The organism is Nonomuraea angiospora (assembly GCF_014873145.1).
In the GTDB taxonomy this organism is placed as follows: Bacteria; Actinomycetota; Actinomycetes; order Streptosporangiales; family Streptosporangiaceae; genus Nonomuraea; species Nonomuraea angiospora.
Map to the genome: position 1 here is coordinate 6,084,822 of NZ_JADBEK010000001.1, position 112,348 is coordinate 6,197,169.

The window sequence follows — 112,348 nt, forward strand, 5'->3', positions numbered from 1 at the left end:
CCGCTACCTGGCGTTCAGGTACGGCATCCCGCTCGACCGCGCCCACATCCTGGGCCACGACAACGTCCCCGGCACGCTGCCCACGACCGTGAAGCAGATGCACGAGGACCCGGGCCCGTTCTGGGACTGGGCACACTACTTCCAGCTGATGGGCGCCCCGCTGCACCGGTTCGGCGGGCCCGGCTCCGGCTCGGTCATGATCAAGCCTGACTTCGCGACGAACAAGCCGTACTTCTACGGGTGCGACCGCAAGAACCCGGAGAACGCCTGCCCGCCGCTCCCCGCGAGCACGGTCTGGCTGCGCACCGAGCCGAGGGCCGACGCGCCGCTGGTCAAGGACATCGGCAAGCACCCCACGGGCGGGTCCCTCTACAGCGTGTACGACCACAGCGCCCGCGCCACCACCGGCCAGCGCTTCGCCGTGGCCGAGCGCCAGGGCGACTGGACGGCCATCTGGTACCTGGGTCAGAAGGCGTGGTTCTTCAACCCGGCGAGCGCGCCGACCGCCGTCCCGTCGGCCGGCCTCGTGGTCACGCCGAAGCCGGGCAAGGCCACCGTCCCGGTGTACGGCCGGGCCTACCCGGAGCAGGAGGCGTACCCGGCGGACATCCCGTACCAGGCGGTGACCCCGCTGCAGTACACGTTCTCGGCAGGCGAGAAGTACACCCTGGCCGGGACGGCGCCCGCGGAGTACTACCGGGCGGTCACCTTCACCATGGACCAGGACCACAAGGTGGTCCGGGGCAAGACGAAGTACCTGCAGATCCAGTTCGGCCACCGCGTCATGTTCGTCAAGGCTGACGACGTGCAGGTGACGTTCTCCGGGTGAACTCCTTGACGGCGCGCCTGGTGCTCGCGAGCGCCTCCTGAGAGGAGTCGTACGTGCGCTGGGCGACGCCGACGAACACGCAGTCGACGACGAGGAGCTGGCTGATCCGGCTGGCCAGGGCGCCGGGACGGAACTCCGTCTCGCGCCCGGCGGAGATCAGCACGTGTTCGGCCAGCTCCGCGATGGACGAGCGCGGGTTGTTCGTGATCGCGACCGTGGTGGCCCCGGCCTCCTTGGCCCGGGTCAGCGGCTCGATCACGTCGGGCGTCTCCCCCGACGTGCTGATGCCGATCGCGACGTCGCCCTCCCTGAGCAGCACCGCGCTGGTCAGCGCCAGGTGCGCGTCCTGGAAGGCGTGGCTGGACAGCCCGATGCGCAGCAGCTTCTGCGCGACGTCCTCGGCCACCAGCCCGGAGGCGCCCACGCCGTACGCGTCGATCCGCCGGGCCCCCACGATGGCGTCCACGACCAGGCCCAGCCGCTCGGAGGTCAGCTGGGCCACGGTGTCGTTGATCGCCTCGGACTCGGCCCGCGCGACCTTATGGATGACCTCCGACAACGGGTCGTCGGGCGCCAGGTCGCCGGGCACGAGCCGGTCGGGCTGCGCGGCGGCGGCGGCTAAGGCCAGCCGGAGCTGCGGGTATCCCGCGAACCCGAGCAGCCTCGCGGTGCGCACGATCGTGGCCTCGCTGGTGCCCGAGGCGGCGGAGAGCTCCGTGATGGTGCTCCTGGCCACCGTCGCGGGGTCCTCCAGGATGAGCCGGGCGACGGTCTGCGCGGCCGGCGTCAGGGACGGCAGCACACCGCGGACCGTGGCCACCAGAGTGTCGGCCCGCAAGCCGTTGCCGCTGTCGTCCACCCCCTGATTATGCCGTCCGTTTAACGCGATATGCCGTTCGCGGGTGCCCCGGATTAACGCAATGTGCCATTTGTCATGCCCACGGGTTCCTCCGGCACGGCGATCAGGCCGAGCTCGGCGGGGGTGGCCACGAGCGGGTGGTACGGCACGACGCGCACGGTGTATCCGAACGCGCCCGTACGGTCGAGCGGCACCGTGCCCGTGTAGTGGGCCCGCCCGTCGTCGCCCGCCGAGGCGACGGTGAGCTTCGCGTACGTCGGGCGCATCAGCTCGTCGTGCGGCCCGACCTTGCCGTAGGCGGCCTCGACCAGCACGTCGTCGGGCTCCAGGTCGCCGAGCGCGATCGTGGCGTGCAGCTCGATGGAGGCGCCCACCTCCGGCGTGTCCCCCACGCCGGTGGCCTCGACGTGCTCGACGCGCACCCCGGGCCAGGCCCTGGTGACCCGGACCCGCCAGGCCGCGAACGCCTTCGCGGGCGCGTACGAGTCGGCCGACAGCGCGTTGGCCGCGGCGGCGGCCGGGTTGTACAGGTCGACCACGTAGTCCCGCAGCATGCGCCCGGCCAGCACCTTGGGGCCCAGCGAGGTGAGCGTGTGCTTGACCATCTCCATCCAGCGCCGCGGCAGCCCGTCCACGGGACGGTCGTAGAACCGGTCGGCCACCTCGTGCTCGATCAGGTCGTAGAGGGCGGCGGCCTCCAGCTCGTCGCGCCGGTCGGCGTCCGTCACGCCGTCGGCGGTCGGGATCGCCCAGCCGTTGGTGCCGTCGTACCACTCGTCCCACCAGCCGTCGCGGATCGACAGGTTGAGCCCGCCGTTCAGCGCGGACTTCATCCCCGAGGTGCCGGACGCCTCCAGCGGGCGCAGCGGGTTGTTCAGCCAGACGTCGCAGCCCTGGACCATGAGCTGGCCCAGCGCCATGTCGTAGTCGGGCAGGAAGACGATGCGGTGGCGCACGTTGGCCTGGTCGGCGAACTTGACGATCTGCTGGATCAGCTTCTTCCCGCCCTCGTCGGCGGGGTGCGCCTTGCCGGCGATCACGATCTGGACCGGCTTGTCCGGGTCGAGCAGCAGCTCGGTGAGCCGCCGGGGATCGCGCAGCATCAGCGTGAGCCGCTTGTACGACGGCACCCGCCGGGCGAAGCCGATGGTCAGCACCTCGGGGTCGAGCGCGTCGTCGATCCATCCGAGCTCGGCGTCCGAGGCGCCGCGCTCGCGCCACGACCTGCGCAGGCGCACCCGGGCGCCCTCGACGAGCCGCTGCCGCAGCGTGCCCCTGATCTGCCAGAGGTCGGCGTCGGAGATCTTCTGGATGCCCTCCCAGCCGCGGGCCCGCTCCAGCAGCGAGGGCAGCTCGCGCTCGGCCAGCTCCATGAGCTCCCTGCCGACCCAGGTGGGCGCGTGCACGCCGTTGGTGATCGACCCGATCGGCACCTCGGCCACGTCAAATCCGGGCCAGAGATCCTTGAACATCTCCCGGCTGACCTTGCCGTGCAGCACGGAGACGCCGTTGACCCGCTGGGCCAGCCGCATGCCCATGACGGCCATGTTGAACCGGGTGGGATCGGCCTCGGCGCCCAGCGCCAGGATCCGCTCGACGGGCACGGTCGGCCAGGCGTTCGCGCCGCCGAAGTGGCGCTCGATCATGTCCACCGGGAACCTGTCGATGCCCGCGGGGACGGGCGTGTGCGTGGTGAACACCGTGCCCGCCCGCACCGCCTCCAGCGCCTCGTCGAACGACAGCCGCGCCTCGGTGAGCTCGCGGATGCGCTCCAGGCCGAGGAAGCCGGCGTGCCCCTCGTTCGTGTGGAACACCTCGGGATCGGCGTGCCCGGTGATCTTGCAGTACGCCCTGATGGCGCGGACGCCGCCCACGCCCAGCAGCAGCTCCTGCATGAGCCGGTGGTCGGTGCCCCCGCCGTAGAGGCGGTCGGTGATGTCGCGGGCGGCCGTGTCGTTCTCGGCCACGTCGGAGTCGAGCAGCAGCAGCGGCACCCGCCCGACCTGCGCCACCCACACCTGCGCGTGCAGCTCGCGCTCGCCCGGCAGGGCGAGGCGGATCTTGACGGTCTCGCCGCCGGCGTCCTTCAGCAGGCTCAGCGGCAGGCCGCCCGCGTCGAGCGACGGATAGTGCTCCAGCTGCCAGCCCTCCGGCGACAGGGACTGCGTGAAGTAGCCGTGGCGATAGAGCAGGCCGACCGCGAGGATGGGCACACCCAGGTCGCTGGCGGCTTTGAGGTGGTCTCCGGCCAGGATGCCGAGACCACCCGAATACTGAGGGAGGGCGGCGGCGATGCCGTATTCCGGGGAGAAGTACGCGATGGCCCGCGCCCCGTCGGGGAGCGTCTGGTACCAGCGCGGGGAGGTCATGTATTCGCGCAGGTCGTCGGCCGCGTCGGCGAGGCGACGCAGGAAGCGGCGATCTGCGGCCAGCTCGCGGAGCCGGGCGGGGGTCACGGCGCCGAGCAGGGCCACGGGGTCGTGACCGACCTGCTCCCAGAGGGCGGCATCGACCTCCGCGAAGAGGTCCAGCGTCTCCGGGTGCCAGGACCAGCGGAGATTGTGGACGAGCTCGCCGAGGGCGGCCAGCTCCGCGGGCAGGACGGTGCGGACGGTAAACCGGCGGATTGCTCTCACGTTTCTGCACCCTACGGGCTAGGAGGGACCTCTCAGTCCTTCACCCCCATGAAGGCCGTTCAAACCCCTTCCGGGAACAAGCATGAAGACGGGCGATTGGGGCAACTTTCCTGAATGTTGGCACTCCCGCGGACACTCTCGGGAGGTCTATCCGCTGCTGTCCACTATTTACATGCAAGGATCGTTCCTACCACGGTGGTCCGCGTCCAGCGGCTCACCACCGGGACGCGGAGTCTGCACCCACGCCAAGCCTCCGGCGGCACCGAGCGCGCCGTCGCCAACCCTTGAATGCGATGATCGGACGAATTCCCATCACGGACATCTCCCCCGTCGTCGACTGCGGGCAGTGGCCCGCCAAGGCGGTCGCCGGCGAGACCTTCGAGGTCTCGGCGACCGTGTTCAGAGAGGGCCACGATGCCGTGGCCGCGGGCGTGGTGCTCACCTCGCCCGATGGGCAGCGTGCCCGCCTTAAACGGATGCGCGAGCTCGCCCCGGGCACCGACCGCTGGGCCGTGGAGGTCTCCCTTCCCGCCGAGGGTGACTGGCTGTTCCGGGTGGAGGCGTGGAGCGACCCGATCAGCACCTGGCTGCACGACGCCGAGATCAAGATCCCCCGCGGCATGGACGTCGATCTGATGTGCGAGGAGGGCGCCCGGCTGTTCGAGCGGGCGGCGAAGGCCGTGCGCACGGCCGACTGCCCCAACGGCAAGCCCAAGAACGGCTCCAACGGCGGTTCCAACGGCGGCTCGAACGGCGGCTCCAAGGGCAACGGCAACGGCGACAGCGCCTGCGGGCACCGCGCCGCCCTGCTGTCGGTCTCCGCCACATTGCGCGACGAGGAGCTGGACCCCAGGGCCCGGCTGTCGATCGCGCAACTGCCGGAGACGGCCGCGCTGCTGGAGTCGCACCCGTTCCGGGAGCTGGTGACCAGGTCCAAGTCGCACAAGATCAGGGTGGACCGGCGCCGGGCGCTGTACGGCTCCTGGTACGAGTTCTTCCCCAGGTCCGAAGGCGCGGTCGTCAACGAGCACGGCATCTCCAAGTCCGGAAATTTCCAGACTGCTGCCAAGCGCCTCCCCGCCATCGCCAAGATGGGCTTCGACGTCGTCTACCTGCCGCCGATCCACCCCATCGGCACGACGTTCCGCAAGGGCCGCAACAACACGCTCAGCCCCGAGCCCGACGAGCCCGGCTCCCCGTGGGCCATCGGCTCGGAGGACGGCGGCCACGACGCCATCCATCCCGACCTGGGCACGTTCGAGGACTTCGACGTGTTCGTCGGCCGCGCCAAAGAGCTGGGCATGGAGATCGCGCTCGACTTCGCGCTCCAGTGCTCGCCCGACCACCCGTGGGTGAAGGAGCACCCCGAGTGGTTCACGATCAGGGCCGACGGCTCCATCGCCTACGCCGAGAACCCGCCGAAGAAGTACCAGGACATCTACCCGATCAACTTCGACAAGGATCCCGAGGGCATCTACGCCGAGGTCAAGCGGGTGCTGATGCGCTGGATGGCGCACGGCGTGCGGATCTTCCGGGTGGACAACCCGCACACGAAGCCGGTCGGGTTCTGGGAGCGGCTGCTGGCCGACGTGCACACCACCGACCCCGACGTGATCTTCCTGTCGGAGGCGTTCACCAGGCCCCCGATGCTGCGCATGCTGGGCAAGGTCGGCTTCCACCAGTCCTACACGTACTTCACCTGGCGCACCACCAAGCCCGAGGTGGAGTCGTACCTCATGGAGCTCTCCCACGAGACTTCCGCCTACGTGCGCCCCAACCTCTTCGTGAACACGCCGGACATCCTGCACGAATACCTGCAGCACGGCGGCATCCCCGCCTTCAAGATCAGGGCTGTGCTGGCCGCGCTCGGCTCGCCAAGTTGGGGGGTTTACTCCGGATATGAGCTTATAGAGAATATTCCGGTACGCCCCGGCAGCGAAGAATACCTAGATAGCGAGAAATATCAGTACAAACCTCGCGATTGGGTTACCGCCGAACGTGAGGGGTGGAGCCTGGCGCCCTTCATCACCCACCTGAATTTGTTCCGAAGAGCGCATCCCGCACTGCAGGAATTGCGTAATCTACGGTTCCACAGGGTCGACCAGCCGGACATCGTCTGCTTCTCGAAGCGGCTTCCCGGCGCCTATGATCCGGCCACGCGTAGGCACGGTCCGGGCGACGTGGTGCTGGCGGTCGTCAACCTGGATCCGCACCATACCCACGAGGCGACCGTAGACCTTGACCTTCCTGCCATCGGACTCGACTGGAACGCCGAGTTCGTCGTGGACGACGAACTCTCGGGTGAGTCGTACCGCTGGCGGCAGAGCAACTACGTACGCCTCGATCCCCACATCCAGCCTGCCCATATTCTCACCGTACGAGCCGCGCCACGGTAAGAACTGAATTCAGCGGGGAGTCTTCAACGTGTGTGAAAGCGCCTCCGTCATGAGCCGCTCCCGGAGTGGCTCATGAGCTCAACCACACCCATTCCCAACACCTTTGACGAAGAAAAGCCGCGCGATCCGTACTGGTACAAACGCGCGGTTTTCTACGAGGTCCTGATCCGGGGTTTCGCCGACTCCAACGGCGACGGCACCGGCGACATCAGGGGCCTCATCGACAAGCTCGACTACCTCCAGTGGCTCGGGGTCGACTGCCTCTGGCTGCTGCCGCTCTTCGAGTCGCCACTGCGCGACGGCGGTTACGACATCGCGGACTTCATGAAGATCCTGCCCGAGTTCGGGGACCTGGGAGACTTCGTGAAGCTCGTGGACGAGGCGCACAAGCGCGGCATGCGCGTCATCGCCGACCTCGTCATGAACCACACCAGCGACGCCCACCCGTGGTTCCAGGCCTCGCGCCACGACCCCGAGGGGCCGTTCGGCGACTTCTACGTGTGGTCCGACACCGATGAGAAGTACCAGGACGCCCGGATCATCTTCATCGACACCGAGACGTCCAACTGGACCTACGACCCGGTGCGCGGCCAGTACTACTGGCACCGCTTCTTCCACCATCAGCCGGATCTCAACTACGAGAACCCGGACGTGCAGGAGGCCATGCTGGAGGTCCTGCGCTTCTGGCTGGACCTGGGCATCGACGGGTTCCGGCTGGACGCGGTGCCGTACCTCTTCGAGGAGGAGAGCACCAACTGCGAGAACCTGCCGAGGACCCACGAGTACCTCAAGCGGATCAGGGCCGAGATCGACCGGCTCTACCCCGACCGGGTGCTGCTCGCCGAGGCCAACCAGTGGCCGTCGGACGTGGTGGAGTACTTCGGCGACCCGGTGGGCGGCGGGGACGAGTGCCACATGGCCTTCCACTTCCCGCTGATGCCGCGCATCTTCATGGCCGTACGCCGGGAGTCCCGCTATCCCATCTCCGAGATCCTGGCGCAGACGCCGAAAATTCCGGAGCACTGCCAGTGGGGCATCTTCCTCCGTAACCACGACGAGCTGACGCTCGAGATGGTCACGGACGAGGAGCGCGACTACATGTACGCCGAATATGCCAAGGACCCCCGCATGCGCGCGAACGTCGGCATCCGCCGCCGCCTGGCGCCCCTGCTGGAGAACGACCGCAACCAGATCGAGCTGTTCACCGCGCTGCTCCTGTCGCTGCCCGGCTCCCCCGTGCTCTACTACGGCGACGAGATCGGCATGGGCGACAACATCTGGCTCGGCGACCGCGACGGCGTGCGCACGCCCATGCAGTGGGACCCCGACCGCAACGCCGGCTTCTCCGACTGCGACCCCGGCCGGCTCTACCTGCCGGTCATCATGGACCCGATCTACGGCTACCAGGGCCTCAACGTCGAGGCCCAGCAGCGCAACGCCGGCTCGCTGCTGCACTGGACCAAGCGCATGATCGAGATCCGCAAGCGGCACCCGGTGTTCGGGCTGGGCGGTTACGCGGAGCTCAACTCCTCCAACCCCAGCGTGCTCGCGTTCGTCAGGGAGCTGGGCGACGACCGGATGCTCTGCGTGAACAACCTGTCACGCTTCCCCCAGCCGGTCGAGCTGGACCTGCGGAGATTCGTCGGCGTCTCCCCCGTGGAGACGATGGGCGGGGTCCCATTCCCGGCAATTGGCGAACTTCCGTATCTTTTGACGCTTCCTGGGCATGGGTTCTACTGGTTCACACTCCCGCCGGCCATCATCCAGGAGGAGTAGGACGTGCTGAGCGAGCCCCTTGCCGCATGGATCGGTCGTCAGCGTTGGTTCGGCGGCAAGGGGCGGGTGATCGACGAGCTGTCGATCGAATCGGACGTCGAACTGACGTCCGGGCTCAGACATCTGATCGTCGCCGTGTGGCAGGAGGGCTCGCGCGACCGCTACCAGCTCCTGCTCGGCGAGCGGACGGAGCTCCCCGACCGCCTGGCGCACGCCCTCATCGGCACCATCGGCGACACCTACCTCTACGACGCCGTACACGACTCCGAGCGCATGAGCTGGCTCCTCGAAGGCATGGCCCACGACGTGAACGGCAACGGCCTGCGCCTGCGGCACGTGCCGGACGCCGCCATCGACACCTCCCAGCGCAGCCTGGTGCTGGGGGCCGAGCAGTCCAACACCTCGCTCGTGTACGGGGACGCGTACATCTGCAAGCTCTTCCGCCGCCTCATCCCCGGGGTCAACCCCGAGCTGGAGATCGTCACGGCGCTGGCGGCCAGGGGCGCGCCGCACGTCGCGCAGCCGTACGGGTGGATCGAGACCGACCTCGACGGCACCGACACCACGCTCGGCTTCATGCAGGAATTCCTGTCCAACGCCAACGACGGCTGGGACCTCGCCCTCACCAGCGTCCGCGACCTGTACGCGTCGCTGCCCGAGCTGCCGGCGGCCGAGGCGGGCGGCGACTTCGCGGCCGAGTCGCTGCGGCTCGGCAGCGCCACCGCGCGGGTTCACCACGAGCTGGCCGCGGCCTTCCCCACGGACGTCATCGAGTCGCACGAGGTCAAGCGCATGGCCGAGGCGTTCCGGCGGAAACTGGGCCGGGCCGCCGCTGAGGTGCCCGAGCTGCGCCGGCACGTGACCGCCATCGAGGACGCCTACCACCAGGTGGAGCTGCTCACCCACGAGGTGCCCGTGCAGCGGGTTCACGGCGACTACCACCTGGGCCAGGTCATGCGCACGCCCACGGACTGGGTGGTGCTGGACTTCGAGGGCGAGCCCGGGCAGCCGCTGGCCGAGCGCAGGGCGCTGTACTCGCCGCTGCGGGACGTGGCGGGGATGCTGCGCTCGTTCGACTACGCGGCCAGGCACCTGCTGGCCGGCCACTCCCAGGCCGAGCGGCTGGAGCCGCGGGCCCAGGAGTGGGCGGACCGCAACCGGGCGGCGTTCCTGGAGGGGTACGCCGAGGGCGGCGGCGTGATCTCGCGGGGCGACGCGGCGCTGCTGCGGGCGTTCGAGCTGTCCAAGGCGGTGTACGAGGTCGTCTACGAGGCCCGTAACCGCCCGTCGTGGATCTCGATCCCCCTGGCCGCCTTCCGCCCCCGCTAGAGCTCTTCGATCAGCCCCGAAAGCCCCTCGTGGGCGAGTCCCCTGGCAACGCGCCGGTCGATGACGGTCTTCATGGGCAGCAAGAGATCCGGCTTGACGCCCTGCTCCTCGAAGGCGCGGACGAGGTTCTCCATGCCCGACCGGTTGATCTCCAGGTTGGACACCTCGGTCCGGTAGTCGCCCGCCTCGATGTCCGCCACCCAGCGGGGCAGCTGCGCGGACATGGCGTTGATCCACGGAATCAGCAGTTCGGTGGTGAACTCCATCAACGGATACTTGGCCGACCTCACCAGCGCGAGGGCTTCCAGGGCGCCGGCCATCTGGCCGTACATGCCGGTCAGCATGGCCAGGTCGAGAAGGGAGGCCATGCCGGTGTCCTCGCCGGTGTAGCGGGCCGCGGCCATGGCCCCGAACGCCTGCTCGTAGCGCTCGAACGCCGGCCGGGAGCCGCTGTAGAGGATGAGCGCGCCCGGCTGGGCGATCATCTGGGGCACGGCCATGATGCCCCCGTCCAGGTAGTCGCCGCCGCGCTCGCCCACCCAGGCCGCCATCTCCGGGGCCTCGGCGGGGCGGCCGGTGGTGAGGTTGGCGACGACCCGGCCCGCCAGCGGGGCGTCCTGGAGCACCTCGAGGACGGAGGGGTAGTCGAGCAGGCAGACGATCACCAGCGAGCTCGCATCGACGGCCTGCGCCGGGGTGGCCGCGAGGGTCGCGCCCCTGGCGACGAGGGGGTCGGCCTTGGCCGGTGTACGGTTCCACACCGTGACGTGGTGGCCCGCCTCGATGAGGCTCGCCGCGAGCGCGGTGCCCATGAGGCCGAGGCCGAGCACGGAGATATTTTCCGACATTTCGGTGTTCCTTCTGAATAGGTGTGATGCGTTCACCCTGCAGGTGGGCGGTTATGGTCTGGTTCGGGGTCGGTTACGGGGGTGGGGATGCGGTTCGGGGTGCTGGGCCCGCTCGCGGTGTGGACCGCGGACGGGGAGCCGGTCAAGGTGCCGGAGGTCAAGGTCCGGGCGCTCCTCGCCGACCTGCTGATCCACGCCGGCCGCCCCGTCTCCGCGGACCGGCTGATCGAGGACCTCTGGGGCGAGCGTCCCCCGGCGAACGCGTCCGGCGCCCTCCGGGTGAAGGTGTCGCAGCTGCGCCGGGCGGTCGGCGGGCTGGTCGCGTACCGGGCGCCCGGGTACGTGCTGCAGGTGGAGCCGTCCTCCGTGGACGCGGGGCTGTTCGAGACGCTGATCGGGCGCGCGCAGCGGGCCTCAGGGCCGCAGGAGCGGGCCGCGCTGCTGCGCGAGGCGCTCGGGCTGTGGCGCGGGGACGCCTACGCCGAGTTCGCCGGCGAGCCGTTCGCCCTGGCGGCGGTGGCGCGGCTGGGCGAGCAGCGGCTGGCGGCCCTGGAGGAGCTGGCCGAGGCGCGGCTCGGGCTCGGCGAGCACGTCCTGCTGGCGGCCGAGCTGGCCTCCCTGGTGGCCGAGCATCCGCTGCGCGAACGGCTGCGCGCCGCGCACGTACGGGCCCTCTACCTGGCCGGACGGCAGAGCGAGGCGCTGAGCGGCTACGAGGAGCTGCGGCGGCACCTGTCGGAGGAGCTGGGCCTGGACCCCGGGCCGGAGCTGGCGGCCCTGCACCAGGCGATCCTGCGGCAGGACCCGTCCCTGGGCCCGGTCGCGCGCCCGCGCGGCAACCTCCCCGCGCCCTTGACGAGCCTGGTGGGCCGGGACGAGGCGGTGGCCGAGGTCCGCTCGCTGCTGCGGGCCGGCCGCCTGGTGACGCTCACCGGCCCCGGCGGCGTCGGCAAGACCCGGCTGGCCCTGGCCGCGGCCTCGGGCACGGGCGGTGACGGGTGGCTGGTCGAGCTGGCCGCGCTGCTGCCGGGGGCGGCGGAGGTCGAGGTGGCCGAGGCGGTCGCGGCCGTGCTCGGCCTGCGCGACGACACGGCCGGGCCGGGCGCTCCGTACGAGGGCGCGGTCGAGCGGATCGCGGGCGCGCTCGCGGGCAGGGAGCCGCTGCTCGTACTGGACAACTGCGAGCACGTCGTCGAGCAGGTCGCCGCGCTGGCCGGGCGGTTGCTCCAGGCCGCGCCGGGGTTGCGGATCCTGGCCACCAGCCAGGAATCGCTGCGGATCGAGGGCGAGGCCCTGTGGAGCGTGCCGCCGCTGACGCGGGAGGCGGCGGTGGAGCTGTTCGCGGCGCGGGCCGGGGTGGAGCCCGACGAGGACGTGGCGGAGATCTGCGCCCGCCTGGACGGCCTGCCGCTGGCGCTGGAGCTGGCCGCGTCCCGGATGCGGGCGCTGACCCCGCGCCAGCTCGCCGACCGGCTGGACGACCGGTTCAGGCTGCTCGCGTCGGGGCTGCGCGGCGCTCCGGCCAGGCAGCGGACGCTGCGGGCGATGATCGACTGGAGCTGGGAGCTGCTGACCGGCCCCGAGCGCGTCGTGCTCCGGCGGCTGGCCGTGCACGCCGACGGCGGCACGCTGGAGGCCGCCGAGGAGGTGTCCGCCGACCCCGGCGTGGACGTCCTCGACGTGCTGGCCAGGCTGGTGGACCGCTCGCTGGTCGTCCGGGTGCGGGCGCCCGGCGCCGAGCCGCGGTACCGGCTGCTGGAGTCGGTCGCGGCCTACTGCCTGGAGCGGCTGGCGGAGGCCGGTGAGCTGGACGAGGTGCGGCTCAGGCATGCCGCGTACTACACGGCGCTCGCCGAGCGGGCGGAGCCGTACCTGCGGGGGCACGGGCAGCGGGACGCGCTCGCGCTGCTCGACGCCGAGAGCGCCAACCTGCGGGCGGCGCTGGAGACGGCGGTGCGGCTGGCCCGGCCCGGCGAGGCGGTGCGGCTGGTGAACGCCATGGCCTGGTACTGGGTGCTGCGCGGCAGGCTCGGCGAGGGCCAGCGGGCGCTGGAGGCCGCGCTGTCCGTCCCGGGCGCGGCGGGGCCCGCCGCCGCGCAGGCCAGGGTGTGGCTGGCCGGGCTCCGGATGCTGGCGGGGTGGTTGGAGCCGCCTGACCACGCGGTGTTCGAGGCCATCGAAGGGCGGTCGGAGCGGGCCAGGGCGCGGTGGTTCATCGGGTACGCGATGTTCGGCTACGACGACCTGTCGGCCAGCCGGGCCCTGATCGAGCAGGCGCTGGAGACGTTCCAGGAGCTGGGCGACAAGTGGGGCACGGGCGCGGCGCTGAACGTGCTGGCCCGCTACGCCGCCACCCGCGGCGACCTGGCGGCGCTGCGGCGCGACGGCGAGCGGGGGCTGGCGCTGTTCAGGGAGCTCGGCGACCGGTGGGGCGAGCTGCGGGCCGCCGAGAACCTCGGCACGCTTGCCGAGATCACCGGCGACTATGAGCGGGCCACCGAGCTGCGCGCGGACGGCCTGCGGATGGCGGAGGAGCTCGGGCTGTGGAGCTCGGTGTCCGACGCGCTGTCCCGGTTGGGGAGGATCGCCCTGCTGACGGGCGACCACGCGCGGGCCGACGACTATCACGAGCGGGCCAGGCGGCTGGCCGTGGAGCAGTCGAACCGCCCGGCCGAGGAGTTCGCGGAGCTGGGCCTGGCGCTCGCGGCGCGGCGGCAGGGCCGCCTCGACGAGGCCGAGCGGCGGCTGCGGGCCTGGCTGGGCTGGGTCAGGGACGTGGCCGGCGAGCCGGGGGCGGCGCTGATCCTGGCCGAGCTGGGGTTCGCGGCCGAGCAGCGGGGCGACGCGGCCGCCGCCCTGGAGCTGCAGCTGGAGGGGCTCAGAGCGGCCCGCAGGGTCGGCGACCCGAGGGCCACCGCGCTCGCGCTGGAAGGGCTGGCGGGCGCGCGTGCCCTGGGCGGACGCCACGAGGAGGCGGCGCTGCTGCTGGGCCGGGCGGCGGCGCTGCGGGCGGCCGCGGGCGCGCCGCTCCCCGCCGGGGAACGGGGCGACGTCGACCGGATCACCGCCGCGGTCCGGGCGGCTCTCGGGCAGGAGGCGCTCGACGCGGCTCTGGCGCGCGGCGCGGTGACGGAGCCGGAGAGGTTGGATCCAAGCCTGGTATAAGGCAGGTTAAACCCAGGATTTCGCACTTTCGGTGATTGTCCCGGTGAAAGCGGGCAGTGCCTGGGATGGACGGTCATCATAGGGCAAGGTTGGGAGCATGCCGATGAGGACAGAGCTCGACCGCCTCGCGGGTGGGGCACACCACGATCCGCACTCCGTGCTGGGAGCGCATCCCGTGTCCGGCGGGGTGGTCTTCCGCGCGCTGCGCCCGCTGGCCGAGCGGGTGCGGGTGGTGCTGGAGGACGGCACGGCCCACGACATGAAACACCAGGCCCACGGGGTGTTCGAGGTCACCGTCCCCGGCCTGGACAAGGTCCCCGGCTACACGCTGAGCGTCAAGTACGCCGACCACGACCCGTACGAGGTCCGCGACCCCTACCGGCACTGGCCCACGCTCGGCGAAGTGGACCTGCACCTCATCGGCGAGGGGCGGCACGAGCGGCTGTGGGAGGCGCTCGGCGCCCGCGTGATGGAGCACGAGGACGTCGAGGGCACGGCGTTCGCCGTCTGGGCGCCCAACGCGCGTGGCATCCGGGTCGTCGGCGACTTCAACCACTGGGACGGCACCGCCTACCCGATGCGGTCGCTGGGCCGCTCAGGGGTGTGGGAGCTGTTCGTCCCGGACGTCGGCGCGGGCGAGCGGTACAAGTTCCAGATCCTGGGCGCCGACGGCGTGTGGCGTGACAAGGCCGACCCGATGGCCAGGCGCACCGAGGTGCCGCCGATGACCGCCTCCGTGGTCGACAGGTCAACCTTCGCCTGGGCGGACGACCAGTGGGTGGCGGACCGGGCCGAGAGCCATCCGCAGGCCGGGCCGATGAGCATCTACGAGGTGCACCTGGGGTCCTGGCGGCCGGGCCTGTCGTACGTGGAGCTGGCCGAGCAGCTGTCCGCGTACGTGGTCGACATGGGGTTCACCCACGTGGAGCTGCTGCCGGTGGCCGAGCACCCGTTCGGCGGGTCGTGGGGCTACCAGGTGACGTCCTACTACGCGCCGACGGCCAGGTTCGGCACGCCCGACGAGTTCCGCCACTTCGTGGACGTGATGCACCGGCGCGGCGTCGGCGTGCTGCTGGACTGGGTGCCCGCGCACTTCCCGATGGACGACTGGGCGCTGGCGCGCTTCGACGGCACCCCCCTCTACGAGCATGCCGACCCGGCCAGGGGCGAGCACCCCGACTGGGGCACGTACGTGTTCGACTTCGGCCGCAGGGAGGTGCGCAACTTCCTGGTGGCCAACGCGCTCTACTGGCTCAAGGAGTTCCACATCGACGGGCTGCGGGTGGACGCGGTGGCGTCGATGCTCTACCTCGACTACTCGCGGCGCGAGGGCGAGTGGACGCCCAACGTCTACGGCGGCAGGGAGAACCTCGACGCGGTCGAGTTCCTCAAGGAGATGAACGCCGTCGCCTACCGGGAGACGCCCGGCATCTCGACCGTCGCCGAGGAGTCGACGGCCTGGCCGGGGGTCTCGCGCCCGGTGCACCTGGGCGGGCTCGGGTTCGGCTTCAAGTGGAACATGGGGTGGATGCACGACACGCTCGAATACCTGCGCCACGAGCCGATCTTCCGCCAGTACCACCACCATCAGATGACGTTCTCGCTGCTGTACGCCTACTCCGAGAACTACGTGCTGCCGCTGTCCCACGACGAGGTCGTGCACGGCAAGGGGTCGCTGCTCGGCAAGATGCCCGGGGACGAGTGGCAGCGGTTCGCGCAGCTGCGGGCGCTGCTGGCGTTCATGTGGGCGCATCCGGGCAAGCAGCTGCTGTTCATGGGCGGCGAGTTCGGCCAGGGCTCGGAGTGGTCGGAGGAGCGCGGGCTCGACTGGTGGGTGCTGGAGTTCGACGGGCACCAGGGCGTGCAGCGGCTGGTCCGCGACCTGAACCGGATCTACAAGGAGACCCCGGCGCTGTGGCAGCAGGACGCCAAGCCCGAGGGGTTCCGGTGGATCGACGCCGACGACGCCTCCGGTAACACGTTCTCGTTCGTCCGCTACGCCGACGACGGGTCCGCGCTGGCGTGCGTGGTCAACTTCAGCGGCGCGCCGCACGAGAGCTACCGGCTCGGCCTCCCCTACTCCGGCCAGTGGACGGAGATCGTCAACACCGACGCCTACGACTACTGGGGCAGCGGCGTGGGCAACATGGGCGTGGTCGAGGCCGACGACGAGCCGTGGCACGGGCTGCCGCACTCGACCACGCTGAGGGTGCCGCCGCTGGGCGCGGTGTGGCTCACGCACGAGGGGGAAACGCTGAACGTTTGAGGTGCGCCCGCTGAAAGTTCGGTGAGAAACCGGGCCTGAGACCTGTCTCTGTCCGAAAAATCACCCTAAACTCCGAGATCATCCCCCTCTCGGAGGACGCGTGCGACTTCGCCCCCTGATCGTGAGCTCGATCGCGCTGGCCCTGCTGCCGTTGTCGGCGCCGGCCTACGCGGAGGACCCCACTCTCAGCCCGAGCCCCAGCCCGAGTGTCGTGGAAGAGACGACCTCCACCCCCAGCGAGCCCCCCGCCAAGGTGGAGGAGGGGTTAGGCGTCGACGGTGGCTCCGTGCGGGCCATCGTCGAGCTCGCCGACCCGGCGCAGAACGCGCCCGTCGCGAGCCAGGCCGCCGCCGAGAGCGTGGACGTGGTGATGCAGCCGCAGAGCCAGTCGTTCATGGTCGTGGAGGGGACCGCGGAGGAGCTGGCCAAGCTGGCCGAGGACCCGCGGGTCGCGTCCATCCACCGGGACAGGACGTACGCGCCGGTGGACGTGAGCCCCAACCTCAAGCTGATCGGGGCCGACCAGGCGCACGCCAAGAACTACACCGGGACCGGGCAGGCGGTGGCCGTGCTGGACACCGGCATCGACCGCGACCACCCGTGGTTCGGGAACAGGGTCGTGGCCGAGGCCTGCTTCTCCGCCGTCGAGGACGGCGTCGAGTCGCTCTGCCCGAACGGGCAGACCTCGCAGACCGGGACGGGCGCGGCGGACGCCACGACGGCCAAGTGCCTGGCCGACGGCGCGAACCTGTGCGAGCACGGCAGCCACGTCGCGGGCATCGCGGCCGGCACCGGCGGCGTCGCGCCGGGCGCGAACATCGTGGCGGTGCAGGTGTTCAGCCGGGTCAACGACGAGGACATCTGCGGCGAGCCCTCGTGCCTGCTGGCGTTCGAGTCGTCGCTGCGGCAGGCCATGGACTACGTGACCGGCCTCAACCAGCCGATCGCCGCCGTGAACCTCAGCCTCGGCGGCGAGCTGTCCGAGACCGACTGCGACTCCAGCGAGGAGGGAACGATCTTCAAGCCGAAGATCGACGCCCTGCTGGAGAAGGGCATCGCGACCGTGGTGGCCGCAGGCAACGAGGCGTTCGAGGGGGCGTCCTACCCGGCCTGCATCTCCTCGGCGGTGGCCGTCGGAGCGAACGACAACAACGACGTCATCGCGGCCTTCTCCAACCGCGGGGCCATCGTGGACCTGTTCGCGCCGGGCGTGGGCATCGAGTCGTCCGTGCCCGACAACCGGACGACCGTCTTCAGCGGCACCTCGATGGCGACCCCGCACGTGGCCGGCGCGCTGGCGCTGATGAAGCAGGCCTCGCCACAGACGCCGATGGCCGACCTGATCAACACGCTGAAGACGACCGGCAGGCCGTACTCGTACGAGGCCAACGGCCAGCAGGTCGTCACGCCGCGCCTGGACCTGGCGGCGGCCCTGGGCGGCGCCTCGCCGCAGCCGACCGTCACGCAGACCCCGGGCGTGCCGACCGAGGACCCCGCCCCCGAGCCCGACCCGTCGGACAGCAGCGGCCCCAGCCCCGAGCCCGACGACCCGGCGAACCCCGCGCCCGAGCCCTCGGCCTCCACCTCGCCGGTCCCGCTGCCCACGGTCACGGTCACGGTGACGATCACGCCGACCCCGAAGACCACCGCGCAGGTCTGCACGCGGGGCACGAACGCCACCAAGCTGTCGGCCAAGCAGTGGGCCGTGGAGATCCACCGCAGCAGCGGCACGATCCCGGACGCCACGCTCACCTGCTACCTCAAGCTGATCGGCAAGTCGAGCAAGGTGTTCCCCGAGGTCACGAAGGCGTCCTCGCTCGGCAAGGCGTACCGGGTGCTGAAGAACACCAAGGCCAGCAAGGCCAAGCTGGACAGCGCGCTGCTCACCTCCTGGCTGAACTGGGCGCACGGCACGAACGGCACCAAGAAGCTGACCACCGCCGAGAAGGTCCGGCTGAACGGCAAGACCACCGCGGCGGCACTGCGGAAGGCGGCGAAAACCGTCAAATAGCCAGCGGTAGGCGGCTAGGGCCGCAGGAAGGCAAAAAAGCCTCCAACGTTTCTCTGGGCTACATAGACCACCGACATCACAGTTGTCGCAGGTGGGGATGTATGCGGCTGTAAGCGAGCCAGGAGCTCTCGGAGGAACAAGTGAGGCTACGAACTCTGTTGGCCGGCGCCGCGGCGCTGGCCGCAACAGTCGCCGGGCTCTGTACGGGCCCGGCGCTCCACGCCGACTCGGGCGATCCGATCATCAGCCCGTCGCTGACGGCGGAGGTCGAGGCGAAGTCCAGGGTGCGCTCCATCATCCAGCTCAAGCCCGGGCAGAGCGTCGAGGCCGTCGCGCGCGACATCGAGAAGGCGTCCGAGGGCAGCCGGGTCCTGGAGTCCGCGCAGTCACCGCACTTCTTCGTGGCCGAGGTGGACGGCCCCACGCTGGCCAAGCTCAAGAAGGACAACCGCGTCCAGTCCGTCTACAAGGACGAGCTGCGCATGTCCACCCTTGACGTCAGCACCGCCGTCATCCACTCGAACCGTGCTAACCAGGCCGGCTGGACCGGCCGGGGCACCACCGTCGCCGTCCTGGACACGGGGATCGACCGGGACCACCCGTTCTTCACCGGCCGGATCGTGGACGAGGCGTGCTTCTCCTCCTCCGACGCCAGCGACGGGTCCGTCTCGCTCTGCCCGAACAACCAGCCCAGCCAGACCGGTCCCGGCGCGGCGGACGCCGAGACCGCCCAGTGCGTCATCAAGGGTGCGAACGCCTGCTCCCACGGCACGCACGTGGCCGGCATCGCGGCCGGCCGGCTGGCCACGGGGGCGCCCTCCAACGGCGTCGCCCCCGAGGCCGGCATCCTGCCGATCCAGGTCTTCAGCCGCGTGGACAACCCGATGACCTGCCTGATCGGCGGCGTCTCCGCCCCGTGCTTCCTCAGCTACACCTCCGACCAGAAGCTGGCGCTCGAATACGTCGCGCGGGTGGCCAAGACCCACAACATCGCCTCGGTGAACATGAGCCTCGGCGGGGGCGGCCCGTACGCGCAGGCCTGTGACACCGAGGCGTCGGCCGCCGCGGTCAAGCCGGAGTTCGACACGCTGGTGGGCCTGGGCGTGGCCCCCGTGGTGGCGGCGGGCAACAACGGCTTCCAGAACGGCGTCGCCACCCCCGCGTGCATCTCCACCGCCGTCGCGGTGGGCGCCACCGACGACTCCGACGCCCTGGCCGCCTTCACCAACCGGGGGCCGCTGCTCGACCTGTTCGCGCCCGGTGTGAACATCAGGTCCTCCGTGCCGAACAACACGTACGCGGAGAAGAGCGGGACCTCGATGTCCGCGCCGCACGTGGCGGGGATGTTCGCGCTGATGAAGCAGGCGTACCCGGCCTTCACGGTCGCGCAGAGCCTGCAGCGGCTGCAGGATACGGGCACGCCCATCCGCTACAACGCGGCGGGCACCTCAGTGACCACCACGCGGATCGACGCCGAGCGCGCCACCGCGGGCGCCCGCGCCTGATTCGGCGCGGGGAAGGCCGGACGGCGGGGTCCGGCTGCGAGGGCCGGACGGCGGGGGCCGGCCACAAGGGCCGGATCGGCGGGATCCGGCCCTTTTCACTGCAACGGGTAGATGGGCCTGCGCTCCCCCACCCGTTGCCCATCTGGGTGGCCAGCCTGCTGGACCCCGCCCCGAGCACAAAGGTCTTCGCGGGGAGGCGCTTCGCGCTCGGGGGCTCAGGCGCTTCTTATTCAGGCGCCTGACGGCGCAAACCCCCGCGCCTTCGGCGCCATCGCCCACCCGTGACCCGGTTACCGGTCTGGCCTGCTGGAGCCCACCCCAAAACCCCCGCTCGCTCCGCTCGCCAAACGCCCCCACCCGTTGACCGGCGAGGCGGTGGGCCGACTGATGCCCACCCCGGATCGGGATGCCTTTCGGGCCATCCATTGGCCGCGAGGCGTAATCACTGGCGAGGCTTTGATCAAGCGACCCGTACCGAGTGAGGCCCAACGCTAATCGTCACGTCGACGTGACCGCCAAGGGCAGCTGCGTAGGCACGGATGGTCTCGAGTCCCGTCGAGTCCAGATCGCCGTTCCCGTTTTAAGAGACCCGTGCCTGAGAGATCCCGAGGGCGGCCGCGACCTCGGATTGCGTCTTGCCTACGGACTTGCGCAGTTCTTTCAGGTGGTGGCCTGCGACGTACGCGTCCAACTGCGCATCGGCGGCGGCCTGACGCTGTGGATCGGCCAACTCTGGGTACAACCGGTGCGCTTCCGCCTTGACCTCACGCCAATTGCGTCCAGGACTCATCGCTTGCCCTCCCTCTTCGTCTCAGCCACCTTCGCTGCGAGATGGCGGGTGTCACCGAGGTTGACGACCGTGCGGTAGTGGAAGAGGTCGTCTTCGCGCAGCGTGGTGATGCTGCCGGATGGCACCCGGAAACTGGCGTATCCGACCGCCTTGATCGGCATCATGATCCAGGACGCCACGACGAATGTCAGGGAGCCACCGTGCGTCACGATGATCTGGTGTTCGCAGGGACGCTGCAAGATCTCGTCCATGGCCGCGTAGATGCGCTGCGCCAACACCGCCCTGGTCTCGGCACCCTCCAGGCCCTCATCGTGGTCCAACCGCTCCCCGACAGCCGGCGGCGGGATGAATCGCTGGTCCAGCCATTCCTGTGGCCTTCCCCCCGCCTCTCCGTAGGATTTCTCCCGCAGTCTGCGGTCCAGGATCGGTTTCACGCCGAACAGCCCGGCAACCTTCTCGGCCGTTTGCCGGGTGCGCTGCAGATCCGATGAGAACAGCTCCACATCGGCGCCGTCCGGGATCTGGGCCCGCAGCGCCTGGGCAATGGAGGCTGCCGCGCTGAGGCCCGCTGGCGTCAGCTGCGAATCATGCCAGCCGCCGACGACCCTCTCGACGTGGTGCGTCGCCTCCGGATGGGTGACGGCGTAAATAGTGCGCATGGGTGAGCTCTTCCTGTAGGAGCTGCTCTTGAGCGATCTTAAGAGCAGCTCACGAGTCACCGGGGCTTGAGTGCCGCGGCCTCGTCGAGCGCCGCACAAACCGCGGCGACGACCGCAGTAAGCGCATCTATGCGACGCCGGCCGGCACCGAGTTGATCCTGAATCGCCCGGAGAAAGGCGATCGATCTCTCACTCTTCCTCAGCTTCGTCCCAGAATGGGGCCACGAGCGCACCCTCGCGACGCGCCACAACCTCCCCATCCCGAACGCTCAACAACTCTGGCTCATCGTCCTCGTACCAGCGCTGATAACCGAAAAAGGACTCGTTCTTGTGGAGCCGGGCGGCCAACCAGCTCATCAGCTCGGCCACCTCGGCATGCCCGTCGGGGTGGATCTCCCAGCGGCAGGTCAGCGCCCAGCGTTCGTCGCCGTGGTCATCCGCGCGCACCAGGGCCGAGCCGCCGGCGCCCGGAATCTTCGAGGCCGCGTACGGCGAGCCGTCGCTCCACGCCGGTTGCGGAAACTCCTTGATCACCCAGTCGCCGTTCTCGTCCCGCACCGGCTCTTGCTCGTCGTCCAGCAGATCGAGAACCTCGTTGACGATGATCGTCTTCTCGGCGATGTGCTCGGGCCGCGAGCCGAGGCCCACGTGCCAGCGCAATTCGGCGAGCTCGGTCTCGGACAAGTCGCCCCGCAGGTCCATCGCCAGCATGAGTTCGTGAATGTCAGCCACGGCAGCACCGTAGCGACACGGGCCGACACAGCCTTCCACCGTGCCGTTGGGATCGAGCCCGAAAGAAAGGAGTGGGCGTTCCGGAAACCGGCCTGGAACCATGAGAGCCATGAGACGAGTCGTGATCCTGGGGCGTGGCGGTTCGGGAAAATCGACGCTCGCCGCCCGTCTGACCAGGATCACCGGACTCCCCATCATCGAGCTGGACAAGCACTTCTGGCAGCCAGGTCTTGAAGCGACGCCTCCCGATCAGTGGGCCGCCGTCCAAGGTGAGCTCGTCCGGGCCGAGGCTTGGATCATGGACGGCGACCTCGGTCCCTACGACGTCCTGGACGTACGGCTCCGAGCCGCGGACACCGTCATCCTGCTGGACTTCTCGTTCTGGCGCTGCGCCTGGCGAGCGATCCGGCGCTCCCGGGAACGCGCCGACTTCTGGTTGTGGGTGTGGGCCTGGCGATGCCGGAGCCGACCGCTTCTGCTCTCGGCGATCTCGACTCACGCCGGTGATGCGGAGCTGCACGTGATCCGGAATCCGCATGCGCTGAGACGCTTCGTGGCCCAGGTCACGACCGGCCAAGCCTCAGGCCAACCGTAACCAACCCGTATGGCTGCCGGTCGGGGCGTCATTCCTGGTCCCAGGGAGGTGCGGCCCCGAGCGGATGACGCCCCGCCCAGGTCACCAGGCCTTGCCGGCCTGCTCCCGGGTCGCGCGGTTGATCCGGTTGAAGAAGTTCGTCAGCGCGATGTTCATGATGATCGACGACAGCTGTTTCTCGTCGAAGTGGGCGGCGGCGGCGTCCCAGATCTCGTCGGTCACGCCCGGCGCGCCGTCCTGGATCCGGGTGGCGGCCTCGGTCAGCGCGAGCGCTGCCCGCTCCGGCTCGGTGAAGAAGGGCGTCTCGCGCCAGGTGACCACGTTGTGCAACCGCTCGTCGGTCTCTCCCTGCCTCTTGGCCGACGCGACCCCGGCGAAGACGCACGGGCTGCAGCCGTTGATCTGGCTGGCGCGCAGGTGGACGAGCTCCAGCACGAGTGGGTCGACGCCACCGGTGTGGATAACCTTGTAGAGATGCTGGATTGCGGTGATCACTTCGGGGTTCGACTGGCTCTTCATGCGTGCTTCCATCGGTCTCGCTCCTTCATCGGTTACCTGAGCCCGTCCGGGCCCGTCATCCCCATGACGGAGCGGATCCGAGGAAGGTAACAACATGTCCGAGACCAGCCCGAGGGACCCGGTGGCCGAGGCGTTCGAGGCCGAACGCGACCGGCTGCGCGCGGTCGCCTACCGCATGCTCGGATCGCATGCCGATGCCGAGGACGCCGTTCAGGAGGCCTGGCTACGGCTCTCCCGCCAGGACACGGCGACCATCCACAACCTCGCCGGCTGGCTGACCACCGTGGTCGGCCGGATCAGCCTCGACGTCCTGCGGTCCCGCCAGACCCGCCCCGAGGCGTCCTACGACGACCGGCTGCCGGCACTCGTCGTGACGGCCGACGACGGTCCTGCGCCGGAGGACGACGTGGCGCTCGCCGACTCGGTAGGGCTCGCGCTTCTCGTCGTCCTCGATTCGCTCGGGCCGAGCGAACGGCTGGCGTTCGTGCTGCACGACCTGTTCGGGGTGCCGTTCGAGGAGATCGGCCGGATCCTCGGCAGGTCCGCCGACGCCACCAAGATGCTCGCCAGCCGCGCCCGCAGGAAGATGCGCGGGACCGACCGGCCGGCGGTCGTCGGGCGGGAGCAGCGAGAGGTGGTCCGGGCTTTCCTGACGGCGGCCCGCAACGGCGACTTCGAGGGGCTGCTGCGCGTGCTCGACCCCGAGGTGAGGCTGACCGTCGACACGCCCCATGGCGAGATCGTCGTCCTCGGCGCCACCAAGGTCGCCGCGGGCGCGCGGTGGTCCTCGGGCGCGGTCTCGCGGGGGCAGGCGGTGCTGCTCAACGGCCTTCCGGGGCTCGTGTCCTGGCGCGAGGACGGCACCCCGTTCTCGGCCATCGCGTTCACGGTCGTCGAGGGCCGGATCGCCGGGATCGTGGTCGTGACCGATCCTGCCAGGCTCGCGTCGATGGACCTGCCGGATCCGGAGTAGTGAGTCACCACCGGGCCTCCCCGGCGACCGCGCGAGCGGAGCCAGGGCCGCGACCCGATCGCGTGATCGTCGCCCCGATGCCTTCCATCTCGTCCGCAAGACGATCCAAGTCAGTCGCAGGACGCCCCACGTGAGTATGGTGGGTCGCGGTCGAACACGTGAGCGATAACCAAGCTCGCGAGGGGGACCGGGCAGGGATCTGCTCACCGCCGGGAGGGCGGAGCACGCACAACTCAGACCGGGTGCGCGTGTTGGGGCGTGGAAACCCACGAAAGCGGGGCCGGAAGGTGAATCGCCAAGCAACAGCATCGCGACCATGCGCGTAGCCGCACGGTTGGGACGGCTGGAATCCCCCGGATTCATCCGTGGGGAGCGCTTCAACGTCTGGGAGCACTGCTTCAGCTGGGACGGCGGGTTCTACGGGAGGTGCGGCCACGGCCTGTGAGCCGTCCGGCCCGCGCCGCCGGGTAGGGCGAGCTCCGGCAGAAAGTCCGGACCAGCTGCCGGGGACGAGCGTGCCATCGAGGCCGGGCGATCACGCTGACGGCCGGCGTGATCGCCCGGCTACCGGCCGCCCGGCCGATAGAGTTCCATACGTGCGTTGATCTCCAGGCGGCGGACGCGTACCGCCGAAGACGAAGGCGGTGCGGGCGGCCCCTTCCCGCAGGCATTCCCTCGTCACAACCCCCCACGGAGATCACCATGTCCGCTCAGCGGCCTCTGACCTACCGCGCGTTCGTCGAGCTCGCCACCGCCGACCCCGCCGTCGTCGGGCTCGTCCTCAAGGGCTCCCACGCCCACGACGGCATGGTCACCGAGCATTCCGACCACGACCTGTACGTCATCCTCGCCGACGGCGCGGCAACGGACCTCACCCGGTTCGCCGGTCACCGCACCCCCGAACTCGACCTCGCCATCATCACCCTGGCCGAGTTCCGTACGGCTGGAATGCCCGGCTTCGAGCGATACGCGCTCGCCCGCGCCAGGATCGTGCTCGACCGGCTCGACGGGGGCATCGCCCGGATCCTGGCCGCCAAGGCGCGGCTCGACGCCGACGAGGCGTTCCGGGACTGCGGTGAATGGCTCGACGCCTACGTCAACTCCCTCTACCGCTCCGTCAAGAACGACCGTGACGGGCATGCGCTCGCGGCCCGCCTCGACGCCGCCGACAGCATCCGGTTCCTGCTGGAGCTGCTGTTCGCTCTCGACCGTCGCCCCCGCCCGTACAACAAGTACCTGGAATGGGAGCTCGCCCGGCACCCGCTGCCGGGCTGGGACACCGGCATGCTGCTGGACGCCGCGCGCCGCATCTCGGGAACGGGCGACGTACCCCTGCAACGGCGCCTCTTCGCCCAGGTCGAGGCGGCGGCCCGGCGCGCCGGGCACGGCGCGGTGCTGGACGCGTGGGGCGAGGACCTCGACCTGATGCGACCGCAGGAGGACAGGTCCTAGCCCACCGACTTGACCTCCGGGTAGCGCGACGCCGGGTCGTTCAGGAGGGGCTGCGGCTTCCCTCGCAGGTGGAGGTCGTAGAAGGCCGCGACGATCCCGCGCGTGATCTGCAGGGACCGTGTGGCGGGCAGGTCGGCACCGTCGTCGATGCCGAGCTGCTCGGAGAGCACGGAGATGTCGGTGAAGGAGGCGTGCTCGGTGCCCGTCACCACGAACCAGCGCTTCCAGCCGGTGAGGTTCGGCCAGGACTGGTCCCAGGTGGGGTCCTTGCCGGGGCTGTGCTTGGCCTCGGAGCCGAGGAACAGGTACGGCTTGGCCAGCCCGCCGCTGGGGACCTGGACGACGGCGGTGCCGTCGATGTTCATCCCGGCGCGCAGCCGGGAGTCCTTCAGCAGGGCGGCCACGGAGCTCGCGCCGCCCACGGAGTGGCCGCCCATGGCGATCCTGGATCGGTCGATCAGCTTGGGATATTTGGCCGGCACCGAGTCCAGGACGAAGGAGACATCGGCCGCCCTGATCTGCCCGACCTTGGCCCAGAACGCCGGATTCTTCGGTTCGACCTCGCACGCGACGCACTCGGCGACCCTGCCGTCGGGGAAGCTCGTGGCGACGTTCTCGTACGTGTGCCCGATGACGGCCACCGCATAGCCCCGGCTGGCCAGGTCCTCGGCCAGGCCGGTGAGCGAGTAGCGGGGCTTGGTGAAGCCCGGGGAGAGGACCACGAGGGGTAGCCGTCCCTTGGCCGGTCTGGCGTCCTTGACGGCGTCGATCCGCGTCTTGCTGAGCAGATCGCCCGGTACGCCGGAAGCGCCCGCCTCCTTCAACGTGAGCTCGGACTCCTTGACCGTCATGTACGGCGCCCGCGCCCCGCCGGCCTTCGCCGCCGGATACCAGAGCGAGACCATGAGCTCCCTCGCCTTCGCACGGGGCACCCAGGGATCGGGGCGGGAGGTGTCCTTGAGGTGGAGGGAGGTCAGGCCGACCGGCAGCTTGCCCGTCGGCTTGGGGATGCGCAGAGCGGAGGCGGGCGCGCGGTCTCTGACCGAGGCCGCCGAGGGGGACGCCAAGGAGGCGGCGGCCGGCAGGGCGAGGAGTACGGCGAGGGCAAGCCGCCCGATTCGGTGACTCATGGGCCTCGACGCTAGGGCCGGGCGACCTCCGCCCGCGTCGGCCGTGACGACGACATCGGCGGCGGGGTCGTCCTCGAGATGTACTCCGCTCCGCCGATGCCCCCGTACGCCACGAACAGGACAATGTGCGAGTGTCACTGATCAGAAGGCGATGGCGGGACCTGCTCCGCGCGGAGCACAGGCCCTCGCGTCGCGCGCTCGTGTTCGACATCCTCCTCGCGGTCGCCTTGACCGTGCTGGCGGTGGTCGCGGCGGCACCCGCCGTGGACGTCGTCCACAGCGTCGACCCCCTGCGGCTGCCTCCCCCGCCCCGGCCCGTCCTGCCCACCCAGACTGACGCGGTCGATCCCGGCCTGCTCTTCGCGGTGGCGCTGACGGCGTTGCCGCTGGCCGTACGGCGGCTGTACCCGTTGACCGCCTTCTGGATCGTGCTGCTGGCCGCCCTGGCCACCGATGACGAGGCGACCTGGGTCACCGTGGCGACCTGCGCCATCGCCGCCTACGGAGCAGTCGCCTACAGCCGCAACCGGCTGGTGGCGCTGGGTGGCCTGGTGCTGGCCACCGTGCTGGCGGGCATGGCCTTCAGTGATGCCGTGGCGGGGTTGCCGAGCTGGCTCGGGCCGTTCGTGGTGCTGCTCAGCGCGGGGGTCATGGCGAGCTTCGTCCGGTTGTGGCGGCAGCAGCTCGCCGAGCGGGACGAGAAGCTCCGCCGGGCCGTACAGGTGGAGCGCTCGCGCATCGCCGGCGAGCTGCACGACGTCGTCACCCACAATGTGAACGTGATGGTGATCCAGGCGGGGGCGGCGCGCAAGGTGATGGACACGGCGCCGGAGCGGGCCAGGGAGGCCATGCTCGCGGTGGAGACCAGTGGCAGGGCCGCCATGGCCGAGCTCCGCCATGTCATGGGCCTGCTGGCCGCCTCCGGCAGCGGATCCGACCTTCTCGAACCGCAGCCGGGGCTCGACCAGCTCGGCTCGCTCATCGAGCGCGTGCGCGCGGCCGGGGTCCCGGTCAGCGCCGAGATCGGCACGCCGGAGGGTCCGGTGCCGCCCGGGGTGGGCCTGGCCGTCTACCGCGTCGTCCAGGAGGCTCTCACCAACACGATCAAGCACGCGGGCGGCGCGGCCGTGTCGGTGGCGATCAGTCACACCGGCGACTGGCTGGACATCGAGGTCGCCGACCGCGGCGCCGCTCCCGCGGCGCGTGCGGGGGACGGTCAGGGCCGGGGGCTGATCGGGCTGCGCGAGCGGCTGGCGCTCTACGACGGGACCCTCGAGGCGGGGCCGCGGAGCGGCGGAGGCTTCGTGACCAGGGCGCGCCTGCGGTGGTCGGCGTGAACGAGGCGCCGCGCGTGGTCATCGCCGACGACCAGGCGCTCGTACGCGGCGGGTTCGGGATGATCCTGGCCGCCGACGGGATCGAGGTGGTCGCCGAGGCCGCCGACGGTGCCGAGGCGGTCGCCGCCGTCCGGCGTACCCGGCCCGATCTCGTGCTCATGGACGTACGGATGCCGCGCATGGACGGCATCGAGGCCACCCGGCGGATCCTGTCCGGCGGCGCGGACGGGACCCGCGTCCTCATCCTGACCACGTACGACCTCGACCACTATGTCTACGCGGCACTCACCGCCGGGGCCAGCGGCTTCCTGCTCAAGGACGTCTCCCCCGAGCACCTGGTGGCCGCGGTGCGCCTGGTGCGCACGGGCGACGCGCTGCTCGCGCCCGCGATCACCCGCCGCCTGATCGAGCGCTTCGCCCGCCACGACGAGCCCGCTCACCGCGCCGTCCACGGCGACCTGTCCCAGCTGACCCCGCGCGAGCTGGAGGTCCTGCGCCTGCTCGCGACCGGCATGAGCAACGCCGAGATCGCCGACCGCCTGGTGCTGAGCCCGACGACGGTCAAGACGCACGTCGCGCGCATCCTGTCGAAACTGGAGCTCCGGGACCGCGTCCAGGCCGTCGTCCTCGCCTACGAGACCGGCCTGGTCACGCGTAAAGCTCCGTGAGACCGACCCGGCGCGCGTCAGGGCCGGGTGACCGAACTCATAGGAGAACTATGCGGCAAAGGGGTGGACACCTTGGCTCTAGATCCCTAAACCCATTTCGTATTGGGTCGCTTAGGGTGGCTTCATGGAGGCAGGAAAGGCGATCTTCGAAACCGTCGACAAGCTTCGTCAGCGGCGCACGGCCCCGCTGGTGCTGGAGCTCGATCTCACAGAGGGCCTCACCGAGGGCCCGCCGGCGGACCCGCTCGCCGCGGTGCTGTCCATGCGCAAGACGCGCCTGTCCGACGTCCTGTCCGGGCTGAAGCGCGCCAGGCAGGACTCCAGGGTCAAGGCGCTGGTGGTGAAGATCGGGGGTAACCCGCTGGGCCTGGCCATGGTGCAGGAGCTGCGCCAGGCGGTGATCCGGTTCAGGGCGTCGGGCAAGCTGACCGTCGCGTTCTCGGAGACGTTCGGGGAGTTCGGCGGCGGCACGGTGCCCTACTACCTGGCCACCGCGTTCGAGCGCGTCTACCTGCAGCCGAGTGGCGACGTCGGGCTGACCGGGGTGGCGCTGGAGCAGCGCTTCCTGAAGGGGGCGCTGACGAAGCTGGGTGTCGGGTACGAGGCCGGGCAGCGGCACGAGTACAAGACCGCCGTCAACACCTTCACCCAGGACCACATGACCGAGCCGCACCGCGAGTCCATGGGCCGCATCGTCGAGTCGGTCACCGAGAGCCTCAGCGCGGGCATCGCCGACGGGCGCCGGCTCGATCCGGGCAAGGTGCGGGAGCTGATCGACCGCGGCCCGTTCACCGCCTCCGAGGCGCTGGAGGCCGGGCTGGTCGACGGGCTGGCGTACCGGGACGAGGTCTACGAGCAGGTCAAGCAGGCGGCAGGCGACGACTCGCACCTGCTGTACGTGTCCAGGTACGCCAGGGGCGCGGCCGTGCGGAAGCTGCCGCACCCGACGGCCGACGGGATCGCGCTCATCCACGGCACCGGCATGATCAGGACCGGTCGCAGCGGACGCAGCCCGCTCGGCGGGGGCGGGGCGATGGGCTCCGACACGATCAGCGCCGCCTTCCGGGCGGCCCGGCGCGACGAGCACGTCAAGGCGGTCGTGTTCCGGGTGGACAGCCCCGGCGGCTCGTACGTGGCCTCCGACACGGTGTGGCGCGAGGTGACCCTCACGCGCAAGGTCAAGCCGGTGATCGTCTCGATGGGCGACCTGGCCGCGTCCGGCGGCTATTTCGTGGCGATGGCAGCCGACGTGATCGTGGCCCAGCCCGGCACGCTGACGGGCTCGATCGGCGTGTACGGCGGCAAGCCCGTCGTCGCGGAAATGCTCGAAAAAATCGGCATAAATTCGGAAATGGTGGCGTCCGGGACTAACGCCGGAATGTTCTCCACCTCCCGCGGCTTCTCCCCCGAACAATGGGACCGCGTGAACGCCTGGCTTGACCGCATTTACGATGACTTCGTGGGCAAGGTCGCCGCGAGCCGCGACCTGACCCGGGAGCGCGCGCACGAGCTGGCCCGCGGCCGCGTCTGGACCGGCGCCGACGCGCACGCCGGCGGGCTCGTGGACGAGCTGGGCGGCCTGGAGGACGCGCTGGCCCTGGCCAGGAAGCGGGCCGGCCTCCCCGACGACGCCCCCGTACGCGCCTACCCCCGGCTCAACCCGCTGGAGCGGCTGCGCGGGCCGGACTCGAGCGAGGACAGGTCCGCCGCCCTGGCCCGCCTGCGCCTGGACGCGTGGGGCCCCCTCGCCCGCCTGTCCGCCGAGCTCGGCCTCCCCGCCGCGGGCCCGCTGCTCCTCCCCGAGTGGTACGTGATCCGCTGAGCGCTCACGTACCGATCGGGCGGTAGCGGGAGCGCAGCCGTACGAGCGGCTGGAGAGCGGCCTCGACGTAGGGGACCGCGAGGACGGTGGCGATGAAGAGGGTGTGATCCCCGGCCGGGACCACGTTGGTGGTCTCGGCCTCCAGGGCGGCCACCCCGCCCTCCACCACCAGCGCGCCGGAGTGTGTTCCCCGGTGATGCGGCGTGCCCGCCAGCAGCAGCCGGGCGCTGGGGCGGCCGGCGGTGGCGAAGCGGCTGGCGATGGCCGCCTGGCCGGACGACAGGAGTGAGGCCGCCCACCGGTCCTGCCGGAGCAGGACCTCGTTGAGGTAGCCGCCGCTCGCCAGGCTCACCAGGAGGAGCGGGGGCTCCAGCGAGACGGACATCAGCGCCGAGACCGTGACGCCCAGGTCGTCGCGCCCATCGCGTACGGTCACCACGGCCACCCCGGCCGCGAGCTGCGCCATCGCCTCCGTGAACTCGCTCACGGCACGAACCTAGCGGTGCGGGCCCCCGGACGGCGGGGACCCGCACCGGAAGGCGGCGTCAGCCGAGGCCGTTGGAGGTCAGCCATTCCTTGGCCACGGTGCCGGGCTCGTCCTTGTTGACGGAGATCTTCTGCATCATGTCCAGGAGGGACTGCGTGGTGAGCTTCGCCGAGACGGCGTTCAGCGTGGTCTTGATCGTGTCGGTCGCGGCCGCCTTGTTGAGGAGCGGCGTCACGTTCTGGGCGGGGAAGATGTTCTTGGGGTCCTGCAGCGGCACCAGGTTGTTGGCCGTCATCTTGGGGTCGGTGGTGAACACGTTGCCGACCTGGATCGTGCCGTCCTTGATCGCGTCAGCGGTGGTCGGGCCCGTCGGCTTCCACTGCTTGAACTCGATCCCGTAGACCTCCTTGAACCGCGCCTCCCACCGCTTCTTGAACTCGGGCGGGCCGCCGACGACGAAGGTCTTGGAGACCTTGGCCAGGTCCTCCATGGTGTTCAGCGACTGCTTGGTCTGGGTGTCCTTGGTGATGGACAGGCTGTCCTTGTCCTCGGCCGGGGAGGAGTCGAGCACCTCGAGCTCGGCGGGGAGCTTCTCCTTCAGCGCGGCGTTGACCTCGTCGGTGGTCGCGGCCGTGTTCTTGAGGTCGACGAAGGCCAGCAGGTTGCCGTTGTACTCGGGCACGATGGTCAGGCCACCGCTCTTGACCTGGTCGATCACGACCTCGCGGCTGCCGATGCGCGGCTTCTCCTCCACCTGCACGCCCTTGGCCTCCAGCGCCTGGGCGTAGATCGACCCGAGCAGCACGCTCTCGTCGAAGTCGAAGGATCCGATGACGGCCTTGCCCCCGCCCCCGCTCGAAGCCGAACCGCTGGGGGCCGCGCTCGAGGTGTCGAGCGGGTTGCCACCAGTGTTGCCACCGCCGCCACCGCCACAGGCGGCCAGCGCGAGCATCGCCGAAACGAACACCCCGGCGATGCCGTACTTGCGTCCCATCTTGCTTTTCCCTTCTAAGCGGGAGGTAATACAGGAGACTATCGGACCTTAAGTCGCCGGCTCACCCCCGGGGAGACCGTCACTCTCTGGGCGAGCGTGAACAATATCTGCACCACCAGCGCAAACAACACAACCAGTACTGAACCACCGACGACGCTCGCGTAATCCTTCGTCGCGAAACCGTCGATCACGAACCGCCCCAGACCGCCCAGCCCGGTGTACGAAGCGACGGTGGTGGTGGCCACGACCTGGATCGCCGACAGCCGGCACCCCAGCAGGATCAGCGGCAGCGCGACCGGCACGAGCACCTGCCCGAGCACCTGCCCGCCGCGCAGCCCCATCCCGTACGCGGCGTCGCGCAACTCGGGGTCGACCCCCTTGATGCCCTCGAACGTGTTCACCAGGATCGGCGGCACCGACAGCAGCACCAGCGGGATGATCACCGGCCAGCTCGAGGCCGTGCCCAGCAGCAGCACGAACATCACCAGCAGGCCCAGCGTGGGCAGCGCCCTGGCCAGGTTCGCGGTGACGGCGACCAGCACCTCGCCCCGGCCCGTGTGGCCGATCAGCAGCCCCAGCGGCACCGCGATCACGACGGCCAGGGCCAGCGCCAGGGCCGAGAACTCCAGGTGTTCCAGCAGGCGCATGGGGATGCCGTCGGGGCCGGACCAGTTGGCGCCGTTGCCGAAGAACTCGGTCAGCCAGCCGAAGAACGCGGTGAGCCAGCTCACGATCCCTGCCCCCTTCGGGCCCGTACCCATGGAGTGAGCAGCCGCTGGGCCAGCACCAGCAGCCCGTCGGCGACCAGCGCCAGCGCCACGACCAGCACGATCCCGACGATCACCGGCGGCATGAACGGGTTCTGGTAGGCCCGCGTGAACAGCCCGCCGAGCCCGCCCTGCCCGATCAGCGCGCCCACGCTGACCAGGCTGATGCTGGAGACCGCGACCACCCGCAGCCCCGCCAGCACCACGGGGACGGCGATCGGCAGCTCGACCGCGAGCAGCCTGCGCAGCGGCGTGAACCCCATCGCGACCGCCGACTGCCGCACGTGGTCGGGCACCGAGCCGAGCCCGTCCACGACGGCCGGGATCAGCACGGCCATGCCGTAGAAGGTCAGCGGGATGATCACCGTGGCCTGCGACAGCCCGGTCACCGAGATCAGCAGCATGAAGACCGGCAGCGAGGGGAGCGCGTAGACGACGTTCATGAAGCCCGAGGTCGGCTGGTAGAGCCAGCGCCAGCGCACGCAGGCCAGCCCCAGCGGCAGCGCGACGACCAGCGCGAACAGGATCGGCACGAGGGACATGGTCAGGTGGTCGATGAGCAGGTTCTTGATGCTGTCGACCCGGCCGGTGTCCCAGTTACGCCCGATCCATTCCCATATGGAAGGAGGGCCGTCAGCCATCTGCCGCCTCCGCGAGCGCCTGGTCGAGGGTCTCCCTGGTGGCCACGCCGACGACCTTGCCCTGCTCGTCCACGGCCACCGCGCAGCCGGACGGCGACAGCAGCGCCGCGTCGAGGGCCGTGCGCATGGAGTCGCGCCCGTACACGAACGTCCCGTACGGCTCCAGCTCGTCGGGCCGCTCCCGGGAGACCCACCCGGCCGGCCTGCCGTCCTCCACGACCAGCCGCCACGGCTCGTCCGCGGCGCCGGTCAGGTCGGCCAGGTCGGTACGCAGCCGCAGCCCGTCCGTCGGGATGAACTGCAGCCGCCGGATCCCGCGGTCGTGCCCCAGGAACTCCCTCACGAAGTCGTCGGCCGGCTCGGACAGCAGCGTCTTGGGAGCCGCGATCTGCGCCAGCTTGCCGCCCACCCGCAGCACCGCCACGCGGTCACCCAGCTTGATGGCCTCGTCGATGTCGTGCGTGACGAACACGATGGTCTTGTTCAGCTCGGACTGGAGCCTGAGCAGCTCGTCCTGCAGGCTCGTGCGCACGATGGGGTCGACCGCGCTGAACGGCTCGTCCATGAGCAGCACGGGCGGGTCGGCGGCCAGCGCCCTGGCCACGCCCACGCGCTGCTGCTGCCCGCCCGAGAGCTGGAAGGGGTAGCGACCGGCCAGCGCCGGGTCGAGGCCGACCCGTTCGAGCAGCTCCATGGCCCTGGCGCGGGCCTTCTTCTTGTCCCAGCCGAGCAGGTACGGGACGGTGGCGATGTTGTCCACGATCTTGCGGTGCGGGAACAGGCCGGCCTGCTGGATGACGTACCCGATGCCGCGCCGCAGCGTCGGCGGGTCGATGCCCTGCACCGGCGTGCCGTCGAGGAGGATCCGGCCCTCGGAGGCGTCGATCATCCGGTTGATCATCCGCAGGGACGTGGTTTTACCGCAGCCCGAGGGGCCGACGAGCACGGTGATCTCTCCCGTGGGCGCCTCGAGGTCGAGACGGTCCACGGCGACCGTTCCGTCTGGGTAGCGTTTGGTGACAGCGTCGAATGTGATCACGCGCGAACTCTCGCTTCAGGCTTCTGTGGCAGGGGTCGCAGCCCCCGTGCCACGACCGCCGCATGATCTATCGCAGCACAGACTACGCAGATCCGGAGCACGGTGTCGTCCCGGGATCCAGCTGAAACGCTTCAGTTGAGCTGGATATTTACCCCAAATCTGGAAGTGATAGTGCGCCGGACCGTGGTGTGTTGGCATGATTACCTCCACAAAGTTCTGACCTATACCTCCACAAAGTTCTGACGAGTACCCCCGTACGAAACTCACGAACTCCAGCCCGCACCCCTCACCCTCAGCGTCCGCTCACAGCAAGAGGATCCGGCCCCGTGTCTCAGCCGCTCACCGATCAGCGCCGACGCGCCGAGTTGATCGCAGAGCTCTACGACCGCCATGCCGCTGGGCTGTTCGCCTACTGCGCTGACCAGCTCGGCGACCTCGGCTCCGCGTCCGACGTACTGGTGACCTTGTTCTCCAGCGTCGCCGGCGTTCCCTCTGCCGCCGAGGCGCCTCGTGCCGCTCTCTACGCGTTCGCCCGCCGCGAGATCCACCGGCGGGACATCGTCTTCGCGCCCCCCTCCATCGATCCCCTGATCGACCCCGCCTCCGCCCTCGTCGAGCGCACCTTCCGCGAGCTGCGACCCCACCAGCGCGAAGTGCTGGTGCTGTGCGCGGTCTGCGGGATGAGCAAGGCGGAGCTGGCGTGGGTACTCGACGTCGCCCCGGACACCGCCGAGGAACTGGCGGTCGGAGCGGCCCACCACTTCCGGCACGCCCTGGTGACGGCACTGTCCTCCACGGGGGTCCGCGTGCCCAAGCCGGTGGCGGACGTGTACGGCGCGCTGGGCGTGGCCCCGCTCGCCGACATCATCGGCCGCCTCCCCTGGGCGCAGCCGCCCGGAGCCCTCCGCATCCACTTCGCGGGCTCCCGTTCCGCCAGCCCCGCCCCGCTCTTCGTCAAGCCCCGCTGGCCCAGCCCGCCGATGTGGCCCCAGCCCCTGGCGGACGCGGACCCGGCGACCAGCACGGTCATCTTCCCGGCCGAGCTGCTGACGCCGCCGTCGCCGTCGCGCGAGCCCGAGCACTCCGCCACCACGGCCCCGATGCCCGCGCTCAACAACTCCCCGGAGTCGGCGCCACGCCGCAGGGAAGTCCCTACCTCGCACGTTCCCTTCGGAGAAGCCTCCGCCCGCTCCCCCCTCAGGGACCCGTTGGCCTCCGCCCAGCGTCTGCACGATCCGCTGGGACCCACCCCGTCTCTCAGAGATCCTCTGGCGGCGGTGGACGGCGCACGGCCCGAACAGCCCGGCACACCACAGACAGCTCCACCCTTCGCAGGGAGGACCCCAGTGCCGCCTTACATCCATCCGTTCTTCCAGGACCCGCCCGACGAGCCTTTCGGCGGTCCGGAACCCTTCGCGACCGGCGACGTGATCTTACCCAGGGACACCGCGGAGCCCTTCGCGACCGGCGACGTGATCCTGCCCAGAGATGTTCCGAAGCCGTTCTCGTACGACGACGACGGCGACATCCTGGCCCCCAGGGACCCGCACCCCGACGTGCTGGTGCACAAGGGCCCCGCCCGGCCGCTCCAGGAACCGCCGCGGACGAGCGAACCGGCCCGCGACGCGGCGCCCCTCTTCCGTCCCCGCCCCAAGTCCTCCAGGCGCACCAAGGCCGCCAAGCCCTCCGAGCCGGCCAGGCGCACCCCCAAGCCGGCCGAGCCCGCGAGGCCCGCCGAACCGGTCTACCGCCTGCCCCTGTACGACAAGGCGCCCCCGAAGCCCCCCACCCTGCCCAGGCCCTCCTCCTCGTCGAGCAGGAAAACCCAGGCTCCACCCGACGAGGAACCCCAAGGGACCTTCGCCTCGCTCGCCCCGGAGCCCTCTCTCCTGGCCCCCCGCCCGGTCCGCCCCCGTCCGGTGCCCAAGAAGCGCCCGGCGTACACGGCCCGGCCCGAGAAGATCCGCCGCCGCAAGGACCGGCACTTCGACTGGGCCTGGGAGGTCGTCGGGTTCCTGGTCTGCGTGGCGATCGCCATGATCGTCTTCTTCTCGATGCCCGCGTTCCTCCACCCGTGACCCGCACGCCCGGCGACGGCCGGGCGGGTCGCGGCGAGCGGAGTTCTCCTCAGCTCGCCGCCTGCTTCACGAGCGCGCTGATCCTCTCCTCGCTCTCGGCGGTCAGCTCCGTCAGGGCGAAGGCGGTCGGCCACATGGTGCCGTCGTCGAGGTTCGCCGGGTCGTTGAAGCCGAGGGTCGAGTACCTCGTCTTGAACTTCTGCGAGGGCTGGAAGAAGCAGACGATCTTGCCGTCCTTGGCGTAGGCGGGCTGCCCGTACCAGAGCTTCGCCGTCAGGGACGGGGCGCTGGCCTTGACGATTGCGTGGATGCGCTCGGCGATGACCCGGTCCTCATCCACCATCTCGGCGATCTTCTCGAGCACGTCCCGCTCCGCGTCGGCGGCCTTCGCGGCCGCGCCCCGGCGCGCGGCCTTCTTCAGCTCCTGGGCGTGCTCCTTCATCGCGGCTCGCTCGTCATCGGTGAACCCGTCGAACTTGCCGCCGGCCGCGGTGGTCTTCTTCGTTTCGCTCATGGTGAGAATCTCCTTGTCCGTGAATCGTCCGTCTTACGAGGTTTCGGCCCCGGGCGGCGGATCAGTGTATGCCGCCCGGAGACCGGCATGCCCTAGCCCCAGGCGCCGGCGATCTGCCGGGTGGTGGCGTTGAGCCGGTTGAACAGGTTGGTGACTCCGATCATCAGGACGATCGCGGCCAGCTGCTTCTCGTCGAAGTAGGTGGCGGCGGTGTCCCAGACCTCGTCGTTGACGGCGTCGGCGCGGTCGGCCAGCCGGGTGGCGGCCTCGGCGAGCGCGAGCGCCGCCCGCTCCTCGTCGGTGAAGTACGGGGTCTCCCGCCAGGCGGCGACCGTGGCCAGCTTCTCCTCGCTCACCCCGGCCTTGCGGGAGGTCTTGACGCCGCCGTCCACGCAGGCGCTGCAGCCGTTGATCTGGCTGACCCGCAGGTGCACCAGCTCCAGCGTCTGCCCCTCGACCCCGCCGGAGTGCACGGCCTTGAAGATCTCCTGGATGGGCTGCATCGCGCCGGACAGGATGACGGCGGGGTTCTGCATACGGGGCTGCATCGGGTTTCTCCTCTTTCAGGTCTGCGCCCCGTTCCCTCGGGGGCGTGGCTCCATGACAGCCTGTGGAGGGCTACCATGACGACGTTGATGGGACACCCTGGGACAGTTGAGACGCCTCTGACCAGCAACGACCGTCTTCACGAAGTTTCATCGGGTGTGGGACAGAAAGCAGGGAAACGGTGGCTGTGCACCAGAAGGCAGCGAAGGCCGCCGACCCGAAGGACGAGCTGGCCGCCCGCCTGCGCCTGCTCCAGGAGGTGTCGGAGCGCGGCGTGCGGGCCCTGGCCCGGGACGCCGGCCTCAGCTCGTCGTCGCTGTCGCGTTACCTCAGCGGCCAGACGCTGCCGCCCTGGCCCGCCGTGGTCGCGCTGTGCCGCCTCCTCAAGCGTGACCCCCGCCCGCTGCGCCCCCTCTGGGAGCGGGCCTCCAACCCCCTGCCGGCGCCCCCGAAGACCAGCCGCCAGGTCCAGCCCCCGTCGCCACCCGCCGGAGCTCCGCGCCCGCCCCGCAACGACCTGCCGCGTGACGTGCCCGACTTCACCGGACGCGAAGCCCAGCTCGCCGCCGTGCTCGCCGGCGTCGAAAGCAGCCGGGTGGTCGCCATCGACGGCATGGCGGGCGTCGGCAAGACCTGCCTGGCGGTCCACGCGGCCCACCGGCTGGGCGCCGACTACCCCGACGCCCAGCTCTACCTGGACCTGCACGGGTTCACCGCCGGGCGGGAGCCGCTCGGTCCCGACCCCGCGCTGCGGGCCCTGCTCGCCGCCCTCGACGTCCCCTCGGAGAAGATCCCGCAGGAGGGCGGCATCGAGCCGCTGGCCGCCTGCTGGCGCTCCGAGCTCGCCCACCGGCGGGCCGTCGTGGTCCTCGACAACGTCGCCGACGCCGACCAGGTCCGCCCGCTGCTGCCCGGCGCCGGCCCCTCCGTGGCCCTGATCACCAGCCGTAACCGGCTGCTGGGCCTGGACGAGGTGCCCCCGGTGTCGCTGGAGGTGCTGACCCCGCAGGAGAGCGCCGAGCTGCTGGCCCGCGCCAGCGGCGACCCGGGCGGGCCCGACAGCCGGCTGGCCCGCGACCCGGAGTCCGCCGCCGAGGTGGTGCGGCTGTGCGGCCAGCTGCCGCTGGCCCTGCGGCTGGCCGCGGCCCGGCTGCGGCACCGGCCGGGCTGGACCGTGGGCATCCTCGTCGAGCGGATGGCGGAGGGGGCCACCGAGTTCGACACGGCGTTCGCCATGTCCGTACGGCAACTGGACCGGACGCAGCGCCGCTTCTTCCGGCTGCTGGGCCTGATGCCCGGCTCCACCTTCGACGAGTACGTGGCGGCGGCGCTGGCGGACATACCGCTGCGCAGCGCCCGGGCGATGCTGGAGGACCTGCTCGACGCGCACCTGGTCCAGCAGCCGGCGGCCGGCCGCTACCGCCTGCACGACCTGGTACGCCAGCACGCGCGCCGGGCCGCCGCCGAGCAGGACTCACCGGCGGAGCTCGACCAGGCGCTGCGCCGGGTGCTCGACTACTACGTCCACGCGGCGGCCGCCGGCGACGCCGCCATGTCGTACCTGACCCCGGACCGGACGGTCTCCGCGGGCCCGCCTCCCCCTGAGCTGCCGCGGTTCGCTGGCAAGCACGCCGCCCTCTACTGGTTCGCCACCGAGTACACCAACCTGATGGCCGTCTTCGAGGCGGCCGTCGCGGCCGGGGCCGACGTGCACGTGTGCGAACTGCCGCGCTTCATGCGGGCGTTCTTCGCGCGGCGCTGCGGCACGACGCACCTCAACGTCCTGTTCGAGCGGTCGCTGGTCGCCGCGCAGCGCCTCGGCGATCCCGTGCAGCTCGCCGATGCGCACAGCGACCTGGGCTTCGCCCGGTACAACGCGGGCCGGATGGCGGAGGCGGAGGCCGCGTACGAGGCGGCGGCGCCGCTGGTGTCCCAGACCGGGGACACCAGGTCGGAGGCCGAGCTGACCATGCGCCGCGGCTACCTGAGGTGGGACGAGGGCTACGTCGAGGAGCCACTCGACCTCTTCCGGCTGGCGGGCAAGCTGTACGCGGACGCCGGCTGCCCGACGGGCGCGGTCCATGCGACCGCGTACGAGGCCTGGGCGATGCTGCAGCTGGGACACCGCGAGGAGGCCGCGCGGCTGGCCCGCGCGGCGCTGGACACGCCGCACACCGACCCCGCGTGGCCGCCCACGCTGACGGCCAGGATCACCCTCGGCGTGGCCATCGCCCCCGAGGCGCCCGGAGAGGCGCTGGAGCACCTGGAGCAGGCGCTGACGCTGGCCCGCGAGGACGGCCACAAGCACAACGAGGCGTGGTGCCTCAACTGCATGGGCGTCGCGCTGCGGCAGATGGGCCGGTACGAGGAGGCGCTGGCGAGCCACCGGCAGGCGTTCGCGCTGCTGGAGGAGCTGTTCGAGGAGCACTGGAAGATCCATTTCCTCAACGGCTACGCCGAGACCTGCCGCCTGGCGGGCCTGCCCGAGGAGGCCCTGCGCCTGCACCGGGAGGCCCTGGAGCTGGCCCCGAAACTGGGCTACCGGTACGCGGAGGCACTGGCCCACGAGGGGATCGCCGCGGTCCTCGACGAGAGCGACCCGCCCACGGCCGCCGAACACCGCGCGGCCGGCCAGGCCATCCTCCAGGAGCTCAAACCGGGGACCTGACGCGACCGGCCGACGGATATCGCCACGCGGATTCGGTCCTGTAAAAAATCTTTGCGCAGAATGAGCAGAACCCTGGACTCGCCGTTCGGGGGCAGGCGAAAATCCGATCGTCAACCGAAGATCGTGGAAACGCCGGGCAGCTCTTGTCCCGCGCGTAACCCCTGCTCAACACGGGCGAGGACGTATGCGGGTAGTGCGTGGGCTGCTTACGGCGGCGCTGATCTTAACGAGCTCCCCGGCGGTCGCCGCCCGGGCCGACGAGGCGCCGGAGCCGCCGAAGGCCGTCCAGGAGCCGCCGAAGGCCGAGGAGTCCGCGGTCGCGGCCGCTCGCAGCGCCGGCCGGCCGGTGGAGATCGAATCGATGCGTACGGAGACCCGCCAGGTCTTCGCCAAACCGGACGGCACGCTCTCGATGGAGATGAACGTCCGCCCGGTGCGCGTCCGGCAGGCGGGCGGCTGGGTCCCCGTCGACACCACGCTCCGCCTCAACCCCGACGGCTCGGTCAGCCCGGCCGCGACGGCGATCGGGCTGAGGTTCTCCGGCGGCGGCGACGCCCCGCTGGCCAAGCTGTCGCGCGGCGCCAAGTCCCTGGAGCTGGGCTGGCAGGGCACGCTGCCCAAGCCCACGCTGAACGGCGACACCGCCACCTACGCCGAGGTCATGCCAGGCGTGGACCTCCAGGTCACCGCGGACGTGGACGGCTTCTCCCACATCCTGGTGGTCAAGTCCCGGGCCGCCGCGCAGAGCATGACGGAGCTGACGTTCCCGCTGTCGGCCTCCGGCCTGTCGGTCGAGTCGGACCAGGCGGGCAACATCGAGGCCGTCGACAAGAACGAGGGCACGATCTTCACCGCGCCCACCCCGAAGATGTGGGACTCCAAGGGCATCACGAGCCCGCAGGCGCTCAAGGAGGGCCGCTCCCCGGAGGCGCGCGAGGCGACGATGGGCGTGGAGCTGGCGGGCAGGCAACTGCGGCTCAAGCCCGACAGAAAGATGATGACGGACCCGAAGACCAAGTTCCCCGTCTATCTCGACCCGTACTTCTCGGCCGCCCGCAACGCCTGGACGGCGGTCTGGAGCAACTGGCCCAACTCCAACTACCTCAACTCCAGCGACGTCGCCCGGGTCGGCCACGTCGAGTCGCAGAAGAACCGCTCGTTCTTCCAGATGAACACCGGCTCGACCATCCACGGCAAGCAGATCATCAAGGCGACGCTGCGCACGTACGAGACGTGGTCGTACTCCTGCAGCGCCCGCAAGGTCGAAGCCTGGGCCACCAACACCATCAGCAAGGCCACGACCTGGAACAAGCAGCCGTCGTGGGTCAAGCTGCTGTCCACGGTGAACGTGGCCAAGGGCTGGGGCTCGTCCTGCCTGCCCGGCGGCGTCGAGTTCGACGTCACCCCGCAGGTCGTGGACGCCGCCGCCAAGAAGTGGCCCAACGTCACGATCGGCCTGCGGGCCACCAGCGAGACCGACGTGTACGCCTGGAAGAAGTTCAAGAACAACCCGAGCCTGGTCATCGAGTACAACTCGATCCCGTCCGACCCGGTGGCCGCCGACGCCTGGTCGGACCCGGGCGGCCCCTGCGTCTCCGGTGACGAGCGGCCGGTCATCAGCACGGCCACCCCCAAGCTGTGGGCCAAGCTCAAGGACACCGACAACTCGGTCAAGGGCCGCTTCGAGTGGTACAACGCCGCCGGCACGAAGACCGGCGAGTACGTCACCGCGACCGGTTCGTCCGGCTCCGCCTACTACGCGACGATCCCGGTCAGCCTGTACGCGGACGGCGCGCTGATCCGCTGGCGGGTCCGGGCCGAGGACGGCAAGGCCAACAGCGCCTGGAGCCCCTGGTGCGAGGCCACCGTGGACGCCACCGCCCCCGGCAGGGAGCCGGTCGTGACCTCGCCCGAGTACGCCGAGGAGGGCTGGAACGACGGCGTCGGCCTGGCCGGCACCTTCAAGTTCGACCCCAACGGCGTCACCGACGTGGCCGCGTACGTCTACGGCCTGGACACCACGCCCAAGTCCGAGGTCGCGCCCGCCGCGGACGGCACGGCCACGATCGCGCTCACCCCGCGCCACGACGGCCCCAACGTCCTGTCGGTACGCAGCAAGGACCGCGCGGGCCAGCTCGGCCCGATCCGCACCTACGTCTTCAACGTCAACTCGGGCCGCGCGCCCAGCGGCCACTGGGCCATGAACGAGGGCCAGGGCGGCGTCACCGCCGACGCCGCCGGCGCGCACCCCGCCACCCTGTACGGGACGTCGTGGACCACCGGCAGGACCGGCGCGGGGCTGAAGCTGGCCAACGCCTACGCCCAGACCTCCGGCCCCGTCACGGACACCAGCCGAAACTTCACCGTCACGGCCTGGGCCCGCCTGACCGGCAACGCGGCCACCGCCACGGTCGTCACCCAGGAAGGCTCCAGGACCGGCGGCTTCACACTCCAGTACTCCAAGTCCGACGACCGCTGGGCCCTGCTCCGCCCGGGCTCCGACGCCGACGGCGCCGCGACGGTCAAGGCCCTGTCGGCCGCCGCTCCCAGGCTGAACGAGTGGACCCACCTGGCCGGCGTCTACGACTCCGCCGCGGGCCAGATCTCCCTCTACGTCAACGGCAAGCTCGAATCCACGGTCGCCGCCACCTCACCGTGGAACGCGGCCGGACCCCTCACCATCGGCCGCGGCAAGGTCAACGGCGCGGCGGCGGACCACTGGGCGGGCGACCTCGACGAGGTCCGCGTCTACGGCCGCGCCATGTTCGCCGACGAGCTCGCCGACCTGGTCAACAGCGCTGCCACGCTGGTCGGCCACTGGAAGCTGGATGAGGAGTCCGGCCTGACGGCCGCCGACTCGTCGGGCAGGGGGACGCCCGCGACCCTGTCCGGCGGGGCCTCGTGGACGGCCGGCTGGCTGGACGGCGCTCTCGCGCTCGACGGCGTCAACGGCTACGCCCAGGCCGGCGGGCCCGCGGTCAACACCAGGACGGGGTTCACCGTGGCCGCCTGGACACAGCTCGACTACCTGCCCACCCGCGACACCGCCGCCGTGGCCCAGCCCGGCAGCCGGGCCGCCGGCTTCCAGCTCGGCTTCGACAAGGAGCAGGGCCGCTGGACCCTGGGCATGGCCGCCGCCGACAGCGACACCGCCGCACTCGCCCGCACCCGCTCCGACGCCATCCCGACCCCGCTGGAGTGGGCGCACGTGGCCGGCGTGTACGACCCGCTCGCCGGGGAGCTGCGCATCTACGTCAACGGCCAGCTGCAGTCCGCGACCGTCACCGACCACGTCAGCGCATGGAACGCCACCGGCCCGCTCCAGCTCGGACGGACCAAGGCGGCGGGCGCCTTCACCGGCTACTGGCCGGGGATCGTGGACGACGTCCGCACGTACGACGGCGTGCTGAGCGCCGAGCAGATCGCTCAGCTGGCCGCCCAGTAGGTCCCGCCCAACACCGCCGGCCGCCCCGAGCAGGGCGGCCGGCGGTCCTCAGCCGCCCAGGGCGAGTCGGCAGCCGGCGCGGCCACGGCCGCGCCAGGTCCAAGAGCCTGCTGACAAAGGATTTGGTCGCTGAGGCCGGGACAGGGATGCCCTGGTCGGGCCCCATCTTCGAGCGATACGCCCGGCGGCGGGCAAGATACGCGCGTACCCCGCAAAATCGGTTGCGCAGGTCGTCATGATGGTGACATGACGTGGACAGCACCCGACGTAGAGCGGGGATCTCGGACGGACATGGCCTGTGGCGAACGCGAGATGCTGGATGACTGGTTGAAGCTCCGCCGGGTGTTCCTGCTGCGCAAATGCGCCGGCCTCACCTCCGAGCAACTGAAGACCGCCTCCGTGGAGCCGTCCAACCTGACGCTGCTCGGCCTCCTGCGACACATGACGGAAGTCGAGCGCTGGTGGTTCCGGGAGAAGTTCCTGCACGAAAACTTGCCTGAGCTGCACATCACGGAGGAGTACGAAGACGGCGACTTCGACCTGGTGGCCGACGCCGACGCCGAGGCGGACTACGCCGCCTTCCTCGCGGAGACGGCTGCCTGCGACGCCGCGGTTGCGGACATCGACCTCGATGAGCTGGCCGACGACCCCCGGGCGCCGACCGGCAAGGTCAGCCTCCGCTGGATCTACATCCACCTCCTGGAGGAGTACGCGCAGCACACCGGGCACGCCGACCTGATTCGGGAGCGCATCGATGGGACCACGGGAGCGTAGCGGCTCTCCCGGCATCACCCGTATCCAGTGCCGCAGCATCCAACGTTTGCCCCATGGCCCAGGCGTCGGCCCCACTGCTTGGATCATGCTTCTCCCGATATGAGCTGCTCAGCACGATCCTGGGATCTCAGGAGCTTTCCACGAAGCGCGCGCCCGGCCCGGGCGTGCGGCAGACGGCTTCCGGGGCGAGGTGGCTGTGCCCCGCAGCGCACTCGAGGACGACCTTGACCGGCTCGTCGCAGGAGCTCGCATCGTCGACGGGCCGGTGCCGGACGATGACCGACGGGCCCTGCGGGTCGGCGAGGTACGTGTCGCCCCATTCCAGGAGCGCCACGAGCGTGGGCCGCAACGCCCGGCCCTGCTCGGTGAGCTCGTAGGCGAAGCGCTGCCGATCCCCAGGCTCCTGATAGGGCACGCGGCGCATCACTCCCGCGGTCACCAAGGTCTCGAGCCGAGTCGCCAGGAGATTCCTGGCGATCCCGAGGCGGGAGTGGAACTCTCCGAACCGGCGCGCGCCGTCCAGCGCTTCACGAACGATCAGCAGCGACCAGCGCTCCCCCACCACCGAGAGGGCGCGCGCCACCGAGCAGTTCACTGGGTCGATTCGCCGCGTCTCCATGGGACGAGTGTACCCACCTGGGTTTACAAGCTGCACTTAGCCCTCCTAGACTCCGGCCTGAGTTGAAGAACTAAACTCATGAAGGAGATCGACCATGCCCATGCTCGACGTGTACATTCCCGACGGCGCGCTCCAGCCGGACGCCGAGGCGGCCCTGCTGAACCGCATCACCGAGATCCTCGTCCGCAACGAGGGATTCGACCCCGCCGACCCGGTGAGCCGTTCCGTCTCCTGGCTCTGGCTGCACCGACCGGCCGGCATCTACGTCGGCGGAGAACCCGCGGACGCACCTCGCTACAAGGTCGTCCCGTCCGTCCCCGAGGGCCAGCTCGACGAGCAGAAGCGTGCGAGCGTCATCGCCGAGGTCACCGAGGCAATCCTCGACGCGGAGAACGGCGCCTGGCCGCGTGACGCCAGCCGGATCTGGGTGTTCCCCACCGAGATCCCCGAGGGTCACTGGGGCGGCTGGGGCCAGATCAGGCCGCTCGCAACGATCCTCGCCCGACTCACCGGTGACGACACCAAGCGGGCCCGTACGCTCGCGCGTGAGCGGATCGCTGCCACCCGAGCCGAACACGCCCGCCTGCCCTGATGAGCGGCGAACGAAGTGGGGATCGATGCGGCCGGTGACACAGTCGTTAGGCTCAGCCCGATTCAGGCGACGTTGGCCTTGGCCACGACCTCGCGGAGGCGTTCGTCGGTGGCGTGCTGGTTCCGCCAGATGATGTAACGGCGGATCATGCTGCCCTGCTCTTTGTGGGTGGCGCGGTCGGTGCCGTCCAGGGTGAAGTAGCGCAGGGCGGTGAACTGGCAGTTGTCGAGCACGAACGCGATGCGGATCTCGGGCGCGTAGAGACCGCGCAGATAGCGGCAGAATTCTAGGAACCTGGTCCGGTGCTTCCTCGGCTTGATGTGGCCGTAGAGCTTGTCTTTGCCCAGGTCGTAGGCGGCGAACAGGTGTCTGACCCCGTGCGGGCGGGTGTAGGTCGCCCGTCGGCGGGGCCTCGGTTCCCGGCCGGGCTCCTCGTGCCGCCCACCGCGCTCGGCCCACTGCCGCCCAGGGCGGGACTGGAGGTTAGGCGGGCCGAACTCGTCCAGGCAGAAGACGACTTCAGGCTCACCCTCCTCTGGCATGACCTCGCCGTCGGCGATCGCGTAGAGGTGCTCGACGCGGGCCTTCTTCGTGGCGTAGTCCCGGTCGCGGGACGTCTTCCAGGTCTTTATGCGCTGAAACGACACGCCACCTGGGCCCGCCACCAGGTCACCACCGACCCGGTGCCTCTGCGGACAATCCGCAGCAGGCGCCGGCCCCCGTCGTCATCGATCTCGCGGACGCGTACCCGTTCTGCCGCCCGGACAGCCTGGCGACACCGCGCCGCACGGACCAGCATCCGAACGGCGCGTCACGTCACTACGGGGCAAAGGTTCTCTGATGCGGCACTAGCTCCTGGCACCTCACCCGACGTACCCACTGATCAGCTGAGCGGTGGTTAGCCGTAGCTCCAGCGCTCCTGGTTACCGAGTTGCGTAGACAACACCTCAGCTATCAGGAGCCAGCTCCTGTCCGCAGGCGTATCGCTCGAAGTGCGGCTCGACCCGGACCCAGCCATGGCCTCGCTCTTGCGGGTGTCCTTGTGTCGCAACCGCGAGAGCTCGTGTTCTTACGACGCGGGATTGACGGATACCCATACCGCAACTAGCTTGGTTGCAGTATCCGCAGTACGGCGGACGTTGACCGAAGGGTGAGAGCGGTGAGCCTCAGCAGCAGGAGCGCTGTCGCGATTCATGCGCTCACGATGCTGGGTCGCTGGGATCGCTCGCTGACCTCGGCCGAGATCGCCGACAGCCTGGCGAGCAATCCAGTGCTCGTGCGACGCATCCTCGGCAGCCTGCGGGATGCGGGTCTGGTGTGGTCGACGGAAGGTCGCGGGGGCGGATGGTCGCTCGCTCGTCCCGCTCGCGAGATCACGCTCTACGACGCACATGTCGCCGTGGAGGCAGGGCCGATCCTGTCGCGGCACACCCATCCACCCAGCGAGGCGTGCGAGGTCGGCCGCCACATGCAGACCCTCCTTGAGACGGAGTTCCGGGAGGCCGAACAGGCCATGCAGGAGCGACTGGGCCAGACGACCATCGCCCACCTGGTCCATCAGGTGCTGACCAAAGAGCGCAAACCGGCGACACGACAGCAGTAGCCCCGGACAACGGCGGAGAGGACGTCTCCGCCGTTTCTCTTAACCTTAACTGTAACCAACCTGGTGGCAGTCATGGCCACGCGGAGGGACGCTGGATGACAACCACATCGAGCAGAACAGGACGAACCGGTTCTGCGCCGGCACTGCTGGCTGTGTTGACGCCGGCGATGCTCGCCACGGTCATCGCCAGTGACATGGTCAATCTGATGCTCCCGTCGATCGGTGAGGAGTTCGGGGCTTCAGAGGCCGAGCTCGCCTGGGTTGTCACCGGCTTCCTGCTGATGTTCTCGGTCGGCATCCCGTTCTACGGCCGCATCTCCGACCAGGTCAGTCTCCGACGCCTGTTCTGCTTCGCATTGGTGACTTACGCCGCGGGGAGCCTGATCTCCGCGCTTGCGCCGGGGCTCCTGGTGCTCGTGCTCGGCCGGATCGTGATGGGGGTGGGCGCGGCCGGGTTGCCCGTGCTGTCGATCATCGCCGTCACCAGGCTGATGCCCAAGGACAAGCGAGGGATGGGGATCGGCGTCGTGTCCGCGGCCACAGGGATCGGCACCGCCGCGGGACCGGCCCTCGGTGGTGGGATCGGCCAGTTCCTCGGCTGGCCCGCACTGTTCTGGATGATGCTCGTGGTCGCGCTGGCGCTGGTTCCCGCGGCGTGGCGCGTGCTACCAGGCGAGCGCCCGGCCGGCGCGGGCCGCTTCGATCTTCCGGGTGGCATCCTGCTCGGGCTCGGCGCCGGGCTGATCTTGTTCGGGATCACCCAGGCACAGGTCGCCGGTGTCGCGGCCCCGTCGTCCTGGGTCAGCCTCGTGGTGGCCGTGGTGGCGTTCGTGCTGTTCGGGTGGCGTACGGTCCGCCTCCCGGATCCGTTCGTCCCGCCCGCACTGTTCGCCGGCCCGATCTACCGGGCCGCGGTCGTCGTCGCGTTCCTGGCCATGGTCGTCAATCTGGGTGGCATGGTGTTCGTTCCGCTGCTCGTGGTGGACGTCAACGGTCTCGAGCCGGGGGCGGGCGCCCTGGTGATGGTCCCGGCCGGAGTCGCGGTCGCCGTCCTCTCGCCGTTGATCGGTCGCCTCGCCGACCGCATCGCCACCCGGCGGCTCGTGCTGGCGGGGCTGGTGGCCGTGGGGCTGTTCTCCCTGTTCCTCTCTACCTTCGCGGGAGGCAGTTCGGTGATCCCCGCAGGGCTCGGGATCCTCGGGCTCAGTGTCGGCTTCTTCTTCGTGTTGACCCCGATCATCAGCGCGGCCGCGAGTGCGCTTCCGCCCGACCAGGCCGGCGTCGGGCTCGGAATCCTGCAAGGAGCCCAGTTCCTCGGCGCCGGCACCGGCCCCGCCCTCCTCGGCGTGCTGGTGAGCGCGCGGCAGCAAACCGGTGCTGACGCCTTCAACCCCCTCCATACCGGGCAAGACGGTGCTGCCTATTCCGATGTCTTTCTGGCCATGGCCGTGATCGTCGCCCTCGCAGTGATTGCCGCGTCCAGGATGCGTCCGGCAGCCACCTCGTCCCACCCCGATTCCCGGTCAGTTCGAGGAGGATCGCGTTGAGAACGATCGACGTGTCAGGAGGCGCCTCAGGTATCGGGGAGGGCCCTGACCATCCGGGCGCGAGCCGCACCACCTCCACGGCCCGCGCCCCCCTTCTTCCGCCTCCTCTTCCTGGAGGTTCCCTAAGGGGCTGCCAAGCGGCGGCGCGGCGTCATCTCGTCCAGCACCCGGGGTTCCACGAGACGCTCTTGTTGCCGGAATACGTCGCCTGGGTGGTGTCGGCGACCTGAATGGTGCCGTCAGGGTACTTGTAGATCAGCTTGACCTGGTACGTCTGCACGATCTCGGAGATCAGCGCCGAACGGTTCGGGCCGGCGGGCATCCAGTACGGGCAGAGGGACTTCAGGCTCCGGGGATACCACTCCCCATGGGACTGCTCAATGACGTGATCCCTCGCGGTGGAGTTGTACTCGCCGCCCAGTCCGTTCGCCCACGGGTTGAACGCCACGCCGCTGCTGGGATAGCTGCACACCTGATAGTTCCCCTTGTCGAAGTCGGGGCTCTCCCTACCGGCGGCCACCCCCCAGGTCTCCGTATTGGAGCAGGATTCGTAATAGCGCGTGGAGCCGGTGGGCGTCACCTCCACCGTGATCGACGGCTCGTCGGCCCTGGCAGCGGTGGGCGTACAGACCAACGCCGCGGTCATCGCCGCTGCCGCGGCGCCCACACCGGCGCGCGCCGCCGGATTGTGGCGGAAACTGAAGGCCATCTGATCGTCCTTTCCTTTGAGTGTCATCGCGGTGTGTCCGGTCCGATGAAGGACCAGTACTGAGACCGGCTCCCGTGGAAGCGTTGTTCTCAGTGCCTGCGCGACAGTAAGGAATCGGACTTGGACGTCACTTGGCCCCAACTTGGCGCTGTTACGCCTCCGTTCAGTCGTCGCCATCGCGACGCCGACCGCGCCGCCGGTTGCGACGGAGGGGTGGGTGGACGGCCTTGCCGATGACGTCACGTGCCTCCCATTCCAGGCCGCCGGGTAGTTCCCACCCCCGCCGGTAGGCGACCAGCCGCAGCGCCGTGCCCACGACGACCCCCACGGACGTGCCCACCACTGTAGGCGCGCCCAGCGCCGAGCAGATCACTTGCAAAGCCGCAACCAGGGCTGCGACCGACGCGTATAGGCCGTTGCCCCCGAACACGGCCGGAACGCGCTGCACCAGCAGGTCGCGCGTGGCACCGCCGCCGACTGCGGTGGTGGTGCCGAGCAGGATCGCCGGGAGCCATCCGAGCCCGACGGCCAGCGTTCGCTGTGCCCCCGCGACGGCCCACACGCACAGCGCGATCGCGTCCAGCACGTAGAAGAGCCGGTTCCAATCCCGCTCGGTGAACTTCAGCAAGAACGCCACCCCGGCCCCGGCCAGCGCGATCGGGATGTAGAGGGGATTGGTCAGGGCGAGCGGCGGCCCGTGTTGCAGCAGCACGTCGCGGATCAGTCCGCCGCCCAGGCCGGACACCACCCCGATCACGACGTACCCGAACAGGTCCAGTTCCCGGCGGCGTGCCACCGAGCCGCCGAGCAGGCCGTTGATGAACACCCCGACCAGATCCAGCACCGTCGTGATTGTCTCGACGCGCATAAGCAGGAGCCTAGGGACGCCTGCGAAGAACCGAGGCTGGGCCGCTTGCAGGCTGACCGAACATTTGCGTCTTTTTGGACTGATCGGGCTGTATATGCGGAAATCATCCGCTGTGGGTAGGTGCGAGGGGAGCGGCCGATGTCCATCGCCACGGTGCTGGCCGGGCTTGACACCATCAGGTCCGACCTAGAGGTGTTCTACCGTGACCTGCACGCCCACCCCGAGCTCGGACACCAGGAGAAACGCACCTCGACCCGGGTGGCTGAGCGGCTGCGGGCGTGCGGCTATGACGTGTACGACCAGATCGGCGGCACCGGCGTGGTGGGAGTGCTGGCCAACGGCGACGGGCCGGGTGTGTTGTTCCGCGCCGACATGGACGCCCTGCCGATCAAGGAGCAGACCGGCCTGCCGTACGCGAGCACGGCCACCGACAGCGACGGCCATTCGATCATGCATGCCTGCGGGCATGACACCCACGTCACCGCCCTGCTGGGCGCGGCCAGGCTGATGGCGCGGACCAAGGACGCTTGGAAGGGCACGCACATCGCGCTGTTCCAGCCCGCGGAAGAGCCCGGGGACGGCGCCCGCAGCATGATCGCCGACGGGCTTACTGACCGGATCCCGAAACCTGACGTATGCCTGGCCCAGCACGTGCTGCCCTATCCGGCCGGCCAGGTGCTCACCCGGCCGGGGCCAGCGCTGTCGGCCGCTGACAACTACCGCATCACCGTGTACGGCCGCTCGGCCCACGGCTCCTCTCCCGACCGGGGCATAGACCCGGTGGTGATGGCCTCGATGCTCGTGGTCCGCCTGCAGACGGTCGTCTCCCGCGAGGTCAGCCCGCTCGCCCCGGTCGTGCTGACGGTGGGCAGCATCCACTCCGGCGCCAACCCCAACAACATCCCGGAGACGGCAGAGATCCAGCTGAACGTGCGCACCTACCAGGAGGAGGTGCGGCAGCGCGTCAAGGACAGCATCGCACGCATCGCCCACGCGGAATGCGCCGCCTCAGGTGCTCCCAAGCCACCCGATATCGACCATTTCGGCGCCTTTCCACCCACGATCAATGACGAGGACACCACCCGGCGGGTCGCAACGTCCTTCTCCGCCTTCTTCGGCGAACGGGCGAGGGAACTCGATCTCCAGACGGCCAGCGAGGACTTCAGTGAGATACCAAAGGCGTTCGGCGTGCCGTTCACCTACTGGGGCTTCGGCGGCATAGACCCCGACCGGTACGCGAAGGCGGCCGAGAAGGGCACGATCGCCACCGACATCCCGACCAACCACAACGCCACCTTCGCCCCAGTCATCCAGCCCACCCTGGACACCGGCGTGCAAGCGGCCGTGGTCTCGGCGCTGGCCCACCTGGGGGACGGCGCTGAAGGACCTGCAGCCTGATTCAGCACTCCAGCGAATCACTGCAGCACTAGATGAGTAGGTCCTAAGTCGGGTTAGTGGTCGTAGGCGATCAGTGATCGGGTGATGGGCTGGCCGGTGTGGCGGTTGTGCCAGATGGCGGCGGTCAGGGCCAGGATGCGCTGGACGATGCGGGCACCGACGCCGGTGATCGTCCGGCCTCCGTGCAGTTCCAGGTCGAGCCGGCCTTTGAGGGTGTCGTTGACGGACTCAATCAGCTGGCGGATCGGTTTGAGCAGGCCATCCGAGCGCTTCGAACTTGATCGGGGTTTGAGGTCTCGCCGGGCTCAAGAGGCTTGAGAGGCTTGAGAGGCTTGAGAGGGCTCGTGCCTCGGTGATCCTTCTTGTGGTCGAGGCAAGAAGATCACATAGAGAAGCCACGAGCATGGTCAACGATACGACGCTGCTGCTCGGCCTGGACGGGGCGGCCGTCACGAAGGTCGTCGCCGCAGGTGAGGAATCGCAGGAGGGGTCGGTGGCGCACCTGGCCACCACGGATGAGCGGGCCAGATGCTGCCCGCAGGGCGAGGTTGCCGCGGCCGGATGAAGGAATGGGTGACCACCCGGCCGCGGGACCTGCCGGTCGGCGGGCTGCGGTGTGCGTTGCGTTGGGGTAAGTGTCGCTGGTGCTGTGATCAGCGTCCCGTCCGCGGCAGACGTTCACCGAGCAGGTGCAGCAGATTCCTGCGCGCCATCTCGAACGCCCGGGGCGGACATCGGGATCTCACTCACCCGTCGGCGGAATATTCCCCCAGTATTCGTGAAACGCGCTGATACGCTCACCCGTCACCCCGAGGATGATCGTTTCCCAATTCAGATAGCCGGCCGTGGAGGGCGAGGCGCCACGGGAGTCGTACTCGTACAGGACTCGGTGGCCCATGGTCGTCACGGTTCTTCGCCGGCCGTGAACACGATTGCCGTTGTCCCCGTGGAACCGCGCCCATGCTTCGACAGCGCGCCGCCCGGCCTCGCCCTCGTGGCGCCCTCGCCATTCGCCTTCTGGGAACCAGAAGGAAAAGCGGGGCGTCAACATGGCCAGGAACGGGTCCCATTCCCCAGTGCGCCAGCCGTGGTCGAAGCGGTCCATCGCCCGATCGGCCACGCGCCGTACGCCATCGGCGCCCTGCGGGGAGACGCCCGCCGAAGCGCGTGCCGGAGTGGCCAGTACGGCTGCGCCCGCGAGTGCGCCGACGGCGGCCCCGAACAGGGCCCGTCGAGTCGCGGCCTCACGGCTCTGCGCGGAAGGGCCATTGGTCATCCACATGTGCTGTCTGTCGATCATGAAATGGGATTAGAACAGAGGCAACCGAAAGATGCTGTAAATGCGCTGCCAGCCGAGGTTCGCCGCGTGCCCGAGAAGATGGTCGCGCTGCAGAACCAGGTGGCCGGACGTCCTAGACGAGTAAGTCCTAAGTCGGGTCAGTGGTCGTAGGCGATCAGGGATCGGGTGATGGGCTGGCCGGTGGCTCGGTTGTGCCAGATGGCGGCGGTCAGGGCCAGGATGCGCTGGGCGATGCGGGCGCCGACCCCGGTGACGGTGCGTCCGCCGTGCAGTTCCAGGTCGAGCTGGCCCTTGAGCGTGTCGTTGACGGACTCAATCAGCTGGCGGATCGGCTTGAGCAGCTCTTCGCCGGGGCGAGGGGTGCGGTTGCGGTAGGACGGGCGCAGCAGCCGCACGCCGCGCTCGGTCAGGAAGGTGTCCAGTTCGGCGGAGATGTAGCCCTTGTCAGCGACGATGAGCAGGCCGGGCCGGTCGGCGAGCAGGTGCGGGTCGTGCTCGCAGATGGCCATCAACACCTGGCGTTCGTCGATGTTGGGGGTGGCCAGGGCCCAGGTGATGGGTAGTCCGGCGGGGGTGCAGATCAGGTGCAGGCGCAGGCCCCAGAAGTAGCGGGAGTGGGAGCGGCAGTAGCCGTAGCCGGCCCAGCCGGCCAGGTCCGAGCGTTGGGTGGTGGGGCGGGAGCGGCCGCACTCGATCGGGGTGGAGTCGGCCACCCAGACTGGATCGCTCCACAGGTCGGTGTCGGATGCCAGCACTCGGATAGCCCGTTTGAGCAGCGGCAGGGCCTTGTGCAGGCGTTTGTTGTAGCCGGACTGGCCGGGCAGGTAGGGGAAGGCGCCGGGCAGGTGCTTGGGGACGTAGCGCAGCCAGCGCGCCTCGGAGTGGATGCCGAGCAGGACCTGGGCGACGGCCAGGGTGAGCAGTTCGGCGTCGGTCAGCTGCGGCTTGCGTCCCAGTCGTGGCTGATGTCCGAGCCAGTCGTCGATGCTGACGTACAGTGCGGTGAGAAGGGTGTTGAGGTCTGTTGTCACAAACCGATCGTCAACACCCTTCGCTATGTACGCACTCCGTACCGCAGCTACTTAGGACTTACTCGTCTAGGGAATCTGCGGCGGCTGACGCTGCGATTATGCCAAGCCACCAGTGCCGTCATCGGTGACGGCGGGCGAACGGTGATCCAGTCGGCGCGAGATCACGGGGTGTCCTGGCCGATCGTATCCGCCGCGTTCACCGCGCACGCCCGCCGGGTGCTGCCCGCCCAGCCGAAGTCGGTCACCGTGCCGGGCATTGACGAGGTCCGCCGGGGCCGTGCTCGCTGAGTGCTGGAGGAGCCGCCGCCTCACCGTGCAGATCCGGGGCGGCGCGGACGCAAGGGCAACCGCGAGTGGGAACTGCGCAACCGGCTGACCCGCTCCGCGGCCCGGGACGCACGGCTCCCAGCTGGATCCGATGGTCCATGACCTGCAAGCCCTGCCCATGCAGCTGGGCCAGCCGATCCTGGCCGCCTGGAAGGCCAAGGAAGATCTGCTGGACCTGCTCGCCCTGGGCCGCACCCACCCCGACCGCGCAGTCACCGCCGACCGGCTGTTTCGCTTCTACGACCGCTGCGCCACCTCCGGCCTGCCCGAACTCGAACGCCTGGCCACCACGATCGACACCTGGTGGCCGGAAATCCTCGTCTTCATTCGGGCCGGCATCACCAACACCGGCTCCGAAAGGCACCAACCGCGTCATCAAGACCACCGCCCGCGACGCCTATGGCTTCCGCAACCCCGAAAACCAGCGTCTACGCATCCGCTGTGCTACCACCCGACGCGGACGCGGACACCTCAACCCCGCCTAAATTCGAAGAGCCGCCATCCGGCGATGCCGTTCATGCCGTGGATGTAGGCCTCCCCCAGCTGGCCTCCGTGGGGGTTCACGGGCAGACGGCCGTCCAGTTCGATCGGGCCATGGGCGGGCGGGGCTGTCTCGTCTCGAATTTCGAAGTGGGGGTTCCAGGATCGGGAAGGTGATGGCCACGCGAGTGTTCGTGACCAGTGAGACCAGAGGAATTGGGCGGCGGCTGGCGCCGTCATGGTGATGCTACGAAAGAAACAAGATAATTTATCCCAGATCGTCGAATTCGCCCGCCACAATGGCATGACGGAACGCCGCAAACTCACTACGAGTGAAGTACAGCTTGGGACCATCCGGGTTCTTGGAGTCGCGTATCGCAACCAAGGGTCCGAGGCCAGCCTTATGCTCGGCACCAAACGCCTGATATTCGACCCCATCGCGGCATGCCGCCAATAGCGCTACTTCGACGCAATTTCCGCCAGTCCCATTGGAGAAGCTTGACTTACGCCACGCCACACGGTCCTGCTGCGTCGGATCGTCATCTTTTCCGTGGTTCACTACGTCCCTCCTACTACCTGCTCGATCAAGCGCCGAGTCTGATCGGGGCCGATTGCTCGTGCGCGAAGGTGATCAAATAGACGATTTGCGTACTCTCGGTGAAGCCTTCTGTCGTCAGACTGTCCTCCTATCTGACGTGCAATGGAGTGTGCTCACCGGCCGTCTGGTGTTGCCCACAAACGGCCTGTCAAACGGTAACCCGACATTCCACTCACATGGCTGGGGGCAAAATTACAGTAGCGATCTTGACTGTCTACGGGCCTCGGAAAATACCACCTCAACCGCCTTGAGCAAATTGACAGGTTCCGTCCGGACTGCACTGCAAGGGGAGCGATGGGTCTTCACTTGGGGGCCGGGTCGTGATCGGGGGGTGGACGCGCTTGACGAGTAAACGCCCGAACGAGTGTGGGAGGTTGCGCGATGAACGATCAGGCCTTGGCGAAGATAATCCTTCCGGGCATGGCGCGTTCGGTGTCGCTGGCTCGTCGCTGAGTCGTGGACGCCCTGACGACGGCGGGACATCAAGATATGGATGGCGCCCAGCTCGTCACGAGCGAGTTGGTGGGAAACGCCATCCTGCACACCGGCTCCGGACGATCGGGTGGCCTGGTTACGGTGACCATCTACGAGGTCTCTGATGATCTGGCCAGGATCGAGGTGATTGACGAGGGAGCGTCAACCGTCCCGAGGCCGCGAGAGTCCGCCGAGGGCGACTGCTGCGGGCGGGGGCTGTGGCTGGTCCAGCAGACGTCGATCCGATGGGGGACGCGGCCCGTGCCTATGCGGTGGAACCTGGTGTGGGCCGAGGTGCTCACCTTGAGAGCCGACCATCCATCAGACGTTCCGAGCGGCAACAACGCCAAGAACCTGAGCAGCAGTGTTGAAGCCAACCACCTCACTCTGGCTGGCGATCCCGAAGCAGGCATCAAGCCGCGATGAATCTCCCTGATTTCCATGGCCCTCACGTCTCACCCAGGTCCGACGCAGAATCTGTCGATTGGCGTAAGCCGGTCCGGCGCTTCGCCCGGGTGCGGGTGCAACGGCACACATGTGAGTGTGCGCCATGCGTCTACGAGTTCTGCGCCGCTGGGGGACTCGCGTGGGTGCGGAAGACAAGCAGGCTCGGGTCCGGCCTCCGCGTTCTTGAAAGCCACCCGGATCTGATCCCAAAGGCCGAAGAACTGTGGGAAAAGATCATAAATGGCCAGGCGGAATGAGTGGCCGGACGTGCCGGTTCGGGCGGGGTCAGCCGGACCATCGCTTCGCCGGTCAACGGGTGGGGGTGCATGGCGAGCGGAGCGAGCGGGGGTTTTGGGGTGGGCTCCAGCAGGCCAGACCGGTAACCAGGCAGCGGGTGGGCGATGGCGCCGAAGGCGCGGGGGTTGCGCCGCCAGGCGCCTCAATAAGAAGCGCCTGAGCCCCGAGCGCGAAGCGCTCCCAGCGAAGACCTTTGTGCTCGGGGCGGGGTCCAGCAGGCTGACCACCCAGTAGGGCAACGGGTGGGTGGCGCAGGCCCACCTACGCGTCGGAGGAGAGGATCAGGCCGCTGGTGGGGACGCCGGTGCCGGCGGTTACCAGGACGTTTCGGACGGCTGGGAGTTGGTTGGCGGCTGTGCCTCGGATCTGGCGGACAGCCTCCGCGATGCCGTTCATGCCGTGGATGTAGGCCTCCCCCAACTGGCCTCCGTGGGGGTTCACGGGCAGGCGGCCGTCCAGCTCGATCGTGCCGTCCCGGAGGAAGTCCGGGGCCTCGCCGCGGGCGCAGAAGCCGAGCTCCTCCAGTTGGGCCAGGACGAACGGGGTGAAGTGGTCGTACAGGATTGCGGTCTGGATGTCTTTTGGCGATAAACCGGACATGTCCCAGAGCTGGCGGGCTACCACGGCGATCTCGGGGAGGCCGGTCATGTCGTCGCGGTAGTAGCTGGTCATCATCAGCTGGCCCGAACCCGCGCCCTGGGCGGCGGCGGTGATCAGGGCGGGTGATCTGCGGAGGTCGCGGGCGCGTTCGGCCGAGGTGACCACCAGGGCCACGCCGCCGTCGCTCTCCTGGCAGCAGTCGAGCAGGTGCAGCGGCTCGACGATCCATCTGGACGCCTGGTGCTCCTCCAGCGTGATGGGACGCCGGTAGAACCAGGCGGCGGGGTTGGTGGCGGCGTGGCGGCGCATGGCCACCGCCACGCGGCCGAAGTCCTCCGAGGTCGCCCCGTACGTGTGCATGTACCGGCGGGCGAACATCGCCACCCACGCCGCCGGCGTCATCAGCCCGTACGGCACGTGCCAGCTCATCTCCAGCCCCTGGGAGGTGGGCTCGCCGGTCAGGCGGCTGTTCGGCTGGCCGAAGCGGCGGCCCGAGCGCTCGTTGAAGGCGCGGTAGCAGACGACCGTCCGCGCCATCCCCGTGGCCACGGCCATGGCCGCGTGCGCCACGGTCCCGCAGGCCGCGCCGCCGCCGTACTCGACCCGCGAGAAGAACGTCAGGTCCCCGATCCCGGCCTCCCTGGCGACGGCGATCTCCTGGTTGGAGTCCTGGGTGTAGGTCACCATGCCGTCCACGTCGCCGGGTGAGAGCCCGGCGTCGTCCAGCGCCGCCAGCACGGCCTCCGCGGCCAGCCGCAGCTCCGAACGCCCCGACTTCTTGCTGAACTCGGTGGCGCCGATGCCCGCGACGGCAGTACGCCCGCTCAACACGGCTTCCCCTCCTCGGCCAGGGCGAGGGTGACGGTGCCGGTGGCGTGGTCGCCCAGGCTCACCTTGCCGCGTACCTCGACCGTGAACCGGCCCTCCTCGCGCGACACGACCGTCCCGTTGAAGCACAGCCGGTCCCCCGCGTACGCCGGGACGCCCAGCTTGACGGCCACGCGCTCGATGACGGCCTCGGGCCCGGCCCAGTCGGTCACGTACCGCTCGACCAGGCCCATGGTGGTCAGGATGTTGAGGAAGATGTCCTTCGACCCCTGGGCGCGGGCCTTGTCGACGTCGTGGTGCACCGGCGTGAAGTCCATGGTGGCCAGCGCCGTGGAGACGACGAAGGTGGGGGTGAGGTCGATGGCCAGCTCCGGCAGCGCGGACCCGATCTCGGCGCCCATCACGCCTCCTCCTTCGAAGGCGCCCACATCGGCAGGACGAGCTGGTCGTCCATCGGCCGGTACGTCACGCGCAACGGCATGCCGACGGCCACCTCCTCGATCGGGCAGTCCACGACGTTGCCGACGATCCGTACCCCCTCGGGCAGCTCCACCACGCCGACCACGAACGGGGTCTCCCGGCCCGGCACCGGCGGGTGGTGGTGCACGACGAAGCTGTAGAGGGTTCCGAGGCCGCTCGCGACCAGGTGGGAGCTGTTGGCCGAGCGGCATTGCGGGCACAGGGGGCCGGGCGGGTGGCGGTGGTGGCCGCAGTCGGCGCAGGTCTGGATGCGCAGCTCCCCTTGCCGTACGCCTTCCCAGAAGAACGCGGTGTCCTGGTTGATCGCCGGTTGGAGCGGGTACGCCGGCCGGTCGGCGGCGGCGGGGGCCGCCTTGGTACGTGGGCGAAATTTCAGGACCCGGAAGAGCATGTCGGCGACCGGCTCGTCGTCCTCGCCGTACCAGGTGACCTTCCAGGTGGCGAAGAAGCCAACCCCCAGCGCCGTCCGCTTGGGCCCGGCCAGGTCCGCGAACCGGGTGGCCGGGGTGAGCCGCTCGCCGACCCGCGCGTACCGGTGGTAGGTCTGCTCGCAGTTCGTGGCCACCACGCCCGTGTAGCCGCTCGCGTCGAGCGCGGCGATCATGTCGTCCACCGGCGAACGGTCCTTCGCCGACCGGCGCACCCCCGGCATCGTCCACACCTGGGCCATCGCGGGTGGGGCGACCCCTTTCTCCAGGTACGCCGGGTTCTCGTCGCCCATGGCGTCCAGCCAGTGCCGGATCATGGGGGCGTTCACCGGGTCCTGCGCCGGGGTCCCGCGCACCTCGCCCAGCGCCGCCTGCTTGCCCGCGAGCTCGTGCAGCTCCTCGTCACTCAAGGGAGGAGCCTTCGGGGGAGGGATCATCGCGGCGGCCTCGGCAGGTTCAGGCCGAGCATGGCGATCAGCTCGCGCTGCACCTCGTTCACCCCGCCGCCGAACGTCAGCACCACCGCCCCCTTCACCCCGTGATCGGTACGTTCGAGCAGCTCGGCCGTCTCCCGATCCGACGGGTCCCCGTACCTGGCCAGGATGTCGCCGACGATCCTGCCGACCTCCTGCATGCGCTCGGAGCCGTAGATCTTGGTGGCCGACGCGTCGGGGGCGCCGAGCCAGCCGAGGTCCATGTTCGCGGCGACCTGCCAGTTGAGGAGCTCGTTGGTGCGGAAGAAGCCCCACACCCTGGCCAGCGCCCGCCGTACGTCCGGATTGTCGGCCACCCCGGTGCGGCGGGCCCAGGCGAGGAAGCGGTCGTAGGTCTGGCCGAGGTTACCGGCCGGGCCGAGGGTGACGCGTTCGTGGTTGAGCTGGTTGACGATCAGGTCCCAGCCGCGGTCCACCTCGCCGACCACCATGTCCACGGGCACGCGTACGTCGCTGTAGTAGGTCGCGTTCGTGTGGTGGCGACCGTCCATGGTGACGATCGGCGTCCACGAGAAGCCGGGGTCGTCCGTGGAGGCGATCATCATGGTGATGCCCTTGTGCTTCTTGGCCTCGGGGTTCGTGCGGGCGGCCAGCCAGATGTACTGGGCGTAGTGCGCGCCGCTGGTGAACACCTTCTGGCCGTTGACCACGTAGTGGTCGCCGTCGAGCACGGCCGTGGTGCGCAGGGAGGCCAGGTCGGTGCCGGCCTCCGGCTCGCTGTAGCCGATGGCGAAGTGGCACTCGCCGGCGAGGATGCGGGGCAGGAAGAGGTCCTTCTGCTCCTGGGTGCCGTACTGCATGAGCGTGGGCCCCACGGTCTGCACCGTGATGATCGGGTACGGGACGCCCGCCCGGGCTATCTCGTTGGCGAAGATCTGCTGCTCCAGGGGGCCGTAGCCGCCTCCCCCGTACTCCTTGGGCCAGCCGAGGCCGAGCTTGCCGTCGCGGCCGAGACGGCGGCAGTGCTCCATGTAGGCCCCGCCGAACGGATCTTCGGCGATCTTCCTGCGGTCCTCGTCGGTCAGGCAGCCCTGGAAGTACTCGCGCAGCTCGTCGCGCAGGGCGCGCTGGGCTGGGGTCAGGTCGATCAGCATCAGAGGAGCGCTCCGATCAGGTCGAGCTGGGCGTCGGCGCCGCCGAGCAGGTGGGACAGGTGCTTGGCCTGCGCGAAATAGCGGTGCAGCGGGTACGTGACGTCCAGCCCAAGGCCGCCGTGCAGGTGCTGGCAGGTGTAGAGCGCCTTCCACGCCTCGCTGACGTGGTACGCGGCCAGCGCCAGGTCCTCGTCGGCCGGCAGGTCCTCGGCCAGGCGCCAGACCGCCGACCACATGGCCACGTCCAGGGCCCGGGCGGCGATGTAGACGTCCGCGATCTGCATGGTCACGGCCTGGAACTCGGCCAGCGGCCGGCCGAACTGCTTCCTCGTCCTGATGTACTCGGTGGTCAGCTCCAGCGCGCCCGCCAGCACGCCGCTCGCCTGGGCCGCCACGGCCGCCATGAACAGCCGCCGGGCCCCGGTGACCGCGTCGGCCCCCGCGACCCGCTCGGCCGGGGTTGCGTCGAGCACGAGCGTGGCGGCGGGCTCGCCGGTGGAGGTGTACTCGGGGGTCGTGGCCGGCGACTCCACCAGGAACAGGCCCTCGTCGGCGGTGACGAGCACCGCGTCGCCGGGGTGCGGCACCGACACCTTGCGCCCGGTCAGCGTCCAGCCGCCGTCCACGGCCCGGGCGGCCGTCGAGGGCGGGTCGGCCAGCGCCCTGCCGGGCTCGCGGAGCGCGAGGGTCAGCCCGCCCTCGCGCCGTTGCTGGTCAAGGGTGCCATAGCGGGCCAGCGTCAGCGTGCTCACCAGCGCGGGCAGCGCGGGCACCGGCGCCGCCCGCGCCCCCACCTCCCGCAGCACCACGGCCATCTCCACCGGCCCGAGCCCGGCTCCCCCGGCCTCCTCCGGCACGCACACGCTCATGAGCCCGGCCTGCCGCAGCCGCTCCTCGTCCCCTTCCCTGGCCAGCACCTCGGCCGCCAGCTTCCGCAGGTCCTGCTGGGTTTCGTCCAGGTTGAAGTCCATTCACGTCTCCAAGAGGTGTTGCCTGCCGTGCCGTACGAACTCCTCCTCGATCCCCTTGACGTCCGAGTCGGTCAGGGGCCGGAGCCCGGAGCCCGACCGCACCCAGACGGGGTCGGTGGTGCGCCAGCCCTCGCGGGCGAGGACCCGCTTGATGACCTTGTGGGAGGGCGTCTGGGGCAAGTGATCAGAAAGGCGGATATATCGGGGTAAGGACTTGGTGCCCAGATCGCGGCGAGTCGCCAGGAACGCCGTGAACGCCTCCGGTTCGAAGCCACCCTCCAGCACCAGCGCCGCCATGACCTGGTCGCCCGCCGCCGCGTCGGGCACCGGGTAGACGGCCGCCTCGACCACCCCCGCGAACTCCCTCAGCGCCGCCTCGATGGGCGCGACCGCCAGGTTCTCGCCGTCCACGCGCAGGCGTTCGGTGCCGCGCCCCGCGAAGAACACGTAGCCGTCGCCGTCCGCGTACGCCAGGTCGCCCGACCAGAACGCGCCGTCCCTGATCCGCTCGGCGTCCGCCTCGGGGTCGTTGTAATAGCCGTCGAACAGCCCCAGCCCGCGCACGTTGACCAGCTCGCCGACGGCCTCGTCCGGGTTGAGCAGGCGGCCGTCCTCGACGCGGCCCGGCGGGCAGGGACGGCCGGTGAACGGATCGAGGATCCGGACGCCCTCGGGCAGCCGCCCCAGGCATCCCGGTGGCCCGGACGGGTCGGGGGTGAGCGAGATGGCCGTCTCCGTGGAGCCGAAGGCGTCGATCACCCGGCACCCGAACCGCTCCCCGAACCTCCGCGTCGCCACCGCGCTGCCCTCGTTCCCGAACGCGATCCTGAGCGGGTTGTCGGCGTCGTCGGGGCGCTCCGGGGTGGCCAGGACGTAGGAGAGCGCTTTGCCCACGTAGTGCAGGTACGTGCAGCCGTACCGTCTGATGTCGGGCAGCAGCCCCGACGCCGAGAACCGCCGCCGCAGCGCCAGCGCCGCCCCCGACACCACGGCCGGGGCGTAGGCGGCCATCAGCGCGCCGGAGTGGAACAGCGGCATCGAGCAGTACACGACGTCGGACGGGGTGAGCAGCGCCGCCAGGCTCAACCCGGGGACGGCCATCTTGCGCTGCGTGATCCGCACGGCGCGCGGGCGGCCGGAGGTGCCCGAGGTGAAGATCAGCATCACGAGGTCCTCGGGCGCGGGATCCTCTCCGGACACGGCGTCCGTGGGAGACGACGAGGCGTCCGGCAGGGGCAGCGCCTCCACCCCCAGCGCCTCGGACAGCGGCCCGGCCAGCCCCGCGTACGGGGCGTCCGCGAGCAGCAGGTCCACGTCCGTGGCGCGGGCGTCGCGGATCAGCTCGTCGACCGACCGCGTGGGGTTCAGCGCGACGACCACGTGGCCGGACAGCGCCGCCCCGCCCACGAGGAACACCAGCCCTGGAACGTTCTCGCTGAGCACCCCCACGTGCAACCCCGCGCCGCGCCCGGACAGCCAGGCCCCGGCGGCGCGGCAGGCCGCCACGTGCTCGCGCCACGACCACGTCGTGTCCTCGAACATCAGCCCAGGTCGATCGTCGTCGGCCCGTGCGCGCAGCAGGGCCGCCAGCGTGTTCGCCGCCATCCGGAGCCTCCACCAAGCGCTCGGTCAGCCGAATCGCAAACTAGAACAGATTCTAATATCTGTCCAGTGCCCACCTATCCTGATAAGTCGCGACATACGGCTGTAACGCCACAGACATGGGGCTATAAGGCTTCTTTGTGACCCGCGAGTAACAAGCCGTGTCGCCGAGAAATCAGATAACGTGTTCTTATGCGTACCACGCACGACGCGCCCTCCAGTGACACCGAGGGGACCATGGAGAGCCACCCCACGCCGGGCACGCACAGCGTCCGTACGCGTAGCCAGCACCAACGCCGCAAGCGCATCGTCCAGGCCGCCGCCGCGCTGGCCTCGCGCGGCGGCGTCGAAGCCATGCAGATGCGCACGGTGGCCGAGCGCGCGGGCGTGGCGCTTGGCACGCTCTATCGCTACTTCCCGTCCAAGATGGACCTGGTGGTGGCGGTGGTGGGCGAGGAGATCGACCTCCTCGAGAGCAGCATCGAGCGGCGCCCGCCAGGGGCCACCACCCCGTCGAGCCGCGCGGTGGACGTGCTCATGCGGGCGACCCGCGGGCTGATGCGCGAGCCGGAGCTGGCCGACGCGCTCATCCGATCGCTGATCATGGCTGAGGTGCAGACGCCGTTCGGGGAGCGCATCACGGGGCTGCTGCTGCGGGTCTCGGCCGACGGCCTGAGCCTCGAGGACGCCACCGAGGAGCAGGCCGACCTCGCGGGGTCGCTGGCCAGCGTGTGGGTGCAGGAGCTCCTCGAGATGCTCCGCGGCCGCCGCACCTATGATCAGATCCAGCGTCGTATCGAAACCTCCGCCGACAGGCTTCTCGCCGATATATAACCCCATATTTTACGGCGGAGCACGGGCAGGCCACCCGCCGCACTTCGGCTGGCGGAGCGGCGAGCCTGGGGCGGAGAGCGGCAGCTTGCGTGACCAGCGGAGCCCCGTGCGAGCGCGACCATGAGCACGGCCCTCCAGGAAACGCCCGCTGACCCTTCAGTGGCGCGCCGCCGTTACGGCGCGCACAGTGGGCCGCCTAAGTGCTGCCCGGTGGGCCGATCACCTCCTGCGTCCCGGTGGCCCGATCACCTCATGCGTTCCGGTGGGCCGGTCACCCCATGTGGAACGTGCGCCGATACGCGTGCGGCGAGACCCCCACCGCCGCCTGCAGGTGCTGCCTGAACGAGGTCGCCGTCCCGAAGCCGGCGCGCTCCGCGATGCGGTCCACCGGCAGGTCGGTGCTCTCCAGCAGTTGCCTGGCCAGCGCGATCCGCTGCTGCGTCAGCCACTGCCCGGGGCTCAGCCCCACCTCCTGCCGGAAATGCCGGGTGAACGTGCGCCTGCTCATCCCCGCGTGCTCGGCCAGGTCGTCCAGCCGGAGCGGCGCGCCCAGCCGTTCCATGGCCCAGGCCCGGGTGGGGGCGGTGCCGACGCTGGACGGCTCGGGCACCGGGTGCTCGACGTACTGCGCCTGGCCGCCGTCCCGCCACGGCGGCACCACGCACGCCCTGGCCACCTGGTTGGCGACCCGGCTGCCGTGGTCGCGGCGGACGAGGTGGAGGCAGAGGTCCACCCCGGCCGCGGCGCCGGCCGAGGTGAGCACGTCGCCGTCGTCCACGAACAGCACGTCCGCGTCCACCCGCACCTTCGGGAACAAGGTGGCGAACCGCTCGGCGTGCCGCCAGTGCGTGGTCGCCGGACGGCCGTCGAGCAGCCCGGCCGCCGCCAGCACGTACGTGCCGATGCAGATGGAGACGATCCGGGTGCCGGGGCGGATCCGGGCCAGCGCCGCCGCCAGCCCGGCGGGCAGCGAGTCCGGGCCCGTGAGCCCGTCGTACCACTCCGCGGCCGGCACCACCACCGTGTCGGCGCCGGCCAGCACGCTCGCGTCGTGCCCGACGGCGATGGAGTAGTCGGCGGCCGTGGCGACGGGGCGGCCGTCGACCGTGCAGGTGACCACGTCGTAGAGCGGCTCGCCGCCGGGCCCCCGCGCGACGAGGAAGATCCTGGACGGCACGCTCAGCTCGAACGGGATGACCCCGTCGGCGGCGAGGACGGCGACGCGATGCATGGCCCGATTTTTACACATCATGACCTTTGGGCCACTCGCGGGTCTGACCCCGGAACCAGCAGGCTGGGTCTCATGAAGATGAAAGCGATCAGCCAGGACGTCCTGGGCGGCCCTGAGGTGCTGAAGACGGTTGAGGTCGAGCGGCCCGTTCCCGGCCCGACCGAGGTGCTGGTGCGGGTGGAGGCGGCCGGCCTGAACCCGACCGACTGGAAGACCCGCGCGGGCGGCGGTTTCCTGCGCGACGAGCTGCCGTTCGTGCTCGGTTACGACGTCTCGGGCGTGGTCGAGGACTCCGGCGTCGGGCAGGCGCTCTACAAGCCGGGCGACGAGGTGTTCGGCATGCTCAAGTACCCGGACGGGCACGGCGCCTTCGCCGAGTACGTCACCGCGCCGTCCCGCCACTTCGTGCGCAAGCCCGCCGCCGTCGACCACGTCCAGGCGGCCGGGATCCCGCTCGCGGGGCTGACCGCGTACCAGGCGCTCGTGGACGTCGCCGGGCTGAAGGGCGGCCAGCGCGTGCTGATTCACGCCGCCGCGGGCGGCGTGGGGCACCTGGCGGTGCAGATCGCCAAGGCGCGCGGCGCGTACGTGATCGGGACGGCCAGCGCGGCCAAGCACGAGTTCCTGCGCGGTCTGGGCGCCGACGAGCTGGTCGACTACCGGAACGAGGACTTCGCCGAGGTCGTCCGGGACGTGGACGTGGTGCTCGAGACCATCGGCGGCGACTACGGGTTGCGCTCGCTGCGCACCCTGCGCAAGGGCGGCACGATCGTGTCGCTGGTGCTCAGCGATCTCAGCCCGGAGCTGCACCGGCGGGCCGCCGAGCTGGGCATCCGCTCGGAGGGCATGCTGGTGGAGCCCGACCATGCCGCGATGCGCGCGCTCGCTGCCCTGGTCGAGGCGGGGAGGCTGCGCGTGGAGATCGCCGCCGCCCTGCCGCTGGCGGAGGCCGCCAAGGCGCACGAGCTCGGCGAGACGAATCGGGTGACCGGCAAGATCGTCCTCACCGTCCCCCACTGATTCATGGTCATTTCTTTGGCTCCGTAAAAGGTTCGTCTTAATCGCCGCCAGAACTCGCCGAAATGTCAGTGGCAACGTCTATACAGGGGGTATGACCGACAAGCCGACGAACGAGGAGTTCCTCCAACAGGCTGACCCGATGCGGCGCGAGCTGCTGGCGCACTGCTACCGGATGATGGGCTCGGTGCACGACGCCGAGGACCTCGTCCAGGAGACGTATCTGCGCGCGTGGCGGGCCTATGAGGGCTTCGAGGGGCGCTCCTCGTTGCGCACGTGGCTCTATCGCATCGCCACCAGCGCCTGCCTGACCGCGCTCGACAGCCGGAGCAGGCGGCCGCTGCCCACCGGTCTCGGCGCCCCCAGCACCGAGCCGACCGCTCCCCTGGTGTCGGACCACGAGGTGCCGTGGCTGGAGCCCGTGCCCGACGCCCTGATGGGCGTCGGCGGCGACGACCCCGCCACGATCGTGGCCGGCCGCGAGAGCATCAGGCTCGCCCTGATCGCCGCGCTCCAGCACCTGCCGCCGCGGCAGCGGGCGGTGCTGGTGCTGCGTGACGTGCTCAAGTGGAAGGCCGCCGAGGTGGCCGAGGCGCTGGAGACGTCCACCGCGGCCGTCAACAGCATCCTCCAGCGGGCCCGCGCCCAGCTCAACGAGGTGCAGCCGAGCCTCGACGACCCGGTCGAGCCGCTGTCGGCCGAGCAGCGGGCCCAGCTCGACCGCTATGTCGCGGCGTTCGAGAACTACGACGTCGACAGCCTGGTCCACCTGTTCACCAAGGACGCGGTCTGGGAGATGCCGCCGTTCGTCGGCTGGTACCAGGGGCCCGAGGCGATCGTGGAGCTCACCAGGACGCAGTGCCCGGCCGAGCGCCCCGGCGACCTCAAGCTGGTCCCGATCGCCGCCAACGGGCAGCCGGCGTTCGCGGTGTACTACCGCGAGAACGGCGTCTACGGGCAGTTCGCGATCATGGTGGTGACGTTCGCCGGGGAGCAGGTCAAGCACGTCGGCATGTTCTTCGAGGAGAGCCTGTTCGAGACGTTCGGGCTGCCGTCGACGCTGGAGGGTTCCACGACAAAGTAGAACGCGTTACAGTCTCGCCAGAGCATCATTCTGGAGGCGACTGTGGGCACACCTGTGATCGTCGAGGCCGTACGCACCCCCATCGGCAAGCGCGCCGGCTGGCTGGCCGGGCACAAACCGCAACAGGTTCTGGCCACCGCGCTGAACGGCCTCGTCGATCGGTCGGGGCTCGATCCGGCGGTCGTCGAGCAGGTGTTCGCCGGATGCGTGACGCAGGCGGGCGAGCAGGGCGGCCACGTCGGGCGCTACTCGTGGCTCTACGCCGGGCTGCCGTACCAGGCCGGGGTGACGACGGTGGACGCGCAGTGCGGGTCGTCGCAGCAGGCGGTGCACCTCGCGGCGGCGATGGTGCGCGCGGGCGTGATCGAGGCCGGTGTCGGGTGCGGCGTCGAGGTGATGAGCCGGGCGCCCCTCGGCAGCAACGTGCGGCCCGCCACGGCCAAGCCGGACGACTGGAGCATCGACCTGCCCGACCAGTTCACCGCGGCCGAGCGGATCGCGCGGCGGCGCGGGCTGACGCGGGAGCGGCTCGACTGGCTCGGGGCGCGCTCCCAGCGGCTGGCGGCCAAGGCGTGGGCCGACGGGCGGTTCGAGCGCGAGATCGTGCCCGTCGGGGACGTACGCAGGGACCAGGGCTTACGCGAGACCACGGTCGAGACCCTGGCCAACCTCAAGCCCGTCGCCGAGGGCGCCCTCCACACCGCGGGCACCTCGTCGCAGATCTCCGACGGCGCCGCGGCGGTGCTGGTGATGAGCGAGGAGGCGGCCGCCCGGCACGGGCTGCGGCCCAGGGCGCGGATCCTGGCGCAGGCGCTCGTCGGCGCGGAGCCGTACTATCACCTGGACGGGCCCGTGGAGGCGACGGCCAAGGTGCTGGCGGCGGCCGGGATGACGATCGGCGACATCGACAGGTTCGAGGTGAATGAGGCGTTCGCATCGGTGGTGCTGTCGTGGGCGGGCGTGCACGAGCCCGACTTCGACCGCGTCAACGTCAACGGCGGCGCGATCGCGCTCGGTCACCCGGTCGGCGCCACGGGCGCGCGGCTGATCACCACGGCGCTGCACGAGCTGGAGCGGTCGGACTCGGCGACCGCGCTGGTCACGATGTGCGCCGGCGGGGCGCTGGCCACGGCCACCATTCTTGAGCGGGCCGGCTGAGGGCGTGGCCGGCCGGTGACAGTCATTACCCGATCGGGGGGCGCATGAAGAGCAGACGCAGGCCGTACGCGGAGCAGCGGCCGCAGGATCTCGGCGGCGGGGTGTGGAGCGTGCCGGTGCCCATCCCGGGCAATCCGCTCGGCTACACGCTCGTCTACGCCCTCGAGTCCCCCAAGGGGCCGGTGCTGGTCGACGCCGGGTGGAACCATCCGGACGCCTGGGACGCGCTCAGCGGCGGCCTCGCCACGCTCGGCATCGACGTGAGCACGGTGAGCGGGGTGGTCGTCACCCATTTCCATCCCGACCACGCCGGGCTCGCGGGCCAGGTCAAGGACGTGTCCGGCGCGTGGATCGCGATGCACGAGGCCGACGCGGCGCTGGTCAGGCTCATGCACGACTACGCGGCCGAGGAGCACGAGAGCTTCCAGTCCGACATGCTCAGGCGGGCCGGGGCCGATCCGGGCGAGGCGCGGCAGGCGGTGAGCCGCCCGACCCCGCCGGCGCTGCCCGACCGCCGGTTACGGGACGGGGACCTGGTGGACCTGCCCGGCCGCAAACTCCGGGCCGTCCACACGCCCGGCCACACCCCGGGGCACATCTGCCTGCATCTGGAGGACGCCGACCGGCTGTTCACCGGTGACCACGTCCTCCCCGACATCACCCCCCACGTCGGGATTTATCCGTATGACCGGGACGATGTCGATCCCTTGGGTGACTTCCTGGACTCCTTGGACCGCGTCGCCGAGCTGGGACCCCTGGACGCGTTGCCCGCACACGAATGGATATTTCCTGATGTGGCCGCGCGAGCCGCCCAGATCCGCCACCATCACGATGAGAAGCTCGTACGGCTGCGCGCCCTCCTGGCCCAGCGGCCGCAACCGCTGACCATCTGGGAGGTCGCCGCGATGATGACATGGAACAGGCCCTGGGACGACCTGTCCCCGATGCTGAAAGGCATGGCGGCCGGGGAGGCCGCGGCGCACCTGCGCACCCTGGAGGCCAGGGGCGAAGTTCGCCGGGTCCCCGGTGTCGATCTGGTCCGCTTCCAGGCTCTAGACTCCTAGACATCCGATGTCTAGGGAGAGAAGCGTGGCGGTCACCGACGCGGCCATCGACAAGATCAAACAGATGATCCTCTCGGGCGAGCTGGCCCCGGGCGACCGGCTGCCCAAGGAGGCCGACCTCGCCGAGCGGCTCGGCCTGTCACGCAACTCGTTGCGCGAGGCCGTGCGGGCCCTGTCCCTGATCAACGTGCTCGACGTACGTCAGGGCGACGGCACGTACGTGACCAGCCTGGAGCCGCGGCTGCTGCTGGACACCATGTCGTTCGTGCTCGACCTGCACCGCGACGACACGGTGATCCAGTTCTTCGAGGTCAGGCGCATCCTGGAGCCGGCCGCGACGGCGATGGCGACGGAGCTGATGACCGACGCCGACGTCGAGGAACTGCGCGTGATCCTGGAGTCCCTGCCCGCGGAGCCGACGGTCGAGGAGCTGGTGGCCAACGACCTCCAGTTCCACCAGCGGATCGCCCGGGGTTCCGGCAACAGCGTGCTCTGCTCGTTCATCGAGAGCCTGTCAGGTCCGACCACTCGGGCCAGGATCTGGCGCGGGCTCACCCAGGAGGGGGCGATGGACAAGACGCGGGAGCAGCACACCGCGATCTACGAGGCCATCGCCGCCCGCCAGGCCGACGTGGCCCGGTCCTGGGCGACCGTGCACGTGGCGGGCGTGGAGTCGTGGCTGCGCAAGGCGCTCGATCTCGACTGACCCCGTCACCAGGGGTTGGTACCGCCCTGCTCGCTGAGGAAGACGCCGGTCGGGACCTCGGGCAGGGTGGCCTGGCGGGCCACGTGCTCGCCGCCCTCGTCGGCGGTCAGCGTCCCGATGAAGCCGTTGAGGTCGGTGGCGCAGAAACCGGGCGCGGCCGCGTAGACCTTGATCGGCGTGTCGCGCAGCTCCTCGGCGTAGATCAGGGTGACGGCGTTCAGCGCGGCCTTGGAGGAGTTGTAGCCGAGCAGGGTCGCGTACTCGCGCCACTCGGACTCCCGGTCGGCCAGGAACGCGAACGTGCCCAGGCCGCTGGAGACGTTCACCACGCGGCCGGCCTGCGACTTGCGCAGGAGCGGGAGCATGGCGTTGGTCACGGCGACCACGCCGATCACGTTCGTCTCGTAGACCTCGCGCAGGTCCTCGACCGGGAGCCGGCTCGGCGTGCGCTCCTGGTCGCGGCTGATCGCGGCGTTGTTGATCAGCAGGTCCAGGTGGCCGAACTCGCGCTCGACGTGAGCGGCGGCCGCCTCCACGGTGTCCAGGTCGGTGACGTCCAGGCGTACGAACCGGGCGTCGAGCCCCTCCCCCGCCAGCTCTTCGGCGGCCTTCTTGCCGCGCTCGGGGTCGCGGGCACCAACAAGGACGACATATCCGGACTTGGCCAGTACGCGGGCGGTGGCGTACCCGATGCCCTTGTTGGCACCGGTGATGAGTGCGATGTTCATGCCGTCAAGGCTGGGCGGGGCCGCGTGCGAGCGGGAGAGACCCGCTGAGCCCCGGACCGGCAGTCCCTGGTTACGGCCGCGCGGACCAGGCATCCTGAGATCATGGACCGGATCGACAGGGCCGGCCTGGCGGGCTTCCTGCGCAGCCGCCGCGAACTGGTGCGGCCGTCCGACGTGGGCCTGGAGGGCGGCAAGCGCCGCCGCACGCCCGGGCTGCGGCGCGAGGAGGTCGCCCGGCTGGCCGGCATGTCCGTCGACTACTACGCCCGCCTGGAACAGGCCCGCGGACCGCGGCCGTCGCGGCAGATGCTCGGCGCGATCGCCAGGGCGCTGCGGCTGACGGACGACGAGCGCGCCCACCTCTACTACCTGACCGGCGAGCCGCCTGGACCGCCTCCCGGCCCGGCACAGGACGTCAGGCCCGGCGTCCTGCACCTGCTCGACCGGCTGGACGACACCCCGGCGCTCGTGTCGGACGCCAAGTACGACGTGCTGGCCTGGAACCCCCTCGCTGCCGCGCTCCTCACGGACTTCTCCGTGCTGCCGCCCGGCGAACGCAACCTCATCTGGCGCTACTTCACCGACCCCCGGGCCCGGGAGCGCCACGACCCCGACGGCGCGTGGCGCTTCGCCAGGGAGTCGGTGGCCGACCTGCGCGCCGCCGCCGCCCGCTACCCGGACGACCCCGGCATCCGCCGGCTCATCGAGCGCCTGCTGGCCGGCAGCGCCGAGTTCGCGGAGCTGTGGGCCGGGCACGACGTCACCGTCCGCAGGTCCGCGCGCAAGCGGATCAACCATCCGGCGGTGGGGTGGCTGGAACTCGACTGCGAGACACTGCACGTGCCCGAGGGCGACCAGTGGATCGTGCTCTACACCGCGGCGCCGGGATCGCCGTCGTACGAGGCGCTGCGCCTCCTCAAGGTCATCGGCACGCAGAACCTTGGTGCGGGCGGGTAGTAGCGCTGTCGTGGCCGACAAACTGGAGCGATACCGGAGCAAACGCGACGCCAGCCGCACCCCCGAACCCGTCCCCCCATCGCCGCCCTCCACCGGGGACGGCAACGCGTTCGTCATCCAGGAGCACCACGCCCGCTCCCTCCACTGGGACCTGCGGCTGGAGCGCGACGGCGTCCTCGTGTCCTGGGCCGTCCCCAAGGGCCTGCCCGCCGACCCCGACACCAACCACCTGGCCGTGCACACCGAGGACCACCCGATGGAGTACCTCACGTTCCACGGCGAGATCCCCAAGGGCGAGTACGGCGGCGGCACGATGACCGTCTGGGACACCGGCACGTACGAGACGGAGAAATGGTCGGATCGCGAGGTCAAGTTCGTCCTGCACGGAGGGCGGGCCTCGGGGCGGTTCGTCCTGTTCCGGACCCGAGGCCAGAACTGGATGATCCACCGCATGGACGCCCGGGCCCGCGACCCGTTCCCGCCGCCCGAACCCATGCTCCCGACCGAACGCGCCAAGCCCCCTAAGGACGTCTCGGCCTACGCCTTCGAGTTCGCGTGGGGCGGCCGCCGCCTGCTCGTCCCCATCGAGGGCGGGCGCACGACGGCCGCGCGCGAGCACCCGTGGTTGCGGGGGCTCGCGGAGTCGTTCGGCAGCCGCACGGCGATGCTGGACGGTGAGGTGGCCACGCTCGGCGGCGCCGAGATCCTGGTCTTCTACGACCTGCTGTACGACGACGGCCGCTCCCTGGTCGACGAGCCGTACACGGAGCGGCGGGCGGCGCTGGACGCGCTGGAACTGGCGGGAGCGCACTGGCAGACCGCTCCGTCGTGGCCGGGCGAGGCGGGCCCGGTCCGCCAGGCCGCCCGCGAGCAGGGCCTGCCCGGGATCGTGGCCAAACGCCTCGACTCGGCGTACGAGCCAGGGCCCTCGAAGTCCTGGCTGTACATCCCCACCTGAGCCCCGCCATCACTCCTTGGGCAGCAACCCCTCCGAGATCAGCTCGTCCCACACCGCCTCCGGGACCGGACGGGACAGCAGGGCGGCGTTCGCGGTGATCTCCTCGGGCGAGCGGGCGCCCAGGACGACCGAGGCGACGGCCGGGTGGCGGAGGGGGAAGGCCATGGCCGCCTGGGGCAGCGTGGCGCCGTGGCGCTCGCAGATCTCCGCGATCCTCGTCGCCCTCTCCACCACCGACGCCGGGGCGGGCTGGTAGTCGTACGTGCCGGTCGGCCTCGGGGTGGCCAGGATGCCGCTGTTGAAGACGCCCGCCGCCAGCACCCTGACCCCGCGACGCGCGCACTCCTCCAGGAGCGGCAGGCCCGACTGGTCGAGCAGGGTGTAGCGGCCCGCGAGCATCACGACGTCGATGGAGGTCTCCTGGACGAAGCGCAGCGGCGCCTGCCACTGGTTCATCCCGACGCCGATGGCCTTCACCACGCCCCGCGCGCGCAGCTCGGCCAGCGCCGGGTACGCCTCCGCCAGCGCCTGGTCCAGGTGGTCGTCCGGGTCGTGGATGAGCGCGATGTCGACGGCCGGCAGCCCCAGCCGTTCCAGGGACTCCTCCAGGGATCTGCGTACGCCGTCGCCGGAGAAGTCCCACACCCGCCGGAGGTCGGCGGACACGTCGAAGCCCTGCTCGTCGCGGCCGTCCGACGACGAGGCGGGCACCAGCAGGCGGCCGACCTTGGTGGACAGGACGTAACCCGAGCGGTCCTTGAGCGCGGCGCCGAGGCGGCGCTCCGACAGGCCGAGCCCGTAGTGGGGCGCGGTGTCGAACAGGCGCACCCCGGCGTCCCAGGCCGCGTCGACCGTGGCCCGCGCCTGCTCCTCCGACACCCCTTGGTACAGGTTGCCGATCGGCGCCCCGCCGAAGCCGTGCCGCGACACCTCGACGCCGCCGCCATCACGCCCGACCCATGCCCCACCGCCGTCGGGTGCGGCCGGAGGTTCGTCGATGCCGTTCAATCCTGTGCCTTTCCGCCCGCGATCCGGCTGATCATCAACGCGATGAGGATGATCCCGCCATAGATCACCGGCTGCCAGAAGCCGGAGACGCCGATGAGCGTCAAGATGTTCTGCACCAGGCCGATCACCAGCACGCCGGTGAGCGCGCCCAGGATCGTGCCCTTGCCGCCGTCCATGCTCACGCCGCCGATGACCGCCGCCGCGAACACCATGAAGATCCACCCGACGCCCTGGTTGTTGCCGATCGCCCCGAGGCGGCCGGTCTCCAGGATCCCGGCGAGCGCCGCGAGCGTCCCGCCCAGGATGAACACCCCGTACAGCACCCGATCCACCCGGATGCCGGCGGCGCGGGCGGCGTCGGTGTTGCCGCCGATCGCGTAGAGCGCGCGGCCGAGCCGCAGGTAGCCCAGGCCGAAGATGCCCGCCGCGAACAGCGCCCCGGCGATCCAGATGGCCGCCGGCAGGCCGAGCCATATGGCGCTGCCCAGGTAGAGGATCGAGCCGGGGAGCTCGAACAGCGTCTTGCCCTCGGTCGGCCCCTGCAGCAGGCCGTGCACGATGATCAGCATGGCCAGCGTCACGATGAACGCCGACAGCTGGAACCTGATGATCAGGAAACCGTTGAACGCCCCGATGGCCGCGCCGATCAGCAGGGCCAGCGGGATCACCAGCGCGCCCGGGAGCCCGAGGCCGAACCCGCCCGCGGCCGCCGGGATCACCAGCATCACCGCGATGGCCGGCGCGGTGCCGACCGTCGACTCCAGCGACAGGTCGAACTTGCCGGCGATGAGGATCATCGCCTCGGCCAGCACGACGAGCGAGATCGCCGCCTGCTGCTGGAGTACGTTCGTGAGGTTGCCCGCGGTCAGGAAGGTCGGGTCGAGGAACGCGCCCACGACCAGCAGGATCACGATCACCGGCACCAGCGTCAGGTCACGGAACCTGGCCAGGCGCACCCGTGGGACCGGCGCAGTCAAAGTGGTCAATCTTCTATGCCCTCCATCACGGCCACGAGTTCGTGGTCCGTCCAGCCGCGCGGCACGTTCTTGACGACCCTGCCGTGGAACATCACCAGCACCCTGTCGCAGATCCGCAGGTCGTCGAGCTCGTCGGAGACCACCACGGCCCCCGCGCCCCGCCCGACCGCGTCCTCGACCGCGCCGAGCAACGCCTGCTTGGCCTTGACGTCGACACCGGCCGTCGGGTTGATCACGACCAGCACCGTCGGGTCGTCCACGAGGGCCCGCGCGAACACGACCTTCTGCGCGTTCCCCCCGGACAGGTCACCGACCGGCTGGTCAGGGCCTTCCGTCTTGATGTCGAGGTTCTTGATCATCTCGTTGGCCTTTGCCCGTCGGCGGACCGGCGACACGATCCCGTACCGGCCCAGCTTGCGGGCGATCGGGAACGTGGCGTTCTCCCCCACCGAGAGCAGCGGGACGAAGCCCTCGTGGTGGCGGTCCTCCGGCACGAACCCGAGGCCCGCCTCCATGGCGGCGGGCACGTCACCCGGTCTGACCCGGGTGCCGTTGACGGTGACCGTGCCGGAGTCGGCTCTGCGGAGCCCGACGAGGGTCTCGGCGAGGCCGACCTTGCCGCTGCTCGCGGAGCCGGCCAGGCCGACGACCTCGCCCGATTTAACGGAAATATCGATATCTGCGTAGCGGCCGCCGAGCGAGAGGCCCTCGCCCGACAGCACGACCCGGTCGCCGGGCGTGCGGGATCGGGACTCGTACGCCGTCGTGGCCTCCCCCGTCATCGCGGCGACCAGCTCGTCGTGCGGAAGGTCGGCGACCGGCCTGGTCACGATGTGCCGCGCGTCGCGGAAGACCGTGACGCTCTGGCAGATCTCGTAGACCTCGTCGAGGTGGTGGGAGATGTACATCATCGTGACGCCCTGCTCGCGCAGCGAGCGCATGCGCGCGAACAGCCGCTCGATGGCCGGGCCGTCGAGCCGGGCGGTCGGCTCGTCGAGGATGATGAACCTCGTCCCGAACGACAGCGCCCGGGCGATCTCGACGAGCTGGCGCTGCTCGACGCTCAGGTCGCCGGCCAGCGCCTGCGCGTCGACGTCCACCTCGTACGTGTCCAGCAGCTCGCGCGCCCTGGCCCGCAGCGCGCGCCAGTGGATCCTGGCGCCTCTGGCCGACTGGCGGTTGAGGAAGAGGTTCTCGGCGACCGTCAGCGCGGGGATGATCGTGGACTTCTGATAGACGCAGGCGACGCGCTGCCGCCAGGCGTCGCGGTCGGCGAGGGCGGGCGCCGCCTCTCCCGAGAACAGCACCTCGCCCTCGTCGGCCGGCTGGAGCCCGGTGAGGATCGACACGAGGGTGGACTTCCCCGCGCCGTTCCTGCCGACGAGAGCGTGGGTCTCACCCTCGGCGATCGCGATCCCCGCGCCGTTCAGCGCGACGGTGGGGCCGAAGCGCTTGACGACGTTTCGGGCTTCAACGTGATTTTTCATCACTTGATCTGATTACCCCAAAGGCTCTTGTCGTCCACGTTGTCCTTTGTCACGAGCGGCGCGGGGAGCTGGTCCTCCATGCCGTTCGGGAGCTGGATGATGGTGCTGTCGTGGTCGGTCGGGCCCGGCTTGAACGTCTGGCCCTCCAGCGCGGCCTTGGCGTAGAAGACCGCGTACTTGGCGTACAGGTCCGCCGGCTGCGACACCGTGGCGTCGATGTCGCCCTTGCGGATCGCCTCGAGCTCCTCCGGGATGCCGTCGTTCGACACCACGAAGACGTGCTTGGGGTCGCCCGGCGGGACGAGGAGGCTCTTCTGCTTCAGCACCTGCAGCGTCGGCGCCAGGTGCACGCCGCCGGCGTGCAGGTAGATGCCCTTGATGTCAGGGTGCTGCTCCAGCCGGGTCTGAAGCATGGACGCGGCCTTGGTGCCCTCCCACTCCGTGGGCTCGCTGAACACGGTGATGCCGGGGAACTTGGACTTCATGCACTCCAGGAACGCCTCCGACCTGTCACGGCCGTTGATGGAGCTGAGCGCGCCCTGGAGCTGCACGACCTTGCCCTTGCCCCCCAGCTTCTCCCCGAGGAACTCGCAGGCCTTGGTCCCGTACGCGCGGTTGTCGGCGCGTACGACCATGTAGACCTTGCCCTTGTCCGGACGGGTGTCGACGGTCACGACGGGGATCTTCTTGTTCTCCAGCTGCTGCAGCGTGTTGGCGATGGCACCGGTGTCCTGCGGGGCCATGATGATCGCCTTGGCCCCCTGACCCACCAGCGCCTGCACGTTGTTGACCAGCTTGGAGACGTCGTTCTGCGAGTTGGTGGGTGGCATGAGGTCCACCTTGTACTCGCCGGCCATCTGCGGGACGTACTTGATGTAGGAGTTCCAGAAGTTGGAGTCGGCCCGCGGGTGGTCGATGCCGACCTTCCCGCCGCCGCCCCCTCCTCCGGTTGTTGCCGTGCCCGAGCCACACGCGGTGACGACCGCCAAGAGGGCCGCCGCCGCGACCGCCGATCCGAACTTCATGGGGGGTACCTTCCTTAGTTGGACGCCCTCAGCCGGAGCCCTTGCATGCCGCCGTCGACCGCCAGCGCGGTCCCGGTGGTGGCGCCGGCGTCAGGACTGGCGAGATAGGCGATCGCCGCGGCGACCTCCTCCGCCCTGACCAGGCGGCCCATCGGCTGCCTGGCGTTCAGTGCGGCCCGCTCCCCCTCTGGGTCGTCGGCCTGGTCGAGCAGCCTCGCGACCCACGGGGTGTCCGCGGTGCCGGGGTTGACGCAGTTGACGCGAATGCCCTCGCGGACATGGTCCGCGGCCATCGCGAGGGTCAGCGAGAGCACCGCGCCCTTGGTCGCGCTGTAGAGCGCGCGCTGGGGCAGGCCCGCGGTGGCCGCGATCGAGCACGTGTTGACGATCGAGGCGTGCTCTGACTGCCTGAGGTACGGCAGCGCCGCCCGCGCGACCCGGACCATGCCGAGCACGTTGACGTCGAACACCCGCTGCCACTCGCTGTCCGGGTTGTCCTCGATGGTGCCCAGAGCTCCGATGCCCGCGTTGTTGACGAGCACGTCGATGCCGCCCAGCCGCTCGGCGGCCTCCGCCACCGCCGCGCGTACCTGCGCGTCGTCCGTGACATCGACCTTGACCCCGATGAACGGCTCGCCGGGCGGGTTGATGTCGAGGCAGGCGACCTTCATGCCGCGCTCGGCGAGCAGGGTGGCCGCGGCCAGCCCGATGCCGGAACCACCGCCGGTCACGATCGCTTTCAGGCTCACGCGTCCCTCCATACTTCGCCGCCGGGGAATGTGTGGGCGGCTATCGACACCGCGTGCATCTCCGCGCTGAAGCCGGGCGCGGACGGTGCGGCGTAACGACCGTTGCGGATGACCACGGGGTCCACGAAGTGCTCGTGAAGGTGGTCGACGTACTCGATCACGCGGTTGTCCATGGACCCGGTGATCGCGACGTAGTCGAACATCGACAGGTGCTGCACCAGCTCGCACAGCCCGACGCCACCCGCGTGGGGACACACCGGCACGCCGAACTTGGCCGCGAGCAGCAGGATCGCCAGGTTCTCGTTGACGCCGCCGACCCTGGCCGAGTCGATCTGCAGGTAGGAGATGGCGTTGGCCTGCAGGAGCTGCTTGAACATGATGCGGTTCTGGACGTGCTCGCCGGTGGCCACGGGGATGGGGTCGATGCCCCTGGCGATGGCGGCGTGGCCGAGCACGTCGTCGGGGCTGGTCGGCTCCTCGACCCAGTGGGGGTGGAACTCGCCCAGCGCGTTGATCCACTCGATGCCTGACCCGACGTCCCAGCGCTGGTTGGCGTCGATGGCGATCGGGAAGTCGGGGCCGCAGACCTCGCGGGCGACCCTGAACCTGCGCCGGTCGTCCTCGAGGTCGGCGCCGACCTTGAGCTTGATCTGCTTGAAGCCCTGCTCCAGGGCCTCCTTGCAGAGCCTGCGCAGCTTGTCGTCGTCGTACCCGAGCCATCCGGGGGAGGTGGTGTAGGCGGGGTAGCCGACCTCGATGAGCCGGCCGATCCGCTCCTCCTTGCCCGCCTCCTGGCTCTTCAGGATCTGCAGGGCCTCCTGCGGCGTCAGCGCGTCGCTCAGATAGCGGAAGTCGATGAGGCCGACGATCTCCTCGGGGGACATCTCGGACAGCAGCCGCCACAGCGGCTTGCCCGCCCGCTTGGCCTTGAGGTCCCACAGGGCGTTGACCACGGCGGAGATCGCCATGTGCATGACGCCCTTCTCCGGCCCCAGCCAGCGCAGCTGCGAGTCGTTGACCATGTCCTTGTAGAGCGCGCCGAGGTCCTCGACGTCCTTGCCGATCACGTACGGCTCGAGCGCGCTGATGGCCGTGGTCTGGATGTCGTTGCCACGCCCGATCGTGAAGGCGAACCCGTGCCCCTCGAACCCGTCATCGGTGGTGAGCACGACATAGGCCGCGGAGTAGTCGGGATCCGGATTCATCGCATCTGAGCCGTCGAGCTCGCGCGAGGTCGGGAACCGCACGTCGTGCGTCTCCATCCCGACGATCCGGTACGCGCCAGGAGTCGTCATGCCTGCCCCACCGTCTGGCGCTGCCGCCCGAGCCCTTCGATCTCCAGCTCCATCACGTCACCCTCACGCAGGTACGGCTGCCCCGGCATGCCCATCGCCACGCCGGCCGGCGTACCCGTATTGATCACGTCACCCGGCTCCAGGACCATGAACTGGCTCAGGTAGCGCACGATCTCGGCCACATCGAAGATCATGTTCTTGGTGTCGCCGTCCTGGCGCAGCTCACCGTTCACCCAGAGGCGCAGCGGCAGGCTCTGCGGGTCGCCCACCTCGTCCGCCGTCACCAGCCACGGGCCGAGCGGATTGAACGTCTCGCACGACTTGCCCTTGTCCCACTGCCCACCGCGTTCGAGCTGGAACTCGCGTTCGGAGACGTCGTTGGAGATCGCGTACCCGGCGATCACGCCGAGCGCCTCCTCCCGGCTGCCCAGGTAACGGGCCTCCCGACCGATCACGATGGCCAGCTCCACCTCCCAGTCGGTCTTCACGCTGCCCCTGGGCACGAGCACCTCGTCGTACGGGCCGACCACGGTGTTCGCGGCCTTCATGAACACGACCGGCTCGGCCGGCACGTCCTGCCCGGACTCGGCGGCGTGGTCGCTGTAGTTCAGGCCGATGCAAACGATCTTCCCTGGACGAGCGATCGGAGCGCCGATCCGCAACCCTTCGGCATCGACGACGGGCAGGGCACCACGCTCGAGCGCGTCCCGGACGCGCGCCACTCCCCCGGAAGCGAGGAAAGCCCCGTCAATCTCGGGCTCTCCGATGTCGCGCAGGTCACCGGCGTCATCCATGACCACCGGACGCTCCTGGCCGACAGGTCCTACTCGCAGCAGCTTCACACCGCATCCTTCACATATACATCGGATGTCTCGATTCATGATGCTCGTGCGACCAGGCAGAGTGTGTCAAGGGTGATAAGAGGGATACATCCGATCCGTGACCTCGGAAGACACACCCTGGGGGTGGTAGATGCCTGTGAAACGACTTTACCGCTCCGATGGCTGCGTTCACATACACGAATTGACGCCCCCACATACATCGGAGGTAAACCCCACCCCAACCCCACACCCCCGCCTGCCACATCAGCCGCCGACGGCAAGCACCTGCTCCACGACAATCCACCCCCACGACCAGCCCCTCAGGGCCACCGCCCAGCCTGGGTCTCAGTTGTCAGCTGGATGATCAGATTCACGGGAAGGACCTTCGGCCGGCGCCGCGGCGGGTGCCGGCCGGGGCGAGGCGATCCGGTTGGCGACGACCGCCAGGACCGCGCCTGCCACGGCTGCGGCCGCGGCGGCGCCGAAGGCGGCGGCGCCGGTGTCGTGGGGACCGGTGAGCCGGCCGGCGACGGCGGTGCCCAGGCCGTAGCCGGCCCACATGAAGGTGTTGAGCCAGGCGAAGACCTCGGTGCGGTAGCGGGCGGGGGTGTGGTCGGCGAGCAGGGCCGGCACGACCGCGTCCCGCGGCCCGGTCACCAGCCCGACAAGAGTGATCAGTACAGCGAGGGTCACGAAGCCGGGCGCCCAGCTTCCGCCGAGCAGGACGGCCGCCTCGGCGAGCGAGAGCAGGACGAGCAGCCGCCCGCCGGTGAGGGGCCAGGCCCGTGCGCCGTACCCGAGGGTGCCGAGGAGGGCGCCGGCCGACAGCAGCCCCATCAGCACGCCGGCGGAGGCGGCGGAGCCGAAGGTGGTGGCCGAGGCAACCGTGGCGATGCGCAGGCAGCCGAAGGTGAAGGTGCCGAAGGCGGCGATGGTCAGCAGCAGGAGGGTAGGCCGGTGGGTGAGCGGCCCGGCCAGGTGGAGCCTGCCCGGCGGGGTGGGCGCCACTTGCCGTACCACGGGGGAGGCCAGGAGGAGCGCGGTGCCGAGCAGGACGGCGGCGCCGGCGGCGGCCACCACGCCGTAGGCCGGAACGACCAGGGTCAGCACCGGCACGAGCAGGGGGCCGGCGATGAACGTCAGCTCGTTGACGGCGTTGTCCACCGCATAGGCGGCGGGCAGGGACGCGACGGGGACGAGGCGCGGCCAGGCGCCTCTGACGACCGAGCCGGCCGGCGGGGTGGTGGCGCCGAGCAGTGCCGCAGCGCCGATCATCAGCGCAGGCGGGGCCATGAGGAGGAGAGCGTAGGCGAGGGCGTGGGCGGCCAGGTAACCGGTCAGGGCCGAGCGGGGGCCGTACCGGTCGGCGATGCGCCCGCCGAGCGGCGCGCACAGGGCCAGGGCCAGCGCGTGGCCGGTGAGCACGAGGCCGGCGGTGGCGTAGGAGCCGAGCCGGTCGACGGCGGCCAGCAGCAGGGCGAGGCTGAGCACGGGTGTCCCCAGCTTGACGAGGAGCCCTGTGACGAGCAGGCGAGGGACGCCCGGCTGGGCGAGCAGGCGTCGATAGGGCGCAAACATGGCGGCTCCGTTACCATCTAACTGGATTACGCCTATGACATAGCAGAAGGGTGTTACCAGTCAAGTGGAAATAGCCTGTAACGTGACCCGACAGGCTCCCCTGATCGCCGAGCTGGTCAACCTGGCCACGGCGCGCTGGCGGGGCGGCGCCTCAGTGCAGCCACTGGCAGGCGAGAACCTGGCGACGACGTTCGCCACCCAGCTCCGCGACCCCGCAAGCGCGGCCCTGCGCGCGGCCCCGGACACGGGGCGACACCTGGCAGAGCTGGCCGCCGAGCTGCGACAGGCGCTGTTGGCCGAGCATCCGGCGGACCAGGCCGCCCGCATCAACGCCATGATCCGCAGGTACGGCGCGCAACCGTACCTGACCGAGGACGTCGGCCAGCCGTTCCACCTGCACTTCCACGGTTCGGGCGGCACCCCGGTGGAGGCCCTGGGCGGCGAGTTCGCCACGGCGCTGGCCCTCATCGTGGACGGCTACGGCCCCGACCGCTTCGGACAGTGCGCGGCGCACCAGTGCGAGGCGGTCTACATCGACCTGACCCGCAACGCCTCGCGCCGCTACTGCAGCGCGGCATGTACGGCTCGCGCCAAGACCGCCGCCTACCGCAGCCGCCGCCAACCCTGATCAAGCCTTGTAGTACTCGCGCATGAGACGGGACGCCCAGGCCGGTTGCCGGACCGGGTCGGTGGGCGCGAATTCGACCAGGTACGGCTTGATGTCCAGCACAGGAGTGCCGTCCAGCGCGTCCAGGCCGGCCACGTGCAGGTCGCGGCCGTCGACGGCCAGCAGCCGGCACACCGACACGCCGAGCCGGTTCGGCCGGTACGGCCCGCGGTGCGCGAACACACCGACGAGCGGGCCGTCGGGATTCTTGCGCGGCGGTCGCGGCCGGATCTGCACGTCCGCCTCGTCGATGCGGTCGAACTGGAAGACGATCTCCAGGTGGGAGAACTCCTGCAGGCCCTGCAGGGCCGACGCCTCGAGATGATCGTCCAGCCGGATGACGGCCTTGGTGTCGTACCAGTTGTCCTCGTACATCTCGGCCCGTCCGCCAAGGACGCGGGCGACGGGGGTCAGGATGACGCCGTCCATCACGAGTCTCCCCCCGTGGGGGTCAGGATGACGCCGTCCATCACGAGTCTCCCCTCGTGGAGCAGAGCTGGGCGCGAAGGGTCTCGCCGACCCACCGCTCCCAGCGCTCGCGCGTCCATCCTCGCTCGCGAACGAACAGCAAATACAGCTCGGGGCTGAGCAGGCCGTAGAGCACGTCGGCGGCTTCCTCCACCGACAGCTCGGCGCGCGCCCCGGGTTTGCCGACAAGAGCCTTGGCGGCACCCTGCTGGACGACATATCGGGGATCGACCTCGTACGACCACAGCGCGGCCACCTCGGGGTCGCTCGCGGCCGCCGCCTCCAGCACCCTGCCGATCGGTGCGACGCGTTCCAGGATCGAGGTCGCGCCCTCGACGTAGGGGCGAAGCATGTCCTCGGCGGTTTCGGCGGCCAGCGCGGCGACGTACCACGGCCGGTCCATCGTGGCCACCGGCTCGTCATCGCCCGCGATCGTGACGTCGACCAGCTCCTTGAGCAGGGCGCGTTTGTTGCCGAAGACGAAGTAGATCGTCTGAACCGCGACGCCGGCCTTGTCGGCGACGTCCTGAAGATTCGTCGCGCCATATCCGTCCTGCACGAACAGCTCCAGCGCCGCCGCGAGGATACGCCGGCGCGTCTCCTTGGCCTTCTGCACTCTCTTGTTCGTCCGCTTGACATCGCTCATGGCTAGAGTTTATCTCTAGATTTATTCACTAGAAGTCAACTCTAGAGAGTAGGTCCAGCTATGACGGTCATCAGCGTCACCCGTTTCCAGGCCGATCCCGCTGACGCCGAGCAGGTTCAGGCTCGGCACGCCGCTCTGGTCACCGCGATCAGAGCCACTCAGTCCGGCCTCACCGAGGCGCGCCTCGGCCGGCTGGACGACGAGACGTGGGTCGGCGTCTGGCGTTGGGACTCGGCCGCCAGCCTGCAGGCGGCCCGCCAGGCCGCGCCCGGCACCCCCGCGGCCACCGCAGCGTTCGCGCTGGCCCGCGATGTCACGGCGCAGGACATCGAGGTCCTGGCAGAGCTCTGACGACCCTGCCCCGGCCCCCGAACCCGGGAGCCGGGGCTCCCCGGACCAAGAAGATGACACGATCGCAATCGACGCATTGACCGAGGTCTACGGATCGGCGCAGGCCCGGGCGGTCGACGAGGCACCCCCGCACATCCCCTCGACGCAGGCCCGGGCGGTCGCTGAGGCACCCCCGCACATCCCCTCGACGCAGGCCCGGGCGGTCGCTGAGGCGCCCCCGCACATCCCCTCGACGCAGGCCCGGGCGGTCGCTGAGGCGCCCCCGCACATCCCCTCGACGCGGCCCAGGCGGTCGATGAGGTGCCCCCGCACATCCCCGCCGGATCGGTCTTCGGTTTCTTGGGACCCAACGGCGCCGGCAAGACCTCCACCAAGATGCCGGCCGGCCTGCTCACCCCCACCTACGGGATGCGCGTCGAGGGCGCGGCGCCGCCCCGGTTCGACGCCGTCACCCGCGACAGCCTCACCACGATCAGCGTGCGGGTGAGCGGCCCACGCGAGGTGTACGACGCGGTCGAGCGCCTGCGCCCAGGGGGGCCGGCCAGCGGCTCCCGTTCGGACGGCCAGTGGCTCCCGTTCGGACGGCCAACGGCTCGCGCGCTTCCCGTCACCAACCGAGGCCACCGAACGAGGCCACCGAGCGAGCCACCGAGCGCGCCACCGACCGAGACCGCCGAGCAAGCCGCCGAGCGCGCCACCGACCGAGACCGCCGAGCGCGCCACCGACCGAGGCCGCCGAGCGCGCCGCCGAGCGAGTCCGCCTTCGTCGGTGACCCCGGGGAGCTGGCACAAGCCGCATCACCCGATGAATGCCCGACCTCGGTGGACCCCTTGTGGAGCCGTTTCGCCACTACATTGCCCCTTGACGGTCGTACAGGGACGTAATAGAACACGTTTCAAGTAGTAGTAAACCAAGCGCTTGATCAAGAGGGTGAATCTGGTGCACATCGACCTCGTCGACAGGGACATTTACGCAACCACCGGACCACCACACGAGCAGCTCGCCTGGCTCCGCGCGAACTCCCCCGTCCACTGGCACGAGGGCGAGCCCGGATTCTGGGCCATCACCCGATACGAGGACGTCGTCCATGTATCGCGGCACTCCGACCGATTCTCCTCGTACAAGAAGCTCGCCCTGTTCGAAGAGCTGACCCAGGAACAGATCGACCTCCAGCGCCACATGATGCTCAACCAGGACCCGCCCGAGCACACGAGACGGCGTTCCCTGGTCAACCGCGGCTTCACGCCGCGCACGATCGGCGCCCTCGAAGAGCACATCCGCGACATCTGCGACGACCTCCTGGACAAGTGCACCGGCGAGATCGACTTCGTCACCGAAGTCGCCGCACCACTCCCCCTGTACGTGATCTGCGAATTGCTCGGCGCGCCCGTGGCCGACCGCGACAAGCTCTTCACCTGGTCCAACCGCATGATCGGCAGCCAGGACCCCGACTACTCGGAGACTCCCGAGGTGGGCTCGGCCGCCGCCATGGAGGTCTACGCCTACGCCAACGAACTCGCGACACGGCGCAGGGACACACCGAAGAACGACATCGTCACCAAGCTCCTCCAGCCCAACGAGCACGGCGAGACGCTTGACCAGGACGAGTTCAACCTGTTCATCCTCCTGCTCGCCGTCGCCGGCAACGAGACGACCCGCAACGCGGCCTCCGGCGGCATGCTCACCCTCTTCGAGCACCCGGACCAGTGGGCCCGCCTGGTCGCCGACCCCACCCTCGCCAAGACAGCGGCCGACGAGATCGTCCGCTGGGTCTCCCCGGTCAACCTCTTCCGCCGCACCTCCACCACCGACCAGGTGCTGGGCGGGCAGGAGATCAAGGCCGACGACAAGGTCGTGGTCTTCTACGCCGCCGCCAACCGCGATCCCGCGGTCTTCTCCGACCCCGAAGTCTTCGACATCACCCGCGACCCGAACCCGCACATCGGCTTCGGCGGCGGCGGAGCTCACTTCTGCCTGGGCAACCACCTGGCCAAACTCGAGCTCCGAGTCCTTTTTGAACAACTGGCCCGCCGACGCCCCAAACTCCGCCAAACGGGCTCCGCGCGCCGGCTTCGCTCGAACTTCATCAACGGCATCAAGGAACTTCCTGTCGCGGTCGGCTGACCCCTGGCGCAGCCACCACAGGCAATCCGCCTCACCCCTTACACCGCTCGCCACAACGGCCTATTGGTGGTCAGAACAACACACGACAGCACGGTCCAGCCCACCCAGCCCGACGTTCCGCCAAGAACGCCCCACCAAGGCTCCGGCGTGACGCGCGGCCGGCGCCACGGCGTAACGCCCAGCCCCCCCTGCGGCGTAACGTCCGGTTGACGCTGCGGCGTAACGCCCAGCCCATCCTGCGGTGTGACGTCCGGCTGACACTGCGGTGCAGCTGATGCTCCGGCGTGGCGCCTGGCCAACATTCGGGCACGGCGCCCAGCCACCAGCCCGGCGCGGGTGCCCGGCCAACGTTTGGGCACAACACCCAGCCACCAGCCCGGTGCGCGTGCCCGGCCAACGTTTGGGCACAACACCCAGCCACCAGCCCGGTGCGCGTGCCCGGCCAACGTTTAGGCACGACACCCAGCCACCAGCCCGGTGCCAGTGCCCGGCCGACGTTTGGGCGCGGAGGTCTAACCGGCACCTGGCGTGGAGGATTGGAGGGGCCGGTGGCTGGTTAATCGGAAGCGGGAGCGGCGGCGGGCGGCTCGGATGCGGCGGAGGATGTGGTTGGTGCGCTCCGGGCCGGGCTGCCAGCCGCATTCGATCAGGGCGTTGGCCACGTGATGGAGGAGGTCGGCGATCTGGCCGGGGATGACGTCTCGGCGGACGGCGATCACGCGCCAGCCGCGGCGGCGAAGCTCCTCGCGGCGGTCCTCATCGCGTTGCTGGTCGGCGGGTGAGGTGTGATGCTCCTGGCCGTCGTACTCCACTGCGACCTTGAACTCCTCCCAGCCCAGGTCGAGATAGGCGAACCGATCGTGGTCCAGTTCGACCCGGATTTGGGTGGTGGGTCTGGGGAGGCCGCCTTCCACAAGGATGACCCGGAGCCAGCTCTCCCTGGGAGAGGCGGCGCCCCCGTCAGCGAGGCTGAGGGTGTCGCGTAGGCGCCAGGAGTTGAGCGGGCGGCGCCACAGAGCTTCGAGATCGACGCCCCGGCGTACGAACTGGTCGAGGATCGCCACCGCCTCCGTGCGGGGCAACCAGCGGGCGCAGTCGAGGGCTGTGCGTTCCATGGTGGTGAGGCGGACGCCCTTGTGCATGGTGATGTCTTCCGGAGGCAGCGGCGCCGGGTAGGTGACGCAGCCTGGGAGAGCCAGGTGGCCGGGGGCGATCAGCTCTATGGGCCAGTCGGCTTCTGGGGTGTGCAGGACGTTCAGGCCCCAGATGTGGGCGGACGTCTGGCGGCAGACGACGGCCTGCGGGATCGCTCGGGTGATTCGGGCGGTCCGCTCAGCGAGCGATGGTGGGGTGGGTGGCGTCTCCCTCTTTGGAAGGCCGTGATCGGTCTCTTCCTGGATGGGAGGTGGGTCTTTCGGGGGTGCTGCCCTGGGAGCCGCTGTCCCTCTGTTGGGGGCTGCAGCTCCAGGAGGGGGTGCCGCGGGTGCTGGTGGGTCGCTTGGCGTGGTGAGCCGGGTGGGGTGGGCAGCGTGGTGCATGGCGCCCAGGGTGCTATGGCAGGGCTCGATGGCGGGTGGCCGAATGGGGTTCTGTGGACGGGGTGAGGTTATCCACAGGGTCTGGGACGGCGTGCCGACCCCGAGTGCCTGCCCGAGCTGGTCACCCGCCCGAGCGGGGCAGGGTCGGGGGGTGCCGGGCCGAGCTGCGAGGCCAGGGGGCGCGAGGCCAGAGGGCGCCGAGCCAGGGGGCGCCGAGCCAGGGGGGCGCGGGGCCGGGGTGCGGGGCCAGGGGGGTGCCGGGCCAGGGGGGTGCCGGGCCAGGGGCGCGAGGCCAGAGGGCGCCGAGCCAGGGGGTGCGGGGCCGGGGTGCGGGGCCGGGGTGCGGGGCCGGGGTGCGGGGCCGGGGTGCGGGGCCGGGGTGCGGTTGGGAGAGCCTGCGTGGTGGGGATTGTGGTGGAATTAGCGGGTCAGGGGTGCAGGGAGAGGCCCTTCAGGACCTTGTCCACGCCGTTCTTCGGCCCATGGATCGCAACCCCCACCAGCGCCAGCTCGTCGGCCTCCACCGCCCGCACAGCCGCTCGATTGTCCTCGTCGTGTCCGGTCTTGAACATCTCCTCGATGTAGACGGCCACGTCCATCTCCCGGCCCACCGCCTTCTCCCGGACGCCCCGGAGGCCCTCCAAGTCGGCCGTGTAGACGAGCACGGGCTGGCGGAGCATCGGCAGGTACGAAGTGCCGGACCCGTCCTCGTACGGCTCCCCCATGAGCCCCGGCACCCCGCCCGCCACGGCGCTGGACAGGAAGGCGGTGACGTTGAGCTTCTGCCATGCGGCCAGATCCGCGCGGACCACGATGCCGATCTTGGTGTCGAAACGCATGGTCAGGAGTCTCCACCTCCCGCCCCCGCCGTGTCTTGAACGCTGGTGCGGATGCGTCAGCCCATGATGACCGGCTGCCAGTCCGGCACCTCGTGGTAGCGCCGCAGCTCCGCGACGCCCGACAGGATCCCGCCCCACGCCGCGTACGGCGGGCGCTCCGCGTCGAACCCGCTCTGCACCAGCGTCAGCCGCGTCTGCCCGCCGGAGCCCTCCAGCTCCCACGTGCCGACTCCCGGGGCGCCCCAGTCCAGGGAGAACCTGCTGCCGGGCTCCAGCTCCAGCACCTTGGCCGGGCTGGGGTCGTTGGCCAGGCCGCCCATGGCGAAGCGGCCGCCCACGTACGGCTCGATCTCGATCGGGAACCCGAACCACCGCGTCACCGTCTCCGAGTCGATCAGCGACTCGAACACCTTCTCCGGCGAGGCGTCGATGGTGACCTGGGCGCGCAGGTCCGCGGAGGTGAAGTCGATCTTGGGTGTGAGCTCGCGCCCCTCGAGGTACTCGGCCAGGTTGGCGATGGCCAGGCCCCAGTACGTCTGAAGCACGCCCCGGATGCTCTTGCCCGTGATGACGTCCTGGAAGTCGAAGTGCGTCTGCGACAGCGTCAGGATCGTCGCGTCCCCGTCCTCCTCCAGCCTCAACTCGGTGGTCGTCTCCTCGCCGTCCAGCAGCCACGCGAAGCGCACCGTGCGCTCGTCCGCGTGCAGCAGCCGCTGGTGGGGCGCGTCCCCCTCAGGCGTCGTACGCCCCCAGAACCCGAACCGGTCGGGCAGCTCCACCTCGGCGTGCTCGGCCAGCCAGATCCGCAGCGCGGCCGGGTCGGTGAGCGCGTGGCGCACGTCCTTGACAGGCGCCTTGATGCGGGCACGAAACGTCATGGGCTCGGTCATGGTCATTTTCTCCTTTGGCGAGTTCAGGGTCGGTCGGGGGTGCCAGGCTCGTCCGGAGGATCCGGAGGGGTGGCGGGTTCGGGGTGGTCGGCCGGGGGTTCGGTGGTGGTGGTGTTCGGGTAGCAGGCGACCGCGAGCTTGAACGCGTCCCCTTCCGCCCCGCCGTACCGCGTGAACAGCCCCTGCAGCATCGTCTGCAGATCGTTCAGGAACTCCTGGCGCTGTTCGGGACGCACCCGGATCTCCCCCGACAACCCGATCGACGGCAGCTCGGGCGCGCTCCGGTCGAGTGCCGCGATGTCCGACTGGACCTCCTCCATGAGATCCAGCAGGTAACCGAGGCTCAGCTCGTCACGCGCCTTGCGCAGTCCGATCCGGCCCACCAGCCGGGGCGACAGCCAGTACGAGCGCGCACCGGCCTGGTAGATGCCCTCGTGGATCCCGCGCACCTTGCGCTCGGACACGAGGTCCACGAGGCCGGCCTCGACCAGCCGTTTGACGTGGTAGTAGACCCGCTGCGGCGTCTGGCCGAGCCGTTCGGCGACTTCCGAGCACGTACGCGGCTCGGCCAGCTGCCGCAGCACCTCCACGCGCTGCGGCTTGAGCAGGGCCTCGGCCTGCTCGATCTCTTCCAGGTACAGGACGTCTCTCATCGCAAAAACAATCCTTTACGTAAAAATTTGGTTTGTCAATGGCGATGGGGACAATGGAGGGATGCCGCATGACTGGTCCCGATACTGGCGGTCACCCGACCGGCCGCTGGAGGCCATGCATGCCCACTTCGAGCGGCACGTGTACCACCGGCACAGCCACGACACCTACTCGTTCGGGGTCACCGAGACCGGCGCGCAGTCGTTCACCTGCCGCGGGTCGGCCCACACGAGCTCGGCGGGCATGGTCATGGCGTTCAACCCGGAGGATCCCCACGACGGCCACGCCACCAACGCCCACGGCTTCACGTACCGGATCGTCCACATCGGTCCCGAGCTCGTGCGGAACGCCCTGGGGGACACGACGGGCCGCCGCCTGGGCCTGCCCCTGTTCACGACGCCCGTGGTCGAGGATCCGGTCCTGGCGGGGGCGCTGCGCTCCCTGCACGCGGAGCTCCTCGGCGCCGACTCGACGGCCCTGCGGCGCGACGAGCTGCTCACGGCCACGGTCGCGGCGATCGTACGGCGGGCCGCCACGACCCCGATCCGCCCGGACAGCAGGCCTGGGCGGTCGGCGAGAGTGGCGCGGCAGGCCAGGCAGCTTCTCCACGACCGCCTCACGGACGATCTCACGAGCGACGACCTGGCGCGGGCCACGGGCACCAGCCGCTACGCGGTCTACCGGGCCTTCCACGCGGAGTACGGGCTGTCCCCCAGCGACTACCAGCGCCAGCTACGGCTCAGACAGGCGCGTACGCTGATCACCGGCGGCACGGCCATCAGCGAGGCGGCCACCGCGACGGGCTTCGCCGACCAGAGTCACCTGACCCGCTGGTTCACCCGCTACTTCGGCCTGACGCCGGGCAGCTACCGCCAAGCCATCACACCCGCTACTCCGGCCTGACGCCGGGCGCCTACCGCCAGGCCATCACACCCGCCACTTCGGCCTGAGCCCGGCCGTCAACCGCCAGGCATCATCGGCCGGCCGTAAAAAGTCACGGCCAGGAGCTGTCCTGGTCGGGATCGCCTCCGTCCGAGAGCAGCCGCAGGTCCGACTCGACCATCATCGCCACCAGCTCGTCGAACGACACGCCCGGCTCCCACCCCAGCTGCGCCCGCGCCTTCTTCGGGTCCGCGCACAGCAGGTCCACCTCGGCCGGCCGGTGCAGCGTCTGGTCCGTCACCACGTACCGCTCCCAGTCCAGCCCCGCGGCCGTGAACGCCGCCTCCACCAGCTCCCTGACCGACTTCATCCGCCCGGTCCCGATCACGTAGTCCTCGGGGTTGGCGGCCTGCAGCATCAGGTGCATCGCCTTCACGTAGTCGCCGGCGAACCCCCAGTCCCGCCGCGCCTCCAGGTTCCCCAGCCGCAGCTCGGAGGCCAGCCCCAGCTTGATCCGGGCCACCCCCAGGGACACCTTCCTGGTGACGAACTCGGCCCCCCGGCGCGGCGACTCGTGGTTGAACAGGATCCCGGACACGGCGAACATCCCGTACGACTCGCGGTAGTTCTGCGTGAGGAAGTGCCCGTACGCCTTGGCCACCCCGTACGGCGAGCGCGGGTGGAAGGCGGTCCGCTCGTTCTGCGGCGTCTCGCTGACCTGCCCGAACATCTCAGAGGATGAAGCCTGATAAAAGCGGATCTGTCGGGAGGCACCCGAGCCCCGGGACGCCCCCGAGCACACCCGGATCGCCTCCAGCATGCGCAGCACGCCCATCCCGGTCACCTCGGCCGTGAGCTCCGCCTGCTCCCACGACATCGGCACGAACGAGATCGCCCCGAGGTTGTAGACCTCGTCAGGCTGAACGCGTTCCACCGCCGAGATCAGCGACCCCTGGTCCAGCAGATCGCCCCGCACCACCTGCACGTCGGACAGCAGCTTGCGCATCCTGGACACGCGCGGGTTCGCCTGACCCCGGGCCAGGCCCCACACCTCGTACCCCTGCTCGAGCAGGTGCTCCGCCAAGTAAGAACCGTCCTGGCCGGTGATGCCGGTGATCAGAGCTCGCCTGGCCAAGGGTCCTCCAGCTATCGCGTATAGCAATCTGTTTGGGACGGAATGTACAGCTAAGCGCCCAGATAGGGCACCAAGCCACCTAGAACCCGTTCCACCGAACCACGCTCGGTCACGGCAACGTCGCAGTTCGCACGACGTTTAACCGTAATTGTGAACAATTCCACCCGACCTACCGAATGGTAGCCTTTTCGGACTAAGGTCATCTTCACGGTACACGCCCACCTCATGGGCCCTACCGGCGGAGAAAGGGGTGTCGTGGAAGAGCCAGCCCGGCAGGAGCGAAAGCTGCGAGTCGCGTTGTTGTCCTACCGCAGCAAGCCCACCTGTGGCGGCCAGGGCGTCTACCTTCGCCACCTCAGCCGCGAGCTGGTCGCCTTAGGGCACCACGTCGAGGTCTTCTCCGGCCAGCCCTATCCCGAGCTGGACGAGGGCGTCATCCTGCGCGAGGTGCCCAGCCTCGACCTCTACCGCGACGAGGACCCGTTCAGAACGCCCAAGCTGCACGAATACCGCGACTGGATCGACTGGCTAGAGGTCGGGACGATGTGGACGGCGGGGTTCCCCGAGCCGCTGACGTTCACGCTGCGGGCCTACCGCGAGCTGAAGAAGCGCATCGGCGACTTCGACGTCGTGCAGGACAACCAGACCCTCGGATACGGCCTGCTGGGCATCCAGCGAATGTTCCCCGTGGTCGGCACCATCCACCACCCCATCAGCGTCGACCGCCGCATCGAGCTCGAGGCCGCCACCGGCGGCAAGAGGCTGAGCCTGCGCCGCTGGTACGGGTTCGTGAAGATGCAGTCGCGCGTCGCGCCCCGGCTGAGCCCGATCCTGACCGTCAGCGAGTCGTCGCTGGCCGACATCCACCGCGACTTCAACGTCCCCCAGGCGAACATGCGCCTGATCCCCCTCGGCGTCGACACCCGCTACTTCCACCCGCGCCCGGACAAGCCCCGGCGCAAGGGCTCGATCGTGGCCGTGGCCAGCGCGGACTCTCCCATGAAGGGCGTCGCGACGCTGCTGCGGGCGGTCGCCAAGCTGGCCACCGAGCGCGACGTGCACCTCACCGTCGTCAGCCGCCCCACCCCCGGCGGCCCGACCGAGCAGCTCGTCCAGGAGCTGTCGCTGGAGGACCGGGTGCGCTTCGTCCACGGCATCTCCGACGACGAGCTGGGCGAGCTGATCGCCACCTCGGAGATCTCCGTCGTCCCCTCCCTCTACGAGGGCTTCTCGCTGCCCGCCGTCGAGCACATGGCCTGCGGCACGCCCCTGGTGGCCAGCCGTACGGGGGCGCTGCCCGAGGTCGTGGGTGACGCCGCCATCCAGGTGGCCCCGGGCGATCCAGAGGAGCTGGCCTCGGTGCTGCGCCGCCTGCACGACTCCCCCGAGGAGCGCGAACGCGTGGGCAAGGCCGGATACGACCGCGTCATGGAGCGCTACACCTGGCACGTCGTGGCCAAGAGGACCGTCGAGGCGTACTTCGAGGCCATCGAGAACCACAAGAGGAGAGGCTGACCAGTGCTGACCGTCGACTTCGCCCGGCTTCCCGTCGGCCCCGGCGTACGCCTGCTCGACCTGGGCTGCGGCGGCGGCAGGCACGCCTTCGAGGCGCTGCGCCGGGGAGCGGACGTGATCGCGTTCGACATGGACCAGGCGGAGCTGGACGGCGTGGCGGCCATGTTCGCGGCGATGGACAAGGCGGGCGAGGTGCCGCCGGGGGCGAGCGGGCAGATCGTCCAGGGTACGGCGCTGGACATGCCGTTCGAGGACGGCAGCTTCGACCGGGTCATCGCGGCCGAGGTGCTGGAGCACATCCCGGACGACATGGCGGCCATGCGCGAGCTCTTCCGCGTGCTCAAGCCGGGCGGCACGGCTGCCGTCACCGTGCCGAGCTTCCTGCCCGAACGGATCTGCTGGGCGCTGGACGAGGCCTACCACACGGCCCCCGGGGGACATGTCCGGATTTATACGTTGGCTGAGCTGTCGGCCAAGCTGAAGTCCATCGGGTTCGAGATCGGCCCCCACCACCACGCCCACGGCCTGCACGCGCCGTACTGGTGGATCAAGTGCGCCGTCGGCGTCGGCAACGACGACCACCCGATCGCCAAGGCGTACCACGAGCTGCTGGTCTGGGACATCATGAAGCGCCCGGCCGCCACCAGGATCGCCGAAGCGGTGCTCAACCCGATCATCGGCAAGAGCGTGGTCCTCTACGTCAGGAAGCCATGATCTCCCACGCGGAGGTCGTGCGAACGGCCGAGAGCATCGCGGCGATCCAGCAGGACGACGGCGGCGTGCCGTGGCCGGAAGGCCACGTCGACGCGTGGAACCACGTCGAGTGCCTGATGGCCATGTCCGTCGCGGGGCTCGCCGAGCCGGTACGGCGCGGCTACGCGTGGCTGGCCCGCCACCAGCGCCCCGACGGCTCCTGGCCGATGAAGCTGGCCGACGGCGTGCCCACGGAGCAGGGCGGCGAGAGCAACCACGCCGCCTACGTCGCCGCCGGGCTCTGGCACCACCACCTCGTGACCGGCGACCAGGCGTTCACCGAGGAGCACTGGCCCATGGTCAAGGCCGCGCTCGACTACGTGGCGGGGCTGCAGACCGAGCGGGGCGAGATCGTCTGGGAGCGCGACGCGCACGGCGTCGCCTCGACGCTCGCGCTGCTCACCGGGTGCTCCTCCATCCACCAGGGGCTGCGCTGCGGCGTGCTGCTCGCCGACCACCTGGGCGACCCGCAGCCGCACTGGGAGCTGGCGGCCGACCGGCTGGCGCACGTGCTGGCGACGCATCCCGAGGCGTTCGCGGACAAGAGCCGCTTCTCCATGGACTGGTACTACCCGGTGCTCGGCGGCGCGGTGCGCGGGCGGCAGGCGTTCGAGCTGCTGGAGCGCGAGTGGGCCACGTTCGTGGTGCCCGGGCTCGGGATCAGGTGCGTGTCCGACCAGCCGTGGGTGACGGGGGCGGAGACGTGCGAGCTGGTGCTCGCGCTCGACGCGCTGGGAGACCGGGGGCGGGCGGTCACGCTGTTCACGGACGTGCAGCATCTGCGGCACGAGGACGGCTCGTACTGGACGGGCTGGCAGTTCGCCAACCGCAAGCACTTCCCCCACGAACGCTCCGGGTACACGGCCGCCGCCGTCGTGCTCGCCGCCGACGCGCTGCTGGCTCTGACGCCGGGGTCGGGGCTGTTCAGGGACATCGTGGGGACGTCGGTGTCCGACCCGGAGACCTGCGGCTGCGCCGCCGGCACGGGCCTGGTACGCCGCGACGACCTCTGACCCGGTCCCCGCACAAGCGCTTTTGCGGGTTCTTTGCCCCCGAAATCCGGTGCGCCGCCGATGATCGACGCAATGGGCTTACTAGCTTCTGAGTGACTCGTACGAGGCGTCTTCGGGGGAAGCGTGGGCGACACGGGCACAACTTCGTTCTTGGATCAGGTCAGGACCGAGCCGACACTGTCCCGGGCGAGGGGGCTGCGGAGGTTCCTGGCCAAGGATCCTCTGGAGTCCGATCTGGGCCGGCGACGATTCCGGCTCAGAGGAGGAGCTTCCCGAGCGGTCTTCACCGATGCCGAAAGCTCATACGTTTTCGGCTTCAACGCGGTGATGTCCCGGGAGATCGAGAAGGTCGAGGAAATATCGGCTGAGCAGCGGCCCTTCGGCTACGAAGGGGCGGCCGCCGCCTGCACCGTACTCGACCTGCTCACGCTGACGCGGGGCCGGCGCCTTCACGAGCTACTCACCGGCCCCGCCCAGCATCATCGCCACGCCGCCTACGTCGGCGCCGGTCGCGGCTACGCCCTGCTGCGGCTGCGGCCCCTGTGGGGGGCGCGGCGCGCCCATCCGCTGCTGCGCTGGCTGGCCGTGGACGGGTTCGGGTTCCAGTGGAGCCTGGCCAGGGCCGACCGCATGGTGGGCGAGCGCACGATGCCCGACCTGCTGACCAGGGCGCACTGCGCGGTGTTCGACCAGGGGCTGGGGCGGCTGCTCTGGTACCACGACAGCGCCTCGCCCGACGACGTCGCCGCCAGGATCGGTGGATATCCGGCGGGACGTCGGGGTGACCTGTGGAGCGGGATCGGGTTCGCGGCGACGTACGCGGGCGGGGCCGACGCCGACGAGCTGTGGTGGCTGACCGAGCACGCCGGGGCCGACGGGTTCCGCGCCCACCTGGCCCAGGGGTGCGCGTTCGCCGTCGCCGCCCGGCTGCGGTCGGGGACGCTGCCGGACCATGCGGCACAGGCCGTGCCGATCCTGGCCGGGGCCGAACCCGAGGAGGCGTCCTCGTGGACGGACCAGGCGCTCCTCGCGCTCGGGCACGAGGCCCACACGCACGAGGACTTCCGGCGCTGGCAGTCCCAGACCCGCCGGTCCTGGAGCCAGCGCCACCGCTGCTGACTCCGCTCCCGGACGCTCAGATGCCGGGGCCGGCGCCACCGCTGCCGAGTCGGGCTTCGGGACGCTCAGATCCCGGAGCCGGACGGCGCCACCGCTGCAGACTGACGCTCAGATGCCGGGGCCGACGCGCTCCAGCACGCGGAGCGAGCCCTCCACCGACACCTCGCTGAAGGCGCCCGACCGCACCGCCCGCTGGTAGATGCGGTACGGCGCCTGCCCGCCGTCGGCGGGATCGGGGTAGATGTCGTGGAAGACCAGCGCCCCGCCCTCCATGACGTGCGGCGCCCAGCCCTCGTAGTCGCGGGTCACCGGCTCCTCGGAGTGCCCGCCGTCGATGAACAACATCCCCAGAGGCGTACTCCAGAGAGCCGCGACCCGCTCCGACCGGCCGACGATCGCGATCACCTCGTCCTCGAGCCCCGCCGCCGCGATCGTGGCCCTGAACGTCGGCAGCGAGTCCATCTTCCCGAACCGGGGGTCCACCAGCGTCGGGTCGTGATGGGCCCACCCGGGCTGGATCTCCTCCGAGCCCCGGTGGTGGTCCACCGTCACGACCACCGACCCGGACTGCCTGGCCGCCGCGCCGAGATAGACGGCCGACTTCCCGCAGTACGTGCCGATCTCGCAGACGGGGCCCAGCTTCCCGTAGCGGCAGGCGGCCTCGTACAGGGCCAGCCCCTCGTTGTGCGGCATGAATCCTTTGGCGTGCTTCGCTGCGTAGAGCAGCTCTGACGGCATCGTCATGGGGATGCAGCCTAGCCGAACCGAACAACATTCCAGCGGACCCTTGCAGGGCCGTTCTGAAACCTGTTCTACTTGCAACGTGAATCAGCGCGCTCGCATCGCCATGTCGGACGACGACGTCACCGCCTTCCTGGAGAACTCGCGCAAGCTGCAGCTGGCCACCATCAACGCGGACGGCACGCCCCACCTGGTGACGATGTTCTATGGGCTCGACAAGGGACGCATCACCTTCTGGACCTATGCGAAAGCCCAGAAAGCCCGCAATCTCGCCCGAGACTCCCGAGTGAGCTGCCTGATCGAGGCGGGCGACGACTACGCCGAGCTCCAAGGCGTCCTGGTGTACGGGAACGCCGAACGGGTGGACGACCGCGACCGCGTCCTGGACATCGGGATGATGGTCGCCCGGCGGATGACTCCCGGCGTACCGGACGAACTTCTGCGCCCGTACGTGGAGCAGACCGGGCAGAAGCGAGTTGCGTACGTCGTGGAGTACACCAAAGTGGTCTCATGGGATCACAGGAGGCTCGCATGAGAGTCAAGCTGGACGAGCTGGTCTGCGAGGCCAACGCCGTGTGCATGGGGCTCGCGCCGGAGGTGTTCGAGGTGGACGACGACGACCAGCTCCACATCCTGCTGCCAGAACCGCCCCCCGAGATGCAGGACCGCGTCCGCCACGCCGTCAGGTCCTGCCCCAAAGCCGCCCTTTCCGTAGAGGAATAGCCCCGCAAGGCACCAGCCGGAGGAGGAACCCCATGCGCGCCGCGATCCTGCACGCCGTAGGCAACGACAAGCTGGACATCCGCGACGACGTCACCCTGGCCCCCGTCGGGCCCGCGGACGTACGCGTACGGATCAGGGCGACGGGCGTCTGCCACTCGGACCTGTCGGCCATGACCGGCGTACTGCCGCAGCCCGTGCCGCTGGTGCTCGGGCACGAGGGCGCGGGCGAGGTGGTCGAGGTGGGCGAGCACGTCACCTCGCTCAAGCCGGGCGACCACGTGGTCATCAACTGGCGTCCCGGCTGCCAGGAGTGCGACCTGTGCCTGGGCGGCCAGCCGTACCTGTGCATCAAGTACGTGGTCGAGGCGTTCAGCAAGGGCAACTTCCGGTTCGGCGGCGACTCGGCGACGGCGTACGGGATGGCCGGCTGCGGCACCTGGGCCGAGGAGATCGTCGTGCCGTGGCAGGGCGCGATCAAGATCGACGAAGACGTGTCGTGGGAGGCGGCGGCCCTGATCGGCTGCGGCATCACGACCGGCGTGGGCGCCGCGATCAACACCGCGAAGGTCCGCCCCGGCTCCACGGTCGCGGTGATCGGCTGCGGCGGCGTCGGCCTGTCGGTCATCCAGGGCGCCCGCCTCTCCGGCGCCCGCACGATCCTCGCGGTCGACCCCCTGGAGTCCAAGCACGAGCTGGCCAAGAAGGTCGGCGCCACGCACGCCGTCACCCCCGAGCAGGTCCCCGACGCCCTGAACGAGCTCACCGCCGGCGCCGGCTTCGACTACGGCTTCGAGGTGGTCGGCAAGGCGGCCACCATCCAGAGCGCCTGGCAGATCACCCGGCAGGGCGGCGACGTCGTCGTGGTCGGGGCGGGCGCGGTGGACGACATGGTGTCGATCTCGGCGTTCAGCCTGCTGTTCGAGGGCAAGAACCTGCTGTCCAGCCTGTACGGGGAGGCGGACGTGCGCCACGCCTTCCCCTACTTCGCCAAGCTCCACAAGGCCGGCAAGCTGGACCTGGAGTCGATGATCAGCGCCCGCATCCGCCTGTCGGACCTGAACGACGCGGTGGCCGCGCTGCGGGGCGGCGAGGTCCTCCGCCAGATCGTCGTCATGGACTGACCCTGTTGCAAGCGGAAGGGGCCGCCGCGGTGGCCCCTTCTACCGCGTCGGCGACGGCGCGAGCCAGTGGCGGTTGAGGTCGCGGACGGCCTCCAGCCAGACCTGCGACCGCTCCCCGGCGGCGATCGCGTCCGCGGCGCTGTGCAGGACGGTGAACAGGAGCGTGGCCGCTATATGCGGGTCGACCTCGCGGAACGCGCCGTCGTCCATGCCCCGTCGCAGCGCCTTGGCGATGGCGGCGATGATGTCCGGCCCCTCTTCGTCCGCGGACGAAGAGGGGCCGGGCTTGGAGTGGAAGACCGCGGCGTGCAGCCCGCCGGGCCGGGCGATGACCCCGATGGCCGCCGCGCATTCGGCGTCGAGGGTGGCCCACCAGTCGATCGGCTCGGTGGACTCGGCGAGCCGGTGGAAGCGGTCCACGTAGTCCCGTAGCACGCGGTCCCGTACCGCGGCGACCATCTCCTCCCAGGAGGAGAAGTAGACGTAGAAGGTGCCCTTGGCGGCGTCGGCTTCGGCGGTGACGGCTTGGACCCAGTTGGTCACGTCCTGCCCGGAGTCCAGGAGCCGGATGGCGGCATCGATGAGTTCGCCGCGCCTGGCCTCGGGGGAAAGGCGGCGCCGGCTCCTGGAGGTGACCATCGCATCAGGCTAGCCGACCGTGCGGGCCGCGTCAGAGGCCGTACGAGCCCGCCCCCTCATCATGGGAAATGAGTCGTGGTCACCGCGTCACCCCCGCGTGGGAGACGAGAAGCTCACTGACACCCCGCAGGTTGATGTGCTCCCGGTACGGGGGCGGGTCGGCCACCAGCTCGGGCCCCCGGACACGCCGGGCGAACGCGGCCAGCGCCACCCGGCCTTCGAGCCGGGCCAGCGGCGAGCCGAGGCAGAAGTGCGGGCCGAAGCCGAATCCCAGATGCCGCACCTGCTCCCGGGACGGGTCGAACCGGTCCGGGTCCGGGTTCGCCTCCGGGTCCCGGTGAGCCGCGGCCAGCAGCAGGATGACCAGGCTGCCCGCGGGCACCTTCGCCTTCCCGACGCTCATGTCCTCCTTGGCGACCCGGGCGGTGAGCTGGACGGGCGGGTCGTAGCGCAGGGTCTCCTCGACGACCGCGGACGCCGTACCGGGGTCGGCGCGCAGGGCGGCGAGGTGGCCGGGGTGCCGCAGCAGGGCGAGCACGCCGTTGGCGATCAGGTTGACCGTCGTCTCGTGCCCCGCCACCAGCAGCAGCACGATCGTGGAGACCAGCTCGTCATGGCTGAGCACGTCCCCGCCTTCCTGCGCGGCGAGCAGTTCGGAGATCAGGTCGTCCCGGCGCGGGCTCCGGCGCCGTTCGGCGACGAGGTCATTGACGTACCGATGCATGTCGACCATGCCACCCGCCCACTCCTCGTTCCCGTCGCCAGGATTGGAGAACCCGTCGAGCAGCCGGGTGAGCTGCGCGGTCCACCGGTGGAACAACCGCTCGTCGGCCTGCGGCACCCCGAGCATCCGGCAGATGACCGTCACCGGCAGCGAGTAGGCGAGGCCGGACATCACGTCGAACGTCTCCCCGTCGGCCGCGCGGTCGAGGCACTCGTCGACCAGCCGCGTGACCGAGTCCTCCATGCGAGCGACGGTACGGGCGGTGAACGCGCTGCTGACCAGGCGCCGCAGCCGGGTGTGGTCCGGTGGGTCCAGGGAGAGGAACCATGGCCGCCGGACCGAGGCGGGAGCGTCCTGAGGGTACGGGTCGGCCGCCCCATCGGGCTGGAAGAACCGCCACCGCTCGGCACTGAGCCGCGGGTCGCGCAGCAGCGTCTCGCAGTCGTGGTAGCCCGTCACCACCAGCGAGGACATCTCCTCGATCCATAACGGGCCGCGGGCGCGGAACTCGGCGTAGATCGGGTACGGGTCGGGCCTCGACGCGTGCTCGAGAAGCTTGCCGACCAGGTGGAAACCGGACATCTCGCTGTTGGTTGCATGGGACACCTGCACTCCTCCTGATTATTGACCTAAGGTCATTAATAAATGACCCGAGGTCAATATGTCAACGGCGTACTTCACCACCGAGAGCGACCTCGTCCTCCTCGGCAGCGACATCAAGACGCGTGATGTCGTGGCCGGAGCGACCGCCCCTTGACCTCATACGGGAGCCCTGGTCTCGCGCCGGGCGCCCAGCCTGCACCGGCACCATCACCCGGCCCTGGGTCGAGGAGCGCGGGCGGCCGAGCGGCGCTGACGGGCCTCAGTGCGACGGTGGGCTTACGCGACTCACGCCAAGCCCACCGCAAAAGCTCTCTACTCGGGCGCGCCCTGGGGAGTCGGCCTTCTCAAGAAGATCAGCCTCTCCCCTTGAACGGCGACCCCGATTGTCGGAGCCGCCTGCTAGTTCTGGTGGTCGGGCACCTCGACCTGCGGGAGAGCATCCTTGATCACGGAAACCACCGGCGACCTGCTCCAAGACGACGCGCAAGCCCTCGTCAACGCGGTCAACACCGTGGGGGTGATGGGCAAGGGGATCGCCCTGGAGTTCAAGCGGGCGTTCCCTGAGGTGTTCGCCGCCTACGCGCAGGCGTGCGCCGACGGCCGCATGCGCATCGGGCACGTCCTCCCCGTACGGCTCGGCGACGGCGATCGGTGGGTGCTCAACTTCCCGACCAAACGCCACTGGCGCCAGAAGTCCAGGATGCCGGATATCGCCTCAGGGCTGGACGACTTGGCGCGGCTGCTGGTCGAGCTGCGCCTCGGCAGCGTCGCGATCCCGCCCCTGGGATGTGGGCACGGCGGGCTCGCCTGGCCGGAGGTGCGCACGCTCATCCGGGAGAAGCTGGGCGATCTGGACCTCGACATCCGGCTGTACAGCCCCGATTGAGGGTCGAGCGGCCGCTATTCGCGGTGAAAGGATAAGCGGCCTACCGCATGGCATCTGGTGTCGGCGCGACCAGAGGTGGAGGCGCTTCCTCTAAGTGCAAGCCCGTCGTCTCTTCAATGGCCGTGCGCTTCGACGAGCAGGCATAAGGACGACTTCGCCATCGGCCAGCACCGGGGTGCGCGAGGGGCGGGAGCCCCTCGCCTCGGGGTGGGCTCCAGCAGGCCAAGCCGGTAACCAGGCAACGGGTGGGCGGCGGCGAGCGGGGGTTTCGGGGGTCGAAGGGGGGCGTGAGCCCCCCTGGGAGGCGCTGTCTGGAATCCCGAGGCGCGCAGCGCCCCCCTCGTGAAAGGCCTTGCTGTTACGTCGTGGAGAAGGCGGCGTCGAAGGCGGTGGCCGGTGGGGTGATGGAGTTGAGCTTGCGGATGTAGGCGAGCGCCTCCTTGGCCCCATCCAGCCGGTCCATCCCCGCGTCCTCCCACTCGATCGAAATGGGCCCTTCGTACCCGATCGAGTTCAGCGCCCGGAAGCAGTCCTCCCAGGGCACGTCGCCCCGCCCCGTCGAGACGAAGTCCCAGCCACGGCGCATGTCGGCCCACGCCAGGTGCGAGGACAGGCGGCCCTTGCGGCCGTCGCCCACGCGCATGCGCGTGTCCTTGCAGTCGACGTGGTAGATCCGGTCCTTGAAGTCCAGGATGAACCCGACCGGGTCCAGGTCCTGCCAGACCATGTGGGACGGGTCCCAGTTCAGGCCGAAGGCGGGGCGGTGGCCGATCGCCTCCAGGGTGCGCACGGTGGTGTAGTAGTCGTACGCGATCTCGCTCGGGTGGACCTCGTGCGCGAAGCGCACCCCGACCTCGTCGAAGACGTCGAGGATCGGGTTCCAGCGGTCGGCGAAGTCCTGGTATCCGGCGTCCACCATCGACGCCGGCACCGGCGGGAACATGGCGACCGTGTGCCAGATCGACGACCCGGTGAAGCCGACCACCGTGTCCACGCCCAGCAGGGCGGCCGCGCGGGCCGTGTTCTTCATGTCCTCCGCCGCCGCCTGGCGCACCGACTCGGGGTCGCCGGAGCCCCAGATCCGGGCGGGGAGGATGGACTTGTGGCGCTCGTCGATGAGGTCGCACACCGCCTGGCCGACGAGGTGGTTGGAGATGGTCCAGACCTTGAGGCCGTGCTTTTCGAGCTGGGCGTGCTTCTGCTCCACGTACGACGGGTCCGCCACGGCCTGGGCCACGTCGAAGTGGTCGCCCGAGCAGGCGATCTCCAGGCCGTCGTAACCCCATTCGGCGGCCAGCCTGCACACCTCCTCGAACGGCAGGTCGGCCCACTGCCCCGTGAACAGGGTGACAGGTCGCATGTGTCAGTCCTCCACGTTCATGTAGCGGCTGCCCTCAGCCGCGCTGCGCTCGACCGCCTCCAGCACCCGCTGCACCCGCAGCCCGTCGGCGAACGACGGCGAGGGGTCGGCTCCGGTGGCGATCGCCGCAAGGAAGTCGTTGATCTCGTGGGTGAAGGTGTGCTCGTAGCCGAGCCCGTGCCCGGGCGGCCACCAGGCGCCCACGTAGGGGTGGTCGGGCTCGGTGACCAGGATCCGCTCGAAACCGCCGCCTCCGGAGCTGAACCACAGCTCGTTCATGGCCTCGAAGTCGAACGCCAGGCTGCCGAGCGAGCCGTTGATCTCGATGCGCATCGCGTTCTTGCGGCCGAAGGCGAAACGGGTGGCCTCGAACGAGGCCAGCCCTCCGCCCGAGAGCCGGCCGATGAACAGGGCCGCGTCGTCCACGGTCACCGGGCCCATGTCACCGGTGCCGGTGGCCGCCAGGCCCGCGGAGGCCGCGGCGACGGGGCGTTCCTTGATGAACGTCTCCGTCAGCGCGGAGACGCCCACCAGCTGCTGCCCGGTGATGAACTGGGCCGCGTCCACGATGTGCGAGCCGATGTCGCCCAGCGCGCCCGCGCCCGCCTTGTCCTTCTGCAGCCGCCAGACCAGCGGGAACTCCGGGTCGACGATCCAGTCCTGCAGGTACGCGGCGCGTACGTGCCTGACCTCGCCGATCCGTCCCTCCTCGACGTACCGGCGGGCCAGCGCGATCGCGGGCACCCGCCGGTAGTTGAAGGCCACCATGCTCTTGACCGAGGACGGCGCCGCCTGCGCGGCCCGGACCATGGCCTCGGCCTCTTCGACGGTGTTGGCCAGCGGCTTCTCGCAGAGCACGTGCTTGCCCGCCTGCAGCGCGGCGATGGCGATCTCGGCGTGCGAGTCACCGGGCGTGCAGATGTCGACGATCTGCACGTCGTCGCGCTTGATCAGCTCCCTCCAGTCCGTCTCGACGTCGGCCCAGCCGAGCTGTGCGGCGGCCGCCTCGGTGCTCTCCTTCGACCTGCCGCCGAGCACCGCCATGCGAGGCACCAAAGGCAGGTCGAAGAAGGCCGAGACGCTGCGCCAGGCCTGGGAGTGAACGCGGCCCATGAAGGCGTAGCCGATCATGCCCACGCCGATGGTGGTCTTGTCTGACATGCAACCCCCGATCAGGATTCGAAGCCGAGCGCCAGGTACTTCTCGACGTTGTCCTTGGTAATGGTCTCGGACGCGAGCGTGATGGACTGCGGAACCTGGTTCTCCACCAGATCACTCATGCCCTTCCCCTGCGCGATCAGACGCGCGAGTTTGATCGCCGAGGAGGCCATCGTTGGGCTGTAGGTGACCGTGGCCTTCAGCACCGACGTACCCGACTGGATCTCCTTCATCGCGTTCAGCGACCCGGCGCCGCCGACCATGATGAACTCGTTCCGGTTCGCCTCCTTGATCGCGGCCAGCACGCCGACGCCCTGGTCGTCGTCGTGGTTCCAGAGCGCGTCGATCTTCTTGTGCGCCTGGAGCAGCGACGTGGCCACCTGGTTGCCGGTCTCGACGGTGAACTTGGCGTCCTGCTTGGCCGTGACGCTGAACCCGAACGTCTTCAGCGCGTCGGCGAAGCCCTTGCTGCGGTCCTGCGTCAGCGGCAGCGTGGCGATGCCCTGGATCTCGACGATGACGGGGTTGGTGACGCCCTTGTCCTTGAGCTGCTTGCCGATGTACTGCCCGGCCGCGACGCCCATGCCGTAGTTGTCGCCGCCGATCCAGGTCCGGTAGGCCAGCTTGTCGGGGAAGACGCGGTCGAGGTTGATGACCGGGATCCCGGCCGCGGTGGCCTGCAGCGCGACCTGGTTCAGCTGCTGGCCGTCGTTGGGCAGGATGACCAGCGCGCTCACCTTGGCCGCGATGAGCGACTCGACCGCGGAGATCTGCTGGTTGATGTCGTTCGTCGGCTCGACGGGCTTGAAGTCGACGTCGGAGTACTGCTTCGCGGCGCTCTCGGCGTTCTTGGCGATGGCCGCGATCCAGCCGTGGTCGGCGGCGGGCGCCGAGAAGCCGATCGTGACCTTGTCGCCCGGCTGGTCGTTGCCGCTGGCCGCGGGGGCCGGGGCCGAGGCCGCGCTGCTGGGCGCGGCCGCGGGCTCGTTGCTGGTGCAGCCCGTCGCTAAGAGTACGGCTCCGCCGACGAGGAATCCCCTGCGCGCGACGTTCTCACTCATGGTGCTCTCTCCTTCAAGTTCCGCCGCTGGAGAAGGACCGCGACGACGATGATCAGGCCCTTGGCGATCAGCTGGTCGCTGGTGTTGAGCCCGTTGAGAATGAAAAGGTTGGTGATGAGGGTGAAGATCAGCAGACCCAGGATCGAGCCCACGATCGTGCCCCGGCCCCCGGTGAGCAGCGTGCCGCCGATGATCACGGCGGCGATGGCGTCGAGCTCGTACAGGTCGCCGTGGGTGGACGAGCCCGTCGTCGTACGCGCCATGATGAGGATCGCGGCGATGCCGCAGCAGAGCCCCGACAGGGCGTAGAGCAGCATCGTGTGCCTGCGCACGTCGATCCCGGCGAGCCTGGCCGCCTCGGGGTTGCCCCCGACCGCGTACGTCCGCCGGCCGAACGTCGTGCGGTTGAGCACGATCCACCCGAGCACCACGACCAGGGCGAAGATGTAGACCAGCAGCGGGATGCCGAGCAGGCGCGTGGTCGACAGGTCCACGATGGCGGAGTTCTCGGACTGGATGAGCTGCGTCTTGCGGTCGGACATGCGCTGCGCCAGCCCTCGGGCGGCGACGAGCATGGCCAGCGTCGCGATGAACGGCACCAGTCGCCCGTAGGCGATGAGTAACCCGTTGACCAGCCCCGCCCCGGTGCCGACGAGGATGGCGCAGATCGCCATCACCACCGGCCCGTACGACTGCGTGGCCAGCGTCGTGGCCCAGACCGAGGCCAGCGCCATGACCGCGCCGACCGACAGGTCGATGCCACCACCGATGATCACGAACGTGGCCCCGACCGTGATCACGCCGATCGTGGCGGCCAGGGAGAGGATGCTGACGAGGTTGGAGGCGGTGGCGAAGTTCTCGGGCACGGTGACGAGGCCGACGACGATCAGCAGCGCCAGGGCCGCCAGCAGCCCAAGATGTCGCATTTCTCCGAAACTGGCGCGGAAGCCGCCCGGCGGCGAGGGCGCCCCCGCTCCCGCGAGCGGCCGGTCCGTTGTGGGCTCGCTCATCACGCCGCCCTCCCATTCATGATCATGTCGAGTACGCGGTGCTCGTCCAGGCCCTCGGCGTCGCCCTCGTGGATGACCGTGCCCTCGCGTAACACGAGCACCCGGTCGGCCAGGCCGAGCACCTCGGGGACCTCGCTGGAGACCAGCAGCACGCCGATCCCCTGCTCGGCCAGGTTGCGGATCACCGCGTACAGCTCAGCCCTGGCGCCCACGTCCACGCCTCTGGTCGGCTCGTCGAGCAGGAGCAGCTTGCGGCCGCCGAGCAGCCAGCGGGCCAGCACGGCCTTCTGCTGGTTGCCGCCGGACAGGGTCCGGATCGGGCGTTCGGGGTCAGGTGGCCTGATGTCCAGCATTTCCGACAGGCGCTTGGCCTCGGCCCGCTCCCGCTTGCGGTCGATCCAACCGAACCTGGCGAACCCCGGCAGGGTGCCCAGCGTGATGTTGGCGGTGACGCTCTGGTCGAGGAGGAGGGCCTGGGCCTTGCGTTCCTCCGGGGCCAGGCCCATGCCTCGCTTGACGGTGCCGACGACGTTGCGGCGCACGGGGGCTCCGGCGAGCAGGACGCGTCCCGAGGCGGGGCGGGCGCCGTACACGGCCTCCAGGATCTCCGAGCGGCCCGAGCCGACGAGCCCGGCCAGCCCGACGATCTCGCCGGCCCGCACGGAGAACGACACGTCCGAGAAGACGCCCGGCGAGGACAGGTTCTCGACCTTGAGCACCTCCTCGCCCGGCGCGCGGCCGGCCCGTGGCGGGAAGACGTATTCGACGTTCCTGCCGGTCATGAGCGAGACGATCTCCCCGGTTGGGGTGTCGCGCGCGGACAGGCCGACGGCGACCGTGCGGCCGTCCTTCAGCACGGTGACCCGGTCGCCGATCTCGCGGATCTCCTCCAGGCGGTGGGAGATGTAGACCACGGCCACGCCCTGGGCGGTCAGCTCGCGGATGATGCGGAAGAGGTTCGTCACCTCGTCGTGGGCGAGGGCGGCGGACGGCTCGTCCATGATGATCAGGCGGGCGTCGTGGGAGAGCGCCCTGGCCATGGACACGACCTGCTTGGCCGCCGGCGACAGCCGCCCCACCTCGGCCGACGCGCGGATCTCCCCGTGGCCGAGCCGTTCGAGCACCTCGCGGGCGGCGCGCCTGGCGGCCGCCCGGTTGACGAAGCCGAAGCGGGCGTGCTCGTGGCCGAGGAAGATGTTCTCGGCCACGCTGAGCCCGTCGACCAGGTCGAGCTCCTGGTAGATCGTGGCGAAGCCGAGCCTGATGGCGTCGATGGGGCTGCTCGGGCGCACTTCCTGGTCGTTGAACCGGATCGTGCCCTCGTCCGGCTGGTGCACCCCGGCGAGCACCTTGATCAGGGTGGACTTGCCGGCGCCGTTCTGGCCGAGCAGGCAGTGCACCTCGCCCGCCCGTACGTCCAGGTCGACCCCGTCCAGCGCGCGCACTCCGGGGAACTGCTTGACGATGCCCTGCATGACCAGCATCGGGGAAGGTCCCTTTCAGGCGTTGACGATCCGGTTGATGTTGTCCGGCGACAGGTAGTGCTCGATGGCGAGGATCCCCGCCCCGAGCGCCGCCGCGTTGATGCCCGTACGGCTCGGCGTGATCGACAGGTGGTGCGTGGCCAGCGGGAGCGACCTGCGGTAGACCGTCTCCCTGATGCCGGCCAGCAGGTGCTCGTGCACCCGTGACAGCGCTCCGCCGATGACGATGACCTCGGGGTTGAAGAAGTTGACCAGGCCGGCCAGCACCTCGCCGACGAGCCGGCCGGCCTCTCTGACCAGCCGCAGTGCCTGGGTGTTGCCCGCCTGTACGAGCGCCACGACGTCGGCTCCCGACTCGGCCGGCAGGCCCAGCTCGCTCAGCCGCCGCGCGATGGCGGCGCCGCCGGCCACGGCCTCCAGGCAGGCGCTGTTGCCGCACCGGCAGCCCGCGTCCTCGTGGCCGCTGACCCGGATGTGCCCGATGTCGCCGGCCGAGCCCTGGGCGCCCCTGTGGAGCTTGCCCTCGGCCACGATGCCGCAGCCGATGCCCGTGCCGACCTTGACGAACAGCAGGTGGCCGGCGCCGGGGAACGAGTGGCGGTGCTCGCCGAGCGCCATCACGTTGACGTCGTTGTCGACCAGCACCGACACGCCCTCGAAGTACTCGGGGATCGGGTAGTCGTTCCAGCCCGGCATGATCGGCGGGTTGTTCGGCCGCCCCGTGGCGAACTCCACCGGCCCCGGCACCCCGATCCCGATGGCGCGCAGCGCCGACCGCGGCCGCCCCGCCTCGCCGAGCAGCCGGTCGAGACGCTGGTCCACGTGGGCGAGCACTTTCTCCGGCCCCTCGCCGATCAGCAGCGAGTCCTCGCACTCGGCCAGCAGGTTGCCCGAGATGTCCATCAACGCGACCCGGCAGTGGGTGGCGCCCAGGTCGACGCCCGCGAATGCGTGGTCCTCGGTGTGCAGGCGCAGCTGGCGCGGCGGCCGGCCGCCGGTGGACTCACCGCTCTCGCTCTCCTCGACCAGCCCTCGCTCGATCAGCGCGTCCACGCGCTGGGAGATCGTGGACCTGGCCAGGCCGGTGAGCCTCGCTAGATCAGAACGGGTCGTGGCCGAGCCTGCGCTGATCAACGTCAGCACATCTCCGGCCGAGCCCGGCTGGGGGGTCATGCCGCGACAATAAGATCACCGATGCGGCAAATCAAGAGTAGGGATCGACAAAACTCCGCCGACTTCCGCCGAAGATCGAACAAAGCCCGGTTTTTCCGGCTTTTTGGGCATCTATCGCAACTTCGCGCTTCGGCTAGGGTCCCTCGAGGAGCGGCCACGTCGGCGTCGCCCCCTGGCGGAAGTCCCCCCGGGAGCCTGGCTTGTTACGTCGCGTCATCCACGTCGCCCTGCCGGCCGCGATCATCGTCAGCCTGCCGGCCTGGTGGGCCCATGGCGTCCTCACCACCCAGACCGACGAGGCCCTGCGGCCGGCGTGGGCGCGCCACCCCGACCAGCGGATCGGCTCGCTCGTGGTCAACTACGGCGGCCCCGGGGTCTCGGGCGTGGCGGCGTTCATCGCGGATCCCGAACCGTTGAACACGGTGGCCGCGTACCTGCTGGACGGGGTGATCCCCGCCGCCGACGTGAAGTGCCCGGCGGCGGGGGCCCGCAAGCGTTAGAGCATCGCCTTCATCGAGTCGGCGGCCGTGAGCACGTAGGGCTGCTCGGCCATGATGGCCTCCCAGTTGCCGGCGACGGCCTCCGGCGTGAGGTCGTCGGTCTTCCAGCCGGGCCCCTCGGCCACGAACACCCGGGCCACCCTGCCGCCGCCCACGCTGAACACCTCGCCGCTCGCCTCGCACGTCTCGTGCACGAGGTAGGCCACCAGCGCGCTCACCCGCTCCGGCGTGAACTTGGCCTCGAACTCGGACGGCAGCAGCGCCTCCGTCATCCGGGTCCAGGCGATGGGCGCGATGGCGTTGGCCTTGATGCCGTTGCGGGCGCCCTCGATGCCGAGCGTCTTGGTCAGCCCGACCAGGCCCATCTTGGCGGTGGAGTAGTTGGCCTGGCCGAAGTTGCCGAACAGGCCGGCCGGGCTGGAGGTGTTGACGATGCGGCCGTAGCCGGCCGCCTTCATCAGCGGGTACGCGGCCTGGCTGACCAGGTACGAGCCGCGCACGTGGACGGCCAGCACCCCGTCGAAGTCCTCGACCGTCATCTTCCCGAACGACTTGTCCCGCAGGATGCCGGCGTTGTTGACGACGATGTCCACCTTGCCGAACGCGTCCACGGCGGCCTGCACGATGGCCCTGGCGCCCTCCGGCGTGGCGACGTTGTCGGCGTTGGCGACGGCCTGGCCGCCGTTCTTCGTGATGAGCTCGACCACGTCGGCGGCGGGCCCCGTGGAGGCGCCCGTGCCGTCGAGCGCGCCCCCGAGGTCGTTGACGACGACCTTGGCGCCCCGCTCGGCCAGCAGGAGCGCGTGCGACCTGCCCAGACCGTGCCCGGCGCCCGTGACGATCGCGACCCTGTCATCGAACCGAAGCATCGAACCTCCCACGCAGGAGAACAACATTCTGTTACGAGCTACGATAGACCGCGTCAGGGCAGGCGCCACAGGTCGGGTTCGCCGGGTTGTCTGCGTACCCGCCCCTTGGCCGCCAGCCACGCCAGGTGGGCCAGCGTCTCGTTGTTGGCCGCGCGCCGCATGAACGGCGGGATCGTCTCCCACGGCCGCGACCACGAGAGGCGGGTGGCCACGTCCCAGCACGTGACGCCGTCCAGGGAGCCGACGACCTGCTCGATCTCCGCCAGCCGCGCGTCGTGGTGCGCCAGCACGTGGTCCACCCGCTCGGCCAGTTCCAGGAAGCGGTACTCGTGGGCCGGCAGCACCTCCTCCACGTCCAGCTTGCGCACGGCGGCCAGCGCGTCGAGGTAGTCGGCCAGCGGGTTCGGGCCCGACTGGGGGTGGACGGCCACGATGGGCGTGATCTTCGCCAGCACGTGGTCGCCGGAGAACAGCAGCCGGCGCGAGGGCGAGACGAAGCACAGGTGGCCGGGCGAGTGGCCGGGCGTCCAGATCGCCCGCAGGTCCCAGCCGGGCAGGCCGAGCTCGTCGCCGTCCTCGACCAGCCGGTCCGGTCTGGCCATCGAGACCACGTGCCTGATCATCATGGACGCGCCGGCCAGGTCGTCCAGCGTCAGCGGCGGCACGCCGCAGCGGGCCAGCAGCGCGCGTTCGCGCTCGACGAGGGAGTCGATGACCTCGTCGTCGTAGCGCTCGCGGATCAGGCGGGCGTCGGCAGGGTGCAGGGCGATCCAGGCGCCCGACGTCTCGCGGATGCGCCCGGCCAGGCCGTAGTGGTCGGGGTGGATGTGGGTGACGAGCACGCCCTTGACGTCGGTGATCGCGTACCCGGCCACGCCGAGACCCGCGACGAGCGCGTCGTACGCCTCGTCGGTGTTCCACCCGGCGTCGACGATCACCACGCCGTCGGGGAGTTCGAGGACATAGACCAGTACGTACCGCAGGGGGTTGATGGGAATCGGCACCGGGACCGACCACAGCCCCGGACGCACCCGCTCGACCTCGGGGATCGCCCCGCCCACCCACGCCTCCCGCTGCGCCAGGCTCGCGGGAGTCACCACAAATTTCGCCACACGCCGAATATAGTTCTGTGTCCGAATCATGTTCTACTGGGGTCATGAAGCTGCGCCGCGAGCTCTCCGACGATGGCCGGTTCGTACGGCAGCCGAACCGCTTCACCGACCGCCTCGGCCCTCCCGAACCCGGCCGCTACCGCCTCTACGCCTCCTACGCCTGCCCGTGGGCGCAGCGCGTGCTGATCGTCCGGGCGCTGCTCGGCCTGAAGGACGTGCTGGACGTCACGATCGTCGACCCCATCCGCGACGAGAAGGGCTGGCGCGTCCCGGACGGCGATCCCGAGTATCTGTCGGAGCTCTACCACGCGACCGACCCGGACTACACGGGCCGCTACACCGTGCCGTGCGTCTGGGACACCAAGGACAAGCGGATCGTCACCAACGACTTCCCGCAGATCACCCTCGATCTGGAAATGTCATGGGGAACCTCCCCTGACCTCTATCCGGAACGCCTCCGCCCCGACATCGACATCATGAACGACCGCCTCTACCACGGCCTCAACAACGCGGTCTACGAGGCAGGCTTCTCCCGCGACCAGCAGGTGTACGAGGAGGCCGTGGCCCGGGTCTTCGGCACGCTCGACCTCCTGGAGGTGCGCCTGGCCGAGTCGGAATACCTCTTCGACGTCCTCACCGACAGCGACGTGCGCCTCTACACGACCCTGGCCAGGTTCGACGCCGTCTATCACGGGCACTTCAAGTGCTCGGTGCGGCGGCTGATCGACTATCCGGCGCTGTGGGCGTACGCGCGCCGGCTCTACGCGATTCCGGCCTTCCGCGAAACCACCGTCTTCGACCAGATCAAGCGTCATTACTACATCACCCAGACCAACATCAACCCGAGTGGGATCGTGCCCGTGGGGCCGGAGATCGAC

Annotated in this window: 106 protein-coding genes and 1 pseudogene (3 of these 107 cut by a window edge); 49 read left to right on the top strand and 58 right to left on the bottom strand. The window is 70.0% G+C overall.

Annotation, left to right across the window (positions count from 1 at the left end; all coding sequences use genetic code 11):
• A protein-coding gene (locus tag H4W80_RS27370) for an N-acetylmuramoyl-L-alanine amidase (RefSeq protein WP_192787708.1) crosses the window boundary here: on the top strand, positions 1 to 829 show its 3' portion. It extends 1,091 nt beyond the left edge of the window; the window shows 829 of its 1,920 coding nt (coding positions 1,092-1,920); the start codon falls outside the window, past its left edge; its stop codon occupies positions 827 to 829.
• Here the strand turns inward: H4W80_RS27370 and H4W80_RS27375 are convergent.
• Both H4W80_RS27375 and glgP read right to left on the bottom strand, forming a co-directional pair.
• Complete coding sequence (locus H4W80_RS27375) at positions 792 to 1,688, bottom strand: MurR/RpiR family transcriptional regulator (RefSeq protein WP_192787709.1); 897 nt, start codon at positions 1,686 to 1,688, stop codon at positions 792 to 794. The two genes, H4W80_RS27370 and H4W80_RS27375, sit on opposite strands and share 38 nt — an antisense overlap.
• Positions 1,689 to 1,741: 53 nt before the next feature.
• A complete protein-coding gene (glgP, locus tag H4W80_RS27380) occupies positions 1,742 to 4,324 on the bottom strand; it encodes an alpha-glucan family phosphorylase (protein ID WP_192787710.1) in 2,583 nt (860 codons plus the stop codon).
• Between the two features lie 293 nt (positions 4,325 to 4,617).
• Between glgP and H4W80_RS27385 the strand changes: the two genes are divergently transcribed.
• From H4W80_RS27385 to H4W80_RS27395, 3 genes are all read left to right on the top strand, one after another.
• The gene (locus H4W80_RS27385) at positions 4,618 to 6,720 is read left to right on the top strand and encodes an alpha-1,4-glucan--maltose-1-phosphate maltosyltransferase (protein ID WP_192787711.1); all 2,103 of its coding nucleotides are present in this window, start codon (positions 4,618 to 4,620) and stop codon (positions 6,718 to 6,720) included.
• A 72-nt stretch (positions 6,721 to 6,792) separates the two neighbouring features.
• The gene (gene treS, locus H4W80_RS27390) at positions 6,793 to 8,496 is read left to right on the top strand and encodes a maltose alpha-D-glucosyltransferase (RefSeq protein ID WP_192787712.1); all 1,704 of its coding nucleotides are present in this window, start codon (positions 6,793 to 6,795) and stop codon (positions 8,494 to 8,496) included.
• Positions 8,497 to 8,499: 3 nt separating this feature from the next.
• Positions 8,500 to 9,825, top strand: a complete 1,326-nt coding sequence (locus H4W80_RS27395) for a maltokinase N-terminal cap-like domain-containing protein (RefSeq protein ID WP_192787713.1) — start codon at positions 8,500 to 8,502, stop codon at positions 9,823 to 9,825.
• Here H4W80_RS27395 and H4W80_RS27400 read toward each other — a convergent pair.
• On the bottom strand, positions 9,822 to 10,673 hold the full coding sequence (locus H4W80_RS27400) for an NAD(P)-dependent oxidoreductase (RefSeq protein WP_192787714.1): 852 nt from the start codon (positions 10,671 to 10,673) through the stop codon (positions 9,822 to 9,824). The two genes, H4W80_RS27395 and H4W80_RS27400, sit on opposite strands and share 4 nt — an antisense overlap.
• An 87-nt stretch (positions 10,674 to 10,760) precedes the next feature.
• Here H4W80_RS27400 and H4W80_RS27405 point away from each other — a divergent pair, with 87 nt between their 5' ends.
• From H4W80_RS27405 to H4W80_RS27420, 4 genes are all read left to right on the top strand, one after another.
• A complete protein-coding gene (locus H4W80_RS27405; protein ID WP_192787715.1) occupies positions 10,761 to 13,838 on the top strand; it encodes an ATP-binding protein in 3,078 nt (1,025 codons plus the stop codon).
• 103 nt (positions 13,839 to 13,941) lie between these two features.
• Positions 13,942 to 16,104 carry a 1,4-alpha-glucan branching protein GlgB gene (gene glgB / locus H4W80_RS27410; RefSeq protein WP_192793765.1) on the top strand — a complete coding sequence of 721 codons (2,163 nt, stop codon included), beginning with the start codon at positions 13,942 to 13,944 and terminating at the stop codon, positions 16,102 to 16,104.
• A gap of 100 nt (positions 16,105 to 16,204) precedes the next feature.
• Positions 16,205 to 18,115, top strand: a complete 1,911-nt coding sequence (locus H4W80_RS27415; RefSeq protein WP_192787716.1) for a S8 family peptidase — start codon at positions 16,205 to 16,207, stop codon at positions 18,113 to 18,115.
• 140 nt (positions 18,116 to 18,255) lie between these two features.
• A complete protein-coding gene (locus H4W80_RS27420) occupies positions 18,256 to 19,620 on the top strand; it encodes a S8 family peptidase (RefSeq protein WP_192787717.1) in 1,365 nt (454 codons plus the stop codon).
• 580 nt (positions 19,621 to 20,200) lie between these two features.
• Here the strand turns inward: H4W80_RS27420 and H4W80_RS61130 are convergent.
• The 3 genes from H4W80_RS61130 to H4W80_RS27435 form a co-directional block, all read right to left on the bottom strand.
• Positions 20,201 to 20,410 (bottom strand): helix-turn-helix domain-containing protein, encoded by a 210-nt coding sequence (locus tag H4W80_RS61130; RefSeq protein WP_225963689.1) that lies wholly within the window; start codon positions 20,408 to 20,410, stop codon positions 20,201 to 20,203.
• Positions 20,407 to 21,069 (bottom strand): histidine phosphatase family protein, encoded by a 663-nt coding sequence (locus H4W80_RS27430; protein ID WP_192787718.1) that lies wholly within the window; start codon positions 21,067 to 21,069, stop codon positions 20,407 to 20,409. Before H4W80_RS27430 ends, H4W80_RS61130 begins: the two co-directional genes overlap by 4 nt.
• A gap of 189 nt (positions 21,070 to 21,258) precedes the next feature.
• Complete coding sequence (locus tag H4W80_RS27435) at positions 21,259 to 21,801, bottom strand: hypothetical protein (protein ID WP_192787719.1); 543 nt, start codon at positions 21,799 to 21,801, stop codon at positions 21,259 to 21,261.
• A gap of 109 nt (positions 21,802 to 21,910) precedes the next feature.
• Here H4W80_RS27435 and H4W80_RS27440 point away from each other — a divergent pair, with 109 nt between their 5' ends.
• Complete coding sequence (locus H4W80_RS27440; RefSeq protein WP_192787720.1) at positions 21,911 to 22,396, top strand: P-loop NTPase family protein; 486 nt, start codon at positions 21,911 to 21,913, stop codon at positions 22,394 to 22,396.
• A gap of 81 nt (positions 22,397 to 22,477) precedes the next feature.
• On the opposite strand, the gene H4W80_RS27445 is transcribed toward H4W80_RS27440, so the two are convergent.
• A complete protein-coding gene (locus H4W80_RS27445) occupies positions 22,478 to 22,927 on the bottom strand; it encodes a carboxymuconolactone decarboxylase family protein (protein WP_192787721.1) in 450 nt (149 codons plus the stop codon).
• An 82-nt stretch (positions 22,928 to 23,009) separates the two neighbouring features.
• Here H4W80_RS27445 and H4W80_RS27450 point away from each other — a divergent pair, with 82 nt between their 5' ends.
• From H4W80_RS27450 to H4W80_RS27455, 3 genes are all read left to right on the top strand, one after another.
• Complete coding sequence (locus tag H4W80_RS27450; protein ID WP_192787722.1) at positions 23,010 to 23,888, top strand: sigma-70 family RNA polymerase sigma factor; 879 nt, start codon at positions 23,010 to 23,012, stop codon at positions 23,886 to 23,888.
• Positions 23,889 to 24,204: 316 nt separating this feature from the next.
• A complete protein-coding gene (locus H4W80_RS62880) occupies positions 24,205 to 24,333 on the top strand; it encodes a hypothetical protein (protein WP_264086007.1) in 129 nt (42 codons plus the stop codon).
• Between the two features lie 257 nt (positions 24,334 to 24,590).
• Positions 24,591 to 25,340 (top strand): hypothetical protein, encoded by a 750-nt coding sequence (locus H4W80_RS27455; RefSeq protein WP_192787723.1) that lies wholly within the window; start codon positions 24,591 to 24,593, stop codon positions 25,338 to 25,340.
• Here H4W80_RS27455 and H4W80_RS27460 read toward each other — a convergent pair.
• The gene (locus H4W80_RS27460; protein ID WP_192787724.1) at positions 25,337 to 26,470 is read right to left on the bottom strand and encodes an alpha/beta hydrolase family protein; all 1,134 of its coding nucleotides are present in this window, start codon (positions 26,468 to 26,470) and stop codon (positions 25,337 to 25,339) included. The two genes, H4W80_RS27455 and H4W80_RS27460, sit on opposite strands and share 4 nt — an antisense overlap.
• A 131-nt stretch (positions 26,471 to 26,601) precedes the next feature.
• On the opposite strand from H4W80_RS27460, the gene H4W80_RS27465 reads away from it, so the two are divergent.
• The 3 genes from H4W80_RS27465 to sppA all read left to right on the top strand — a co-directional run bounded on the left by H4W80_RS27465 (position 26,602) and on the right by sppA (position 30,297).
• The gene (locus tag H4W80_RS27465) at positions 26,602 to 27,807 is read left to right on the top strand and encodes a sensor histidine kinase (protein WP_318787080.1); all 1,206 of its coding nucleotides are present in this window, start codon (positions 26,602 to 26,604) and stop codon (positions 27,805 to 27,807) included.
• Complete coding sequence (locus H4W80_RS27470; RefSeq protein WP_192787726.1) at positions 27,804 to 28,475, top strand: response regulator; 672 nt, start codon at positions 27,804 to 27,806, stop codon at positions 28,473 to 28,475. The genes H4W80_RS27465 and H4W80_RS27470 overlap by 4 nt, the downstream gene beginning before the upstream one ends.
• 124 nt (positions 28,476 to 28,599) lie before the next feature.
• Positions 28,600 to 30,297, top strand: coding sequence for a signal peptide peptidase SppA (gene sppA, locus H4W80_RS27475; protein ID WP_192787727.1), 1,698 nt, complete (start codon positions 28,600 to 28,602; stop codon positions 30,295 to 30,297).
• Positions 30,298 to 30,301: 4 nt separating this feature from the next.
• Here the strand turns inward: sppA and H4W80_RS27480 are convergent, their stop codons facing one another.
• Genes H4W80_RS27480 through H4W80_RS27500 form a run of 5 tightly spaced genes read right to left on the bottom strand, consistent with a single transcriptional unit; the run spans position 30,302 to position 34,225 of the window.
• Entirely contained in the window at positions 30,302 to 30,784 is a 483-nt protein-coding gene (locus H4W80_RS27480; protein ID WP_318787081.1) for a flavin reductase family protein, read from the bottom strand.
• Positions 30,785 to 30,842: 58 nt separating this feature from the next.
• Positions 30,843 to 31,778 carry an ABC transporter substrate-binding protein gene (locus H4W80_RS27485; protein WP_192787728.1) on the bottom strand — a complete coding sequence of 312 codons (936 nt, stop codon included), beginning with the start codon at positions 31,776 to 31,778 and terminating at the stop codon, positions 30,843 to 30,845.
• A gap of 38 nt (positions 31,779 to 31,816) precedes the next feature.
• Positions 31,817 to 32,509: an ABC transporter permease gene (locus H4W80_RS27490; RefSeq protein WP_318787082.1), complete on the bottom strand. Its 693-nt coding sequence runs from the start codon at positions 32,507 to 32,509 to the stop codon at positions 31,817 to 31,819.
• Positions 32,506 to 33,186 (bottom strand): ABC transporter permease, encoded by a 681-nt coding sequence (locus tag H4W80_RS27495; protein WP_192787730.1) that lies wholly within the window; start codon positions 33,184 to 33,186, stop codon positions 32,506 to 32,508. The genes H4W80_RS27490 and H4W80_RS27495 overlap by 4 nt, the downstream gene beginning before the upstream one ends.
• Positions 33,179 to 34,225, bottom strand: coding sequence for an ABC transporter ATP-binding protein (locus tag H4W80_RS27500; protein ID WP_192787731.1), 1,047 nt, complete (start codon positions 34,223 to 34,225; stop codon positions 33,179 to 33,181). Before H4W80_RS27500 ends, H4W80_RS27495 begins: the two co-directional genes overlap by 8 nt.
• Before the next feature lie 326 nt (positions 34,226 to 34,551).
• On the opposite strand from H4W80_RS27500, the gene H4W80_RS27505 reads away from it, so the two are divergent.
• Positions 34,552 to 36,303: an RNA polymerase sigma factor gene (locus H4W80_RS27505; protein ID WP_192787732.1), complete on the top strand. Its 1,752-nt coding sequence runs from the start codon at positions 34,552 to 34,554 to the stop codon at positions 36,301 to 36,303.
• 49 nt (positions 36,304 to 36,352) lie between these two features.
• Here the strand turns inward: H4W80_RS27505 and H4W80_RS27510 are convergent, their stop codons facing one another.
• Positions 36,353 to 36,817: an iron chaperone gene (locus tag H4W80_RS27510; protein WP_192787733.1), complete on the bottom strand. Its 465-nt coding sequence runs from the start codon at positions 36,815 to 36,817 to the stop codon at positions 36,353 to 36,355.
• 92 nt (positions 36,818 to 36,909) lie between these two features.
• Entirely contained in the window at positions 36,910 to 37,365 is a 456-nt protein-coding gene (locus tag H4W80_RS27515) for a carboxymuconolactone decarboxylase family protein (RefSeq protein ID WP_192787734.1), read from the bottom strand.
• Positions 37,366 to 37,544: 179 nt separating this feature from the next.
• Here H4W80_RS27515 and H4W80_RS27520 point away from each other — a divergent pair, with 179 nt between their 5' ends.
• From H4W80_RS27520 to H4W80_RS27530, 3 genes are all read left to right on the top strand, one after another.
• Positions 37,545 to 40,031: a tetratricopeptide repeat protein gene (locus H4W80_RS27520; protein WP_318787083.1), complete on the top strand. Its 2,487-nt coding sequence runs from the start codon at positions 37,545 to 37,547 to the stop codon at positions 40,029 to 40,031.
• Between the two features lie 184 nt (positions 40,032 to 40,215).
• Positions 40,216 to 43,476, top strand: coding sequence for a LamG-like jellyroll fold domain-containing protein (locus H4W80_RS27525; protein ID WP_192787735.1), 3,261 nt, complete (start codon positions 40,216 to 40,218; stop codon positions 43,474 to 43,476).
• Positions 43,477 to 43,722: 246 nt separating this feature from the next.
• A complete protein-coding gene (locus H4W80_RS27530; RefSeq protein WP_192787736.1) occupies positions 43,723 to 44,250 on the top strand; it encodes a DinB family protein in 528 nt (175 codons plus the stop codon).
• A 127-nt stretch (positions 44,251 to 44,377) separates the two neighbouring features.
• Here the strand turns inward: H4W80_RS27530 and H4W80_RS27535 are convergent, their stop codons facing one another.
• The gene (locus H4W80_RS27535) at positions 44,378 to 44,869 is read right to left on the bottom strand and encodes a winged helix-turn-helix transcriptional regulator (RefSeq protein ID WP_192787737.1); all 492 of its coding nucleotides are present in this window, start codon (positions 44,867 to 44,869) and stop codon (positions 44,378 to 44,380) included.
• Between the two features lie 94 nt (positions 44,870 to 44,963).
• Here H4W80_RS27535 and H4W80_RS27540 point away from each other — a divergent pair, with 94 nt between their 5' ends.
• On the top strand, positions 44,964 to 45,461 hold the full coding sequence (locus H4W80_RS27540) for a tautomerase family protein (RefSeq protein ID WP_185071978.1): 498 nt from the start codon (positions 44,964 to 44,966) through the stop codon (positions 45,459 to 45,461).
• Positions 45,462 to 45,523: 62 nt separating this feature from the next.
• Here the strand turns inward: H4W80_RS27540 and H4W80_RS27545 are convergent, their stop codons facing one another.
• Positions 45,524 to 46,108: a transposase gene (locus H4W80_RS27545; protein ID WP_225963690.1), complete on the bottom strand. Its 585-nt coding sequence runs from the start codon at positions 46,106 to 46,108 to the stop codon at positions 45,524 to 45,526.
• 512 nt (positions 46,109 to 46,620) lie between these two features.
• Here H4W80_RS27545 and H4W80_RS27550 point away from each other — a divergent pair.
• Complete coding sequence (locus H4W80_RS27550; protein WP_318787084.1) at positions 46,621 to 47,064, top strand: Rrf2 family transcriptional regulator; 444 nt, start codon at positions 46,621 to 46,623, stop codon at positions 47,062 to 47,064.
• 95 nt (positions 47,065 to 47,159) lie between these two features.
• Positions 47,160 to 48,611, top strand: coding sequence for an MFS transporter (locus tag H4W80_RS27555; protein WP_192787738.1), 1,452 nt, complete (start codon positions 47,160 to 47,162; stop codon positions 48,609 to 48,611).
• 151 nt (positions 48,612 to 48,762) lie between these two features.
• Here the strand turns inward: H4W80_RS27555 and H4W80_RS27560 are convergent, their stop codons facing one another.
• On the bottom strand, positions 48,763 to 49,320 hold the full coding sequence (locus tag H4W80_RS27560) for a hypothetical protein (protein WP_192787739.1): 558 nt from the start codon (positions 49,318 to 49,320) through the stop codon (positions 48,763 to 48,765).
• Between the two features lie 163 nt (positions 49,321 to 49,483).
• Positions 49,484 to 50,188 carry a trimeric intracellular cation channel family protein gene (locus H4W80_RS27565; RefSeq protein WP_192787740.1) on the bottom strand — a complete coding sequence of 235 codons (705 nt, stop codon included), beginning with the start codon at positions 50,186 to 50,188 and terminating at the stop codon, positions 49,484 to 49,486.
• Positions 50,189 to 50,326: 138 nt separating this feature from the next.
• Between H4W80_RS27565 and H4W80_RS27570 the strand changes: the two genes are divergently transcribed.
• The gene (locus H4W80_RS27570) at positions 50,327 to 51,586 is read left to right on the top strand and encodes an amidohydrolase (protein WP_192787741.1); all 1,260 of its coding nucleotides are present in this window, start codon (positions 50,327 to 50,329) and stop codon (positions 51,584 to 51,586) included.
• A gap of 53 nt (positions 51,587 to 51,639) precedes the next feature.
• Here the strand turns inward: H4W80_RS27570 and H4W80_RS61135 are convergent.
• A pseudogene (locus H4W80_RS61135) lies at positions 51,640 to 51,849 on the bottom strand (IS982 family transposase); the annotation flags it as partial.
• A gap of 140 nt (positions 51,850 to 51,989) precedes the next feature.
• Between H4W80_RS61135 and H4W80_RS27575 the strand changes: the two are divergent.
• Complete coding sequence (locus tag H4W80_RS27575) at positions 51,990 to 52,151, top strand: hypothetical protein (protein ID WP_192787742.1); 162 nt, start codon at positions 51,990 to 51,992, stop codon at positions 52,149 to 52,151.
• A gap of 177 nt (positions 52,152 to 52,328) precedes the next feature.
• Here H4W80_RS27575 and H4W80_RS27580 read toward each other — a convergent pair whose 3' ends face one another.
• Together H4W80_RS27580 and H4W80_RS27585 are read right to left on the bottom strand one after the other, a co-directional pair.
• The gene (locus H4W80_RS27580; RefSeq protein ID WP_192787743.1) at positions 52,329 to 52,886 is read right to left on the bottom strand and encodes a nuclear transport factor 2 family protein; all 558 of its coding nucleotides are present in this window, start codon (positions 52,884 to 52,886) and stop codon (positions 52,329 to 52,331) included.
• 137 nt (positions 52,887 to 53,023) lie between these two features.
• Positions 53,024 to 53,917, bottom strand: coding sequence for an IS982 family transposase (locus H4W80_RS27585; RefSeq protein WP_192787266.1), 894 nt, complete (start codon positions 53,915 to 53,917; stop codon positions 53,024 to 53,026).
• A gap of 445 nt (positions 53,918 to 54,362) precedes the next feature.
• Between H4W80_RS27585 and H4W80_RS27590 the strand changes: the two genes are divergently transcribed.
• Complete coding sequence (locus H4W80_RS27590; RefSeq protein ID WP_420540608.1) at positions 54,363 to 54,776, top strand: transposase; 414 nt, start codon at positions 54,363 to 54,365, stop codon at positions 54,774 to 54,776.
• 216 nt (positions 54,777 to 54,992) lie between these two features.
• Here the strand turns inward: H4W80_RS27590 and H4W80_RS27595 are convergent, their stop codons facing one another.
• Entirely contained in the window at positions 54,993 to 55,283 is a 291-nt protein-coding gene (locus H4W80_RS27595; protein ID WP_192787745.1) for a DUF397 domain-containing protein, read from the bottom strand.
• Positions 55,284 to 55,778: 495 nt separating this feature from the next.
• Between H4W80_RS27595 and H4W80_RS27600 the strand changes: the two genes are divergently transcribed.
• Positions 55,779 to 56,222, top strand: coding sequence for an ATP-binding protein (locus tag H4W80_RS27600; RefSeq protein ID WP_192787746.1), 444 nt, complete (start codon positions 55,779 to 55,781; stop codon positions 56,220 to 56,222).
• A gap of 579 nt (positions 56,223 to 56,801) precedes the next feature.
• Here the strand turns inward: H4W80_RS27600 and H4W80_RS27605 are convergent.
• Genes H4W80_RS27605 through H4W80_RS27630 form a run of 6 tightly spaced genes read right to left on the bottom strand, consistent with a single transcriptional unit; the run spans position 56,802 to position 63,040 of the window.
• Positions 56,802 to 57,968, bottom strand: coding sequence for a lipid-transfer protein (locus H4W80_RS27605; RefSeq protein WP_192787747.1), 1,167 nt, complete (start codon positions 57,966 to 57,968; stop codon positions 56,802 to 56,804).
• Entirely contained in the window at positions 57,965 to 58,369 is a 405-nt protein-coding gene (locus H4W80_RS27610) for a MaoC family dehydratase (protein WP_192787748.1), read from the bottom strand. The genes H4W80_RS27605 and H4W80_RS27610 overlap by 4 nt, the downstream gene beginning before the upstream one ends.
• Complete coding sequence (locus H4W80_RS27615) at positions 58,369 to 59,286, bottom strand: bifunctional MaoC family dehydratase N-terminal/OB-fold nucleic acid binding domain-containing protein (protein WP_225963691.1); 918 nt, start codon at positions 59,284 to 59,286, stop codon at positions 58,369 to 58,371. Before H4W80_RS27615 ends, H4W80_RS27610 begins: the two co-directional genes overlap by 1 nt.
• Before the next feature lie 23 nt (positions 59,287 to 59,309).
• Positions 59,310 to 60,464 carry an acyl-CoA dehydrogenase family protein gene (locus H4W80_RS27620; RefSeq protein WP_192787750.1) on the bottom strand — a complete coding sequence of 385 codons (1,155 nt, stop codon included), beginning with the start codon at positions 60,462 to 60,464 and terminating at the stop codon, positions 59,310 to 59,312.
• The gene (locus H4W80_RS27625; protein ID WP_192787751.1) at positions 60,464 to 61,435 is read right to left on the bottom strand and encodes an acyl-CoA dehydrogenase family protein; all 972 of its coding nucleotides are present in this window, start codon (positions 61,433 to 61,435) and stop codon (positions 60,464 to 60,466) included. Before H4W80_RS27625 ends, H4W80_RS27620 begins: the two co-directional genes overlap by 1 nt.
• A complete protein-coding gene (locus H4W80_RS27630) occupies positions 61,436 to 63,040 on the bottom strand; it encodes an AMP-binding protein (protein ID WP_192787752.1) in 1,605 nt (534 codons plus the stop codon).
• 234 nt (positions 63,041 to 63,274) lie between these two features.
• On the opposite strand from H4W80_RS27630, the gene H4W80_RS27635 reads away from it, so the two are divergent.
• Positions 63,275 to 63,871: a TetR family transcriptional regulator gene (locus tag H4W80_RS27635; RefSeq protein ID WP_192793769.1), complete on the top strand. Its 597-nt coding sequence runs from the start codon at positions 63,275 to 63,277 to the stop codon at positions 63,869 to 63,871.
• Positions 63,872 to 64,142: 271 nt separating this feature from the next.
• Here the strand turns inward: H4W80_RS27635 and H4W80_RS27640 are convergent, their stop codons facing one another.
• Positions 64,143 to 65,102 carry a GlxA family transcriptional regulator gene (locus tag H4W80_RS27640; protein WP_192787753.1) on the bottom strand — a complete coding sequence of 320 codons (960 nt, stop codon included), beginning with the start codon at positions 65,100 to 65,102 and terminating at the stop codon, positions 64,143 to 64,145.
• A 78-nt stretch (positions 65,103 to 65,180) separates the two neighbouring features.
• On the opposite strand from H4W80_RS27640, the gene H4W80_RS27645 reads away from it, so the two are divergent.
• The 5 genes from H4W80_RS27645 (at position 65,181) to H4W80_RS27665 (ending at position 70,131) form a co-directional block, all read left to right on the top strand.
• Positions 65,181 to 66,122, top strand: coding sequence for an NADP-dependent oxidoreductase (locus H4W80_RS27645; RefSeq protein WP_192793770.1), 942 nt, complete (start codon positions 65,181 to 65,183; stop codon positions 66,120 to 66,122).
• A gap of 91 nt (positions 66,123 to 66,213) precedes the next feature.
• The gene (locus tag H4W80_RS27650) at positions 66,214 to 67,203 is read left to right on the top strand and encodes a sigma-70 family RNA polymerase sigma factor (RefSeq protein WP_192787754.1); all 990 of its coding nucleotides are present in this window, start codon (positions 66,214 to 66,216) and stop codon (positions 67,201 to 67,203) included.
• Positions 67,204 to 67,245: 42 nt separating this feature from the next.
• The gene (locus H4W80_RS27655) at positions 67,246 to 68,361 is read left to right on the top strand and encodes a steroid 3-ketoacyl-CoA thiolase (protein WP_192787755.1); all 1,116 of its coding nucleotides are present in this window, start codon (positions 67,246 to 67,248) and stop codon (positions 68,359 to 68,361) included.
• Positions 68,362 to 68,405: 44 nt separating this feature from the next.
• A complete protein-coding gene (locus H4W80_RS27660; RefSeq protein ID WP_192787756.1) occupies positions 68,406 to 69,425 on the top strand; it encodes an MBL fold metallo-hydrolase in 1,020 nt (339 codons plus the stop codon).
• 25 nt (positions 69,426 to 69,450) lie between these two features.
• Positions 69,451 to 70,131 (top strand): FadR/GntR family transcriptional regulator, encoded by a 681-nt coding sequence (locus H4W80_RS27665; protein ID WP_192787757.1) that lies wholly within the window; start codon positions 69,451 to 69,453, stop codon positions 70,129 to 70,131.
• Between the two features lie 5 nt (positions 70,132 to 70,136).
• Here H4W80_RS27665 and H4W80_RS27670 read toward each other — a convergent pair whose 3' ends face one another.
• Positions 70,137 to 70,859: an SDR family oxidoreductase gene (locus H4W80_RS27670; protein WP_192787758.1), complete on the bottom strand. Its 723-nt coding sequence runs from the start codon at positions 70,857 to 70,859 to the stop codon at positions 70,137 to 70,139.
• 102 nt (positions 70,860 to 70,961) lie between these two features.
• On the opposite strand from H4W80_RS27670, the gene H4W80_RS27675 reads away from it, so the two are divergent.
• Positions 70,962 to 71,816 carry a helix-turn-helix transcriptional regulator gene (locus H4W80_RS27675; RefSeq protein WP_192787759.1) on the top strand — a complete coding sequence of 285 codons (855 nt, stop codon included), beginning with the start codon at positions 70,962 to 70,964 and terminating at the stop codon, positions 71,814 to 71,816.
• 10 nt (positions 71,817 to 71,826) lie between these two features.
• Positions 71,827 to 72,774, top strand: a complete 948-nt coding sequence (locus tag H4W80_RS27680; RefSeq protein WP_192787760.1) for a DNA polymerase ligase N-terminal domain-containing protein — start codon at positions 71,827 to 71,829, stop codon at positions 72,772 to 72,774.
• A gap of 9 nt (positions 72,775 to 72,783) precedes the next feature.
• On the opposite strand, the gene H4W80_RS27685 is transcribed toward H4W80_RS27680, so the two are convergent.
• From H4W80_RS27685 to H4W80_RS27720, 8 genes are all read right to left on the bottom strand, one after another.
• Positions 72,784 to 73,782, bottom strand: a complete 999-nt coding sequence (locus tag H4W80_RS27685; protein ID WP_225963694.1) for an aldo/keto reductase — start codon at positions 73,780 to 73,782, stop codon at positions 72,784 to 72,786.
• Positions 73,779 to 74,768: an ABC transporter permease gene (locus H4W80_RS27690; RefSeq protein WP_225963695.1), complete on the bottom strand. Its 990-nt coding sequence runs from the start codon at positions 74,766 to 74,768 to the stop codon at positions 73,779 to 73,781. Before H4W80_RS27690 ends, H4W80_RS27685 begins: the two co-directional genes overlap by 4 nt.
• Positions 74,765 to 76,246: a sugar ABC transporter ATP-binding protein gene (locus tag H4W80_RS27695; RefSeq protein ID WP_192787761.1), complete on the bottom strand. Its 1,482-nt coding sequence runs from the start codon at positions 76,244 to 76,246 to the stop codon at positions 74,765 to 74,767. Before H4W80_RS27695 ends, H4W80_RS27690 begins: the two co-directional genes overlap by 4 nt.
• Positions 76,246 to 77,271: a sugar ABC transporter substrate-binding protein gene (locus H4W80_RS27700; protein ID WP_192787762.1), complete on the bottom strand. Its 1,026-nt coding sequence runs from the start codon at positions 77,269 to 77,271 to the stop codon at positions 76,246 to 76,248. Before H4W80_RS27700 ends, H4W80_RS27695 begins: the two co-directional genes overlap by 1 nt.
• 14 nt (positions 77,272 to 77,285) lie before the next feature.
• A complete protein-coding gene (locus tag H4W80_RS27705; RefSeq protein WP_318787085.1) occupies positions 77,286 to 78,020 on the bottom strand; it encodes an SDR family NAD(P)-dependent oxidoreductase in 735 nt (244 codons plus the stop codon).
• Positions 78,017 to 79,315: an L-fuconate dehydratase gene (locus H4W80_RS27710; RefSeq protein WP_192787764.1), complete on the bottom strand. Its 1,299-nt coding sequence runs from the start codon at positions 79,313 to 79,315 to the stop codon at positions 78,017 to 78,019. Before H4W80_RS27710 ends, H4W80_RS27705 begins: the two co-directional genes overlap by 4 nt.
• Entirely contained in the window at positions 79,312 to 80,157 is an 846-nt protein-coding gene (locus tag H4W80_RS27715) for a fumarylacetoacetate hydrolase family protein (RefSeq protein ID WP_192787765.1), read from the bottom strand. Before H4W80_RS27715 ends, H4W80_RS27710 begins: the two co-directional genes overlap by 4 nt.
• A gap of 324 nt (positions 80,158 to 80,481) precedes the next feature.
• Positions 80,482 to 81,714 carry an MFS transporter gene (locus H4W80_RS27720; RefSeq protein WP_192787766.1) on the bottom strand — a complete coding sequence of 411 codons (1,233 nt, stop codon included), beginning with the start codon at positions 81,712 to 81,714 and terminating at the stop codon, positions 80,482 to 80,484.
• Positions 81,715 to 81,796: 82 nt separating this feature from the next.
• Between H4W80_RS27720 and H4W80_RS63805 the strand changes: the two genes are divergently transcribed.
• Positions 81,797 to 82,342: a CGNR zinc finger domain-containing protein gene (locus tag H4W80_RS63805; protein ID WP_318787086.1), complete on the top strand. Its 546-nt coding sequence runs from the start codon at positions 81,797 to 81,799 to the stop codon at positions 82,340 to 82,342.
• On the opposite strand, the gene tsaA is transcribed toward H4W80_RS63805, so the two are convergent.
• On the bottom strand, positions 82,343 to 82,810 hold the full coding sequence (tsaA, locus tag H4W80_RS27730; protein ID WP_192787768.1) for a tRNA (N6-threonylcarbamoyladenosine(37)-N6)-methyltransferase TrmO: 468 nt from the start codon (positions 82,808 to 82,810) through the stop codon (positions 82,343 to 82,345).
• A gap of 40 nt (positions 82,811 to 82,850) precedes the next feature.
• A complete protein-coding gene (locus H4W80_RS27735) occupies positions 82,851 to 83,495 on the bottom strand; it encodes a TetR/AcrR family transcriptional regulator (protein ID WP_192787769.1) in 645 nt (214 codons plus the stop codon).
• A 60-nt stretch (positions 83,496 to 83,555) separates the two neighbouring features.
• Here H4W80_RS27735 and H4W80_RS27740 point away from each other — a divergent pair, with 60 nt between their 5' ends.
• Positions 83,556 to 83,846, top strand: a complete 291-nt coding sequence (locus H4W80_RS27740; RefSeq protein WP_192787770.1) for an antibiotic biosynthesis monooxygenase — start codon at positions 83,556 to 83,558, stop codon at positions 83,844 to 83,846.
• A gap of 940 nt (positions 83,847 to 84,786) precedes the next feature.
• On the top strand, positions 84,787 to 85,971 hold the full coding sequence (locus H4W80_RS63810; RefSeq protein WP_192793773.1) for a cytochrome P450: 1,185 nt from the start codon (positions 84,787 to 84,789) through the stop codon (positions 85,969 to 85,971).
• 512 nt (positions 85,972 to 86,483) lie between these two features.
• On the opposite strand, the gene H4W80_RS27750 is transcribed toward H4W80_RS63810, so the two are convergent.
• The 4 genes from H4W80_RS27750 to H4W80_RS27765 all read right to left on the bottom strand — a co-directional run bounded on the left by H4W80_RS27750 (position 86,484) and on the right by H4W80_RS27765 (position 89,891).
• The gene (locus H4W80_RS27750) at positions 86,484 to 87,086 is read right to left on the bottom strand and encodes a DUF559 domain-containing protein (RefSeq protein ID WP_192787771.1); all 603 of its coding nucleotides are present in this window, start codon (positions 87,084 to 87,086) and stop codon (positions 86,484 to 86,486) included.
• 851 nt (positions 87,087 to 87,937) lie between these two features.
• Positions 87,938 to 88,348 (bottom strand): DUF2000 domain-containing protein, encoded by a 411-nt coding sequence (locus tag H4W80_RS27755; protein WP_192787772.1) that lies wholly within the window; start codon positions 88,346 to 88,348, stop codon positions 87,938 to 87,940.
• Between the two features lie 56 nt (positions 88,349 to 88,404).
• On the bottom strand, positions 88,405 to 89,238 hold the full coding sequence (locus H4W80_RS27760) for an SRPBCC family protein (protein ID WP_192787773.1): 834 nt from the start codon (positions 89,236 to 89,238) through the stop codon (positions 88,405 to 88,407).
• A gap of 23 nt (positions 89,239 to 89,261) precedes the next feature.
• A complete protein-coding gene (locus tag H4W80_RS27765; protein WP_225963697.1) occupies positions 89,262 to 89,891 on the bottom strand; it encodes a helix-turn-helix domain-containing protein in 630 nt (209 codons plus the stop codon).
• A gap of 61 nt (positions 89,892 to 89,952) precedes the next feature.
• On the opposite strand from H4W80_RS27765, the gene H4W80_RS27770 reads away from it, so the two are divergent.
• Positions 89,953 to 90,792: an AraC family transcriptional regulator gene (locus tag H4W80_RS27770; protein WP_192787774.1), complete on the top strand. Its 840-nt coding sequence runs from the start codon at positions 89,953 to 89,955 to the stop codon at positions 90,790 to 90,792.
• A 91-nt stretch (positions 90,793 to 90,883) separates the two neighbouring features.
• Here the strand turns inward: H4W80_RS27770 and H4W80_RS27775 are convergent, their stop codons facing one another.
• Complete coding sequence (locus H4W80_RS27775; protein WP_192787775.1) at positions 90,884 to 91,906, bottom strand: GDP-mannose 4,6-dehydratase; 1,023 nt, start codon at positions 91,904 to 91,906, stop codon at positions 90,884 to 90,886.
• Between the two features lie 225 nt (positions 91,907 to 92,131).
• Here H4W80_RS27775 and H4W80_RS27780 point away from each other — a divergent pair, with 225 nt between their 5' ends.
• The 4 genes from H4W80_RS27780 to H4W80_RS27795 all read left to right on the top strand — a co-directional run bounded on the left by H4W80_RS27780 (position 92,132) and on the right by H4W80_RS27795 (position 96,306).
• Positions 92,132 to 93,421 (top strand): glycosyltransferase family 4 protein, encoded by a 1,290-nt coding sequence (locus H4W80_RS27780; protein ID WP_192787776.1) that lies wholly within the window; start codon positions 92,132 to 92,134, stop codon positions 93,419 to 93,421.
• A gap of 3 nt (positions 93,422 to 93,424) precedes the next feature.
• On the top strand, positions 93,425 to 94,135 hold the full coding sequence (locus tag H4W80_RS27785; RefSeq protein WP_192787777.1) for a class I SAM-dependent methyltransferase: 711 nt from the start codon (positions 93,425 to 93,427) through the stop codon (positions 94,133 to 94,135).
• Positions 94,132 to 95,187 carry a glycoside hydrolase family 15 protein gene (locus tag H4W80_RS27790; protein ID WP_192787778.1) on the top strand — a complete coding sequence of 352 codons (1,056 nt, stop codon included), beginning with the start codon at positions 94,132 to 94,134 and terminating at the stop codon, positions 95,185 to 95,187. Before H4W80_RS27785 ends, H4W80_RS27790 begins: the two co-directional genes overlap by 4 nt.
• 123 nt (positions 95,188 to 95,310) lie before the next feature.
• Positions 95,311 to 96,306 (top strand): DUF1702 family protein, encoded by a 996-nt coding sequence (locus H4W80_RS27795; protein WP_318787087.1) that lies wholly within the window; start codon positions 95,311 to 95,313, stop codon positions 96,304 to 96,306.
• Between the two features lie 108 nt (positions 96,307 to 96,414).
• On the opposite strand, the gene H4W80_RS27800 is transcribed toward H4W80_RS27795, so the two are convergent.
• Positions 96,415 to 97,044 carry a class I SAM-dependent methyltransferase gene (locus tag H4W80_RS27800; protein ID WP_192793774.1) on the bottom strand — a complete coding sequence of 210 codons (630 nt, stop codon included), beginning with the start codon at positions 97,042 to 97,044 and terminating at the stop codon, positions 96,415 to 96,417.
• A gap of 85 nt (positions 97,045 to 97,129) precedes the next feature.
• Between H4W80_RS27800 and H4W80_RS27805 the strand changes: the two genes are divergently transcribed.
• The 3 genes from H4W80_RS27805 to H4W80_RS27815 are packed head-to-tail and all read left to right on the top strand — an operon-like array spanning position 97,130 to position 98,891.
• Positions 97,130 to 97,582, top strand: a complete 453-nt coding sequence (locus tag H4W80_RS27805) for a pyridoxamine 5'-phosphate oxidase family protein (RefSeq protein ID WP_192787780.1) — start codon at positions 97,130 to 97,132, stop codon at positions 97,580 to 97,582.
• Entirely contained in the window at positions 97,579 to 97,770 is a 192-nt protein-coding gene (locus H4W80_RS27810; protein ID WP_192787781.1) for a ferredoxin, read from the top strand. Before H4W80_RS27805 ends, H4W80_RS27810 begins: the two co-directional genes overlap by 4 nt.
• 32 nt (positions 97,771 to 97,802) lie before the next feature.
• Positions 97,803 to 98,891: a Zn-dependent alcohol dehydrogenase gene (locus H4W80_RS27815; protein WP_192787782.1), complete on the top strand. Its 1,089-nt coding sequence runs from the start codon at positions 97,803 to 97,805 to the stop codon at positions 98,889 to 98,891.
• A 39-nt stretch (positions 98,892 to 98,930) separates the two neighbouring features.
• Here H4W80_RS27815 and H4W80_RS27820 read toward each other — a convergent pair whose 3' ends face one another.
• Both H4W80_RS27820 and H4W80_RS27825 read right to left on the bottom strand, forming a co-directional pair.
• Positions 98,931 to 99,530 carry a TetR/AcrR family transcriptional regulator gene (locus H4W80_RS27820; protein WP_192787783.1) on the bottom strand — a complete coding sequence of 200 codons (600 nt, stop codon included), beginning with the start codon at positions 99,528 to 99,530 and terminating at the stop codon, positions 98,931 to 98,933.
• A 79-nt stretch (positions 99,531 to 99,609) separates the two neighbouring features.
• Positions 99,610 to 100,836 (bottom strand): cytochrome P450, encoded by a 1,227-nt coding sequence (locus H4W80_RS27825; RefSeq protein ID WP_192793775.1) that lies wholly within the window; start codon positions 100,834 to 100,836, stop codon positions 99,610 to 99,612.
• Between H4W80_RS27825 and H4W80_RS64665 the strand changes: the two genes are divergently transcribed.
• Positions 100,811 to 100,882, top strand: a complete 72-nt coding sequence (locus H4W80_RS64665; protein ID WP_378526215.1) for a hypothetical protein — start codon at positions 100,811 to 100,813, stop codon at positions 100,880 to 100,882. The two genes, H4W80_RS27825 and H4W80_RS64665, sit on opposite strands and share 26 nt — an antisense overlap.
• A 417-nt stretch (positions 100,883 to 101,299) precedes the next feature.
• The gene (locus H4W80_RS27830; protein ID WP_192787784.1) at positions 101,300 to 101,743 is read left to right on the top strand and encodes a macro domain-containing protein; all 444 of its coding nucleotides are present in this window, start codon (positions 101,300 to 101,302) and stop codon (positions 101,741 to 101,743) included.
• 358 nt (positions 101,744 to 102,101) lie between these two features.
• Here the strand turns inward: H4W80_RS27830 and H4W80_RS27835 are convergent, their stop codons facing one another.
• From H4W80_RS27835 to H4W80_RS27860, 6 genes are all read right to left on the bottom strand, one after another.
• The gene (locus tag H4W80_RS27835) at positions 102,102 to 103,103 is read right to left on the bottom strand and encodes a sugar phosphate isomerase/epimerase family protein (RefSeq protein WP_192787785.1); all 1,002 of its coding nucleotides are present in this window, start codon (positions 103,101 to 103,103) and stop codon (positions 102,102 to 102,104) included.
• A 3-nt stretch (positions 103,104 to 103,106) separates the two neighbouring features.
• A complete protein-coding gene (locus H4W80_RS27840; RefSeq protein WP_192787786.1) occupies positions 103,107 to 104,264 on the bottom strand; it encodes a Gfo/Idh/MocA family protein in 1,158 nt (385 codons plus the stop codon).
• Positions 104,265 to 104,275: 11 nt separating this feature from the next.
• Entirely contained in the window at positions 104,276 to 105,322 is a 1,047-nt protein-coding gene (locus H4W80_RS27845; RefSeq protein WP_192787787.1) for an ABC transporter substrate-binding protein, read from the bottom strand.
• On the bottom strand, positions 105,319 to 106,248 hold the full coding sequence (locus H4W80_RS27850; RefSeq protein WP_225963698.1) for an ABC transporter permease: 930 nt from the start codon (positions 106,246 to 106,248) through the stop codon (positions 105,319 to 105,321). Before H4W80_RS27850 ends, H4W80_RS27845 begins: the two co-directional genes overlap by 4 nt.
• An 83-nt stretch (positions 106,249 to 106,331) precedes the next feature.
• Positions 106,332 to 107,816 carry a sugar ABC transporter ATP-binding protein gene (locus H4W80_RS27855; protein WP_225963699.1) on the bottom strand — a complete coding sequence of 495 codons (1,485 nt, stop codon included), beginning with the start codon at positions 107,814 to 107,816 and terminating at the stop codon, positions 106,332 to 106,334.
• Positions 107,817 to 107,831: 15 nt separating this feature from the next.
• Complete coding sequence (locus H4W80_RS27860) at positions 107,832 to 108,989, bottom strand: ROK family transcriptional regulator (protein WP_192787789.1); 1,158 nt, start codon at positions 108,987 to 108,989, stop codon at positions 107,832 to 107,834.
• A gap of 200 nt (positions 108,990 to 109,189) precedes the next feature.
• Here H4W80_RS27860 and H4W80_RS27865 point away from each other — a divergent pair, with 200 nt between their 5' ends.
• The gene (locus tag H4W80_RS27865; RefSeq protein WP_192787790.1) at positions 109,190 to 109,489 is read left to right on the top strand and encodes a hypothetical protein; all 300 of its coding nucleotides are present in this window, start codon (positions 109,190 to 109,192) and stop codon (positions 109,487 to 109,489) included.
• Here the strand turns inward: H4W80_RS27865 and H4W80_RS27870 are convergent.
• Entirely contained in the window at positions 109,486 to 110,358 is an 873-nt protein-coding gene (locus H4W80_RS27870) for an SDR family oxidoreductase (RefSeq protein ID WP_192787791.1), read from the bottom strand. The genes H4W80_RS27865 and H4W80_RS27870 overlap by 4 nt on opposite strands.
• 53 nt (positions 110,359 to 110,411) lie before the next feature.
• Complete coding sequence (locus H4W80_RS27875; protein WP_318787089.1) at positions 110,412 to 111,470, bottom strand: MBL fold metallo-hydrolase; 1,059 nt, start codon at positions 111,468 to 111,470, stop codon at positions 110,412 to 110,414.
• Positions 111,471 to 111,514: 44 nt separating this feature from the next.
• Between H4W80_RS27875 and H4W80_RS27880 the strand changes: the two genes are divergently transcribed.
• Positions 111,515 to 112,348, top strand: partial view of a glutathione S-transferase family protein gene (locus tag H4W80_RS27880; protein ID WP_192787793.1) — the 5' portion only. Its footprint extends 12 nt past the window's final position; 834 of the gene's 846 nt are visible here — the first part of the coding sequence; it begins with the start codon at positions 111,515 to 111,517; the stop codon falls past the right edge of the window.
• A protein-coding gene (locus H4W80_RS27885; protein ID WP_192787794.1) for an MFS transporter crosses the window boundary here: on the bottom strand, positions 112,308 to 112,348 show its end. Its footprint extends 1,243 nt past the window's final position; the window shows 41 of its 1,284 coding nt (coding positions 1,244-1,284); its start codon lies off the right edge, out of view; the stop codon is at positions 112,308 to 112,310. The two genes, H4W80_RS27880 and H4W80_RS27885, sit on opposite strands and share 53 nt — an antisense overlap.

Excerpts from the sequence above, each read along its gene's own strand:
- H4W80_RS27385 (WP_192787711.1), top strand. The coding sequence starts at position 4,618 with ATGATCGGACGAATTCCCATCACGGACATCTCCCCCGTCGTCGACTGC.
- treS (WP_192787712.1), top strand. The coding sequence starts at position 6,793 with ATGAGCTCAACCACACCCATTCCCAACACCTTTGACGAAGAAAAGCCG.
- H4W80_RS27400 (WP_192787714.1), bottom strand. The coding sequence starts at position 10,673 with ATGTCGGAAAATATCTCCGTGCTCGGCCTCGGCCTCATGGGCACCGCG.
- H4W80_RS27405 (WP_192787715.1), top strand. The coding sequence starts at position 10,761 with ATGCGGTTCGGGGTGCTGGGCCCGCTCGCGGTGTGGACCGCGGACGGG.
- glgB (WP_192793765.1), top strand. The coding sequence starts at position 13,942 with ATGAGGACAGAGCTCGACCGCCTCGCGGGTGGGGCACACCACGATCCG.
- H4W80_RS61130 (WP_225963689.1), bottom strand. The coding sequence starts at position 20,410 with ATGAGTCCTGGACGCAATTGGCGTGAGGTCAAGGCGGAAGCGCACCGG.
- H4W80_RS27430 (WP_192787718.1), bottom strand. The coding sequence starts at position 21,069 with ATGCGCACTATTTACGCCGTCACCCATCCGGAGGCGACGCACCACGTC.
- H4W80_RS27440 (WP_192787720.1), top strand. The coding sequence starts at position 21,911 with ATGAGACGAGTCGTGATCCTGGGGCGTGGCGGTTCGGGAAAATCGACG.
- H4W80_RS27445 (WP_192787721.1), bottom strand. The coding sequence starts at position 22,927 with ATGGAAGCACGCATGAAGAGCCAGTCGAACCCCGAAGTGATCACCGCA.
- H4W80_RS27450 (WP_192787722.1), top strand. The coding sequence starts at position 23,010 with ATGTCCGAGACCAGCCCGAGGGACCCGGTGGCCGAGGCGTTCGAGGCC.
- H4W80_RS62880 (WP_264086007.1), top strand. The coding sequence starts at position 24,205 with ATGCGCGTAGCCGCACGGTTGGGACGGCTGGAATCCCCCGGATTCATC.
- H4W80_RS27455 (WP_192787723.1), top strand. The coding sequence starts at position 24,591 with ATGTCCGCTCAGCGGCCTCTGACCTACCGCGCGTTCGTCGAGCTCGCC.
- H4W80_RS27460 (WP_192787724.1), bottom strand. The coding sequence starts at position 26,470 with ATGAGTCACCGAATCGGGCGGCTTGCCCTCGCCGTACTCCTCGCCCTG.
- sppA (WP_192787727.1), top strand. The coding sequence starts at position 28,600 with ATGGAGGCAGGAAAGGCGATCTTCGAAACCGTCGACAAGCTTCGTCAG.
- H4W80_RS27485 (WP_192787728.1), bottom strand. The coding sequence starts at position 31,778 with ATGGGACGCAAGTACGGCATCGCCGGGGTGTTCGTTTCGGCGATGCTC.
- H4W80_RS27495 (WP_192787730.1), bottom strand. The coding sequence starts at position 33,186 with ATGGCTGACGGCCCTCCTTCCATATGGGAATGGATCGGGCGTAACTGG.
- H4W80_RS27510 (WP_192787733.1), bottom strand. The coding sequence starts at position 36,817 with ATGAGCGAAACGAAGAAGACCACCGCGGCCGGCGGCAAGTTCGACGGG.
- H4W80_RS27515 (WP_192787734.1), bottom strand. The coding sequence starts at position 37,365 with ATGCAGCCCCGTATGCAGAACCCCGCCGTCATCCTGTCCGGCGCGATG.
- H4W80_RS27525 (WP_192787735.1), top strand. The coding sequence starts at position 40,216 with ATGCGGGTAGTGCGTGGGCTGCTTACGGCGGCGCTGATCTTAACGAGC.
- H4W80_RS27530 (WP_192787736.1), top strand. The coding sequence starts at position 43,723 with ATGACGTGGACAGCACCCGACGTAGAGCGGGGATCTCGGACGGACATG.
- H4W80_RS27535 (WP_192787737.1), bottom strand. The coding sequence starts at position 44,869 with ATGGAGACGCGGCGAATCGACCCAGTGAACTGCTCGGTGGCGCGCGCC.
- H4W80_RS27540 (WP_185071978.1), top strand. The coding sequence starts at position 44,964 with ATGCCCATGCTCGACGTGTACATTCCCGACGGCGCGCTCCAGCCGGAC.
- H4W80_RS27555 (WP_192787738.1), top strand. The coding sequence starts at position 47,160 with ATGACAACCACATCGAGCAGAACAGGACGAACCGGTTCTGCGCCGGCA.
- H4W80_RS27560 (WP_192787739.1), bottom strand. The coding sequence starts at position 49,320 with ATGGCCTTCAGTTTCCGCCACAATCCGGCGGCGCGCGCCGGTGTGGGC.
- H4W80_RS27565 (WP_192787740.1), bottom strand. The coding sequence starts at position 50,188 with ATGCGCGTCGAGACAATCACGACGGTGCTGGATCTGGTCGGGGTGTTC.
- H4W80_RS27570 (WP_192787741.1), top strand. The coding sequence starts at position 50,327 with ATGTCCATCGCCACGGTGCTGGCCGGGCTTGACACCATCAGGTCCGAC.
- H4W80_RS27575 (WP_192787742.1), top strand. The coding sequence starts at position 51,990 with ATGGTCAACGATACGACGCTGCTGCTCGGCCTGGACGGGGCGGCCGTC.
- H4W80_RS27580 (WP_192787743.1), bottom strand. The coding sequence starts at position 52,886 with ATGATCGACAGACAGCACATGTGGATGACCAATGGCCCTTCCGCGCAG.
- H4W80_RS27590 (WP_420540608.1), top strand. The coding sequence starts at position 54,363 with ATGCAGCTGGGCCAGCCGATCCTGGCCGCCTGGAAGGCCAAGGAAGAT.
- H4W80_RS27610 (WP_192787748.1), bottom strand. The coding sequence starts at position 58,369 with ATGGGCGCCGAGATCGGGTCCGCGCTGCCGGAGCTGGCCATCGACCTC.
- H4W80_RS27620 (WP_192787750.1), bottom strand. The coding sequence starts at position 60,464 with ATGCTGATCGACCTGACCCCAGCCCAGCGCGCCCTGCGCGACGAGCTG.
- H4W80_RS27625 (WP_192787751.1), bottom strand. The coding sequence starts at position 61,435 with ATGGACTTCAACCTGGACGAAACCCAGCAGGACCTGCGGAAGCTGGCG.
- H4W80_RS27630 (WP_192787752.1), bottom strand. The coding sequence starts at position 63,040 with ATGGCGGCGAACACGCTGGCGGCCCTGCTGCGCGCACGGGCCGACGAC.
- H4W80_RS27635 (WP_192793769.1), top strand. The coding sequence starts at position 63,275 with ATGGAGAGCCACCCCACGCCGGGCACGCACAGCGTCCGTACGCGTAGC.
- H4W80_RS27640 (WP_192787753.1), bottom strand. The coding sequence starts at position 65,102 with ATGCATCGCGTCGCCGTCCTCGCCGCCGACGGGGTCATCCCGTTCGAG.
- H4W80_RS27645 (WP_192793770.1), top strand. The coding sequence starts at position 65,181 with ATGAAAGCGATCAGCCAGGACGTCCTGGGCGGCCCTGAGGTGCTGAAG.
- H4W80_RS27650 (WP_192787754.1), top strand. The coding sequence starts at position 66,214 with ATGACCGACAAGCCGACGAACGAGGAGTTCCTCCAACAGGCTGACCCG.
- H4W80_RS27660 (WP_192787756.1), top strand. The coding sequence starts at position 68,406 with ATGAAGAGCAGACGCAGGCCGTACGCGGAGCAGCGGCCGCAGGATCTC.
- H4W80_RS27670 (WP_192787758.1), bottom strand. The coding sequence starts at position 70,859 with ATGAACATCGCACTCATCACCGGTGCCAACAAGGGCATCGGGTACGCC.
- H4W80_RS27675 (WP_192787759.1), top strand. The coding sequence starts at position 70,962 with ATGGACCGGATCGACAGGGCCGGCCTGGCGGGCTTCCTGCGCAGCCGC.
- H4W80_RS27695 (WP_192787761.1), bottom strand. The coding sequence starts at position 76,246 with ATGAAAAATCACGTTGAAGCCCGAAACGTCGTCAAGCGCTTCGGCCCC.
- H4W80_RS27700 (WP_192787762.1), bottom strand. The coding sequence starts at position 77,271 with ATGAAGTTCGGATCGGCGGTCGCGGCGGCGGCCCTCTTGGCGGTCGTC.
- H4W80_RS27710 (WP_192787764.1), bottom strand. The coding sequence starts at position 79,315 with ATGACGACTCCTGGCGCGTACCGGATCGTCGGGATGGAGACGCACGAC.
- H4W80_RS27720 (WP_192787766.1), bottom strand. The coding sequence starts at position 81,714 with ATGTTTGCGCCCTATCGACGCCTGCTCGCCCAGCCGGGCGTCCCTCGC.
- tsaA (WP_192787768.1), bottom strand. The coding sequence starts at position 82,810 with ATGGACGGCGTCATCCTGACCCCCGTCGCCCGCGTCCTTGGCGGACGG.
- H4W80_RS27735 (WP_192787769.1), bottom strand. The coding sequence starts at position 83,495 with ATGAGCGATGTCAAGCGGACGAACAAGAGAGTGCAGAAGGCCAAGGAG.
- H4W80_RS27740 (WP_192787770.1), top strand. The coding sequence starts at position 83,556 with ATGACGGTCATCAGCGTCACCCGTTTCCAGGCCGATCCCGCTGACGCC.
- H4W80_RS27750 (WP_192787771.1), bottom strand. The coding sequence starts at position 87,086 with ATGGAACGCACAGCCCTCGACTGCGCCCGCTGGTTGCCCCGCACGGAG.
- H4W80_RS27755 (WP_192787772.1), bottom strand. The coding sequence starts at position 88,348 with ATGCGTTTCGACACCAAGATCGGCATCGTGGTCCGCGCGGATCTGGCC.
- H4W80_RS27760 (WP_192787773.1), bottom strand. The coding sequence starts at position 89,238 with ATGACCGAGCCCATGACGTTTCGTGCCCGCATCAAGGCGCCTGTCAAG.
- H4W80_RS27765 (WP_225963697.1), bottom strand. The coding sequence starts at position 89,891 with ATGAGAGACGTCCTGTACCTGGAAGAGATCGAGCAGGCCGAGGCCCTG.
- H4W80_RS27770 (WP_192787774.1), top strand. The coding sequence starts at position 89,953 with ATGCCGCATGACTGGTCCCGATACTGGCGGTCACCCGACCGGCCGCTG.
- H4W80_RS27780 (WP_192787776.1), top strand. The coding sequence starts at position 92,132 with ATGGGCCCTACCGGCGGAGAAAGGGGTGTCGTGGAAGAGCCAGCCCGG.
- H4W80_RS27790 (WP_192787778.1), top strand. The coding sequence starts at position 94,132 with ATGATCTCCCACGCGGAGGTCGTGCGAACGGCCGAGAGCATCGCGGCG.
- H4W80_RS27800 (WP_192793774.1), bottom strand. The coding sequence starts at position 97,044 with ATGCCGTCAGAGCTGCTCTACGCAGCGAAGCACGCCAAAGGATTCATG.
- H4W80_RS27810 (WP_192787781.1), top strand. The coding sequence starts at position 97,579 with ATGAGAGTCAAGCTGGACGAGCTGGTCTGCGAGGCCAACGCCGTGTGC.
- H4W80_RS27815 (WP_192787782.1), top strand. The coding sequence starts at position 97,803 with ATGCGCGCCGCGATCCTGCACGCCGTAGGCAACGACAAGCTGGACATC.
- H4W80_RS27820 (WP_192787783.1), bottom strand. The coding sequence starts at position 99,530 with ATGGTCACCTCCAGGAGCCGGCGCCGCCTTTCCCCCGAGGCCAGGCGC.
- H4W80_RS27825 (WP_192793775.1), bottom strand. The coding sequence starts at position 100,836 with ATGTCCGGTTTCCACCTGGTCGGCAAGCTTCTCGAGCACGCGTCGAGG.
- H4W80_RS27835 (WP_192787785.1), bottom strand. The coding sequence starts at position 103,103 with ATGCGACCTGTCACCCTGTTCACGGGGCAGTGGGCCGACCTGCCGTTC.
- H4W80_RS27840 (WP_192787786.1), bottom strand. The coding sequence starts at position 104,264 with ATGTCAGACAAGACCACCATCGGCGTGGGCATGATCGGCTACGCCTTC.
- H4W80_RS27845 (WP_192787787.1), bottom strand. The coding sequence starts at position 105,322 with ATGAGTGAGAACGTCGCGCGCAGGGGATTCCTCGTCGGCGGAGCCGTA.
- H4W80_RS27850 (WP_225963698.1), bottom strand. The coding sequence starts at position 106,248 with ATGCGACATCTTGGGCTGCTGGCGGCCCTGGCGCTGCTGATCGTCGTC.
- H4W80_RS27855 (WP_225963699.1), bottom strand. The coding sequence starts at position 107,816 with ATGCTGGTCATGCAGGGCATCGTCAAGCAGTTCCCCGGAGTGCGCGCG.
- H4W80_RS27860 (WP_192787789.1), bottom strand. The coding sequence starts at position 108,989 with ATGACCCCCCAGCCGGGCTCGGCCGGAGATGTGCTGACGTTGATCAGC.
- H4W80_RS27870 (WP_192787791.1), bottom strand. The coding sequence starts at position 110,358 with ATGCTTCGGTTCGATGACAGGGTCGCGATCGTCACGGGCGCCGGGCAC.